This window comes from Arcicella rigui, assembly GCF_034929435.1.
Taxonomy (GTDB): Bacteria; Bacteroidota; Bacteroidia; order Cytophagales; family Spirosomataceae; genus Arcicella; species Arcicella rigui.
Genome location: NZ_JAYFUM010000029.1, coordinates 1 through 101,234, shown reverse-complemented (window position 1 = coordinate 101,234; position 101,234 = coordinate 1). Strand labels below are relative to the sequence as shown.

General features: G+C 35.4%; 91 protein-coding genes and 1 other RNA gene. 46 read left to right on the top strand and 46 right to left on the bottom strand.

Going from position 1 to position 101,234, the window contains the following annotated elements:
• Nucleotides 1-131 precede the first annotated feature (131 nt).
• Nucleotides 132-695, top strand: a complete 564-nt coding sequence (locus VB248_RS21015) for a hypothetical protein (RefSeq protein WP_323298804.1) — start codon at nucleotides 132-134, stop codon at nucleotides 693-695.
• 151 nt (nucleotides 696-846) lie between these two features.
• Here VB248_RS21015 and VB248_RS21010 read toward each other — a convergent pair whose 3' ends face one another.
• Nucleotides 847-1,116 carry a hypothetical protein gene (locus tag VB248_RS21010; RefSeq protein WP_323298803.1) on the bottom strand — a complete coding sequence of 90 codons (270 nt, stop codon included), beginning with the start codon at nucleotides 1,114-1,116 and terminating at the stop codon, nucleotides 847-849.
• Between the two features lie 106 nt (nucleotides 1,117-1,222).
• Here VB248_RS21010 and VB248_RS21005 point away from each other — a divergent pair, with 106 nt between their 5' ends.
• The 4 genes from VB248_RS21005 (at nucleotide 1,223) to VB248_RS20990 (ending at nucleotide 4,325) form a co-directional block, all read left to right on the top strand.
• Nucleotides 1,223-1,582, top strand: a complete 360-nt coding sequence (locus VB248_RS21005; protein ID WP_323298802.1) for a winged helix-turn-helix transcriptional regulator — start codon at nucleotides 1,223-1,225, stop codon at nucleotides 1,580-1,582.
• Between the two features lie 51 nt (nucleotides 1,583-1,633).
• The gene (gene bla, locus VB248_RS21000; RefSeq protein ID WP_323298801.1) at nucleotides 1,634-2,392 is read left to right on the top strand and encodes a subclass B1 metallo-beta-lactamase; all 759 of its coding nucleotides are present in this window, start codon (nucleotides 1,634-1,636) and stop codon (nucleotides 2,390-2,392) included.
• Nucleotides 2,393-2,457: 65 nt separating this feature from the next.
• Nucleotides 2,458-3,402: a polysaccharide deacetylase family protein gene (locus VB248_RS20995; RefSeq protein ID WP_323298800.1), complete on the top strand. Its 945-nt coding sequence runs from the start codon at nucleotides 2,458-2,460 to the stop codon at nucleotides 3,400-3,402.
• Nucleotides 3,403-3,494: 92 nt separating this feature from the next.
• Nucleotides 3,495-4,325: an Rpn family recombination-promoting nuclease/putative transposase gene (locus tag VB248_RS20990; protein WP_323298799.1), complete on the top strand. Its 831-nt coding sequence runs from the start codon at nucleotides 3,495-3,497 to the stop codon at nucleotides 4,323-4,325.
• Nucleotides 4,326-4,396: 71 nt separating this feature from the next.
• Here the strand turns inward: VB248_RS20990 and VB248_RS20985 are convergent, their stop codons facing one another.
• Nucleotides 4,397-5,179, bottom strand: coding sequence for a YdcF family protein (locus VB248_RS20985; protein WP_323298798.1), 783 nt, complete (start codon nucleotides 5,177-5,179; stop codon nucleotides 4,397-4,399).
• 220 nt (nucleotides 5,180-5,399) lie between these two features.
• Here VB248_RS20985 and VB248_RS20980 point away from each other — a divergent pair, with 220 nt between their 5' ends.
• Both VB248_RS20980 and truA read left to right on the top strand, forming a co-directional pair.
• Nucleotides 5,400-6,833 carry a DUF4369 domain-containing protein gene (locus VB248_RS20980; RefSeq protein WP_323298797.1) on the top strand — a complete coding sequence of 478 codons (1,434 nt, stop codon included), beginning with the start codon at nucleotides 5,400-5,402 and terminating at the stop codon, nucleotides 6,831-6,833.
• A gap of 41 nt (nucleotides 6,834-6,874) precedes the next feature.
• Nucleotides 6,875-7,606, top strand: a complete 732-nt coding sequence (gene truA, locus VB248_RS20975; RefSeq protein ID WP_323298796.1) for a tRNA pseudouridine(38-40) synthase TruA — start codon at nucleotides 6,875-6,877, stop codon at nucleotides 7,604-7,606.
• 80 nt (nucleotides 7,607-7,686) lie between these two features.
• On the opposite strand, the gene VB248_RS20970 is transcribed toward truA, so the two are convergent.
• From VB248_RS20970 to VB248_RS20915, 12 genes are all read right to left on the bottom strand, one after another.
• Nucleotides 7,687-8,520, bottom strand: a complete 834-nt coding sequence (locus VB248_RS20970) for an Rpn family recombination-promoting nuclease/putative transposase (RefSeq protein WP_323298795.1) — start codon at nucleotides 8,518-8,520, stop codon at nucleotides 7,687-7,689.
• Between the two features lie 171 nt (nucleotides 8,521-8,691).
• The gene (locus VB248_RS20965) at nucleotides 8,692-9,414 is read right to left on the bottom strand and encodes a DUF2490 domain-containing protein (protein WP_323298794.1); all 723 of its coding nucleotides are present in this window, start codon (nucleotides 9,412-9,414) and stop codon (nucleotides 8,692-8,694) included.
• Nucleotides 9,415-9,767: 353 nt separating this feature from the next.
• On the bottom strand, nucleotides 9,768-10,178 hold the full coding sequence (locus tag VB248_RS20960; protein WP_323298793.1) for a hypothetical protein: 411 nt from the start codon (nucleotides 10,176-10,178) through the stop codon (nucleotides 9,768-9,770).
• A 258-nt stretch (nucleotides 10,179-10,436) separates the two neighbouring features.
• Nucleotides 10,437-11,006 carry a DUF4240 domain-containing protein gene (locus VB248_RS20955; protein ID WP_323298792.1) on the bottom strand — a complete coding sequence of 190 codons (570 nt, stop codon included), beginning with the start codon at nucleotides 11,004-11,006 and terminating at the stop codon, nucleotides 10,437-10,439.
• A gap of 105 nt (nucleotides 11,007-11,111) precedes the next feature.
• Entirely contained in the window at nucleotides 11,112-11,735 is a 624-nt protein-coding gene (locus tag VB248_RS20950) for an MAE_28990/MAE_18760 family HEPN-like nuclease (RefSeq protein WP_323298791.1), read from the bottom strand.
• Nucleotides 11,736-11,738: 3 nt separating this feature from the next.
• Nucleotides 11,739-12,803 carry a DUF262 domain-containing protein gene (locus VB248_RS20945; RefSeq protein ID WP_323298790.1) on the bottom strand — a complete coding sequence of 355 codons (1,065 nt, stop codon included), beginning with the start codon at nucleotides 12,801-12,803 and terminating at the stop codon, nucleotides 11,739-11,741.
• A 244-nt stretch (nucleotides 12,804-13,047) separates the two neighbouring features.
• Entirely contained in the window at nucleotides 13,048-13,851 is an 804-nt protein-coding gene (locus VB248_RS20940) for a hypothetical protein (protein ID WP_323298789.1), read from the bottom strand.
• A gap of 577 nt (nucleotides 13,852-14,428) precedes the next feature.
• On the bottom strand, nucleotides 14,429-15,787 hold the full coding sequence (gene mnmE, locus VB248_RS20935) for a tRNA uridine-5-carboxymethylaminomethyl(34) synthesis GTPase MnmE (protein ID WP_323298788.1): 1,359 nt from the start codon (nucleotides 15,785-15,787) through the stop codon (nucleotides 14,429-14,431).
• A 105-nt stretch (nucleotides 15,788-15,892) separates the two neighbouring features.
• Nucleotides 15,893-16,177: an SCP2 sterol-binding domain-containing protein gene (locus VB248_RS20930; protein WP_323298787.1), complete on the bottom strand. Its 285-nt coding sequence runs from the start codon at nucleotides 16,175-16,177 to the stop codon at nucleotides 15,893-15,895.
• 264 nt (nucleotides 16,178-16,441) lie between these two features.
• Nucleotides 16,442-17,302: a dienelactone hydrolase family protein gene (locus tag VB248_RS20925; protein ID WP_323298786.1), complete on the bottom strand. Its 861-nt coding sequence runs from the start codon at nucleotides 17,300-17,302 to the stop codon at nucleotides 16,442-16,444.
• A 295-nt stretch (nucleotides 17,303-17,597) separates the two neighbouring features.
• Entirely contained in the window at nucleotides 17,598-20,369 is a 2,772-nt protein-coding gene (locus VB248_RS20920; RefSeq protein WP_323298785.1) for an alpha-amylase family glycosyl hydrolase, read from the bottom strand.
• A 281-nt stretch (nucleotides 20,370-20,650) separates the two neighbouring features.
• On the bottom strand, nucleotides 20,651-21,235 hold the full coding sequence (locus VB248_RS20915) for a Maf family protein (RefSeq protein WP_323298784.1): 585 nt from the start codon (nucleotides 21,233-21,235) through the stop codon (nucleotides 20,651-20,653).
• A gap of 27 nt (nucleotides 21,236-21,262) precedes the next feature.
• Between VB248_RS20915 and VB248_RS20910 the strand changes: the two genes are divergently transcribed.
• The 5 genes from VB248_RS20910 to VB248_RS20890 all read left to right on the top strand — a co-directional run bounded on the left by VB248_RS20910 (nucleotide 21,263) and on the right by VB248_RS20890 (nucleotide 26,031).
• A complete protein-coding gene (locus tag VB248_RS20910; protein ID WP_323298783.1) occupies nucleotides 21,263-23,191 on the top strand; it encodes a BamA/TamA family outer membrane protein in 1,929 nt (642 codons plus the stop codon).
• Nucleotides 23,192-23,305: 114 nt separating this feature from the next.
• Nucleotides 23,306-23,758, top strand: coding sequence for a MarR family winged helix-turn-helix transcriptional regulator (locus tag VB248_RS20905; protein ID WP_323298782.1), 453 nt, complete (start codon nucleotides 23,306-23,308; stop codon nucleotides 23,756-23,758).
• Between the two features lie 117 nt (nucleotides 23,759-23,875).
• Entirely contained in the window at nucleotides 23,876-24,331 is a 456-nt protein-coding gene (locus tag VB248_RS20900) for a MarR family winged helix-turn-helix transcriptional regulator (protein WP_323298781.1), read from the top strand.
• Nucleotides 24,332-24,368: 37 nt separating this feature from the next.
• Nucleotides 24,369-24,965 carry a YceI family protein gene (locus VB248_RS20895; protein ID WP_323298780.1) on the top strand — a complete coding sequence of 199 codons (597 nt, stop codon included), beginning with the start codon at nucleotides 24,369-24,371 and terminating at the stop codon, nucleotides 24,963-24,965.
• Between the two features lie 175 nt (nucleotides 24,966-25,140).
• Nucleotides 25,141-26,031 carry an SDR family oxidoreductase gene (locus tag VB248_RS20890; protein WP_323298779.1) on the top strand — a complete coding sequence of 297 codons (891 nt, stop codon included), beginning with the start codon at nucleotides 25,141-25,143 and terminating at the stop codon, nucleotides 26,029-26,031.
• Nucleotides 26,032-26,474: 443 nt separating this feature from the next.
• Here the strand turns inward: VB248_RS20890 and VB248_RS20885 are convergent, their stop codons facing one another.
• The 4 genes from VB248_RS20885 to VB248_RS20870 all read right to left on the bottom strand — a co-directional run bounded on the left by VB248_RS20885 (nucleotide 26,475) and on the right by VB248_RS20870 (nucleotide 31,129).
• Complete coding sequence (locus VB248_RS20885; RefSeq protein WP_323298778.1) at nucleotides 26,475-27,380, bottom strand: sugar phosphate isomerase/epimerase family protein; 906 nt, start codon at nucleotides 27,378-27,380, stop codon at nucleotides 26,475-26,477.
• Nucleotides 27,381-27,458: 78 nt separating this feature from the next.
• A complete protein-coding gene (locus VB248_RS20880; RefSeq protein WP_323298777.1) occupies nucleotides 27,459-28,883 on the bottom strand; it encodes a CCA tRNA nucleotidyltransferase in 1,425 nt (474 codons plus the stop codon).
• Between the two features lie 45 nt (nucleotides 28,884-28,928).
• The gene (locus tag VB248_RS20875) at nucleotides 28,929-29,483 is read right to left on the bottom strand and encodes an L-threonylcarbamoyladenylate synthase (RefSeq protein ID WP_323298776.1); all 555 of its coding nucleotides are present in this window, start codon (nucleotides 29,481-29,483) and stop codon (nucleotides 28,929-28,931) included.
• A gap of 89 nt (nucleotides 29,484-29,572) precedes the next feature.
• On the bottom strand, nucleotides 29,573-31,129 hold the full coding sequence (locus VB248_RS20870) for a hypothetical protein (protein ID WP_323298775.1): 1,557 nt from the start codon (nucleotides 31,127-31,129) through the stop codon (nucleotides 29,573-29,575).
• A 108-nt stretch (nucleotides 31,130-31,237) separates the two neighbouring features.
• Between VB248_RS20870 and VB248_RS20865 the strand changes: the two genes are divergently transcribed.
• The 6 genes from VB248_RS20865 (at nucleotide 31,238) to VB248_RS20840 (ending at nucleotide 37,875) form a co-directional block, all read left to right on the top strand.
• A complete protein-coding gene (locus VB248_RS20865; protein WP_323298774.1) occupies nucleotides 31,238-32,212 on the top strand; it encodes an Rpn family recombination-promoting nuclease/putative transposase in 975 nt (324 codons plus the stop codon).
• 3 nt (nucleotides 32,213-32,215) lie between these two features.
• A complete protein-coding gene (locus VB248_RS20860) occupies nucleotides 32,216-32,389 on the top strand; it encodes a hypothetical protein (protein WP_323298773.1) in 174 nt (57 codons plus the stop codon).
• Between the two features lie 88 nt (nucleotides 32,390-32,477).
• A complete protein-coding gene (gene argS, locus VB248_RS20855; protein WP_323298772.1) occupies nucleotides 32,478-34,253 on the top strand; it encodes an arginine--tRNA ligase in 1,776 nt (591 codons plus the stop codon).
• Between the two features lie 186 nt (nucleotides 34,254-34,439).
• Nucleotides 34,440-35,021 (top strand): glutathione peroxidase, encoded by a 582-nt coding sequence (locus tag VB248_RS20850; RefSeq protein WP_323298771.1) that lies wholly within the window; start codon nucleotides 34,440-34,442, stop codon nucleotides 35,019-35,021.
• A gap of 136 nt (nucleotides 35,022-35,157) precedes the next feature.
• Nucleotides 35,158-36,141 carry a 1,4-dihydroxy-2-naphthoate polyprenyltransferase gene (locus VB248_RS20845; protein WP_323298770.1) on the top strand — a complete coding sequence of 328 codons (984 nt, stop codon included), beginning with the start codon at nucleotides 35,158-35,160 and terminating at the stop codon, nucleotides 36,139-36,141.
• A gap of 402 nt (nucleotides 36,142-36,543) precedes the next feature.
• Nucleotides 36,544-37,875 carry a tetratricopeptide repeat protein gene (locus tag VB248_RS20840; protein WP_323298769.1) on the top strand — a complete coding sequence of 444 codons (1,332 nt, stop codon included), beginning with the start codon at nucleotides 36,544-36,546 and terminating at the stop codon, nucleotides 37,873-37,875.
• A gap of 145 nt (nucleotides 37,876-38,020) precedes the next feature.
• Here VB248_RS20840 and VB248_RS20835 read toward each other — a convergent pair whose 3' ends face one another.
• A complete protein-coding gene (locus VB248_RS20835; protein WP_323298768.1) occupies nucleotides 38,021-39,004 on the bottom strand; it encodes a GlxA family transcriptional regulator in 984 nt (327 codons plus the stop codon).
• A 120-nt stretch (nucleotides 39,005-39,124) separates the two neighbouring features.
• On the opposite strand from VB248_RS20835, the gene VB248_RS20830 reads away from it, so the two are divergent.
• The 6 genes from VB248_RS20830 (at nucleotide 39,125) to VB248_RS20805 (ending at nucleotide 45,763) form a co-directional block, all read left to right on the top strand.
• On the top strand, nucleotides 39,125-39,553 hold the full coding sequence (locus tag VB248_RS20830) for an SRPBCC domain-containing protein (protein WP_323298767.1): 429 nt from the start codon (nucleotides 39,125-39,127) through the stop codon (nucleotides 39,551-39,553).
• A gap of 10 nt (nucleotides 39,554-39,563) precedes the next feature.
• Nucleotides 39,564-40,406 carry a VOC family protein gene (locus VB248_RS20825; RefSeq protein ID WP_323298766.1) on the top strand — a complete coding sequence of 281 codons (843 nt, stop codon included), beginning with the start codon at nucleotides 39,564-39,566 and terminating at the stop codon, nucleotides 40,404-40,406.
• Nucleotides 40,407-40,523: 117 nt separating this feature from the next.
• Entirely contained in the window at nucleotides 40,524-40,937 is a 414-nt protein-coding gene (locus VB248_RS20820) for a VOC family protein (RefSeq protein WP_323298765.1), read from the top strand.
• Between the two features lie 12 nt (nucleotides 40,938-40,949).
• Nucleotides 40,950-41,318 (top strand): DoxX family protein, encoded by a 369-nt coding sequence (locus VB248_RS20815; RefSeq protein WP_323298764.1) that lies wholly within the window; start codon nucleotides 40,950-40,952, stop codon nucleotides 41,316-41,318.
• Nucleotides 41,319-41,708: an iron chaperone gene (locus VB248_RS20810; protein ID WP_323298763.1), complete on the top strand. Its 390-nt coding sequence runs from the start codon at nucleotides 41,319-41,321 to the stop codon at nucleotides 41,706-41,708.
• Nucleotides 41,709-42,319: 611 nt separating this feature from the next.
• Complete coding sequence (locus VB248_RS20805) at nucleotides 42,320-45,763, top strand: PAS domain-containing sensor histidine kinase (protein WP_323298762.1); 3,444 nt, start codon at nucleotides 42,320-42,322, stop codon at nucleotides 45,761-45,763.
• 47 nt (nucleotides 45,764-45,810) lie between these two features.
• Here the strand turns inward: VB248_RS20805 and VB248_RS20800 are convergent, their stop codons facing one another.
• Complete coding sequence (locus VB248_RS20800) at nucleotides 45,811-46,584, bottom strand: AMP nucleosidase (protein WP_323298761.1); 774 nt, start codon at nucleotides 46,582-46,584, stop codon at nucleotides 45,811-45,813.
• A 171-nt stretch (nucleotides 46,585-46,755) separates the two neighbouring features.
• On the opposite strand from VB248_RS20800, the gene VB248_RS20795 reads away from it, so the two are divergent.
• From VB248_RS20795 to VB248_RS20780, 4 genes are all read left to right on the top strand, one after another.
• The gene (locus tag VB248_RS20795; RefSeq protein ID WP_323298760.1) at nucleotides 46,756-47,199 is read left to right on the top strand and encodes a type I restriction enzyme HsdR N-terminal domain-containing protein; all 444 of its coding nucleotides are present in this window, start codon (nucleotides 46,756-46,758) and stop codon (nucleotides 47,197-47,199) included.
• A 67-nt stretch (nucleotides 47,200-47,266) separates the two neighbouring features.
• Nucleotides 47,267-48,910 (top strand): alkaline phosphatase PafA, encoded by a 1,644-nt coding sequence (gene pafA / locus VB248_RS20790; RefSeq protein ID WP_323298759.1) that lies wholly within the window; start codon nucleotides 47,267-47,269, stop codon nucleotides 48,908-48,910.
• A gap of 99 nt (nucleotides 48,911-49,009) precedes the next feature.
• Nucleotides 49,010-50,323 (top strand): UDP-glucose dehydrogenase family protein, encoded by a 1,314-nt coding sequence (locus VB248_RS20785; RefSeq protein WP_323298758.1) that lies wholly within the window; start codon nucleotides 49,010-49,012, stop codon nucleotides 50,321-50,323.
• A gap of 108 nt (nucleotides 50,324-50,431) precedes the next feature.
• Nucleotides 50,432-51,412 (top strand): UDP-glucuronic acid decarboxylase family protein, encoded by a 981-nt coding sequence (locus VB248_RS20780; protein WP_323296440.1) that lies wholly within the window; start codon nucleotides 50,432-50,434, stop codon nucleotides 51,410-51,412.
• A gap of 60 nt (nucleotides 51,413-51,472) precedes the next feature.
• Here the strand turns inward: VB248_RS20780 and ychF are convergent, their stop codons facing one another.
• The 4 genes from ychF to VB248_RS20760 all read right to left on the bottom strand — a co-directional run bounded on the left by ychF (nucleotide 51,473) and on the right by VB248_RS20760 (nucleotide 54,464).
• Entirely contained in the window at nucleotides 51,473-52,579 is a 1,107-nt protein-coding gene (ychF, locus tag VB248_RS20775; protein ID WP_323298757.1) for a redox-regulated ATPase YchF, read from the bottom strand.
• Between the two features lie 5 nt (nucleotides 52,580-52,584).
• Nucleotides 52,585-53,214, bottom strand: coding sequence for a Shedu immune nuclease family protein (locus tag VB248_RS20770; protein ID WP_323298756.1), 630 nt, complete (start codon nucleotides 53,212-53,214; stop codon nucleotides 52,585-52,587).
• Nucleotides 53,215-53,223: 9 nt separating this feature from the next.
• Nucleotides 53,224-53,490: a hypothetical protein gene (locus VB248_RS20765; protein WP_323298755.1), complete on the bottom strand. Its 267-nt coding sequence runs from the start codon at nucleotides 53,488-53,490 to the stop codon at nucleotides 53,224-53,226.
• A gap of 104 nt (nucleotides 53,491-53,594) precedes the next feature.
• Nucleotides 53,595-54,464 carry a lysophospholipid acyltransferase family protein gene (locus tag VB248_RS20760; RefSeq protein ID WP_323298754.1) on the bottom strand — a complete coding sequence of 290 codons (870 nt, stop codon included), beginning with the start codon at nucleotides 54,462-54,464 and terminating at the stop codon, nucleotides 53,595-53,597.
• Nucleotides 54,465-54,559: 95 nt separating this feature from the next.
• Between VB248_RS20760 and VB248_RS20755 the strand changes: the two genes are divergently transcribed.
• The 6 genes from VB248_RS20755 to VB248_RS20730 all read left to right on the top strand — a co-directional run bounded on the left by VB248_RS20755 (nucleotide 54,560) and on the right by VB248_RS20730 (nucleotide 63,201).
• Nucleotides 54,560-55,168 (top strand): WbqC family protein, encoded by a 609-nt coding sequence (locus VB248_RS20755; protein WP_323298753.1) that lies wholly within the window; start codon nucleotides 54,560-54,562, stop codon nucleotides 55,166-55,168.
• Between the two features lie 145 nt (nucleotides 55,169-55,313).
• A complete protein-coding gene (locus VB248_RS20750; protein ID WP_323298752.1) occupies nucleotides 55,314-57,857 on the top strand; it encodes an ATP-dependent Clp protease ATP-binding subunit in 2,544 nt (847 codons plus the stop codon).
• A 228-nt stretch (nucleotides 57,858-58,085) separates the two neighbouring features.
• On the top strand, nucleotides 58,086-58,832 hold the full coding sequence (fabG, locus tag VB248_RS20745) for a 3-oxoacyl-[acyl-carrier-protein] reductase (RefSeq protein ID WP_323298751.1): 747 nt from the start codon (nucleotides 58,086-58,088) through the stop codon (nucleotides 58,830-58,832).
• A 112-nt stretch (nucleotides 58,833-58,944) separates the two neighbouring features.
• Complete coding sequence (locus VB248_RS20740; RefSeq protein WP_323298750.1) at nucleotides 58,945-61,026, top strand: vWA domain-containing protein; 2,082 nt, start codon at nucleotides 58,945-58,947, stop codon at nucleotides 61,024-61,026.
• A 185-nt stretch (nucleotides 61,027-61,211) separates the two neighbouring features.
• Nucleotides 61,212-62,522: an alpha/beta hydrolase family protein gene (locus VB248_RS20735; RefSeq protein ID WP_323298749.1), complete on the top strand. Its 1,311-nt coding sequence runs from the start codon at nucleotides 61,212-61,214 to the stop codon at nucleotides 62,520-62,522.
• A 76-nt stretch (nucleotides 62,523-62,598) separates the two neighbouring features.
• Nucleotides 62,599-63,201, top strand: coding sequence for a trimeric intracellular cation channel family protein (locus tag VB248_RS20730; RefSeq protein WP_323298748.1), 603 nt, complete (start codon nucleotides 62,599-62,601; stop codon nucleotides 63,199-63,201).
• A 49-nt stretch (nucleotides 63,202-63,250) separates the two neighbouring features.
• Here the strand turns inward: VB248_RS20730 and katG are convergent, their stop codons facing one another.
• A complete protein-coding gene (gene katG, locus VB248_RS20725; protein ID WP_323298747.1) occupies nucleotides 63,251-65,482 on the bottom strand; it encodes a catalase/peroxidase HPI in 2,232 nt (743 codons plus the stop codon).
• 1,114 nt (nucleotides 65,483-66,596) lie between these two features.
• Between katG and VB248_RS20720 the strand changes: the two genes are divergently transcribed.
• The 3 genes from VB248_RS20720 to VB248_RS20710 all read left to right on the top strand — a co-directional run bounded on the left by VB248_RS20720 (nucleotide 66,597) and on the right by VB248_RS20710 (nucleotide 67,634).
• Entirely contained in the window at nucleotides 66,597-66,845 is a 249-nt protein-coding gene (locus VB248_RS20720) for a hypothetical protein (protein WP_323298746.1), read from the top strand.
• A gap of 165 nt (nucleotides 66,846-67,010) precedes the next feature.
• A complete protein-coding gene (locus VB248_RS20715) occupies nucleotides 67,011-67,343 on the top strand; it encodes a hypothetical protein (protein ID WP_323298745.1) in 333 nt (110 codons plus the stop codon).
• Nucleotides 67,344-67,388: 45 nt separating this feature from the next.
• Nucleotides 67,389-67,634, top strand: coding sequence for a hypothetical protein (locus tag VB248_RS20710; protein ID WP_323298744.1), 246 nt, complete (start codon nucleotides 67,389-67,391; stop codon nucleotides 67,632-67,634).
• 111 nt (nucleotides 67,635-67,745) lie between these two features.
• Here VB248_RS20710 and VB248_RS20705 read toward each other — a convergent pair whose 3' ends face one another.
• From VB248_RS20705 to VB248_RS20695, 3 genes are all read right to left on the bottom strand, one after another.
• Nucleotides 67,746-68,705: a VOC family protein gene (locus VB248_RS20705; protein ID WP_323298743.1), complete on the bottom strand. Its 960-nt coding sequence runs from the start codon at nucleotides 68,703-68,705 to the stop codon at nucleotides 67,746-67,748.
• A 37-nt stretch (nucleotides 68,706-68,742) separates the two neighbouring features.
• A complete protein-coding gene (locus tag VB248_RS20700) occupies nucleotides 68,743-69,090 on the bottom strand; it encodes a cupin domain-containing protein (RefSeq protein WP_323298742.1) in 348 nt (115 codons plus the stop codon).
• Nucleotides 69,091-69,282: 192 nt separating this feature from the next.
• Complete coding sequence (locus VB248_RS20695; protein WP_323298741.1) at nucleotides 69,283-70,161, bottom strand: AraC family transcriptional regulator; 879 nt, start codon at nucleotides 70,159-70,161, stop codon at nucleotides 69,283-69,285.
• Nucleotides 70,162-70,365: 204 nt separating this feature from the next.
• On the opposite strand from VB248_RS20695, the gene VB248_RS20690 reads away from it, so the two are divergent.
• Together VB248_RS20690 and VB248_RS20685 are read left to right on the top strand one after the other, a co-directional pair.
• Nucleotides 70,366-71,349: a ring-cleaving dioxygenase gene (locus tag VB248_RS20690; protein WP_323298740.1), complete on the top strand. Its 984-nt coding sequence runs from the start codon at nucleotides 70,366-70,368 to the stop codon at nucleotides 71,347-71,349.
• A 128-nt stretch (nucleotides 71,350-71,477) separates the two neighbouring features.
• On the top strand, nucleotides 71,478-72,110 hold the full coding sequence (locus VB248_RS20685) for an alpha/beta hydrolase (RefSeq protein ID WP_323298739.1): 633 nt from the start codon (nucleotides 71,478-71,480) through the stop codon (nucleotides 72,108-72,110).
• 49 nt (nucleotides 72,111-72,159) lie between these two features.
• Here VB248_RS20685 and VB248_RS20680 read toward each other — a convergent pair whose 3' ends face one another.
• On the bottom strand, nucleotides 72,160-72,783 hold the full coding sequence (locus tag VB248_RS20680; protein WP_323298738.1) for an L-threonylcarbamoyladenylate synthase: 624 nt from the start codon (nucleotides 72,781-72,783) through the stop codon (nucleotides 72,160-72,162).
• 38 nt (nucleotides 72,784-72,821) lie between these two features.
• Between VB248_RS20680 and VB248_RS20675 the strand changes: the two genes are divergently transcribed.
• The gene (locus tag VB248_RS20675; RefSeq protein WP_323298737.1) at nucleotides 72,822-73,958 is read left to right on the top strand and encodes a glycosyltransferase; all 1,137 of its coding nucleotides are present in this window, start codon (nucleotides 72,822-72,824) and stop codon (nucleotides 73,956-73,958) included.
• On the opposite strand, the gene VB248_RS20670 is transcribed toward VB248_RS20675, so the two are convergent.
• From VB248_RS20670 to VB248_RS20640, 7 genes are all read right to left on the bottom strand, one after another.
• Nucleotides 73,926-74,888, bottom strand: coding sequence for a glycosyltransferase family 2 protein (locus VB248_RS20670; RefSeq protein WP_323298736.1), 963 nt, complete (start codon nucleotides 74,886-74,888; stop codon nucleotides 73,926-73,928). The two genes, VB248_RS20675 and VB248_RS20670, sit on opposite strands and share 33 nt — an antisense overlap.
• A 250-nt stretch (nucleotides 74,889-75,138) precedes the next feature.
• The gene (locus tag VB248_RS20665; RefSeq protein ID WP_323298735.1) at nucleotides 75,139-76,074 is read right to left on the bottom strand and encodes a YihY/virulence factor BrkB family protein; all 936 of its coding nucleotides are present in this window, start codon (nucleotides 76,072-76,074) and stop codon (nucleotides 75,139-75,141) included.
• Nucleotides 76,075-76,123: 49 nt separating this feature from the next.
• Nucleotides 76,124-76,531: an acyl-CoA thioesterase gene (locus VB248_RS20660; RefSeq protein WP_323298734.1), complete on the bottom strand. Its 408-nt coding sequence runs from the start codon at nucleotides 76,529-76,531 to the stop codon at nucleotides 76,124-76,126.
• A gap of 251 nt (nucleotides 76,532-76,782) precedes the next feature.
• Entirely contained in the window at nucleotides 76,783-77,823 is a 1,041-nt protein-coding gene (gene mltG, locus VB248_RS20655) for an endolytic transglycosylase MltG (RefSeq protein WP_323298733.1), read from the bottom strand.
• Between the two features lie 95 nt (nucleotides 77,824-77,918).
• Nucleotides 77,919-78,335, bottom strand: a complete 417-nt coding sequence (locus VB248_RS20650; protein ID WP_323298732.1) for a PIN domain-containing protein — start codon at nucleotides 78,333-78,335, stop codon at nucleotides 77,919-77,921.
• Nucleotides 78,323-78,571, bottom strand: coding sequence for a hypothetical protein (locus VB248_RS20645; protein ID WP_323298731.1), 249 nt, complete (start codon nucleotides 78,569-78,571; stop codon nucleotides 78,323-78,325). Before VB248_RS20645 ends, VB248_RS20650 begins: the two co-directional genes overlap by 13 nt.
• Before the next feature lie 93 nt (nucleotides 78,572-78,664).
• A complete protein-coding gene (locus VB248_RS20640) occupies nucleotides 78,665-79,747 on the bottom strand; it encodes an Ldh family oxidoreductase (protein ID WP_323298730.1) in 1,083 nt (360 codons plus the stop codon).
• A 353-nt stretch (nucleotides 79,748-80,100) separates the two neighbouring features.
• Between VB248_RS20640 and VB248_RS20635 the strand changes: the two genes are divergently transcribed.
• From VB248_RS20635 to VB248_RS20620, 4 genes are all read left to right on the top strand, one after another.
• Nucleotides 80,101-80,676, top strand: a complete 576-nt coding sequence (locus VB248_RS20635) for a DUF502 domain-containing protein (protein ID WP_323298729.1) — start codon at nucleotides 80,101-80,103, stop codon at nucleotides 80,674-80,676.
• A 162-nt stretch (nucleotides 80,677-80,838) separates the two neighbouring features.
• Nucleotides 80,839-82,356: an FMN-binding glutamate synthase family protein gene (locus VB248_RS20630; protein WP_323298728.1), complete on the top strand. Its 1,518-nt coding sequence runs from the start codon at nucleotides 80,839-80,841 to the stop codon at nucleotides 82,354-82,356.
• A 630-nt stretch (nucleotides 82,357-82,986) separates the two neighbouring features.
• Nucleotides 82,987-84,876, top strand: coding sequence for an ABC-F family ATP-binding cassette domain-containing protein (locus tag VB248_RS20625; protein ID WP_407652920.1), 1,890 nt, complete (start codon nucleotides 82,987-82,989; stop codon nucleotides 84,874-84,876).
• Between the two features lie 160 nt (nucleotides 84,877-85,036).
• Nucleotides 85,037-86,332 (top strand): type IX secretion system plug protein, encoded by a 1,296-nt coding sequence (locus VB248_RS20620; protein WP_323298726.1) that lies wholly within the window; start codon nucleotides 85,037-85,039, stop codon nucleotides 86,330-86,332.
• A 38-nt stretch (nucleotides 86,333-86,370) separates the two neighbouring features.
• On the opposite strand, the gene VB248_RS20615 is transcribed toward VB248_RS20620, so the two are convergent.
• The 9 genes from VB248_RS20615 to VB248_RS20575 form a co-directional block, all read right to left on the bottom strand.
• A complete protein-coding gene (locus VB248_RS20615; RefSeq protein ID WP_323298725.1) occupies nucleotides 86,371-87,366 on the bottom strand; it encodes a glycosyltransferase family 2 protein in 996 nt (331 codons plus the stop codon).
• Between the two features lie 424 nt (nucleotides 87,367-87,790).
• Complete coding sequence (gene trmD / locus VB248_RS20610) at nucleotides 87,791-88,477, bottom strand: tRNA (guanosine(37)-N1)-methyltransferase TrmD (protein WP_323298724.1); 687 nt, start codon at nucleotides 88,475-88,477, stop codon at nucleotides 87,791-87,793.
• A 5-nt stretch (nucleotides 88,478-88,482) separates the two neighbouring features.
• Complete coding sequence (gene rimM / locus VB248_RS20605) at nucleotides 88,483-89,010, bottom strand: ribosome maturation factor RimM (RefSeq protein WP_323298723.1); 528 nt, start codon at nucleotides 89,008-89,010, stop codon at nucleotides 88,483-88,485.
• Nucleotides 89,011-89,193: 183 nt separating this feature from the next.
• Entirely contained in the window at nucleotides 89,194-89,712 is a 519-nt protein-coding gene (locus tag VB248_RS20600; RefSeq protein ID WP_323298722.1) for a 30S ribosomal protein S16, read from the bottom strand.
• Nucleotides 89,713-89,924: 212 nt separating this feature from the next.
• Nucleotides 89,925-90,326, bottom strand: an RNA gene (rnpB, locus tag VB248_RS20595) — RNase P RNA component class A.
• 22 nt (nucleotides 90,327-90,348) lie between these two features.
• A complete protein-coding gene (locus tag VB248_RS20590) occupies nucleotides 90,349-91,761 on the bottom strand; it encodes a DUF4403 family protein (RefSeq protein ID WP_323298721.1) in 1,413 nt (470 codons plus the stop codon).
• Between the two features lie 261 nt (nucleotides 91,762-92,022).
• Nucleotides 92,023-93,018: a Smr/MutS family protein gene (locus VB248_RS20585; protein WP_323298720.1), complete on the bottom strand. Its 996-nt coding sequence runs from the start codon at nucleotides 93,016-93,018 to the stop codon at nucleotides 92,023-92,025.
• A gap of 140 nt (nucleotides 93,019-93,158) precedes the next feature.
• Nucleotides 93,159-93,650 carry a YchJ family protein gene (locus tag VB248_RS20580; protein ID WP_323298719.1) on the bottom strand — a complete coding sequence of 164 codons (492 nt, stop codon included), beginning with the start codon at nucleotides 93,648-93,650 and terminating at the stop codon, nucleotides 93,159-93,161.
• 56 nt (nucleotides 93,651-93,706) lie between these two features.
• Nucleotides 93,707-94,072 (bottom strand): DUF2200 domain-containing protein, encoded by a 366-nt coding sequence (locus tag VB248_RS20575; protein ID WP_323298718.1) that lies wholly within the window; start codon nucleotides 94,070-94,072, stop codon nucleotides 93,707-93,709.
• A gap of 846 nt (nucleotides 94,073-94,918) precedes the next feature.
• Here VB248_RS20575 and VB248_RS20570 point away from each other — a divergent pair.
• Together VB248_RS20570 and VB248_RS20565 are read left to right on the top strand one after the other, a co-directional pair.
• Entirely contained in the window at nucleotides 94,919-97,951 is a 3,033-nt protein-coding gene (locus VB248_RS20570) for a SusC/RagA family TonB-linked outer membrane protein (protein ID WP_323298717.1), read from the top strand.
• Nucleotides 97,952-97,969: 18 nt separating this feature from the next.
• Nucleotides 97,970-99,919, top strand: coding sequence for a RagB/SusD family nutrient uptake outer membrane protein (locus VB248_RS20565; RefSeq protein WP_323298716.1), 1,950 nt, complete (start codon nucleotides 97,970-97,972; stop codon nucleotides 99,917-99,919).
• 232 nt (nucleotides 99,920-100,151) lie between these two features.
• Here VB248_RS20565 and VB248_RS20560 read toward each other — a convergent pair.
• On the bottom strand, nucleotides 100,152-101,234 hold a 1,083-nt coding region (locus VB248_RS20560), incomplete at its 5' end, for a tetratricopeptide repeat protein (RefSeq protein WP_323298715.1).

Sequence of the window (101,234 nt, the reverse complement as noted above, 5' to 3'; positions counted from 1 at the left end):
CTTATCCATAAAAATGACAATTATTGTTCCTAAGTTATTTAAAGTTTTTTGTTGGGGCTTTGATTTTTTAAAAAATCAAAGCCCCAACAAAACTTACACAACTAAAGGGAGGGTGCCAAAATAATATTTTAATGAAGATACAATCATTTATACTTTTCTCACTTCTCTCAATTATGGCTTGCGAAAATCCAAAGAAAAAAGAAGTTCTGTTCAATGATTTTGATTTTTCCTACAATAATACATTTGAAACTTGTTTCTCAATCAAATTTACATCAGGAGACACTGTTTTTGTAAGGGAACACTGGACATCAGAGTATGATACCAAACTAAATAGTAATACCAATTATATATCAACCATCAAACATACTGACCGTATTAAGCTTGATAGCTTAATTAGAAATATTGATTTTTCTAAGGTTGACACACTTTACAATGAAGATTATGCCGATGGCATTCAATACAAATATTACATTAAAAATCAACATATTGAGAAAACGGTATTTGTACATAGTTATCATCATGTTCCAGTAGAGCTTGATAGTTTAGCCTTTTGGATATACGATTTAAAAAGTAATTTAAAGTTTAAAAAGATGAATACAGTATTGAATTTTGGAAGTGTTAGTAACTTTCTACCACCAGATCCACCACCGCCGCCTCCAATAGTATTACCTCAAAAGAGCATAATAAAGAACTAAATTTACATCCGTGGCTGTTCTCCCTAACAGTCTATTTGCCGTTGCCAGTGTCTCCACTGGCAATTTCTTTATCTTAATTATAGGAAAGAACTGTACATCCGTGGACTGGTCGGGTCGGGAGAACAGTCACGGATGTTAAATGAGAAAACAATTAGAAAATTTTATTAAGTTCTAAATAGCTGACTTTCTCGAAATAAGGGAAAAAAGGTAAGCCTTCTACATTTTTTACCACTTGTTCTAAATCTAAATCTTTGAAAATAAGGACAGCACCGTTTGTATCTGAATTGATAAAAAAGTTTTCTAAAATCCCTTCTTCTTGCCATTTCTTGATAAAAGGCATTTCCTTTTTCTTTAATTCATCAAAATCAACATCTTGATATTTGGCTGTAGTTTTGGTCGTTATTACTGCTATTCTTTTCATAATTTTTTAATGTTTTTGATAAAGAAACAAAATAAATACCTTTGACTTAATATTTAGGCTTAACAAGAAAAATGTAGATAGGCTAACATTTTAGACTAATGGAAATATGGTAGTTAGAAAGACAAAAGATTTTACTCCTGGTAATTGTCCAGTGGGATATTTTATGAATATAATCGGTGGAAAATGGAAACCGAACATTATTTATTTGATACGAACAGACAGAAATAGGTACAGCACTTTACTGAAAAATATAACAGAAATCAGTAAACAAACCTTAACCAATCAATTAAGAGAATTAGAAGCTGACGGAGTAATCGAAAGAATTATTTATCCTGAAATCCCTCCACGAGTTGAATACAAGATTACTCCCTACGGAAGTAGTTTGTTGCCAATTATTGATAGTATGTATCAATGGGCAAGACAAAATATGCCAGCAGAACTAAAAAGCTACTGTGATGATAAATAAATTATCTTAACTGAAAAATCTCTAATCAAAAATCTTTACTCAAAAAACAAAATGAAACCCTTTATCAAAATCCTATTTATCCTGCTAATCGCTTCCGTAAATTTTAAAAGTATTGCTCAAAAACAAGCGTTATTTAAACCCAAAGAAGTTTATAAATCCAAAGATTTAGTCATTACTCAGATTTCAAAAAATGCTTTTGAACATACTTCCTTTAAACAAACCAACGATTTTGGTTATGTGCCTTGTAACGGGCTTGTTGTTAGAAATAGCAATGAAGTAATTATATTCGATACGCCTACCAACAATAAAAGTTCAGGATTATTAATCAAATGGATTAAAGAAAAACTTCATTGTAAAATCAACGCCATCATTCCTACGCATTTTCATGACGATTGTCTGGGAGGATTGAAGGCTTTTGATGAAAATGGTATTCCTTCTTATGCTTATTTCAAAACCATAGCATTGGCAACAGAAAATAAGTATGTTGTGCCTAAAAATAGTTTTAGCGATTCACTTATGCTGAAAGTTGGGCATGAATACATTGTCGCAAAATTTTTCGGAGAAGGTCATACCAAAGATAATGTAGTAGGATATTTTCCGAGTGAAAAAATCATGTTTGGAGGATGTTTAATCAAAGAAGTAGGAGCAGGGAAAGGCTATTTAGGCGATGCCAATCTTGGAGAATGGTCAAACACGGTAGAAAAAATTAAAAATACCTATCCCCATTTACAAACCATTGTTCCCGGACATGGAGTGTTTGGAAATACCGCTTTGTTGGATTATACCATTCAGTTGTTTAAGAATCAGTAAATGAATCGACTTCTGGTTAAAGCGTTAGTTATACCTTTTTAAAAAATTGACAATAAAATACGGTAATGAAAACTTGGAAATTCTTATTGATGGTAACTATTTTGGGTCTGGTAATTTCTTTTGAAAGTGAAACCATTGCTCAAAGTAAAGAAAACACTAAGCCAAAAATATCTTTTACTTTCGACGATGGACAGATTATTGATATTGGGAAATACAAATTAAAAATGTGGAATGAATTGTTGCTCAATAATTTAAAAAAGCACAATTTAAAAGCTATTTTGTTTTCGTCAGGAGCTAATAAAGGAAATGAAAAAGGAAAATATCTGTTAAATTCTTGGAACAATGCTGGTCATTTAATTGCTAATCATACCTTTTCTCATGTGAATTTTAATAGCAAAAACACCAGTTTGGAAAGCTTTGAAGCTGAACTAATCCAAAATGATTTGATAATAAAACAATACTCAAATTTCTATCCATATTTTAGATTTCCATACTTGAAAGAGGGAAATACAAAAGAAAAAGTGGAAGGATTTAGAGCATTTATGAAGCAAAAAAAGTATAAAAATGGACATGTTTCGATTGATGCTTCGGACTGGTATGTTGATAGTCGGCTTGTAAAAAGACTTAAAGAAAATCCAGATGCTGATATAAATGGTTTTAAGAATTACTATTTAAACCATTTGCTAAATCGGGCATCGTTTTACGATTCTTTAGCCTTTCAACTGACTAATAGACGAATCAATCATGTAATATTATTACACCATAATTTAGCAGCGGCTTTATTCTTGGATGATTTGGTTAAACACTTTGAAGCCAATGGATGGGAAGTGATGGATGTAGATAAAGCATATAATGACCCAATATATAATGAAGTGCCTAACAACATTCCTGCTGGAGAAAGTTTGATTTGGGCATTAGCCAAACAATCAGGAAAGTTTGAAAAAGTATTACGCTACCCAGCAGAAGACGGTGATTATGAAAAACCATTTATGGACGCATTAGGGCTTTAATAGTTTGACAATGGCTCAAAACCCTAAAAAAGCTAAATTCAAAACTGCAATAAATTATTTGTAAATTTGCCTCATAATTTTTTACTAAAAAGATGAATGCGAAATATGTAAACCCGTTTACGGACTTTGGTTTTAAAAAAATATTTGGCGAAGAAGCAAGCAAACCGATGCTTATCGACTTCTTGACTAATTTATTGCCTGAAACTAATATCGTTGACTTGACTTTCAAGGACAAAGATAAACTTGGGCAGACAGAAAATGACCGAAAAGTAATTTACGATATCTATTGTGAAAATAGTTTAGGGGAAAAAATAATTGTTGAGCTTCAAAAAGCTAAACAAAACTACTTCAAGGATAGAACGGTCTATTATGCTACATTTCCCATTCAAGAACAAGCAGAAAAAGGAGACTGGAATTACCAACTAAAATATGTTTACTGTGTTGGAATTTTGGATTTTAGATTTGATGAAAAAGTAAAATTAGGTGAAGGAGAAGTAATTCATGTGGTTCAACTAAAAGACCAGAATAATAAAGTTTTTTATGAAAAGTTGAAATTTGTCTATTTAGAAATGCCCCATTTTATCAAAGATGAATCTGAGCTTACTACAAGATTAGATAAGTGGTTGTATTTCATAAGGCATTTAGAAAATTTCCAGTACATTCCAGAAATATTTAAAGACGATGTATTTATACAGGCTTTTGAAAAAGCCGAAATTGCCAAGTACAGTGAAGATGAACGTCATGATTATGAACAGAGCTTGAAAGTTTACCGAGATTTAAAAGGTGTAATTGATACAGCTTTTGATAATGGACAAGTTCAAAGAACGCTTGAAATTGCAAAAACAGGTAAACTTATGGGGCTATCAATGGAGGACTTAATCAAGCTAACGGGTTTAACGAGGAATGAAATAGAAAACTTGTAATATAAATTTTGGCTTGCCATTGATGCTATGACAAACTAAATTGTTATAGCATCAATGGCTAAAATCAAACCTCAACAATAGCCCAAAACTTTATAAACCATATACCCTAAAACTTCATGAATCAATAAATAGGCATCATAATAAGAGGCTTCGTTGGGAACGAGTAAACTGTTGATGGTGAATGTTCTCGCTCTTGAATGAAAGGCTGTACTGAACCCTTGACAATGAATACCTGCTTTTTCAAAACAACCTAAAGCTCTTTTTAAATGAAAAGCGGAGGTAAATAATAAGTATTTATTGCCAAATGTTGGGTTTTTGCGTAGGACTTCTGCTGTATAAATGGCATTTTCACGAGTATTGCGAGCTTTTCTTTCTAAAATAATATCTTCTTTTTTTACGCCTAATTCTTCTAAAAGTTGAGCTGTTTTTAAAGTCTCATCCGAGGCATCACTTCTGAATAATTTAATGGAAGTATTTCCGCCCGAAATCAATATTTTTTTCAATTTACCTTGTTTGTACAAACGTAAAGGTTGGATAAAACGGTCGGCGGTTTTGTCGGTGAAAATTTGGGCTTCTGTTCCTTCTTTGTTACTTATCATACCGCCCGTTAGGATAATACCTACATCGTATTTTTCTACGATACTTTCTGGTGTCGTTGCGGGTACTTCCCACAACAAAAAACCTTCGTTGACTAAAAAGTCGTTTCCAAAAAGAAAAATTATCACTAAAGTACTTTTCAGAAGTCTTTGCTTCAATACTGGATTTTTGGTGAGCAAAGCCCAAACAACCATAGCAATAGTAATGGGCAAAGGCATCAGTACATAAAAAAGTACTTTTGAGAGTAAGTAAAACATGGTTGTCGGGCTAAAATTTGAGCTTTTTCAAGTGAAAACAATGGAATGCTGAAAGCATTTTTGAAAGATAAATCATCAAGAAGGAATTATCAAAATATTCACAGATTAAAAATACTTTTACTTACGGCTTGCATAAAGTAACTTTGAAATTCAGATTCAATCATAATACCGCCAAAGGTCTGTCGTTGCAGATAAAAACTCAGCATTAAATTTTCAAACAATGAAAAAAAATACAGCTTTTTTACTCCTAACTTTATTGTCACTTTTCTCGAATCAGTTGTTGGCTCAAGGTTTTTCTATCAAAGGAAAAATTACTGGTTTGAAAGATACTACGGTTTTTTTAGCACATTATTTTGGTTATAATCAGCAGGTTATCAAAGATACGGCTCAGGTTGATGCAAAAGGTAATTTTGTTTTTCAAGGTGACAAGAAATTGCCAGAAGGTTTGTACTTAGTTTCTTTGCCAAAAGGAAGATATTTTGATTTAATTATTGGAAATCAAGAGTTTTCATTTGAAACTGATACGTCAAATCTTATCAAAAAAATGAAAGTGACGGGTTCTAAAGAAAATGAAAATTTCTTCGCTTTTCAACAAGGAATGTCGAAACATTTTGACGAAATGAAAGCTTTGGAAGCAGAGTATAAGCAAAAGAAATCACCCGCTTTGGAAGCTCAACTAAAGAAAGTACAAGCCGAAACGATGGATTTTCAGAAAAACTGGCTTAAAAATAACGAAAACCTTTTTGCAGGAAAACTCATCAAAGCTTCGCAAGAACCAGAAATTCCAGCCTTCAATCGCCCCGTAAAAACTAAAGTAGATTCTTCGGCTTTGTATCAGTATCAATACAATTATTACAAATCGCATTTTTGGGATCAAATAGATTTAGGCGACGACCGTATGATGCGTACTCCATTTTTACAAAAGAAATTAGAAAGATATTTTAATGATTTAACCGTACAAACTTCCGACTCTATCAATAAAGAAGCTGATTTCGTACTTTCAAAAGCAACCGCTCGTGATGTACGTAGATATGTGATTTACAAGATTTCGAGCCAGTACGAAAACCCTAAAATCTTGGGAACAGACGGTGCTTTTGTTCACATGGCAGAGAAATATTATATCGGCGAACCTTCTTTGTGGGATACTTCTACGGTAAGAAGAATGAAAGAAAGAGTGGCGATACTTAAACCACTTTTGATTGGAAAAGTAGTACCCAATATGTACTTGACGGATACTTTAGGAAGAGAGATACTTTTACCAAAAATTGCGGCAGATTATACAGTTTTATTTATTTATGACCCGGAATGTGGGCATTGCCGAGAGTCTGCACCAAAATTGATGAAAGCGTACCAGAGTATGAAAGCCAAAAACGTAAAAATCGTGGCGGCTTCGATAGATAGAACGCCTTCGAGATGGAAAAGTTTTATTCAAGAATTTAAGTTGCAAGAAATCATTAATGGGATAGATATTCACAAGAATCCGCAAACGGGCAAAGATGAGTATTATACCGATTTTAAGAATAGTTTTGACGTGTATGCTACGCCAGTGATTTATATTTTAGACAAAGACAAAAAGATAATCGCCAAACGTTTGCCTGTTGAACAGATTGAAGATTTTATAGATTTTCATAAGCGACAAACTTTGAAAAAATAATAATCAACCAACAGAGTTGGCTACAGTAACAGGATTTTTGAATGAGATATTTTATAGAATGTTCCTACAAAGGAACAAATTATTGCGGTTGGCAAGCACAGGAAAATGCAAAGACGGTTCAAGGTGAAATTGAAAAAGTACTGAGTATTTTACTGAGAAAGAATATAGAAATTACAGGTAGTAGCCGCACCGATGCAGGCGTACACGCCAAACATCAAGTAGCACATTTTGATGTAGAAACGGCTATTGCTAATCCAGAAAATACGGTGTATCGGATGAATAAAATGTTGCCCTTTGATATTTCTATTTTATCCATTTATCCTGTGGCAGACGATTATCATTCTCGTTTTGAAGCCACTTCCCGAAAATACGAGTATCATATTTCACGCAAGAAAAGTCCTTTTTTAAAAGATTTATGTTATGAATTTACGCCAGATTTGAACATAGAAGCCATGAATGAAGCCTGTAAATACTTTTTTCAATACATAGATTTTGAGTGTTTTAGTAAATTGCATTCACAAGTATTTACTTTTAATTGTACCATCATGGAAGCAAGATGGGAGCAGAGAGAAAACGGTATTTTAGTTTTTCATATTAAATCTAACCGATTTTTGAGAGGCATGGTTAGAGCCATCGTGGGTACACTCTTAGAAGTAGGGCTTGGCAAAATTAGCGTAACAGATTTCGAGAAAATCATTCAATCAAAAAACCGCCAAAAAGCAGGCGGAGCTGCCCCAGCTCATGGATTGTTTTTGATGGAAGTTAATTATTGAGGTGGACTAAAATAGATAAGTAATATTGGATTTTACTCGATGGCATGACTCAGTTCATGCCATCGGTGTATATATTGGTATTAGTTTTTTCTTGTTTTGTTTCTTAACTCTTGTATTTGTTCTATTGATAAACCTGTATCTTCGGCAATCTCTTCATTTGTTAAGCGGCGTTTAATAAGCTTTTTTGCAATTTCAATCTCTCGTTCTTCCACTGCCGTTTCCAAAGCACTTTTCATACCCCAATATTGAATAAGGTTTTCTTCGTAAATAGCTCTTTGTTCGACACTTAAATTAGCTAATTCCGCTGTTCCAAAGGCTTTTTGAAAAATTGGCTCGTTGAGGATGTTCGGGATGTGGTCAAAACTTTCTAAGTTTTTTAGAAAGTAGCACCACTTGTCGAATTTAGTCGCTAATTCGTTTTCTTTTTTGTTGAACAAAGGCATTTGCAAAAACTTGAAATGCAATTTATCAAAAAATATATCTCCGTCTTGGTCTTTCAAAGAAACATCACGTCTAAACTTGCGTATTTCTTCTGCTTCATCATATTCAAAATCCAGAATAGCCACAAAATAAATGGGTTCTAATCTAAAATTCCATTCACCTTGTTGTGCTTGTTCTCGAATTGGAAAGGTTACGTAAAACAAACTTCTATCTTTGAAGTATTTTACCTTAGCCTTTTGCATTTCAACGATAAATTTTTCGCCCGAAAGGGCTTTACAATGAATATCAAAAATGGCTTTTCTTTCTGTTGAAAAGTCTGCTAAATTTTCGGGATTACGAAAATTTAGGTCTGCAATTTGGTGATGTGGGGGGAGAAGCTGGTTCAAGAAATCAATGAGCAAGTCTTTGTTACCTTCCTCACCAAAGAGTTTTTTAAAACCAAAATCAGTATATGGATTGATGTACTTTGCCATTGTTATTTTTTGGGGCAATTTACAAAACTTCAATAGTATTATTCACTTTATTCAAGGGTATCTTCAAGAAAAAATACAGACCAATTGGTTATTTTCTGTATCATTCTCTCCAAAAATTCCCATCCAAGGCTGGTCTCCTGACCAGCCTCAGAAGTAATTGCTGGCGTTTTGTCAATTATCTTTTATGTCAGTGTCAGCAGTGTTATTGGTTGTTTGCTTTCTAAATATCTCAATGAAGTAACCAATTTGTAAAAAGTCTCTGCCTGTTTCATCATTTATTTTGTAGTCAAATTGGTGTAAATAGCCTAATTGCAAAGTTGTGGTTTTACTTGGTTTGTAATTTAAAGCCAATACTAATCTGTTCCTTTCAAAATAAGGTTCATTGTCTGTGAAAAACAGTTCATTAGTGGCACTAATTTGAAAAGGTTTATAATCCTTGTTTTCTTTCCCAAAAGGATAAGATAAGCCAAGTCTGTATCTAAATCTATTTCGATAGCCATTGCTTGTAAACCTAAATTCCGCTCTATATCGTTGCTCAATTTTCAATTTACCTATTGATTGATACACTACCATTTGTGGCCAAATTCTAAATTCATCATTATTTTTTGGCACAACAAAATCGCCACCTTCTTTATAAGTTTGATAACTTCCAGTACCGATGCTTAATGCTAAATTTTTATGTGCTTTGAAATTAAGGCCCCCTTTATATTCATAGTAATGGAAATCGTCATAGAATTTTAATGACCGTAATTGAGCTTCTCCAAACACACTCCATTTACTGTTTACAGCGTATTTCACGTTTAGGATGTTCCAACTGCCGAGGTCAAATTTTTGGGCAAAAGTATTGCCGATAGAAAGGTAAATTGTAAGTGCTGATAAGGTTAATATTTTCATTTAAATAAACTTCTATTTATCGCTTTTGTGGCTAAAAAGAGAAAATCATGAACAAAAAAATGCAAGAATGCTATTGTAAAGCTTTCATTATTTACTGTTTTGGCTGTACAAATAAATAATTTAATTCAATAACTACTCTCTCGTATTAATAGTTTTTATGCATTTGCTTGATTGAAGAATATTAGTAAATGTAAATTGTACTTGACCTATTTTGCATCCAATGTTACTGATGGCATGACTCAAAGTTATTTGAGTATTGTTCCATTTGTTAAACTTGGAGTAGAGAGGGAAATTGAGCGAGACGCTCATTTTGTTTTAGGTCTTAGGAAAACCTAAGACCAGTTGCAGTTATTTTATCCTTCATTTTTATTGAACAATTTTCGACCGTTTAAACCTATTAGTATAATTGAAACGATTAGAGGCCAAACCCAAATAATCCATCCTTCAAATTCTTCTATACTGAAAACCCAAGTCCACGCTCGTTTTCTGCCTGTGATTGTTGTAAATGTCACAGAACCAATAATCCCAAGAACCAATAATATAAATTTCAACTGGTACTTGTTTTCAAGTTTAGGTAGCAATGAAAATAATAAACCAAGATAGCCGCAAATACCAAATATCATTGATAAAACCATAGAGATTTCGACTAATTCTAAGGACAAGTTTATAATTAGGTCAGGCAAAAAAAGAAAGGTCAATCCTAATAGGAAAGTTGCAGGTAACAAACCAGAAAGAATAAAAATATTTTTAAAATATGTTTTCATTGCTTGTTGAATTTAGTGAGAATTATAGGTGTCAACATCAATAAAATTAGTCTTGCCGAAATTGCTGTCACGATTCAGTTTTCTTTGGAGTTTTCTCCAACGAATTGAGCGTTAGTAACAAACAAATGTAGTAGAATGCAAAGTAACGAGTTGCTTACGCCCGTGTTGTTGGTCTTGGCGACCCCGTGAAAACACCAACAACAGCGAAAATAAAACCTAAGACCAGTTGCAGTTTAATTATTGGCGACCTTTTTTTTCTTATGACCAACCATTTCCGTTTGAACACGTTTCTATGCAATGAATTGAGTTTCGTTCAAACTCTTCTCCGAATTTTTCTTCATATTGTTGATATGCTGAAAATCCAAATAATTCAGCTTCTAAGTCCATTGTTGCTTTGGAAGGTTCTTTGTCAATCATATCATAATATTCCTTACCCATTCCAAGTATAAAACATCTGCAATATAAAAAACCATCATCCGAACCGTCTGTATATTCATGAACGTCCTCCCTATCAATATTATAAAGCTTTTCTTCTAAAATGTGTATAAATGCAGTCAAGTCTTCTTTGCTTAGTTTTAGAAGTCTTTTATCATAATTTTCAAGGATTGTTTCTGAAAGTTCCTCACTTAGTTCTGCAAGTAAATCTTCTTCATTTCTTATCAGAGCCTTTGCTCTTTTCTTATTTAAACTTGGCGAGTCAGCCCAAGAGGATTCAATGATTTCCCAAAAAACAGTTTCGTTCATAAGTATATAGTTTTGTGTTGTATCAGTAACTTGATAGTAATCTTTACTAATTTTTTCTCGTAACAGTTTTTCAATTTCTTTCATACATTCCGTATTATCAGGAAATAACACCATTCTTGTAGTCAGAGACTTCATTTTATTATTGTTCCATTTGTTAAACTTGGAATAGCGACGGAAGTACTACTTTGTTTATGATTTAAAAGTCTCATTTACTTTCCCATTTTCAATTCTAACAAATATTTCTACCATTAAGTCATTAATAAGCATTGAAAACTCACTTAGATTGTCATTCTTAATCGGAATTGAAATTTCACCGTGAGCAATACTATTTCTAAAATGTAATAATTTTTTTAGTTTTTTTTCATAAGTCCCTTTAGGTAATTTTAATAGGTTGAATCTTTCAAGAATTTCATTAATTGTTTCAAAATCAACGTTAGATTTTGTTGGAATTTTTTTGGGTATTGTAAATTTATCTTTTGATTTCTTTTGATAAAACTCTATAAACTCTTTCTTTTTTGCAAAACTCATTCTTGGGTTTTCTAATGCTAACTTATCTTCAGTTGAAAATGAATGTGTAAACAAATTAATATGAATATCAGTTGGGTTTAATTCTAAACTATTAATGTAATCAATATATAGTTCAAAACTTTTTTTTACAAATCCTTCCCATAGAGCATATATAGACGGGACAGCATATTTAGTCAATAATTCTGAATGATGACTAAAAAGACGATACCTTACAGGAATGGTTTTTAAAGATGACAATTCTGCCATTCTCCATTCAATATCTAATTTTATATCGTTAGTAAACATATCCTATATATTTCCGAAAATTTGCTTGGCAAATTCAAGTCTTTTTTTAACTCTCATAACAGAATTGTTACCACCTGAACGCACTAATTTTTGATAGACATTATCGTTTTTAATTTCTTCAATTTTACTTTGAATTACTACTGGTTTAGCACTCCCGTAAAAATGAATGTTCTTTGAAATTCCTTGCATTGTTGTATCATAAATTGCTGTTGAAAATTCATTATTTTTGCTTCTGAAAATTTTGTAGGACAAGGGCGAAAGTATAGATACCGTTTTGTTAAATATTTGTCTATATTGAGTATAATTGAAATTTTTATTTTCTGCTGATTCTTTCATAAACATTGTCATATGCTGTGCTATGCTATTTTTTACAGTTTGGTGATTATATAGAGACATAAAACGTAAAACAAGTTCTTCCAAATACAACTCGCTTATTTGTTTTTCGCTTATGTTTATCAGGTTTATAAAATCTTTATTTGATGCTAGTTCTTTTAAGAAGTCATTGAAAGTTGATGAAATCTCCCTAAAGAGAGAATTTCTAATTTCTTGGTTAGTAAGAGGTGAGCCACCAGTATTTAGACGGTTAAATAATTCAAATCTTAGGTCATATTGGCTATTCCATTTTATTATTTCTACCCTGCAAGATGACCGTTTAATATTTAACAAAATTTTATTTGGTAAAGTATTACTGTCATATCCTTCCAAACTTTTTATTAAATCGCCATCACTAAGAATCCAATTATTTTTCTCTGGCATTGTTCTTAAATCTCCAAAAAAGGATAAAATTGTTGATAGTCTTTGAAGTCCATCAACAAGTTCCCATCTACCATTACTGTCTTCTGCTACAAAAATTGGTGGAATTGGAATACCAATAATAATTGATTCAATAAATCTCGTTTTTTGGTAATCTGTCCATCTGTAAAGTCTTTGAAAATCAGGATTAATTATTATTTCTTGCCTATCATACATACTCATAATTTCTCCAAATGACATATCAAGTTTATCTGTTTGTAGAGTATTTCTTCCTGTTTCAATGTCCTTTAGTAAAGTTTCTTCTGTTTGTCTCATTATATTTAATGTTGTCGTTTTGTGTTAGAATAACTGCCAATGTTCGTATTGGCGAAGTAGTTAACGTAGCTGTTTATTTCGCCAATATATGTTAGGCGAAGTATTTTTACGAAAGATTTGTCGTACTTTTTACTGCATTTCACCTTACGGTTGGGTATTGCCGAAGGCGGGGGGGGGGGTAGCACACATATCCAATCGAAGCTGTTCCACCCCGCTTTTGGTAATACCATGTTGTGTGTAGTTTTTATTTTATTTCAGAAACAAATTCAACTTTGTCAGCTATTTTATAATCTGAAGTTTTAGGGTTTGTCTTAGTTTCTGGATGAATAATTTTGTCAAAACCATCAAGACTCATTGATTTATTATTTTTATTAGTAAGAAGTTTATTTATATCTTCTGCAACCTTCGGAATTAAAATTGAAGCATCAAAAGTTTGTAAAGTGAAAAGACTTTTTCTCATAAAGTCTTCAGTTTGATTATAAATTTTAGTGTCACCTTGTACTTGATAATTAAGTCCAGCCTGAATATTCCCTTCTTTAAATAGTCGAGAGGTTAATTGATTGACATTAACTTTCCAAACATATTCTACTGTATATCCCTGTGAAATTAGCATTTTAGAAATAGAATTAATTCTGGTATATAAATCCAAATTATCAAAAACATTTGGGGCTTCTAATGAGTAATTTTTAGTTAAAACAACTTCTAAAAGATTTTTATTTGACACCTTACTATTGAAAATACCTAAAAATTTTGCTTGACTTACATCTTCTTTTGTGTGCATTTTTTGGTATATTATTTCACCTTTTTCTATTCTAGTTATACCTTTAATATCTGAAGAAATGAGTTTAAAAACTTTAAACTCATTAGGTTTTTCCTTTTTAAAATAAATCAAAGACCCGACATAATCATAAGGGTCATAATCTTCATTATATGTTATTACGTTTGCAGTTTTAAAGAACTCTTCAGCTTTTTGCAATTCTTTGTCTGCTGTTTGTGCATTGGCTAGCATTGAAGAAACCAAATACATTAAAAGAATAATTTTTTTCATATTGATTGGTTTTAAAATTTCACACAACTCGCTAATATATAAAAGTTTTGTAGTATTTTTTTAGTGTTATTACTATTTTTTGTTGTACTATTGGTATCGTACATTTTGTATTGTTAAAAATTTTATTCTCTAATCTACCCATTCCCAAATACAATCAAAAATATTCAATCCACTAATCACAAAAAACTTATTATACGGTAAGTTTTCTTGTTATAATACAAATCATGGGAGTAATAAATTGATTATTGCTAAAAGCAAAGTGTGCATAGGTAGTAGCATTTTGTGCATGAGCAGTAGCAAAATGTGCATAGGCAGTAGCAGTGTGTGCATGAGCAGTAGTAAAGTGTGCATAGGCAGTGGCAGTGTGTGTATTAGCACTAGTAAAGTGTGCATAGGCAGTAGCAAAGTGTGCATAGCCAGTTGCAATGTGTGCATGAGTAGTAGCAAAGTGTGAATAGCCAGTAGATTTGTGTGCATAGGCAGTAGCAAAGCGTGCATAGCTTGTAGCATGTTGTGCATAAGCAGTGGCAACTTATGTACTCAAGGCATGACTTTGAGCCATGCCTTGAGTTTTATATTATTTACCAATACAAAACTTAGAAAATATATTAGCTAATAAATCATCAGTAGTAATTTGTCCTGTGATTTCGCCTAAGTGGTGGAGGGCAAAACGGATGTCTTGGGCAAGGAAATCGCCTGTGATGCTTTGGTCTAAACCTTGCAAAACGTTTTCTAATGCACCGTTGGTTTGTAATAAATGTTGATAATGGCGGAGGTTTGTCACCACAGTATCGCCTGCTTTTATTTCTTTGGTTTTTACTTTTCTGACCAAAGTATCTTTTAACACATCAATATTTTTGTTTTCTGAGGCAGAAATCCAAAGAATAGCTGGATAAGTAGCTTCAAATTCGGCTTTTTGTGTAGCGGATAATTTATCTACTTTGTTACCGACCAAAATATACGGTGCGTTAAATTCCGTAATTTGTTGAGCAATTTCAGTAAGTTGAATTTCGGAAGCATCAAACAAATAGACAATCAAACTGGCTTTGTCCATTTGTTGTAAAGTACGTTCTACGCCAATCGCCTCGATGGTATCGGTAGTTTTGCGTAAACCTGCGGTGTCAATTAATCTGAAACGAATGCCTTCGATAAATAATTCATCTTCAATCACATCACGAGTTGTGCCTGCGATGTCTGAAACAATGGCTTTTTCTTCATTCAATAAACGATTCAATAAAGTAGATTTTCCTGCATTGGGTTTCCCTGCAATGACAGTCGGCACGCCATTTTTGATAACATTCCCCATTTCAAAACTATCAATCAATGGAATGAGTACTTGTTGAATTTTAAAGATTAATTGACGTAAATCGTCACGGTCGGCAAATTCTACATCTTCTTCGCCAAAGTCTAATTCCAATTCTATCAAAGAAGCAAAGTGAATCAAAGCTTCACGAAGTTGTGCGATTTGCTTAGAAAATCCTCCTCTGATTTGATTAATAGCCGTTTGGTGAGACGCTTCTGAATCGGAAGCAATTAAGTCGGCAACGGCTTCTGCTTGGGCAAGGTCTAATTGTCCATTCAAAAAGGCACGCTGAGTAAATTCTCCCGGATTTGCCAATCTTGCTCCTTCACGAAGGATTAATTTCAAGATTTTTTGAATGATAAAATCCGAACCGTGACAAGAAATTTCGATGGTATTTTCACGAGTATAAGAAGAAGGAGCTTTGAAAAGCGAAACCAGTACTTCGTCGATAATCGTTTGGTTATCTCTGATTGTCCCGAAATGAATGGTATGTGAAGCTTGTTTTTCAAGGTTTTTACCTTTGAAAATTCTATTAACAATCGGAAAAGTTTCTGGCCCAGAAACACGAATTACGCCGATTGCTCCAATGCCTTGCGGAGTAGCTAAAGCACAAATTGTATCTTGATTAAACATGAATTTGTAACACGATTTGATTTTGCGACCGCTCGCAATCGTGGTTTGAGTTGAACATTTGAGCCGATTGCGAGAAGTCGCTTCGTGCCAAATCGTATTACAAATTTAAAACAAATCCTTCAATTTCATGGCAACACCCATATCGCCAGTGATTTTTAGTTTGCCAAACATAAAAGCAGTCATCGGATTCAAATCGCCAGACATTAATCCTTGCAAATCTTTTAGGCTAACGCCAATGGTACAATCTGCTGCATCGTCGGCATTACTTACTTTGCCATCTCCGCTGATAAAAATACTTCCTGCATCCGTCGCAAATTTAATAGATGAGCCTAAACCACCTTTGGCAGCCGCCAAAGCGGTAATTTTTTGTGTTAATTCTTCAAAAGTCATGTTTATTAATTTTTATAAAATTTCACTTCATTGTTTTCAATAGGGCTGGGCTTAAAGATAATAATAACCAAATATTATTTAGCTAAAGACCTCACCCCCAACCCCCTCTCCTGCTGAGAGGGGGCTTTTTTGTTCCTAAAGCTCCCCTCTCAGCAGGAGAGGGGTCGGGGGTGAGGTTGAACGCAGAAAAATATTTGTTCTTGCTCAAGGCTTACAGCTCACAGCTGATGACTGAAAGCTGAAAGCTCATAGCTCACAGCTAATTTACGAAATCGTTTCCTTAAATACTCTCAAAGTAGCTTCCCAAGCTTTTTGGGCTACTTCTGCATTATAACGAGTAGGAGCGGTGTCGTTGTTGAAAGCGTGTTGTGCCCCTTCATATATATAAAGTTCGTATTTTGTACCAGCCGCTTTTAGGGCAGCTTCGTAAGCAGGAATGCCTGCATTGATGCGTTCGTCTAAGCCTCCGTAATGTAATAAAACTTTTGCTTTGATTTTCGGTACATCCACCGCTTCAGGTTGGCGACCGTAATACGCTACTGCTGAATTGAGCGTTGGCGAATTAACAGCCAATTGATTAGCTAAAGCACCGCCCCAACAAAAACCTACGCAACTGGTTTTGCCATTACTTTTGGGTAAAGATTTTAAGTAGTCTAATCCCTTCAAGAAATTATTGATATTTTTCTGAGCGTCGATTTTACTAAATAAATTTCTTGCTTCATCTTCGTTTGCTGGAGTGCCGCCAAAAGGTGAAAGAGCATCTACCGCCAAAGCATAATAACCTGCTTTTGCCACTCGGCGAGCTACGTCTTTGATGTGTGGATTGAGTCCACGGTTTTCGTGAATGACAATCACTGCTCCAATTTTTCCTTTTATTTTTTTAGGTTGTGCCAAATACGCTTTAACCGTAGTTCCGTCGCCTTCGTAACTAACGTCGGATAATACTAAATCTTCATCATTTTCTTGAATAGTCGTTGCGTTGGCGTAATTGACTTCCAACATAGGCAAAACAGACATTGCCGCCACAGTACTTCCTGTTAATTTAACAAGACGTTTGATGAAATCTTCACGGCTCAAAGGCTTATGAGTATATTCATCGAAAAGGTTAATAATTTCCTGATTCATAGCGATTGTTTTAAGGTTTGAATTGAAAGGAACGTGAATATAATTTATTTATTCAAGATTAGTGAAGCAAGAAAGCTGAATTAGCTGAATGGAGAATGAAAAGTTATGTGCGACGGCTATTGTGAGACAATCAACCTCACCCCCAACCCCTCTCCTGCTGAGAGGGGAGCTTTAGGAACAAAAAAGCCCCCTCTTTGCAGGAGAGGGGGTTGGGGGTGAGGCGACCGACGCTCGGTCTTTCGCAGAATGATATTTGGTCTCGGAAGCTTTCTGGACAACCTCTCAAGTCAAAAAATTATTCTTTCACAAATTTCTTTACAAACTGTTTGTCGCCTTGTGTGATATTCAACAAGTAAGTGCCTTGTGGAAGTTTCTGTACATCAATGGCATGAACCTTTTCCATTACTTTTGATTCATTTTCTAAAACAGTTTTTCCTAATAAATCATTGATTTTTAAGGTGATATTTCCTTTTTGAAGACTGTTTAGTTCAACATTCAATTGCTCTTTACTTGGGTTGGGATATATTTTAATACCTTCTTCTACTTCGCTTTCGTTGGCTAAAATTCTTTGTTCAGACAATTGCCAAGTAACTAAATTAGCTTCTGGTTTGGGAAATGGCGAAGTACTTAGGATATGAAACTGCCCTGCACTCAAAGTATATTTTGTTTTTAAATCCGAAACGGTAATTTCTGAATTACTAAAGAAATCGTACCATTTGCCCGTAATGGGGAAAATATCCGCAGAAGAATGTTCTTCAAAATCAAAATTTCCGACTACAATTACTTTCTGATTTGAAGCATTTAAAATAATTTTCTTTACAATTCCACCTAAATCTGTTTCAAAATCAGCAGTTTTAAAAACTGCCTGCGTGGTTTTTAGCTTAATTAATTCAGCATAAACTTTTGATAATTTTAGGCGGTCGGGGTCGTCTTTGTATTGCCAACGAATGGGTTTGCGTCCAGTTCTACCATTTTCGTTGATTGAAACATCATAGCCTAACTCTCCGAATTGCCAAATCATTTTTGGCCCGGGAACAGCGAAAAATAATGCCGCTGCCGTTTTCATTCTTTCTAATACAATCGGTAGTGATTTTCCACTTTGTAAGGCTTCATAAGCTACTCTTTCTTCATCGTGACTTTCCATGTAGCCAATTGCTCCAGCGTTTTTCATGCCACGAGCTTTGTACGAAAGTCTTGTGATGTCGCTTCCATTGCCTTTCACAGCATTTTTGAAATCGCCATTGTGATTTGCCCAAACCATCATACCCAAATCTGTAAAGGCTTGTTCTTCTTTATCTTCCGAAAACAATTCTAAAATAAAGTAAGCATCTTTATCAAATGAGCGAATATGATTATAATAGTTTTTGATATTATCTACTCGGCTTTGGTCGTAAAGTCTAAAGAAACTATCATTTGAAGAATTGGTTTGGGTAAAACCTTTTGCCAAATCAACTCGGTAGCCGTCAATTTGATACTCTTTCAACCAATGTTCGTTCGCACGATTTACATAATTTCTGGTAGCTGTACTTTCGTGATTAAAATCAAAAAATACACTGAAAGGGTGAGTGGCTTGCTGATTGAAAAACGGAGAATCTGCCGAAGGTTGCGAGCCGTCCCAATACATTTTTACATAAGGAAATTCGTAATCTGCCTGATTGAAAACAATATCTAATACTACCGCAATGCCGTTTTCATGGCAAGTATCAATGAATTTTTTCAAATCATCTTTTGTACCATAGGCTTTGTCGGGAGCGAAGTAATAAATCGGATTATATCCCCAAGAATCATTTCCTGTAAATTCAGAAACAGGCATTAATTCAATGCAATTGATGCCCAAAGATTTTAAGTACGGCAGGCGATTCAAGGCATTTTTGTAAGTACCATCGCTGTCGAAATCTCTCAAGTGAAGTTCATACACCACTAAATTATCCTGAGCAGGACGCTTGAAATTTGTTGTTTTCCAAGTATAAGTACTTTGTCCTGTTTGAAAAACAGAGGCAATCGTCTTTACTGTCGAAGGCAAAGATTTTAAATTCGGATAAGTACTGCTTGGAATGTAGCTGTCATTATTCGGGTCGAGGATTTTTTCAGCGTAAGGGTCGCCTACGGGCAAAGTACCATTTACTAAATATTGAAAAGCGTACTCTTGTCCTTTGGTGAGTCCGTCCAATTCAATCCAGTAGCGTTCGCCGTCGGGTGTACGTTTCATCAAATATTTTGAACTGTATTCCCATTGGTTGAAATCTCCGATGAGATAAACAAAATCTTTTTTCGGAGCAAAAAGTACTAAACTTACTTTGGTATCTGAAATATAATTAATGCCATCTTTCAATCCTGTTGGCAAGGCTTCAATCGTTGGGTTGGGTCTCACAGTTACAATAAATTCTTCCGAAGCGGTTTCGGTAGCAGTGGTTGCGGTAATTTTTACAGTTTGTGTTTCTCCTGAGTTTTTCGGAATCACAAGAGTATATTTTAAAGAATCTTTATCTGTTTGCGTCAGTACATTTGTGCCGTTGATGCTCAAGCTCAAATTAGCTTTTTGTGAAGCAACCGCCAATACTGGAATGGTACTCGCAGCGGCAGCAAAGAACTTTTTTTCTTGCGGTTGTAAAAAAGTAACGTTCAGTTTGGTATCGTAAAGCGTAATGATAAAGTCTTCGGTTTGAGCTTTCCCGTCACCACTTTTGAGCAGTACCCCCATTTTTTTTATTGGAAACGAAGCAGGCACGGCAAAGTAATCTCTTGGCTTTAGTTTAATACTCCATTGGTCGTTTCCTAACGAAGTCATTTTACCTTTTTCAAAAGGAACGGCGAAATTAGTTTGTCCAGCAGGCTGAAACTGAAAGGCATCTCCCGTGTCCGAAGCTCCAGCTCCCGACCACAAATATACATCTGAGGTTTTTCCCAAAAGCCCTTTTGCTCGTGCATCTTTGGCAAGTTTGAGGTCGAAAGTAATGGTAATTTCTTGGTCGCCACTCGGAAGAGCAGGCGTTGTTTTTACAGCTTGCCCAAGTACGGAAAACCCAATCGACCAGCAAAGGACGAATAATAATAAAAGTTTTTTCATATTGTTTAAGAAAGGTTGGTTAATGGAAAATCGAAGATAGAATAATTAGCCCAAACCTTCGGTAGAGTGCTATACAGGTATAAGTACAAGTGTTGAATGTTGAATGAAGAGTTTTGGATTTAAGTAATTGAACGTCAGTGATTTGTATTTTTGTTTGAATGAATCTATTCTCTAAAAATATAAATAAGTGAATTTATTTTTAGACAAAAATGATAAAATCCAGTAAACAGCCTATCAGCGTGAAAGAGCAATTTACTGGATTGAAGTTTGAGTGAAATGTCTTAGGTTTCAATCGTAAAATAGGGCTTTAGTGCATCGTAAACTCGGTGAACGGGCAAGCCCATCACAGTAAAATACGAGCCTTCCATACGAGGAATACCAACCATCCCGATAAAATCTTGAACCCCATACGAGCCAGCTTTATCAAAGGGCTTGCAGGTTTGGATGTAATATTCAATTTCTTGCTTCGTTAGTTCTCTGAAGAATACATTAGCTATATCAATGAAAGTTTCCGTACTTTCCTTTGTCATTACACATACACCCGTAATTACTTGATGCTGACGACCCGATAATTTTTTTAGCATCATACTTGCTTCGGAAGCATCTTTAGGCTTATTTAGGATTTCGTTATCAACCACCACAATCGTATCGGCAGTAAGAATGATTTGATTATCAAGGTCTTGTCTGAATGCTTCTGCTTTTTTTTGTGCTAAAAACGCAGGTACTTCCGAAGGGGGCATCGTACTCGGAAAATCTTCGTCTGTATCTTTTACCCTTACAGAAAACTCAAAACCTGCGTCTCTTAAAAGTTGCTGACGACGTGGCGAGTTGGAAGCTAAAATGAGCGGTTTAGTTAATTGAAGCATTATTTTGGTCTGGAAAATTAAGAGATAATGAAAAGAATTAGACAAAATTACTCAAATTCAGTGAATCATGCCATGAAGAAGTTTTTCTTGATGTGTGTTTTACTATTTTGTAGTTTTTTGTCTGTCGTGAAGGCTCAGGATAAAGACAGTCTTCAACAAATTACTCCTGCACCTGTCAGCATGAAATCTGAAAAAGACAGCTTGATTTTTACTAATCTTAAACAAAAATTCTCCAAACATAAACTTCTTCGTAAAATTCATGATGTACTCTTTCGAGACGTGTATAATGCTACAACCGCCGGGGACGAAATTGTACAAATCGAAGATGACCCTTTCAAAGAGTACGAAGGGAAAGTAATCCGAAAAATTTATGTGAAACGCCTCCGTGTTTTTGGCGAAACCATTGCCGATACTACTCGTAAAGCCAATAATTTAGAAAGATTTGTAAGTGCTTTTCATGCTAATACACAAGAAAGTATTATTCGTAAATCTTTTTTGATGTTTAATGTAGGCGATATTATTGATGTAGATAGACTCAGAGACAACGAGCGTCTGATGCGTCAAAGTACAATTTTGCATGATGCTCGTATCTTGGTGATTCCTGTGCCAGAGTTTCCTAATTTGGTTGATTTACTGGTACTTACACAAGATATTTGGTCACTCATTGCTGACGGCGAAGCCAGCAGTTTAAATAATTTCTCCCTCAGAGTCCGACAAGCAAATTTCAGAGGTTGGGGGCATTCGTGGACGAATACCTTTTTTATGAATACTCTTGAGCGTCCTGCCTTGGAGTATAGAAGTAATTATACCATTCCTTATATTGGTCGTTCTTTCGTGACTGGGCAAGCTGAATTTGAGCATTTTAGAAACTCTTCTCATTATGCTTTACGTTTTTCCAGACCTTTCCTCACGCCCGAAATGAAAGTAGCAGGCGGTTTGTTGGTCAGTAAAGATTATAACCGATTGATGACTTTCAGAGCTTACGATGGCACTACTTTCAAACAAAATGACAGCACAGAATTTCGTTTTCCCATCAAAAGTAGTTTAGTAGATTTTTGGATAGCAAGGGCTTACCGAGTACACTTTCTAAGCGAAGAAGCACAAAGTCGTTCAAGGTTTATTATCGGAATTAGGTTTTCAGACATTAATTATCAGCAAAGACCACAAGTAAGTGCCGATACCAATCAATTATTTAGAAATCAGCGAAATTATTTAGTCGGTCTTGGTTTTTCAAATCGAAAGTATAAAAGAGATGTGTTGATTTACGGATTCGGACTCACCGAAGACGTTCCCTATGGTTATTTGGCAAGTTTCGTAACGGGACTTGAAAACTCTGATGCCTTCGGGAATCGTTGGTATGCAGGTTTGAAATTTGCCAAAGGCGAATACATCGGCAAAGCAGGCTATCTTTATGGTTTAGTAAACATGGGTGCGTACTCTAATGGTACAACTGGACTGAGCATTGAATCCAATTATTTTAGTACTCTACACACTTTTCGCCGTCGGACACAAGTACGTCATTTCGTGAATTTACGTTATGCCTTCGGTACAAATCGCTATACTGGCGAATTCATTAATGTAAACCGAGAAAATGGCATTTTAGACGTAAACAGCGATAGACTTTGGGGAACAAAGAAATTGGGTGTGTCTTATCAGATTGTGTTTTTCTCAAGAATTAACTTTTTAGGCTTTAGAATGGCACCATTTTTTCAAACAGACTTTGCCTTTGTGACTCCCAAAAATGAATTTTTACTCAATAAATTACCTTATACAGGGGTAGGTTTGGGGATTAGGCTTCGTAACGAAAATCTCACTTTCAGTACTTTCCAAATTAAGTTTTCATACTTTCCTAATTTACCCAATGTGCAAACACTTAATGCTGCTTTTAGCGATACTTATAATTTACGTTTGCGAGATTTTGATATTGCCGCCCCTGAAATAGTGCCTTTTAAATAAGATATTACTCATTATTCCATAAAATTGGAATTTCGGTTTCTGAATTTCCTAATTTCAGTTTGTTGAATAATATATTTGTAGCCAATAAGACCTTACCTAAACGACTTTATACGCATGTCTATCGAAAACGATATTAAGCAAAAATCTTTCAAAAATGTGTATCAAAAAGTTGCTGTAAACTTAATGTACACGGATAGTTGGTTGCTCAACAATTACTCTAAAATCTTAAAACCTTATAATCTTTCTGAAAAACAATATTTCGTCTTGAAAATACTTTCAGCGAATTACCCGAATGCTGTTTCAATTAATTTTATCATTGAAAGAATGCTCGACAAAATGTCGAATGTTTCCAGACTCATTGATAAACTTTTGGAAAAAGGCTTGGTGATTAAAGTAAAATCAAGTTCAGATAGACGTTCAAAAGACATTTTACTTACCAATGAAGGGCTAAATTTGATTAAAGAAGTAGAATGTCAAATGAATCATCGGGAGCAAAAAATAGCTACTTTGTCCGAAGAAGAACTCAGTATTCTGAATGATTTACTTAACAAAGTGAGAAAATCCTAAATAGTTTCAATTTGTAATTATCTGATTTATAGTTGTTTAATTGTATTAACAAAAAATTAACAATTTAATGTATTGACATTAAATGTTTTTACATTAAATTTGTATCACATTTAAGTTATGAGTATAGAACAAGACATAAAGCAATCGAGTTTTAAGTCGGCCCACGAAAAAGCAGTCGTTAATATTGTTTATACGAACAATTGGCTTGCAGGGTTGCAAATGGAAGTGTTAAAACCTTACGATTTAACACTTCAGCAGTATAATGTGCTTCGGATTCTGAGAGGACATTATCCAAAACCCATCACAGTAATTGGTATTATCGAAAGGATGTTAGATAAAATGTCTAATGCTTCCAGATTAGTCGATAAGTTATTACTAAAAGACCTTGTGGTTCGACATGAATGCCCGAACGACCGCCGTGCCGTGGATATACTTATTACTCAAAAAGGCTTGGATGTTTTGGCTGAATTGGATTCAATGCAGAAATTTTGGGAAGAAAAGCTTTATGGCTTAAGTGAAGCCGAAGCCAATCAACTCAGTGATTTGCTGGATAAAATGCGAAAAACAACATAATCAAATTTAATAATTAAACAATAAAGTAAATTCACACATGAAAACTATTAAGTCTATTTTAGGAATTTTAGTAGCTGCTTTGTTTGTAAACACTGCAATCGCTGGTACTCCATCTGCTAAAAAAGCAACAACTTTAGCAGTAGATACTAAAGAAAGTAAAATCCATTGGTTAGCTAAAAAAGTAACTGGTCAGCACGAAGGAACAATCGCTATCTCTTCTGGTTCTTTAATCACTTCAGGTGCTAAAGTAACAGGTGGTAGCTTTGTAATCGACATGAAATCTATCGTTTGTACTGACATCACTGATGCAGAATACAACAAAAAATTCATCGGACACATCACTACTGGTGATTTCTTTGAAGTAGAAAAATTCCCAACTACTACTTTCAAAATCACTAAAGTTGCTGGTTCAAACATCACTGGTGATTTAACTTTACACGGTGTTACTAAATCAATCACTTTCCCTGCAAAAATTACTGTTGCTGGTGGAAAAACTACTGCAACTGCTTCTATTCCAGTTGACAGAACTGAATTCAACGTTAGATATGGTTCTAAGAAATTCTTCGAATCAATCGGTGACAAAGCTATCGACGATGTATTTACTTTAGATGTAACTTTAGTTGCTGGTAAATAATTTTTAAAAGCTGATTCTGTACAGAACATAGCTTTTGATAAAACCCCACAAAACCGATTCTGGTTTGTGGGGTTTTATTTTTTGTTTCTATAAAAGTATGCTTGCATAATAATTTTATTTAATTCATATTGCATTATAAATATTTAATCTTGGAATCTTTCAAAAATTAAACATTATGAATTTCAACGAACCCATGTTAAGAGACGGAGCATTAGCTGGTAAGACAATCGTGGTAACAGGCGGAGGTACTGGTTTGGGGCGGTCGATGTCGAAGTACTTTCTACAATTAGGAGCAAACGTGGTGATTGCTTCCAGAAAACTCAATGTTTTGGAAGAAACCGCCGCCGAACTGATTGCCGAAACAGGAGGGAAAGTATTGCCTATTGCCTGCGATGCAAGGAATTATGAAGAGGTCGAAAATGTATTAAAAACTTCCGTCGAGCATTTTGGGGCAGTACATGGTTTGGTGAATAATGCGGCAGGAAATTTTATTAGTCCGACTGAAAAACTTTCGCACAAGGCTTTTGATGTAGTGGTGGACATTGTGCTGAAAGGAACATATAATTTTAGTTTAGCCTTCGGTAAATACTGGATTGAGCAAAAAATCAAAGGAACAGTAATGTCTATCGTTACTACTTATGCTTGGACGGGTTCGGCTTATGTTGTGCCATCGGCAACGGCAAAAGCTGGGGTTTTGGCTCTGACACGCTCTTTGGCAGTAGAGTGGGGAGCTAAGTACGGCATCCGTTTCAATGCCATTGCACCCGGCCCATTTCCTACGGAAGGTGCTTGGGAAAGGCTTTTCCCTGCGGAAGCAATGGGAGAGGAGCTGGCAAATAAATTAGCCCCCGAAAATAGAATTCCTTTGAAAAGAGTAGGAGAGCATCAAGAATTAGCCAATTTGGCAGCCTACGTAATGTCAGAATTTTCGGCATATATCAATGGCGAAGTAATAACCATTGATGGCGGAGAATGGCTAATGGGAGCAGGAGAATTTTCAGATTTAAACGAAGTTTCAGAAGAAAAATGGGTAGCCATTGCGAAGGCTGTGCGAGGGAAAAAGTAGGGGTAATTATTAGATTTTAATTATGAATTGAGTGTGGTAAAAGCACTTGCATCCGTGGCTGGTCTCCTGACCAGTCCACATTGCCACGAGGTAAACGTGGACTGGTCGGGAGACCAGCCACGGACATAGAGCCTTTTCATTTAGCGTTATGCCCCTTCAATCTTAATTATGAGCATTTGCGTTTAGCGTTATGTCTATTTCATCTGGCGTTATGGCATTTGCATTTAGCGTTATGCCTATTCAATCTTACGTTATGGCGATTGCATTTTACTTTATGCCTATTCAATCTTACGTTATTGTACGTTGAAATAGCATAGAAAAAAAATGAATTATGAATAAGACAATTTTCACCGCCTCAATTCATAATTCATAATTAAAATCTCATATCTCATTAAAGCTTTACTGCCTCAATTCATAATTCATAATTTAAAACTAATATCTCACTAAAACTTCACTTTCTTAATCCATTCTAAATCATATTTCATAGATTCAAGTGGAGTATGTCCTTGATAAGATTCTTGTTCGATGATGTACTCGGTTGTTCCTGCCGTTTTAGCCGCTTCTTTTAATACATCGGCAACATTCATTATTCCTTTGCCAAGCATAGAGCTTTCCCAAGGTTCGTGTTCGCCTTTTACTTCGTCTTTTACGTGCATCAATTCAAAACGACCTGGATATTGTTTCAACAATTCCATCGGGCGACCACCACCGCCGTACATATTACCAATGTCTAATTGTTGTGCCACCAATTTAGGGTCGGTGTATTGCATGATGATGTCATAGACTTTTACGCTCGTCAGACGAAGACTAAATTCAAAATCATGGTTATGATAGCCAAACTTCAAGCCTGATTTCAAACATAATTCACCTGCTTTGTTGAATACTTCCATAAAGCGTTTGCAGTCTTCAAAATTTCTGCGGAGACTAATATCCAACCACGGACTGATTAAATATTTTTGTCCAAGAATGGCGGCATCTTCTACGGTTTGCTTCCAAGAATCGGTAAAATCTTGTTTGGTAGCGTCCCAGTCTTCACCTTTCATTACCACGTGTCCACTTCGCATCGAAAGCCCTAAATCATCAATGATTTTACGAAATTCTTTTGGCTCGTAGCCATAAAATTTGTGGTTGATATAATTGGCATGTTCTACATTTTTATAGCCCATTTCGGCAACCGCTTTTAGCGTAGCCAAAGGGTCTTTCTTCATGTCGTCACGGACAGAATATAATTGTAAGCCAATATTTTTTTGGGAAGCTTTACTTGCCCAAAGAGCATCAGGGATCAATAGTGCAGTTCCAGCCAAAGCAGTAGTTTGGAGAAATTTGCGTCGAGAGTCGTTGTGGTTCATTGTTGATATTTTTTTCAACAATATAAAAATTTCATGTAGAAAAGGTGTCTTTGCTTATGATGAATTTTGGTTTGGTGGCTATTTCTCAACCGCCACCAAACCTAATTTTGCTCCTTCTGCCAATACAAAAGGGATACCTGACTCTAAAGTATTTTCGATTTGTCCTTCTAAAATGGCTTCACGAACGGCTACTTTTATCAAGCCTACTTCTTTGGATGGTTTTATGCCAAATAATTCCATGATGATTTCACCTGTTACCACTGGCTGAAATTGGCGTAATTTGTCGCTTTCTTCTACTTCTTTTAATTTCTGTTCTACGATGTCGAAATTGCGGAGGTATTTTTTTACTTTTTCACCGTTTTTAGAAGTAATATCTGCTCGACAAAGTATCATCAAACCTTCTAAATCTTCTCCTGCTTCGTAAAGTAAACGTCTGAGTGCTGAATCTGTAATGGCTTCTTTCGAGAGTGCGATTGGACGTAAGTGTAAACGCACCAATTTTCTCACAAAACGCATTTTTTCGTTCAAAGGCAAACGCATTTCTGTGAAAATTCCTTTTACCCATTTTGCTCCCATTTCTTCATGTCCGTGGAAAGTCCAACCTCGTTTTTTATCAAAACGTTTAGTGGCTGGTTTGGCAATATCGTGTAAAATTGCCGCCCAACGAATCCATAAATCATCAGTTTTGGTAGAAGCGTTGTCTAATACTTGTAAAGTATGATAAAAATTATCTTTGTGTCCTTTGCCTTCTTCGGTTTCTACTCCTTTAAGTTTTACAAATTCAGGGAAAATCTTTGCTAATAATCCGCAAGAATCCAGCAATAAAAAGCCATAGGAGGGCTTTTTTGCCAAAATAATTTTATTCAATTCGTCTGTAATTCGTTCTTTTGAAATAATTTCGATGCGTTCTTTTTCTTTGATAAGGGCATCAAAAGTATCTGGATGAATGTCAAAATTGAGTTGCGTAGCAAAACGAATGGCACGCATCATTCTGAGCGGGTCGTCCGAAAAGGTAATACTTGGTTCTAAAGGCGTTTTGATGATTTTTCTACGAATGTCAGCCAAGCCGTCAAAAGGGTCGATGAGTTCGCCAAAATTATTGTCGTTCAAAGAAATCGCCATCGCATTAATGGTGAAATCTCTACGATTTTGGTCGTCTTCCAAAGTGCCATCTTCAACGATGGGTTTGCGTGAATCACGTTGATAAGATTCTTTTCTTGCTCCTACAAATTCTACTTCCCAATCGTCTAATTTGATCATTGCCGTTCCAAAATTCTTGAAAACGGAAAGGTAAGTATCTTCTCTGCCAGAGTTTTTGGCAACTAATTCTGCTAATTCAATGCCCGAACCTACACAAACGATGTCAATATCTTTGGATGGTCGATTTAAAATAAGGTCACGCACAAATCCACCTACTACATAAGCAGGCACATTTAATGTTTTTGCGGAATCCGCAACAATTTTAAAAATCGGATTTGTATGTAAAGTTTCTGCGAAATTCATGTTTTTGTGTTGAAGCCTATTTTTCGCTACAACATCTTTAATTTATTATTTTCTGATGAATTTAAAATCACCACCAAGCCCCAATTTTACAATTTGCGAGGGTTGTGCATTTTTATTTTCTCCTTTAGGATTCTTCAAAATATAATCCACATTTTCAATAATTTTCGGAGAAATATCTTCAAATTTTTGTGGAGAAACATCACCCGAAAGATTTGCCGAAGTAGAAACAATCGCTCTTTCAAATTTGTAAACTAAGCCTTTACAAAATTCATCTTTCACCAAACGAATGGCAATTGAACCATCTTCTCCCAATAAATTTGGTGCAAGATTTTTTCCGTTTGGATATATCACCGTCAGGGGTTTTTCGGCAAATTCTACCAAATTCCAAGCAATTTCTGGTACTTCTGTTACGTATTCTGAAAGTTGTTCTATTTTTGAGATTAAAATAATAAACGCCTTATTGTCAGGTCTTTGCTTGAGTTGATAAAGTTTTTCAACGGCTTTTTCGTTGCGTGAATCGCATCCTAAACCCCAAATGGTATCAGAAGGATAAAGAAGCGTATTTCCTTTTCTTAAATGTTGAAGGGCGTCGTGGTACATATCAATTTTTTTCACAAAGGTAATTAAAAACCTTCGCTGTTGGTTCTTGCTTTGGTTTGATTATGGCTCAGTTGCAACATTTCAGGACTTCATTTGGGATTTTTACTTTTGTTTGAAGACGAATAATTGAGTTTTCGGATATAAAATACTTCTTTTAAATAATCTTCCGACTGCTTTGATTCTTCTTTTTTTACTCCCCAAACAAGAAAGTTTTGTTCGTACCAAGCGGCTACGTTAGCGTCTTCGTCGGGTCTGGAAGTTGTGCTGTCGATTTTGATTTCATATTCTTCTTTTTCTCCCAACAATTCTCCGTCTTGCACTTCTTGGATAAATACTCTTCCCTTTTTCAAATACGCCAATAGCCATCGGTTTTGTAATTGCGAAACTTGTACTTGTTGTATCAGGTCTAAACTTTCTAAATTGTCCATTACCACCGAGTTATCCCATAAAATTTTTCCTTCTTTATTGAATTCACAAATGACAGTATGGGTAAAACGATAGTCTTCTTGTAACTCTCGACGGTTGGGGCGGGCAGAGTTGATAGTATAATAATTACTTGGATTTCTTGAAAAAGTATAGTAAATCTCCGCTACCAGTACTGCTCCTTTTTCAGTAGCAATTAAGTCATGTGCCAATAATTTATAGCTGAGATTGGGGTCTTTTCCTTCTCTCTTTTTCTGTTCAATTTTCTCTTTAATCCTCTCCTGACGCTTGGGCGACATATAGCTAAAGAAATTTTTCAAGTCTGAAAAATTGATGATACTTGTGTTTTTTTCAACTCCATTTTCAAGCTGTGTTAGGTACAAACCTTTGGCGTATTCCGAGCAATTATTGGCAAAATTGCCTACCAAAAAGGTTTCGTTTTCATTCAAAGGCAACATTTTACCATTCATAAACGTATTGCTTTCAGCGTTTTCGGGTAAGTGAATGGTTCTTAGGCTTTTGCCTTCGGTAGAGTAAGTTTGCAATGCCAATCCGCATTTGCCTTTGATTCTTTCTTTGACAAATACATGAAATTCAGCATGGTTTTCATCTACTTCTAAACTGCTGATTTCTTGATTGTTACTAAACAATCCGTGCAGTACTTTTGATTTTAAATTAAAAAATGAAAAAGAATTTATTACGGGTTTTTCAAAAAATAAACCGCCAATAAAAGCCGTATTGCTGAGTACTTTAAAGGAAGTAATGTCGATTTCGCTCAATAAATCGCCTTTAAATTCATCAATTTCTCCTCTTTCAAAATCTATCCGAACGATATTGATTTTTGTAGTTTGCGGAACAGCAAAAAGCCAAAACAAATAATGTTTATTTTTGAATGATTGTTGGAAAACGAATTCATCATCAATTCTGAAAGTATTATTCCAAATTTCTTTGAAATTGGTATCGTATCTATAAAAAGTCCATTGAGGTTCATCTCGGCTGTAATACACATCTCTTTCAATGGTCATCAACATTCCTTCATTGCCGAGTGGAAGCACCGAAATTCTTTCTTGAAGTTTCGTATTTCTTGGAATTTCTATTTGAGCAACTTGGTTTAATTGAGCAAAAGTAGGAGAGAGGCTCAAGGAAAAAACAAAAAAACTCACTGTAAGCAGACGGCTTATCAGGTTTGAAAGAGCAATTAGTTTAGTTGGCAGATACTTCATAGCTTAGATACATTTAGAATAACAAGTTACAAAATCCGATGTTTACTCAAGATAAAATTGGCTAACTTTGTAGAAAATTATCATATTCTGAACTATCTCTATTATAAAATGGGTAAGAAATTAATTAGATTCGATTGGGCTGTAAAAAAGCTTTTGAGAAACAAAGCTAATTTTGGTGTCTTAGAGGGGTTTCTGAGCGAACTACTCTTTGATGATATTCGTATTACTCAAATTTTAGAAAGTGAAGGAAATCAACAAACAGAGGATGATAAATTTAATAGAGTTGATATTCTTACACAAAATGCTAAGAACGAACTCATTATTGTCGAAATTCAAAATAATTATGAAATAGATTTTTTTCATCGAATGGCTTATGGAGCTTCTAAGGTTTTAACTGAAAATCTATCGGTTGGACAAGCTTATTCAGAAGTGAAAAAGGTGATTTCTATCAATATTGTCTATTTTGATTTAGGTCAAGGCGAAGATTATGTTTATAAAGGTGCTACTATTTTTAAAGGACTTCACGAAAAAGATATTTTAACTCTTTCTGAAAGACAAAAAAATGCCTTTTCAAAAGCTAATGTTTCTGATATTTTTCCAGAATTCTACATTATTAAAGTGAATAATTTTAATGATATAGCCAAAGATACTTTAGACGAATGGATTTATTTTTTAAAGAATAGTGAAGTAAAAGATGAGTTCAAAGCCAAAGGTTTAAAAGAAGCGGGTGAAGTATTGGATATTATGAGGCTAACAGATGCAGACCAATATACTTATAATCGTTATATTGATTATTTGCATTATAAAGCAAGTGAAATGCAATCGCTAAAATCGTTGAAAGAAGAAATTGAAGCTGGAGGCGAAACGGCAGCCTTACGTTTGAAAGAAATCGAAGAAAACCTACAAAGGATTGTTCAAGATAAAGTAAGTTTAGCAGAGGCAATCGCTATGCAAAAACAAAATATAAAGTTTGTAGAGAATGCAATTGCCGAAGGTTTTGATGACGAAGTAATTGCGAAATTAACCAAAATGAATGCCGAGCATGTAAAGCAAATACGATTGAATCTCAACAAAAATAATTAGCAGATGAAAGGAATTAATTATTTGACCAACGATAAAGGTTTAAAAACTGCAGTAGTTATTGACCTTAAAATCCATAGAGAAGAAGTAGAAGATTTTTTAGATGGCTTAGAAGCGAAATCTCGGAAAAATGAAGCTAAAGAAGAAGCTTCCTTGGTTTTTGAACGAATTTTACAATAGAAAAGAAGTTTATAAAAAATAGAAACACTTATCGAATCCATCAAATTTTATGATTTGAGGACAGATAGTCAGCATAAAAAACAATTAAATGAATTTAGAAAAAATATTACAAGACCACATCGCAGCGGCTTTGAAAGCTGAATTTAATGTTGAAGAAACCAATATCGCTCTTCAACCCACTCGTAAAGATTTTGAAGGCTCATATACTTTTGTGGTTTTTCCATATATAAAGGCTTTGCGTAAATCGCCAGTCGAGTTGGGGAATGCGATTGGTAATTACTTGGTTGCCAATTCGGGTGTGGTAAGTGGCTTTAATGTTGTACAAGGATTTTTAAATATTTCTATCGACGATAAGGCTTGGATTGCTCTGTTCAATGCTATTTTGAAAGATAAAAAGTTTGGACAATTAGCTGATAAAAACGAAGTGGTAATGGTGGAGTACTCTTCGCCAAACACGAATAAACCTTTGCACTTAGGACATTTGCGTAATAATTTCTTGGGCTTTTCGGTGTCTCAGATTTTAGCGGCAAATGGTTATGAAGTAGTAAAAGCCAATTTGGTAAACGACCGTGGAATCCATATTTGTAAGTCGATGTTGGCCTATCAAAAATTTGGCAATGGTGAAACGCCAGAGTCGTCAGGATTGAAAGGTGACCACTTGGTTGGGAAATATTACGTAGAATTCGACAAGCATTATAAAGTAGAAATTGAAGCTTTGAAAGCCACAGGTTTGTCGGAAGATGATGCCAAAAAACAAGCTCCACTTTTGGTTGAAGCTCAAGAAATGTTGTTGAAATGGGAAGAAGGCGATGCTGAAACTTTGGCACTTTGGAACAAAATGAACGATTGGGTTTTTGCTGGTTTCAACCAAACTTACCAAAAAATGGGCGTAAGTTTTGATAAAATCTATCGTGAATCGAATACTTATTTATTGGGTAAAAAATCAGTTGAAGAAGGTTTAAAATCTGGTGTTTTCTTTCAAAAAGAAGATACTTCGGTTTGGATTGATTTAACTGATGAGGGACTTGACCAAAAATTGGTACTTCGTAAAGACGGTACTTCGGTATATATTACCCAAGATATTGGTACGGCAGATTTGAAATACAACGATTTTAAAATGTCTAAATCGGTGTATGTGGTTGGAAATGAGCAGGATTACCACTTTGAAGTATTGTTCAAAATTCTGAAAAAATTGGGTCGTCCATACGCAGACGGTACTTATCACTTGAGTTACGGAATGGTTGATTTACCTTCTGGAAAAATGAAATCTCGTGAAGGAACAGTTGTTGATGCAGATGATTTAATGCAAGAAATGACCGATACGGCTCGTGAACGTACTTTGGAATTAGGTAAAATCGACGGTTTCTCAAAAGAAGAAGCAGAAGAATTGTATCATACTTTGGCGATGGGAGCTTTGAAATACTTCTTGTTAAAAGTTGACCCTAAGAAAAGAATGTTGTTCAATCCAGAAGAATCTATTGATTTTCAAGGAAATACTGGGCCATTTATTCAATATACCCATGCTCGTATTTGTTCGATTCTGAGAAAAGCACACGAACAAGGAATTATAGGAAATGCTACAAATTATACTAACTTGCAAGAGTCTGAACGTGAAGTAATTTATTTATTAAGTGAATATCCTCAGCGAGTAGCCGACGCAGGTCGTGAACTGTCGCCATCATTAATTGCTCAGTATGCTTATGATTTAGCAAAGGCTTATAATCGTTTTTATAATGAAGTAAGTATTTTCAATGAGAGCAATTTGGATGCACAGCAATTCAGAATTATATTTTCAAGTGCGGTTGGGGAAACAATTAAGAAGGCAATGGCGTTATTAGGAATAAGTGTTCCGAGTAGAATGTAATAAGTAATCTGGCAATGCTTTTGGCTGTAAGCCGTATGCGATAAGCAAGATGGCTATTGGATTTTCTAAAACGAACATTTTTTTAGCTGAATGCTTATAGCCTAAAGCAAATAAATTTTGCCAGCTTTCTTCTAATTTATGAAAAAGAAACTCATTATATCTTTCATTTTAACCTTCATAGCAATTATGTTACTCAATCTATTGAAAATTAGTACTTTATTAGGAGCTTTGGCTTTGCCATTTACTCAGAATGACCATTTAACTCGCCCTGAAACAATGGAAACTCCAGCGAAACAAAGCCTTTACGATTTCAAAATGAAATCATTGGATGGCAAAACAGTAGATTTGTCGGTGTACAAAGGCAAAAAAGTAATTATTTTGAACACGGCTTCAAAATGTGGATTTACGCCACAGTATGCAGATTGGGAGAAATTTTATGCCGCTAACAAAGACAAAGTAGTTGTGTTGGGCTTCCCTGCGAATGAATTTGGTGGACAAGAACCGGGTTCAGATACAGAAATTTCAACTTTCTGCAAGAAAAACTATGGTGTATCTTTCCCAATGTTTTCAAAAGTAGTAGTAAAAGGAGAAGGGAAATGTCCTTTATACCAATGGCTTACTACAAAATCTTTGAACGGTTGGAACGACCAAGAACCAACTTGGAATTTCTGTAAATACGTAATCAACGAAAAAGGAGAGCTTACTCACTTCTTTGCTTCAAAAGTAAAACCTGATAGCCCAGAGTTTTTAGAAGCTATTAAGTTGTAATAGATTTTAAAGAAAACCTCACCCACAACCCCTCTCATTCAGAGAGGGGAGCTTTCAGACCCAGAGTTTACACCCCTTCTTTGAAGGAGAAGGGGTCGGGGGATGAGGTTCTTTTCTTAACAATACTTATATCCTTATGAAACACTGGATTTCCGCTGCCAGACCCCGTACTTTACCTCTTGCTCTTTCCAGTATTTTAATGGGAAGTTTTTTAGCCGCTGGTGCAAATGCTTTTTCTTGGACTACTTTCACTTTAGCGATACTCACTACTATTTTCTTGCAAGTGCTTTCCAACTTTGCCAACGATTATGGCGATACTGTCAGTGGCGTTGATACCGTTGAAAGAACAGTTGCCACTCGTGCCGTGCAGACTGGGGCAATCACTCGTGAACAAATGACAAGAGCCATCATCATTATGTCTGTCTTGTCTTTTATTTCGGGTTCTTTATTGATTTATGAAGGACTAAAAGATACTTCTACACAAGCCATTATTACTTTCTTTGGTTTAGGAATCCTTGCTATCATTGCGTCTATTACTTATACCGTGGGGAAAAGACCTTACGGCTACATGGGTTTAGGCGATATTTCGGTATTAATTTTCTTTGGTTGGGTTGGTGTGTTGGGTACTTATTATTTATTTACCCATGAATTTGTGTGGTTGAATGTGCTACCCGCTACTTCTTGCGGACTGTTTGCCGTTGGAGTTTTGAATATCAATAACATTCGTGATATTGAATCAGATACTAAAACTGGGAAAAACTCTATTCCTGTACGCCTGGGAAAAGACAAAGCGGTGATTTATCACTGGTTTTTATTGGGAACGGGTTTTTTATGTACTGTCATTTATGAAACGATTATTACTTTAAAAGAACAGTCAAATTTTAATATTAATGTAAGTTATACCAATACTGACCTTCACCTCAAGGTTGGTACTGGAGACCAGAATTTTAATTTGCTTTGGCTGAACTGGCTTTTTATAGTAACAATTCCTATGCTAATAAGAATTTGCAAAGGAGTTTATAGAGGAAAAACGCCTGCACAAATTGACCCTTTCTTGAAAGTAATGGCACTTACGACTTTACTTTTTGTGGTTACTTTTGGTATCGGACAAATATTTTAAGAAAAAATAAACACTCATGAATTTACAGTCAACCTGATAAAAATTGTAGAAATAATTCACGAATTGAATGATATTTTTGAGAAGAATCTCTTGGTAATGACACAATTGCCAAGAGATTTTTTTTGTTATTTTTTGACTCATCTCCATACACTTCGATAATGTGCATTTAGCTCAACAAATTTTTTTATTCATCATTAAGGTATTATTTTCTGAGCTTTATTATGGATTTAATATTTTGATGAACTACAATAATCAGCAATAAGCGTAAAAAATGAATAAAATTTGTAATATTGCTATTGAAAACTCCTCGAACACCGAAAATTGAGGATTAAAAAGTTTTTATAGGCTATTTTTGCATTAAACACTAATCATTTATTTAAAAATCTGAATTCCGTTCTTAGTATGAAAAAGAGTTTCCTGCTTTTCGTATTGGCATTTTTGCTAATCAATCAATTGAGTTATTCACAAAGTCAGACTTTCCAAGAATTAATGGATTTGGGAGTTACGCAGAGCCGCTTGGGAAATCACGCCGTTGCACAGACTTATTTTTCACAAGCTATTGCTTTAAAGCCAGATGACGCTGTTGCCTATTACGACCGTGGAATTACGAAGGCAAATTTGCGTGATAACCGTGGTGCAATTAATGATTTTGACAGAGCTATTGAATTGAACCCAAAATATGCTGAAGCTTATAGCGGAAGAGGACAAAGTAAAGCTCGCCAAAATGACCATAGAAGTGCTTTGCAAGATTATAACAGAAGTATTGATTTGAACCCTGCTGATGCCAATACGTATTTTATTCGTGGTTTGAGTAAATTCAAATTGGAAAATTATAGAGGTGCTTTGTCGGACTACAACAAAACTTTAGATTTAACGCCTGACAATGTTCAAGGGCTTACTTCTCGTGGGTTAGTAAAACAAAAATTAGAAGATTATAAAGGAAGTTTAGAAGATTTCACAAAGGCGATTGAGATAAGTCCCAAGAGAGCTTCTGCTTATTCTGGTAGAGGATTCAGTAAAATGAAAATGGGGGATTTCAAAGGTGCAATTGTTGATTATGGAAAGGCTTTAGAACTTACGCCAGAAGACCCAGAATCTTTATATCAAAGAGGTTACTGTAAATGTCAGTTAGAGGATTTCCAAGGTGCTTTGGTTGACTTTGACATGGCTTTGGCACAAGAACCAGAAAATGTTGGAGCATACTATGGTCGTGGTTTTGCAAAAAGTAGATTGGGCAATTTGAAAGGTTCTATCGAAGATTTTACAAAAGCAATTTCGATTGGTAATGAAGACAATACTAAAATTGTTTATAGTGGAGCTATCACTAAACCGATTTTAGATGAACTTCGCAATAATGTTCAAGAGCGTTTGAAAATGGCAGAAATCTCTACGCAACGCTCAGAAGTATTTTATAACAGAGGTTTAGCGAAGGCTCGCTCAGGCGATAACAAAGCAGCGATTGAAGATTATAACAAAGCAATTGCTTTGAATCCATTGTATTATGAGGCGTATTTTACAAGAGGAATGGTAAAATCACAATTGGGAGACCAAAGAGGAGCGATTCAAGATTGTACAAATGCCATTACTTTGAATCCAAGATTCTCGGAAGCTTATTATGTACGTGGTATTATTCGTCACGCTTTAGGTGATACTGAGGGCTGTAATGATTTGAGTAAAGCAGGCGAATTGGGCTACACGCCAGCCTATGCGGTTATTCGTGATTATTGTAATTAAGATTTTAGGACTTTAGGATTTGTGGACTTTAGGACTTTAAGACTTTAAGATTTGTTGACTTTATGATTTTTTTATTTTAGTACTTTGAATCTTAAAGTCTCAAAATCCTAAAATCCTTTAGTCCTAAAGTCTTCAAGTCCTAAAGTCACATAATTCCATAATCAACTTTATTATACTTATTCTTATACTCAATCGGGCTGAGGCCTGTTATTTTTTTGAAGGTTGACCTAAACGCTTTTGTGTCGGTATAGCCAACATCAAACATTACTTCATTAATATTTTTTCTGCTACTCTCAATACTTCTTTTAGCAGCTTCAATTTTTACTCTTTGAATGTATTCTAATACCGAATTGTTGGTAGCCAATTTGAATCTACGCTCGAAGCTCCTTCTCCCCAAAGCTACTCTTTCGGCTAAATCTTCAACCGTAAATTTTTCTTCAACATTATTTTCAATATACTCTTGAGCTTTTTTGATAGCCTCGTCTTGATGCTCCTTTTGTCCTTTAAACATTGCAAACGAAGATTGACTGGTGCGGTCGATGTCGATGGCAAAGAATTTAGAAGTAAGAATAGCCATTTCTCTATCAGCGTATTTTTCAATTAAGTACAAAACTAAATTCCAACAAGAGTTTGCTCCGCCGCTTGAATAAATGCCGTCTTCGTCAGTTACAATTTTACCATCTTGTAAAATTACTTCTGGAAACATAGCCCTAAAATCATCATTGAACCCCCAGTGTGTCGAACATTTTTTACCATTTACCAAACCCGTAGCCGCCAATAAAAAAGCACCCACACAAAGCGAAGCCACTTCTGCACCTTTTTGATGTTGAGCAATAATCCACTGAATAGAGTTTTGATTTGCCGAAATAGTTGCCCGAAAATCACCTGCCGTTGGCGGAATAATAATCAAGTCAGTGTCGGAAACTTCATGAATAAGTAAGTCTGGTGAAACCATAAATGGGCCATCAATCAACTGCATTTGTCTTTGTTGACCTACCAATTTTACTTCAAAAAGCTTTTCCCTACCCGAACCGATAAGGAACTGATTCACAGTTTCAAACATAAACCGTGTTATGGCTACCACATGGATAGTCGAATGTTCTGGAATTAATATCGCCACTTTTTTCATAGTACAAATATAGAAAAATACTTTGTCGTAAACTGCCCTGTATTTGTCGTTTTTATAACGCTATTCCTGCCAAGCTTTTGTGCAAATTTGTATTCGTAAAATGACTCAAAAAATGCTAAAATGATGGAAAGTACAGATAAAATCTTTATCACAGTGGCGGTTAAGGTAGAAGCCAGCCTCGAAAAAGTATGGAAATGCTTCAATACGCCCGAGCATATTGTTAATTGGTGTTTTGCTTCGGACGATTGGCACGCACCAGCCGCTGAAAATGATTTTAGAGAAGGTGGCAAAAGTACAACTACAATGGCTGCTAAAGACGGAAGTTTCTCTTTTGATTTTAGTTGGATTTATACCAAAATCAAAGATTTAGAAGCATTAGCATACACACTCGAAGACGGAAGAACAGTATCGGTAAGTTTCCAACAAACAGAAGAAGGTGTGTTACTGACCGAAATATTTGAACCAGAAAGTGAAAATTCTTTAGAATTACAAAAAGCTGGCTGGCAGGCAATTTTGGATAATTTCAAAAAATACGTTGAACAAAACTAAACTTTCGCTAATGCACTCAAATTCAATTACTTTTTGTTTGTGGTTCGACGGACAAGCCAAAGAAGCCGCTACTTTTTACAGTTCAGTTTTTGAAAAAAGTAAAATCAAGGTTGAAAACCAGATGGTGGTTAATTTTGAATTGAACGGAACAAAATTTATGGGACTCAATGGCGGTCCCATGTATAAAATCAATCCGTCTATCTCATTTTTTGTGAATTGTCCCACAATCGAAGAAGTAGATACTATTTGGGATAAGCTTTTAGTAGGAGGAAAAGTATTGATGGCCATAGATAAATATCCTTGGAGTGAAAGATACGGCTGGCTACAAGATAGATTTGGTTTGACTTGGCAAATTAGCATTGCTACCGACGGCGGCAGTCAGCAAAAAATAAGACCCTCTTTTTTATTTACCAATCATCAATTTGGAAGAGCAGAGGAGGCGATTAATTTTTATACTTCTATTTTCAAAGATTCAAACACAGATTTACTTTATCATTATCCAGAAAGTGAAGAACATTCGGGGAAAGTATTGTATGCCGAATTTCAGTTGAATCAACAACCATTTATTGCTATGGATGGGCCGGGTGTACATGACTATTCTTTCAACGAAGCTATTTCGCTGGTCGTTAGTTGTGATACTCAAGCTGAAATTGATGAGTATTGGGAAAAACTTATCAGTGATGGTGGACAAGAAGGTATGTGTGGCTGGCTGAGAGACCGTTTTGGAGTATCATGGCAGGTAGTTCCTTCGATATTAGGGAAATTGATGAGTAATCCTGATACAGCAGGAAGAGTAATGCGAGTACTGATGAAAATGAAAAAGTTTGATATTGATACTTTATTAAATGCCTAAGTAGTTGAATTTTTCTATTAACTTGTTTTAAGTATCTTGTTTTTAGATTTTTATGTTTTTGGAATAAAGTTTAATATTATTTATTTCAAAATTTCACATCTTCAAATTGATTTCAAAATGCCCAAAGTAACAGCCTATTTAAACTTTAGTGGCAACTGCCGAGAAGCAATGAGCTTTTACCAACAATGCTTGGGCGGAGAGCTTTCTGTAAGACTATTGGGCGAACAAACAGAGGCAAATCAAATGCCTACACAAATGAAAAATTTAGTTTTACACGCCACACTCATCAATCAGAACTTGGTAATTATGGGTTCGGATATGCTCGGAGACGAAGGCTTAGTAAAAGGTAATGCTGTTTCGCTGATGTTGCATTGTGATAATCAGGAAGAAATGAAGGAATTTTATCAGAAACTATCTTTTGAAGGAAAGCAAATTCAACCGCTTACACAAAGTACTTTCGGAGAGTGGTTCGGCGATTTAATAGATAAATACAATAATCAGTGGCTTTTATATTATCATCAGTTAACATAAACTCTAATTATTATGAAAAGTACAAAAATTACATTCTGGGTTTCAACCACCCTCATTTTCCTTTTTGAAGGCGTAATGCCCGCCCTGACTGGTCATACTGAAATGGCAAAAGAAGGCATCAGACATTTGGGCTATCCCGAATACTTTGGGTTAGCACTCGTTATTTGTAAAGTAACAGGTACGTTGGCTTTGATGATTCCACAAGTTCCGAAAAGAATAAAAGAGTGGGCTTATGCTGGTTTTGTTTTTGATTTTGTTTTTGCAGGGCTAAGTCATTGGGTGGTAGATGGCTTCAATGCTTCATTAGCTCTTCCAGTAGTAGTTTTGATTGTATTGATGATTTCGTACTTTAGTTATCATAAATTAAATGCTGAGTCCTAAATGATGAAATCGTATCAAAGTATTGATGAATATATTGCTGATTTTCCAGCACATATACAAATACTGCTGACGCAAATGCGTACAACCATTCAAGAGGCTTCGCCAGAAGCTACTGAAAAAATTAGCTATGCCATGCCCACCTTTGATTTGGGTGGAAACTTGGTGCATTTTGCGGCTTTCAAAAATCATATTGGCTTTTATCCTTCGTCGTCGGGAATTGCGGCTTTTCAAGATGAAATCGCAGGATTCAAAAGTTCGAAAGGAGCAGTACAATTTCCCATTGGGGAAGCCTTGCCTTTAGACTTAGTTAAGAAAATTGTGGTATTCAGAACTCAGGAAAATCTGATGAAAATGGCTTCTAAAAAAACGAAAAAACAAAATAAAGAATGAAACCTTTACCTAAGGATGACAGAAATTTCTATCGAAATATTTAAAACTAATATTCAGAATCAGAAGACATCAAAAACAGTAATGGATTTTCTGAGAAATACTTTTCCTCACCTTTCTATCAATATTGACCTTAATGATTGTGATAAAATTTTACGTGTCGAGGGTAGGTGTGTTCCAACTCAGCGTATAATTGAAGAACTTTTTCAATTGGGTTTTCAGTGTGAATGGATGGAATAAATGATTCTCTCGAATAATAATAATGCGGATTTATGCTCAAATACAATAGAGTGTAAATCCGCATTATGTTTTTATCAAAAGCGGTAAAAAAAATCTGCTTAATTGATAGAATAAACCTTTAAGTATTGTTTTTATAAGGAGTCATTTCAAAATAATCGCCTTAATTTGCCACTATTGCCCCTAATTTTAGGGGTTTTTGCTATGAAAATTCCATTTTACTCTACAAAATTTAATAAACCGAAATATTTGTATTAATTTTTCGTGTCTTTAGCTCAATAAAAACCAATCCAACTATGAAAAATATCCATTCTTATTCATCCATAAGATACTAAAAGTCTATTCTACTAAATAATCCAATTTTAAAAATCAATGATATGATAAAGAATATCTTCAAGGTATTTCCTTCTCCGAGCATATTATTAGCGGTAGGGGATGAATGTGTTGTTGTGGATGTAAACAATGCCTTTCTTGAAATAGCTCCATTTTCAAAAGAATCAGTACTTGGTAAAAATATACTTGAAGTTTTTGAGGGTAAATCCATAAAAACGCAAGCCCATTTTTTACTGAAACAGTCGCTCGAAGTAGTTATTCAAACAGGTAATACAGATAAAGTAGAAGCCCAAATTTTTGAGATTTGGGATGAATCTTCACAAATTTTTCAGCATCAATATTGGGAAATTGAACACATTCCTCTTCTGAATGATGAAGGAAATGTGAGCCATATTCTTCTGTCAATTGTAGATGTAAGTGAGAAAATTGCCTTAAAAAATGAACTTGTAGCTTTAAAAAACCAATTTTCTGAAAACCAAGAATTACTCAGAAAAGCAGAGAAAATCGCAAAATTTGGTACTTGGGAATTTGATGTACACACGCAAAATGTGAAATGGTCGGACGGTGTTTATCGAATCTGCGGGTATGAACCTCAGTCTTTTGAAGTTGATTTCGATAAAGGCATGAGTGTACTTCACCCCGACGATAGAGAAAAGGCGTTGAAGTATGTGCTTCGGACGATAGAAACCGGACAAGAGTATAGAATAGAAAAAAGATTTTTTTTGGATGATGGGACGATAAAACACATCGTTTCAAGAGCAGATTTGATGAGAGATGAGGCTGGAAATCCTGTGAAGGTTTTTGGGGTTTATCAAGACGTAACCTATGAAAAAGAGCAACAAATCGCCTTAGAAAAAACAAAAGAAGGATTGAATAAAATTATGGATTCTTCTTTGGATGTTATTTGTGCGATTGACGCAGAAGGACGTTTTGTAAAAGTAAGTGCGGCGTCTTTGAAAATTTGGGGTTACCAGCCAGATGAATTGTTGGGCAAAGCGTTTATGAGCCTTGTTTACCAAGAAGACTTTGATGTTACTTCTCAAGCTTCAGTGGCTGTAATGGGAGGATTGGAAACCACTAATTTTGAGAATAGAAATATTAGAAAAGATGGTCGAATTATCAATATGCTGTGGTCGGCAAAGTGGGACAGCACCGAACAAATCATGTATTGCTTCGCCAGAGATATTACAGAAAAGAAAGCGATTGAATTAGAATCACTCAGAACAGCAAGGCAATACAAAAGGCTATTTGAACATAACCCATCAGTAATGTTTATTTGGGAATTTAGTACTCGTAAAATAGTTGATTGTAATGTAGAAGCCCTTTCGTTGTATGGATATACTCGTGAAGAATTTTTATCATTAACAATTTTAGATATAAGACCACCAGAAGAAATCCCATTAATTTATGATGTAACCAAGAACGAAGAAGCTTATGGACAGATTAATAAAAGATTGTGGACACATAAAAAGAAAGATGGGGAACTCATTAAAGTAGAAATAGTAGCTCATTTAATGTATTATAATGGGCGGAGAGTATCCTTAGCTCAAATTTTTGATGTTACCGAACGTGAGGCAGTATTAAAAGAATTAAAAGATAGTGAAGAAAAACTACGAGTAGCGACAAATATTGCCAAATTAGGATATTGGCGTGCAGAGATTGAATCGGATAAAATCTTCTGGTCAGACGAAATTTATGAAATTTGGGGCGTAAAAAAAGAAGAATTTGTATTGAGTTACGATAACTACTTAAATACGCTTTACTTCAAAGACAGACCAGATATTGAAGCAATACAAAGGGAATCCTTCCTAAAACGGGAAGATGTAAACTTGCAATTTCGGATTGTACGACCTGATGGTACTATCAGATGGGTGCATGAAATTGGAAAAATTATTAAAAATGAATACGGTGTTCCAACTGCTTTAGAAGGCACTATTCAAGATATTACAGAACAAAAAGAAAACCAATTTGCCCTTGAGGAAAGTAACGAAAGATATAAGTATGTTTCATTAGCCACTTCAGACGCCATTTGGGACTGGAACATCGAACAAGGTACACTCTACTGGGGCGAAGGTCATCAGCGAATTTTCGGGCATACAAATTATGAGCTTGCGATTGCCCTTAATACTTGGCGTAATCATATCCATGCGGATGATAAAGCGAGAGTGATAAAAAGCATTTATGATACTATTGATAGCCAAAGCAATAATTGGTCGGCAGAATACCGTTACAGACGAGCTGATGGTACTTATGCTTATGTAATTGACAGAGGATTTGTCATTCGTGATGAAAACGGAAAAGCACACCGAATGGTAGGGGCAGTTCAAGATGTTACGGCACAGAAAGAGCGAGAGTTGCAATTGAAGTTGATGGAGTCCGTCATTGTAAATATGCAAGACGCAGTTGTGATTACTCAACCGTTATCGTCTAACGACCAACCACCCACTATCATGTATGTTAATGAGGCATTTACCAAAATGACAGGTTATTTGCCTTCCGAAATCATTGGGAATACTCCTATTCTTTTATATGGTGCTAACTCAGATGAAACTTTACTGGAACATGTGAAGGTTTCTATGAATAGAGAAGAAGCATGTGAAATGACCAACATTCTTTACAAAAAGAATGGAGAAGAATTTTGGGTGCATATAAACATCTGTCCTATTTTTGACGAAAAAAGAAACATTACACATTGGATTTCTATTCAACGAGATATTACAGAAATCAAGAAAGCCGAAGAAACTCAAAAACAACTTAAACAATTAGAGATTTCTTTAGAAAAAGAAAAAGAACTCAACAACCTAAAAACACGCTTTACAGCCCTTGCTTCACACGAATTCAGAACGCCAATTGCCTCTATCGTTAGCAGTATTGATATTTTGGATATTTACGTTGGCATGGTTGACAATGAAGCAATTAAAGATAAAATCAAGCAACAATTAGGCAAAATGATATTTCAGTCGAATCGACTTACTGAAATGTTGCGAGATATATTACTTCTTGAACGAAGTATGGCCCGAGTTGAAGAGTATCCATTAGAAACAGTTGATATTATTACGTTAATCAACGATATAAAAACTCAGTACTATTCCGACCGAAAAGATGGCAGAGAACTAAACCTTTTTTGCCCATCCGAACACAAAGTGGTATCAACTAATGTTTCATTTTTGAATCATATTGTCTGTAATTTGGTCAATAATGCTTTTAAGTATTCACCCAATGCCGAGAACCCATCGTTGTCATTGATTTTCAATCAAGACAATTACCAAATTGTTGTGCAAGACTTCGGTATCGGTATTCCAGAAGCCGACCAACAACATTTATTTGAATTATTTTTTAGAGCAAACAACGTGTTTTATATCGAAGGCACAGGCTTGGGTCTGACGATTACCAAAGAATTTACCAAAAAATTAGGCGGTACGATTTCCTTTGAGAGTAAAGAAGGAGTGGGAACAACGTTTACTTTACAGTTTCCTTATGGTGGGTAAATAAGGGTTTTGTCAACCATAAAAGTTGACAAAACATCAATGTTGTGTTATTCAAATCTAAGGTGTTTTACAGATTCGCCCGACATCGCCAATTCAATCAACGACTCTACGCCAATTTGTAAATGCTTTTCAACAAAATTTGTCGTTACTTTTTTGTCACTTTCTTCAGTTTTTACGCCCTCGGGAGTCATAGGGTTATCCGAAACCAAGAGTAATGCACCATGCGGAATTTTATTAGCAAAACCAGCCGTGAAAATGGTAGCAGTTTCCATATCAATTGCCATCGCACGAATATCCGTTAGGTATTGTTTGAAAGCTTCATCATGTTCCCATACTCTTCGGTTGGTAGTATAAACCAAGCCAGTCCAATAGTCAAGTTCATGTTTTTTAATCATAGAAGATACCGAACGCTGTAAACGGAATGAAGGCAAAGCGGGTACTTCTTTTGGCATATACTCGTCAGAAGTTCCTTCGCCACGCACCGCTGCAATGGGTAAAATCAAATCACCTAAACTTAGATTTTTCTTCAAACCGCCACATTTTCCTAAAAATAAAACTGCCTTTGGCTCAATTGCCGAGAGTAAATCCATCACTGTGGCTGCCATTGGCGAACCCATTCCGAAGTTAATAATCGTAATGTTATTGGCAGTTGCCGTTTGCATTGGGCGGTCTTTTCCATTGATTTCTACCGAAAACTGTTCAGCAAACATACTTACATAATTACTAAAATTGGTCAACAGTATGTATTGACCAAATTCACTCAGTGGCATTCCCGTATAGCGAGGCAGCCAATTTTCTACAATTTCTTGTTTTGTTTTCATATTTTTGATTTTAATTTGTGATTGGATAATGAGTAAACATCGGCAATTTTACCTTTAATTCGACCTTGCATTGTGTTTTTCAACGAAATCAAAAAAACAATTGCATTTTAAAATCGTATTTACTAACTCAGAATTTATCATTCTTATTCGAGCTAAACCCATTTATTGGTCTTGGAAAATTTGAATCTTCCCTCATATCCTTACAAATTAAAGAAAGTTGATGATAAAATCTATATTTATGACTCTCTTCGTAGAAAATATATTCTTCTTACACCCGAAGAATGGGTACGTCAGCACTTTGTTCATTTCTTGATAAATCATCATCAGTATCCAAAGAGTATGATTCGTTTAGAAAGCCCTTTAAAGTATAATAGCTTACTGAAACGAACAGATATTCAAATTTTCGGAAGAGACGGCAATCTATTGATGATTGTAGAATGTAAAGCTCCGTATATCGAACTCAACCAAAGTGTATTCGAGCAAGCTGCCCAGTACAATAAAACTTTGAAAGCTAAGTTTCTTACTATTACCAATGGTATGAAATTTTATACTTGTAAAACAGATTGGGAAAAATTGGAAGTAGAATTTCTATCTGATTTGCCTACTTTTACTTGAAAATTTCATCATTTCATAACTCAACAAACTTATCGTTGCAATACCTTTGTTAAAAAACACATTCATCATGTTCAAAAAAACATATTTAACCCTTCTTTTTTTCTCTTTTGTTGGAGTAACATTTGCCCAGAAAAATAAGCTTAACACTCAAGCCAATAAACCCAAATTAGTAGTAGGTATCGTAGTTGACCAAATGCGATATGATTTTCTTTACCGCTATTACGATAAGTACTCAACAGGAGGTTTCAAACGATTAATGAATGAAGGTTTCAATTGTAGAAACAATCACTACGACTACGCACCAACGGTTACAGCGGCTGGTCACGCAGCGATTTTTACAGGTTCTGTTCCAGCAGTTGATGGTATTATTGGGAATGAATGGTTCGACCAAAAATCTGGTAGGGTGGTTTACTGTGTAGAAGACTCTACCGTAAGAACAGTAGGAACTGACACGAAAGCAGGTTGGATGTCGCCAAAGAATTTATTGGTTTCTACCATTACTGACCAATTAAAAATTGCTAATGCACATCAATCTAAAACAATCGGTATTGCTTTGAAAGACCGTGGAGCGATTCTTCCAGCAGGACATACAGCCGACGCAGCTTATTGGTTTGATTCAAAAGATGGTTCTTGGGTTACTTCTACTTTTTACATGAAAGACCTTCCACAATGGGTGAAAGATTTTAATGCTCAGAAATTGGCTCAAAAATATGCCTCAATGACTTGGAATACGCTTTTACCAATTGAGCAATATAAAGAAAGTTCGGAGGATAATCAGCCTTCAGAAAACAAATTGCCCGGCGAAGTCAATCCTGTATTTCCACACGAATTGATAGCCAGAGCAGGGGTTAATTTATTGGAAGTAATCAAAACAACACCTTTTGGCAATAGCCTAACTAAAGATTTTGCTTTAGAAGCTTTGAAGAGCGAAAATTTGGGAAAAGGTGCAAATACTGACTTTTTAACAGTGAGTTTTTCTTCAACAGACTATGTTGGGCATTCTTTTGGTCCTAACTCTATCGAATCAGAAGATACTTATTTAAGATTAGACAAAGATATTGCAGAAATTTTAACTACTTTAGATAACACACTTGGCAAAGATAACTATTTGGTGTTTTTAAGTGCCGACCACGGTGTAGCAGATATTCCAGCTTATTGGCAAGCTAAAAAACTTCCAGCAGGCGTATTTGACCGAACAAAAACTTTAGCAGAATTGAGAACTGCTTTAAAGAATACTTTTGGTGAAGGTGAATTTATTCGTTCAGAAGAAAATTCTCAATTATATTTGAATGCTTCTGTATTGAAAAGCAAAAAACTTACTTATGCCCAAGTCTATGAAGTAGTTCGTGAAGTATTATTACAGCATGATGAAATTGCAGATGTGGTAGATTTACATAATTTTGCTAATTCTTCCTTACCAGATTATCAGTTGAAATTCATCAAAAATGGTTATAATCCAAGAAGAAGCGGCGATATTTCGATTGTACTTAACCCAAGTTGGTTCTCTGGTGGCAAAACAGGAACAACCCACGGGTCGTTATACAGATATGATACGCACGTACCACTATTATTTTATGGTTGGAAAGTGAAAAAAGGAGAAACAACTACAAGGACAAATATTTCAGACATTGCTCCAACAGTAGCTGATTTACTGAATATTTTAGAACCCAACGGAAATGTTGGAGGAGTAATATCAGGAGTAAAGCAGTAAATGCTTTTTTGAAAATGTAACTAAATTTAAGTGCATTTTCAATTTAAAATATTAAATTGTTAGAAATTACTTTTATAATACAACACATATAACACAATTATGAAGATAGCAGTAGTCGGAACTGGATATGTAGGCTTAGTAACTGGTACTTGTTTTGCAGAGACAGGCAACCAAGTCGTTTGTGTCGATATAGATGCGGCAAAAATAGAAAAGATGAAGAATGGGATTATTCCTATTTATGAGCCAGGTCTTGATGTTTTATTCAATCGTAATACAGCAGAAGGTCGTTTGAAATTCACTACGAATTTAGCTGAAGGGGTAAAAGATGCCAAAGTAATCTTTTTAGCTTTACCGACCCCTCCTGGTGAAGATGGTTCAGCCGACTTGAAATATATCTTAAAAGTAGCGAACGATTTAGGCCCAATTTTAGATCAATACGTAGTAGTGATTGATAAGAGTACCGTACCTGTTGGCACAGCAGAGAAAGTACACGCAGCTATTGCCAAAAATGCTTCGACAGATTTGTTCGATGTAGTTTCAAATCCAGAGTTCTTACGTGAAGGTGTAGCCGTAGAAGACTTTATGAAACCAGATCGAGTAGTAATTGGTACGAGTTCAGAAAAAGCAAAGGCTGTGATGACGAAATTGTATGCACCTTTGGTACGTCAGGGCAATCCAGTTATTTTCATGGATGAGCGTTCAGCTGAGATGACGAAGTATGCAGCGAATGCCTTCTTAGCAACCAAGATTACCTTCATGAACGAAATTGCAAACCTTTGCGAGATAGTAGGAGCGAATGTAGATGATATTCGTAGAGGGATTGGTACAGATTCACGTATTGGTAAACGCTTCTTGTTTGCAGGGATTGGTTACGGCGGAAGTTGTTTTCCAAAAGATGTACAGGCATTAGAGAAAACATCAAAAGATTCAGGTTATGATTTTCAGATATTGAAAGCGGTAATGAATGTCAATGAAGACCAGAAGACGAAATTGATACCTCATATCAAGGCACATTTTGGAGGAGACTTGAAAGGTAAAGTATTCGGGATGTGGGGTTTAGCATTCAAACCTTATACAGATGATATCAGAGAAGCTCCAGCATTATACAATATCAAAGAATTATTGGCAGAAGGAGCAATCATTAAAGCCTTTGACCCAGAGGCGATGGAGAATGTGAAGGGAGTAATTGGAGATGTGATTACTTACACGAAAGGGCCTTATGAAGCTATCAAAGATGCTGATGCGGTATTAATTATGACAGAGTGGCCACAATTCCGTACCCCCGAGTTTGAAGTGATGGAGGTATTGTTGAAAGATAAAGTAATCTTCGATGGTCGTAATTTGTATGAATTAGAGCAAATGAAGGAGTTAGGCTATACTTATTACTCAATAGGTAGAGAGACGGTAAAATAAATTAAGCATAGAGCTATGAGCTAAAAGCTTTTAATTTTTGAGAAATCACGTTTAACATAAATATAAAAAAAGCTGATAGCTCATAGCTTACAGCTTACAGCTAAAAATATGAAAAGAGTATTAATAACAGGCGGAGCAGGTTTTTTAGGCTCACATCTTTGTGACAGATTTATCAAAGAAGGCTATTATGTAATAGCCATGGACAATTTGATTACAGGTGATTTGAAAAATATCGAACACCTATTCAAGTTACCAAACTTTGAATTTTACCACCATGATGTTTCAAAATTCATTCACGTTCCGGGCGAATTAGACTATATTCTTCATTTTGCTTCACCAGCTTCTCCGATTGACTATTTGAAAATTCCAATCCAAACTTTAAAAGTTGGTTCTTTGGGTATTCACAACTGTTTAGGTTTAGCAAGAGTAAAGAATGCAAGAGTTTTGATTGCCTCTACTTCAGAGGTTTATGGTGACCCAACCGTTCATCCACAACCAGAAGAGTATTGGGGAAATGTAAACCCAGTAGGCCCAAGAGGTGTTTATGACGAAGCAAAACGTTTCCAAGAAGCGATGACGATGGCTTATCATACTTATCATGGATTAGAAACAAGAATCGTTCGTATATTTAATACTTTCGGACCAAGAATGCGTTTGAACGATGGTAGAGTATTACCTGCATTTATCGGACAGGCTCTCAGAGGTGAAGATTTAACAATGTTTGGTGATGGTTCGCAAACTCGCTCATTCTGTTATGTGGATGACTTAGTAGAAGGAATCTATCGCTTGTTATTGAGTGATTATGCTCAACCAGTAAATATTGGTAATCCAGATGAGATAACAATCAAAGAATTTGGGGATGAAATTATCAAATTGACAGGTACTGACCAGAAATTAATTTCTTTACCATTACCAAAAGATGACCCTAAGCAACGCAAACCAGACATTACAAAAGCGAAGGAAATCTTAGGTTGGGAGCCAAAAGTGAGTCGTTCGGAAGGTTTGAAAATTACTTATGAGTACTTCAAATCTTTATCAAAAGACGAATTATTCAAAATGGCTCATCATAGAGAGTTTGAACAAAAATAAAATAAAAAAGAGTCATCGAGGTTTTATCCAAGATGACTCTTTTTTTTATTGAAACACTTATTATACATTGAAACGGAAGTGCATAATGTCTCCGTCAATTACTACATAATCTTTCCCTTCTACTGATAGCTTTCCAGCTTCTTTACAAGCAGATTCAGATTTATATTGTTGAAAATCAGCGAACTTGATTACTTCTGCACGGATAAAACCACGCTCGAAATCTGAGTGAATAACTCCTGCTGCTGCTGGAGCTTTCCAACCTTTTTGGATAGTCCAAGCTCTTACTTCTTTCACACCTGCCGTAAAGTAGGTAATCAAGTTTAATAAATAATAAGAACTACGGATGAGTTTATCTAAACCAGATTCAGTAAGATTGTACTCCTCCAAAAACATTTGTCTGTCTTCTTCATCTTCCATCTCTGCAATCTGAGCTTCCAAGGCTGCACAAATTACAACTACTTCAGCACCTTCATCTGCAACCGCAGCTTTCAATTCTTCAACGTACTGATTAGTTCCTTTTGCAATTGAAGCTTCATCTACATTGGCAACATAGATAACAGGTTTGTCTGTTAATAAACATAAGTCACCGATAGCATCAAATTTAGCATCAGGTTCTAAACCTTGAACAGTTCTTGAAGATTTTCCAGCCTCTAAAGTACTTTTATACTGTTGAAGAATTGCCAACTGAGCTCTCGCTTTAGCATCACCAGCTTTGGCTGCACGTTCTACTTTTTGTATTTTTTTATCAACTGATTCTAAATCCTTTAATTGTAATTCAAAATCAATGATTTCTTTGTCCGAAACAGGATTTACTCTTCCTTCTACGTGTACGATATTGTCATCTGCAAAACAACGCACCACGTGAATAATAGCATCTACTTCTCGAATGTTAGCTAAGAATTTATTTCCTAAACCTGCTCCTTGAGATGCTCCTTTTACCAAACCAGCAATGTCCATAAACTCGATTACTGTCGGTAAAACACGTTGCGGATTTACAAGTTTTTCCAGAATATTCAAACGCTCGTCCGGAACAGTTACAATCCCTACGTTAGGTTCAATCGTACAGAAAGGATAATTGGCGGCTTCCGCCTTATTTGAAGAAATTGCACTAAATAAAGTAGATTTCCCAACATTTGGTAAACCTACAATTCCACATTGAAGACCCATTTATATTATTTAATAAATTGCAAAAATTTTATTTGTTGTTTTAAATCCTCTAAAAGTTCATCGTAAGTAATACAGTGAATAGATTTAGATTGGATGATGGTATGCTTGCTTCTCCATTTAAACCTTTTAAAATCATAATCACTTAAATATGAGTCTCTTCCAATAATTAAAATACCTCTAAAATCAATGTCATTTGAATTGAATTTTTCTTTGAATGAAGTAGTTTGTTTTAAATCATCTAATTTCCAAAACCAGTCTATTATTTGGCTGTATCCATGTTCAAACCTATTTGACCAATCTTTTTGATATTTAGCTTTACTTGTTTTAAAAATACTGTTATGCTTGCCGTCCTCAAACTCTATAAAAGCATAAGACTCTTTCATAGAATCGCCGATAGCTAAATCAGCTTTAAAATCGCCAAAAAAATCAAATTCGTAAGATATTCGGTTAATATTACTTAAAGTTGGAAAGTAAATTTTTCCAATGAATGCAGATAAATTAGGTGATTTTCTAAAGAATGGCAAAATATCAGAAGACTCACTTAAATCTTGGTATTCGCTAAGTAGTTTTTCAAAAGCAGATAATTCTTCTTCAACAGATTCCCAATGAATGCTAATTTCTTTAAAGTCTTTCATTGATAGTTTCTATTTACCAAAGCTACCACTAAGTATTGCATGAACATGAAGCATATCTGGTTCATGTTCAAAAATGACTTTATATTCACTTACATTTAAAACATAGTATTTCTTAGAATCTCCTACAATAGGTAACAACTCATATTGTAGAGGTAAATTATCGCTTAATATGTGTTTTAAAGAGTCACTTATTTCATTACGAGAACTTTCTTTCAAGTTATCATAAGCAATTGCAGCGGCACGCTCTAACTCAATATTATCTTGTAATTTTTCCATAAGAATTTACTGTTTGGCTTTTGCAAAGTTACAAGTTAAAACTAATAAATAAAAGGTACACAGTAATATTGACCTAATCGTGAACCTCTTCAATCAAGAATTACTTACAGGTGAGTCTTGATAATATCATTTTCTGAACGTTTGTGTTTCCATCTTCTATGCGACCAAAGATAACAGGAAGGATTTTTTTGAACAGACTTTTCTAATCTCTGAATAAAGCGTTCTAAGATTTCTCCGCTTGCCAAATGCTCATAAGGAGCTTCTGCTATTTTTTCAAAAGTATATTTGTAGTAACCTCTATGACTTTTTTCCAAACCTAAAAAAACAACTGGATAATGAAATTTTCGAGCAATTTTTTCAGTTCCCGTAAAAAAAGCTGAGTCTTGATTTAAAAAATTTGTCCAATAGGCAGATTTCCAATGATGCGGAATTTGGTCTGCCGCCAAGCATAATGCTCGTGGTATATTTTTACGTTCAAAGGTAAGTTTGATAGAATCATTCTTGGGAATGACGAAAGCACCAAAGCGAGTTCTGATTTTATAAGTAAGTTTTTCAAAAAAAGCATTGGAAAGCGGTTGATATACAATGTCCATTTTGATTCCGTGAAGCGACAAAACGTGAATCACCAATTCCCAATTACCTTGATGTCCACCAACGATGATTACGGGCGTTCCTTGGTTGATATATTCTGTAATGGCTTCCAAATTTCCAATTTCAATACGTTTGTTAATTTCTCTTTCAGACATACTCATGCCTTTGAAAAATTCAATAAAAATATCTGCCAAATTGTGGTAAAATGCTTTGGCGATTTGCTGTATTTCAATCTCAGTTTTTTCGGGGAAAGAGTTTTTCAAATTTTCAATCACCACTTTTTTTCGATATTTCAAAACACGGAAAAGTATAAAATAGGCAAAGTCTGAAATACCATAGAGTATCCAAAGTGGAAGTAAAGAAAGTAATTTGAAAAAAAGCATGAGATATTTTTGAAAAATTGTATTTATCGGGTATTAATACAAATGATTTTTATTTAAAAATTTGAAATTAAATCATTATACCGTATTTTAGAGAAATGATAATTGATTTACAATATTTACCAAGTCTCGAATATTTTGCTTGCATACTTCAACAAGAAGTAATTACGATTGAAGCACACGAATATTACGAAAAACAAAGTTACCGAAATCGTTGTATAATTCAGACAACGAATAAGATTGATTCACTGTCTATTCCAGTACAAAATGGCAACAAAAAAGTTTTGATTCGGGATTTGCGGATAGAATATCACCAAGATTGGATAAGAAGACATTGGGGAGCGATTCATTCAGCCTATGGGAAGTCACCTTTTTTTGAGTTTTATGCAGAATATTTCAAAAATATTTTAGACAAAAAACCTGACTTTTTGTTCGATTTAAATGTAGAATTACTGTCAATTTGTCTAAAGCTTTTAAGGCTCGAAAAAAAGATTACATTTACTGAAAAATATGAAAAGGAAGTAGAATTTGATTTCAGAGGCAAAATTCACCCAAAAAGGGATTTTAGCTTGAACGGAATCTACCAGCCAGTAGCCTATCGACAGAACTTTGGCAGTGAATTTGTACCTAATCTGTCTATTCTTGATTTGCTATTTTGTCAGGGAAATCAAGCTTCAAAGATTCTACACAGTTCAATGATAAAATGAACAAAGACGATTATTTTAATGTTAAAAGTTTAATTTAAAAGAGAAATTAGGATATGTTTCCAAGAAAGATATTCTAAGTCCGAGAACAAATTTTACAAAATTTAACTCAGATACTCTATAACGCTATAACTCAAAAGCTCTAAGAATGGAGGCAAAATTTTCAAACAGAGTAAAAGAGGTTATCTCACTCGCTCGTGAGGAGGCAATCAGGCTTGGTCATGACTACATCGGGACTGAACATCTTATTTTAGGAATGATTCGGGAAGGAGAGGGCATTGCCCTTGAACTCATAAAGAAATGTGGAACCAGCCTTGATGACCTGCGTGTCACGATAGAACAAGCAACTAAAAGTGCTGTTCGCTCTTCTTTCACCATCAAAAACAAACAAGATATTCCACTTTCAAGACAGTGCGAGAAAGTATTGAGAGTGACTTACTTGGAAGCAAGAATTTTCAAATCAAACCTCGTTGGAACAGAGCATTTGTTGATGGCGATTCTCAGAGATGAAGATAATTTAGCCAAACAAATCCTTGAGAAGTTCCAGATAAATTATGAATTAATCAAAGACATGGTAGAATATCAATCGAATCCAAATATCAAATCGGGGCCGTCTGATACCGACGACAACGATGATGATGCAAGAATGTTTTCTGGAGGAAATGCTGCTGGGGGAAGTTCTACTACTAATAAAGGTGCTGAAAAATCTAAAACACCTGTATTGGATAATTTTGGTAGGGATTTAACAAAAGTTGCAGAAGCTGGTAAACTTGACCCAATTGTTGGGCGTGAAAAAGAAATAGAAAGAGTTGCTCAAATTCTTTCTCGTAGAAAAAAGAATAATCCAATTTTGATTGGTGAGCCTGGCGTGGGTAAAACTGCCATTGCCGAAGGTTTAGCTTTACGCATTGTTCAGAAAAAAGTATCTCGTGTACTTTTTGGCAAGCGAGTGGTTACGCTTGATTTAGCTTCATTGGTGGCAGGTACAAAATACCGTGGTCAGTTTGAAGAAAGAATGAAAGCGGTAATGAACGAATTGGAAAAATCACCAGATGTGATTTTGTTCATTGATGAATTGCATACCATTGTTGGTGCTGGTGGTGCGTCAGGTTCATTAGATGCTTCTAATATGTTCAAGCCTGCATTAGCTCGTGGTGATATACAAGTTATCGGTGCTACTACTTTGGATGAGTATCGCCAATACATTGAGAAAGACGGAGCTTTGGCTCGTCGTTTCCAAACGGTAATGGTAGATGCTACTTCTATTGAAGAAACCATCGAAATTTTGAACAACATCAAAGATAAGTACGAAGACCATCACCACGTAACTTATACAGATGAGGCAATCGAGCAAGCTGTAAAATTATCTGAACGTTATATTTCAGATAGATTCTTGCCTGATAAAGCGATTGATGTAATGGACGAAGTAGGAGCGAGAGTTCACATTTCAAATATTACTGTTCCTGAAGATATTGTTCGTTTGGAAGAAGCCATCGAAAATATCAAGAAAGAGAAAAATGCAGTAGTAAAATCGCAGAAATACGAAGAAGCTGCTCAGTTGCGTGACCGTGAGAAACGTTTGTTAGACCAATTAGACCGTGCAAAACGTGATTGGGAAGAAGATACCAAACGTCGTCGTTATACAGTTTCAGAAGAAAGTGTTGCCGAAGTAATTGCACAAATGACTGGTATTCCAGTAAACCGTGTAGCTGCTACGGAAGGACAAAAACTTTTGAATATGAATGAGGAATTACAAGGTAAAGTAATCGGACAAAATCCTGCGATTGCTAAACTTGTAAAAGCGATTCAACGTACAAGAGTAGGTTTGAAAGACCCTAAAAAACCAATCGGTTCATTTATTTTCTTAGGGCCTACGGGAGTTGGCAAAACTGAGTTAGCGAAAGTTTTAGCTACTTATCTGTTCGACAAAGAAGACGCTTTAGTGAGAATCGACATGAGTGAGTACATGGAGAAATTCAGTGTATCTCGTTTGGTTGGAGCTCCTCCGGGATATGTGGGTTATGAAGAGGGTGGACAATTGACTGAAAAGATTCGTCGTAAACCTTACGCAGTTGTATTATTAGATGAAATCGAGAAAGCTCACCCAGATGTATTTAATATTTTGTTGCAAGTATTAGACGATGGTATTTTAACAGATGGTTTGGGTAGAAGAGTAGATTTCCGTAATACAATCATCATCATGACTTCAAATATTGGAGCAAGAGATTTGAAAGATTTCGGAACAGGTATTGGTTTCTCAACCAAAACTAAAATCGAAGGTTTGGATGAAGCGATGAAAGGAACGATTCAGAATGCTTTGAAAAAAGCTTTCTCTCCTGAGTTCTTGAACCGTTTGGATGATGTTATCGTGTTTAATTCTCTTGAACGTGAACACATTCACCAAATCATTGACTTAATGTTGAGAAAATTATTTGTTCGTATCACAAATCTTGGATATACTGTTGAATTGACAGAAAAAGCGAAAGACTTTATTGCTGAAAAAGGTTATGATTCGCAATATGGTGCAAGACCTTTGAATCGTGCGATTCAACGTTATTTAGAAGACCCAGTTGCCGAAGAAATTTTAAAAGGTGATTTAGCTAATGGCGACGTTATCTTAGCAGATTACTCAGGTGAAGGCGATTCTCTAACGCTCTCAAGAGTTTTAGCAACGTCTCCGACAGAAGAATAAATTAGTCTTTATAAAAGAAGGGCTATTTCAAATGAAAATTTTGAGATAGCCCTTTTTGTTTTACTAATTCAAAAACTTGAAAGACAAACGGTTATTGAAATATTGGAGTTGAAAGCCTAAAAAATCAAGGAAAAGTACAAGTACTTTCAAAGATACTGGATATAATTTTGTTGTCTTGGGGCGTTGTGCTATTTTTGAGCTTTGGAAATAACAATTAATTCAAAATAAATGGCATTATTAACTAACAAGGTGGTCTTGGTAACGGGTGCTTCAAGAGGCATCGGTCGGGCAATTGCCTTTAAAATGGCTCAAGAAGGGGCAAATGTTGCTTTTACTTATCTTTCATCTGTGGAAAAAGGTCAGGCTTTAGAAGCAGAATTATCGGCTTTAGGTGTTAAAGCAGTTGGCTATCGTTCGGATGCTTCTGATTACAAACAAGCAGAAGATTTGATGAATTCAGTAGTAGCTGATTTCGGGAAAATTGATGTATTAGTAAACAATGCAGGTATCACCAAAGATGGCTTGTTGATGCGTATGACAGAAGAGCAATGGGATTCTGTGATTCAAGTAAACTTGAAATCTGTTTTTAACCTTACTAAAGCAGCTACAAAACCTATGATGAAAGCAAAGGCTGGTTCTATTATCAACCTTACTTCTGTGGTAGGTATTCGTGGAAATGCTGGTCAAGCAAATTATGCAGCCTCTAAAGCAGGTATTATTGGTTTTACTAAATCTGTCGCTTTAGAATTAGGTTCAAGAAATATTCGTTCAAATGCCATCGCTCCTGGTTTTATCGAAACCGAAATGACTGGCGAATTAAATGCTGCGGCTACTGAAGAATGGAAAAAATCTATTCCTTTGAAACGTGGCGGACAACCTGAAGAAGTAGCAGACGCTTGTGTTTTCTTAGCTTCGGATATGTCTCGTTATATCACTGGTCAAGTATTACAAGTTGATGGTGGTATGTTGACGTAGTGAATGAATGAGTGATTTAGTGGTTCATTTAAAAACAGTCACTAAATCACTCATTCACTAATTCACAATTATTTTCTACCTATTTTGATAAGAGACAACAAACAACCCCAACATGAAATTCGATTTTCTCTTTCAATCCTCTCCTTGGTTTATTCCGCTTTGTCTTTTGGTTGGTGGCGTTTATGCTTTTGTTCTCTACCAAAAAAATACGCATTGGACTAAATCCCAAAATTATTTATTGGCTGCTTTCAGATTTGTGTCTGTCAGTGTGCTGTCCTTGCTTTTACTTAGCTTTTTGATTCGTCAAATCACACAAGTTACTCAAAAAAAGACAGTCGTTTTTGCCATTGATAATTCTTCATCTCTCAATATCGTTGGACAAAAAACACTTACTGAACTCAAAAATAGCCTTAATGATTTAAAAGAAAGTTTAGAAAATAAAGAATACCAAGTAGATTTTGCTACCTTCGACGAGCAGAAACCTCAAGACCTCAACAGCATTCAATTCAATAAAGCTACCAGTAACCTTTCACAGTTACTTTCTGGTATTAAAAATACTTTTGAAGACCAAAATCTAACAGATGTAGTTTTGGTTTCAGATGGAATTTTCAATGAAGGAATTTCGCCTGCTTCCGAAAACTTCAATTTTGTAGTCAACACTGTCGGTTTGGGCGATACTATTCCCAAAAAAGACGTAGCCATCAAAACCGTTTACGCCAATAAAATTGCCTACTTGGGTAATAAATTTCCTGTGCAGGCAGATATTTCTGCTTTTGGTTTTTCGGGAAAAACAGCCAATGTGTATTTGAAACAAGCAGGAAAAATTATTGATAAACAAGTACTGAGTTTTCAGCAAAATGATGATTTTAAAAGCATAACATTCAATGCAACGGCTTCGCAAATTGGCGTTCAGCATTTGACTGTTGAGGTAGATTTTCTGAATGGAGAATTTACTAATCGTAACAATCGTCAAGACGTTTATGTAGAAGTAATTGATGGAAAAGAGAAAATTTTACTCTTGGCACTTGCTCCGCATCCAGACGTAAAAGCCTTGAAAAGTATCATCGAAAAAAATGAAAATTATGAAGTAGATGTAAAAATTCTAACCGAAAATGCGAATCCTGATGTACTTTCTAAGAATTATAATTTACTGATTTTACACCAATTACCCGATGTAGAAGATACTTATGAGAACGTTTATCAGCCTTTAATTGCCAAAGGAATTCCTACTTTTTTAGTTTTGGGAAATCAATCTGGTGTGAACCAATTGAACCAATGGAATCAGTTAGTAAAAATCAATACTGATTTTGGAGAAATCGACAAAGTAACAGGCGTTTTTAACAAGAATTTTAAATCGTTAAATTTTGAATCGAATCAATTAGACATCGTTTCAAAGTTTTCGCCTATTTCAGTTCCTTTTGGTGAATATACTTTGTTGCCCAATACAGAAGTTGTTCTGTACCAAAAAGTAGGGAACACGCAAACTCCCAATCCTTTATTAGCTGTCGGTACAGGTGCAAAAAAATCGGCGATTTTTATGGGTGAAGGACTTTGGAATTGGCGTTTGGAAGAATACCAACTCACAGAAAAACAAGTGGTAGTGGACGACATTATTACTAAAGTTTTACAATATATTTCAGCCAAAGACGACAAACGAAAACTAAGAGTATATCCTGTAAGAAATTTGTTATCGGTAGGAGAGAAGGTCGTTTTTGAAACGGAAATTTATAATGCCATTTACGAAAAACTTTATGATATACCGATAAAATTAGAAATCAAAGACGAGAAAGGCATTACTAAAACTTTTACTTATTCGACTTCTCCAGAAAATACCAAATTTGAAATCAGTACTTTACCCGCAGGCGTGTATCGCTACAAAGCCGTAGCAACAGTACTTGGTAAAACTGAGCAAGCTACGGGCGAATTTGTGATTAGAGATTTACAAATCGAAAATGCAAACCTGACGGCTGATTTTGATGAGTTAAGACAATTATCGAAAAAAACTGGCGGAACATTTTACAAGCACAATCAGTTTGAAACTTTGAAACAAGCAATACTGAATCATCAAGTACCTGATAAAATAGAAGCCACTGAAGACTTAAAAGAAATGATAAATCTTCGTTGGATATTTTTCTTGATACTTACTTTACTCACGGCTGAATGGGTAATTAGGAAGTACTTGGGAGGATATTGAGTTAGTTATGAATTTTGAATTATGATTTTTTTTGGCAATGATTGATAATTACGAATCAGTAACTTTTATTACTTCTTTAGTGATGTTTATTTCGTTAAATAGCTGACAAACAAATAATTAAGAAAAAAATAATAATCATCAATAACTATTTACCAATCACAAATTTATTACAATCTCAATCAACTATGAAACAAAATTTTAAACAATTGCTGAAAACGGCAGCTTTTGTGTTGTTGGTTTTAACGAGTGTTAAAACTACTTCACAAGCTCAAAAAACAGATTATGTCTTTGGCGATGCTATGCCTGATGCTCCCGAATTAGCTCCCAGAGGAGAATACAAAGTAGGAGTAAGAACACTTGAATTTGTGCATAAAGGACAAGTGGATATTCTGAAATCGAAAGCAGGCGTTGACCCACTTTATGATAGACCTTTGAAAGTAGAAGTTTGGTATCCAGCCAACTTGGCTGAAAATGAAAAAGAAGCTGTACTCTACGACCAAGTATTTGGTGTTTCAAACGACCCTAAACGTCCATTAATTCCTTTCAAATTTCCGGGTAGAGCGGCTCGTGATGCAAAACCGAGAACTGATGCAGGAGTTTTTCCTTTACTGATTGTGTCGCATGGTTACTTGGGTTCAAGATATTTGATGACTTATCTTACAGAAAATTTGGCTTCAAAAGGCTATGTTGTGGTGGCAATTGACCATACAGAATCTACTTATCGTGATGCTTCGCCTTTTCAGAGTACTTTATTGAATCGAGGAAAAGATATTTTGTTCGTCTTGAATCAAATGGCTGAATTGTCGAAAGCTAATAGTAAGAGCTTTTTGGCAGGATTAGCGGATGCCAATAATACGGCTTTGATTGGTTATTCAATGGGTGGTTATGGCGTGTTGAATGCCGCAGGAGCAGGGTATAGCCAGCAAGCGATTGGTTTGTTTTCTGCTTTGACGGGCGGTAGTAAAGCCATCGAAGTACGCTCTGCTGGTAATGCTGAGTATGCGGCTTCGCAAGATGCACGCATCAAAGCGGTAGTTGCTTTTGCTCCGTGGGGAATGCAACGTGGGGTTTGGGATGCCGAAGGACTAAAAGGCTTGAAAGTACCTACTTTTTTTGTAGCAGGAAATCAAGATGATATTTCGGGTTATGAAGATGGAATCAAGGCGATTTATAAAGGAACGATTAATAGCGACCGTTACTTGCTTACTTATATGAATGCCCGCCATAATGTAGCACCGAATCCACCACCAGCGGAGGCTTTTATTCCGGAACATGCCAGAGACTATTTTCATTATTCAGAACCTGCTTGGAACGAAAAACGCATCAATAATATCAACCAACATTTTATCACAGCATTTTTAGGCATTCAGTTGAAACAAAAAGATTTTGGGAAGTACTTGTCGGTACAAGCGAATTCAAACGAAAAGAACTGGACAGGTTTTCCGCCACGTTCGTCAGTTGGTTTAGAATTATTACACGAAGTACCAGTGAAATAATTTAATTTTGCAGATAACTCAGTATGACTTGATGATTACCCAGAAGTAATCATCAAGTCTTTTTTTATTAAAGATTATGGAATTTTTTACGATTATTAATATTGGCGGAACGATTGCTTTTGCTGTTTCGGGTACTTTGGCTGGCATCAGAAAACAATTGGATATTTTTGGTTTATCAGTAATCGCTTTCGTGACTTCTATTGGTGGAGGAACGATTCGTGATGTTTTGATTGGACATTTTCCTGTAAGATGGTTGCTCGATTCTTCTGTGATTTTGTTGATTATTGGCATTGCTGTACTTACAATACTCTTTAAAAATCATATTGAAAAATTGGATAAAACCCTAACACTCTTCGACTCGCTGGGTTTAGGATTTTTTACTTTAAGAGGAATCCAAGAAGGACTTGCCATTGATTTGGACTTGATGGCTTGTATTATTTTAGGAACAATTACGGCTTGTTTTGGTGGTGTAATTCGAGATACTTTTTTGAATGAAATCCCGACACTTTTCAAGAAAGAGATTTATGCAACAGCTTGTATTATCGGTGGTTTGTTGTACTTTTTGCTCAGAAAAATAGGTTTGCCGACAGAATTAGTCGAAACTTTAACAGTGATGAGTATCGTAGGAATTAGGCTTTTTGCAGTAAAGAAAAATATTTCTTTGCCTAAAATAAAATAGGGCTGAGAAAATCCTCAGCCCTAATGGTTTTTAAAATTCTAAAGTATTACTACAAATCGAAACGGTCAAGGTTCATTACTTTTGTCCATGCAGCTACAAAGTCTTTTACGAATTTATCTTGTCCGTCAGCACAAGCATATACTTCGGCAATGGCTCTAAGCTCAGAGTTTGAACCAAAAATCAAATCTGCTCTTGTTCCTGTCCATTTTACTTCTCCGTTTTTACGGCTACGTCCTAAGAATACCTCTTGGTCGTTTGAAATAGCACTCCAAGTAGTTCCTAAGTCAAGTAAATTCACAAAGAAATCATTCGTCAATGTTTGTGGACGTTTGGTAAATACACCATGTGAAGACTGGTCGAAATTAGTATTCAACACACGCAAACCACCTACTAAAACAGTCATTTCAGGAGCAGTAAGCGTCATTAACTGTGCTTTATCTACCAACATTTCTTCCGTAGAAATACTGTATTGTTTCTTTTTATAATTGCGGAAACCATCGGCAATTGGTTCAAGTACAGCAAATGATTCAACATCAGTTTGTTCAGCCGAAGCATCGGTACGTCCTGCTGTAAATGGTACTGTAATTTCATAACCTGCATTTTTCGCTGCTTGTTCGATACCCACATTACCAGCCAACACGATAAGGTCTGCTAATGACACCTTTTTAGCTCCCGTTTGAATACCGTTGAATTCACCTTGAATACTCTCAAGTGTTTGAAGTACTTTAGCTAAAGAAGCAGGATTATTTACTTCCCAATCTTTTTGTGGAGCTAAACGAACACGAGCACCATTAGCACCACCACGTTTGTCTGAGCCACGGAAAGTTGAAGCAGAAGCCCATGCAGTTGATACCAATTCCGAAACAGACAAGCCAGAAGCTGCGATATTTGCTTTCAAGGCTGCAATATCGTTTTCATCAACAAGTTCATGGTCAACAGCAGGGATTGGGTCTTGCCAAATCAAATCTTCTGCTGGTACTTCATTTCCTAAATAAAGTACTTTTGGCCCCATGTCACGGTGCGTTAATTTAAACCAAGCACGAGCAAAAGCGTCTGCAAAAGCTTCTGGGTTTTCATGGAAATGTCTTGAGATTTTTTCATAAGCAGGGTCTAATCTCAAAGCCAAATCGGTTGTGAACATGATTGGAGCATGGCGTTTACTGGCATCGTGTGCATCAGGAACGAGGTCTGTTGCTACTCCACCTTTTGGTGTCCACTGATGAGCTCCAGCAGGGCTTTTCGTCAATTCCCAGTCATAACCAAATAAGTTATCAAAGTAACCATTACTCCATTGTGTTGGCGTACTTGTCCAAGCACCTTCCAAACCACTTGTGATAGTATAACCACCATTACCACTGCCATAAGTATTTTTCCAGCCAAGTCCTTGTTCTTCAATACCTGCTGCCGCTGGTTCTGGACCAACATATTTACTTGGGTCTGCGGCTCCATGAGCTTTACCAAAAGTATGTCCACCTGCAATCAAAGCAACCGTTTCTTCGTCGTTCATAGCCATACGTGCAAAAGTCTCACGAATGTCACGAGCCGCCGCTAATGGGTCTGGAGTACCATTTGGTCCTTCTGGGTTTACATAAATTAATCCCATTTGTACAGCCGCTAATGGATTTTCTAATTCACGATCGCCAGAGTATCTTTTGTCGTCCAACCATTTTCCTTCTGAACCCCAATAAATATCTTCTTCTGGTTCCCAAACATCTATACGACCACCACCAAATCCAAAAGTTTTAAAGCCCATTGATTCTAATGCACAGTTACCTGCTAAAATCATCAAATCAGCCCAAGAGATTTTCTTACCATATTTTTGTTTAATTGGCCAAAGCAACAAACGAGCTTTATCCAAATTACCGTTGTCTGGCCAGCTATTCAAAGGAGCAAAACGCTGTGTACCAGCACCAGCACCACCACGACCATCAGCAGTACGATAAGTACCAGCACTGTGCCAAGCCATACGGATAAAGAAAGGGCCATAATGACCATAATCTGCTGGCCACCAATCCTGTGAAGTAGTCATTAAATCAACAATTTCTTGCTTAACAGTAGCCAAATCAAGCGATTTGAACTCCTCAGCATAATTGAAATCTTCACCCATTGGATTCGTCAAAGCAGAGTGTTGACGCAAAATATTTAGCCTTAATTGATTGGGCCACCAATCGTGATTTCTCGTACCACCGCCAGCGGTTTGCTTGATGATTGGGGTTGCACCTGTACCATGATTAAAAGGGCATTTGCCTGCTCCGTTTTGTGATGATGAATGTTGTTCCATGTCGATTTTAAAATTAATGTAATGATAAATTTTGAGGACTGCTTATTGATAGACTTAAAGTTTATTTCAGTTTTACAGATTTGATTGTTAGCGAATTAGCTTTTGAGGTTTTATTTTCTATTCTGTAAATATAGAAATTGCTCTGATTTTAAACTTTAAATCATTAATATTTTTTTAAGATTATATGTTATTTTTTTTATAATCAATGCTCAAAATTACATGGAAGAATTTTATAAATCAAATTGATAGTTTTTATATATGAATAGTTTAAATCTATATTGTATTATTTGTTTAAGATAATATCACAGCCGAAAGAAGTATAGGCTTGCCAATCAATTACTTATACGACTGAGGAGTTGAAATGGGTATTTTTAAATTAGAAATCGTAAAGTCTGAATTGTAAAAAGGTTTTATTGAAAATAAATTAGCAAAAAAAATATTGAGTGAGTCTTGATGGAAAAAAATGTAATCTTACAATAGACTTTTGTAAGGAAACAAAACAATTTTGTAAGCTTGCAATGACATTTTGTAAGATTACAAAAAAGTTTTGCAACCTTATTTCAAAGAAATAAAGGCAAGAAAATGTTCATGTAAACTTGCAAAAAATAATTGTAAGTCAGCAAAATGGTTTTTCATTCTTACAATAAACTTTTGCAGGCTTGCAATACAGCTTTGTAAGCTTACAGAGAATTATTGTAAGTCAGCAAAGTAGTTTTGTAAGGTTGCATAGAATCATTGTTAGTCAGCAATAAAATATAAAATGTTTGATTAAAATTCATGTCATCAGCCAAAATTAAAGCTTCAACTTTTATCGAAAATTTGTGTATTTTAGTGGGTGATTTGTTGATATAGTTTCAGAGGCAAGAGGGTGTTATCGAATTTCATTTAACATAGAAAGATTCAATAAATATCTCATAAATAGGAATTTAAGAGTAGGCTTACACTATCTCTTATTCGTATCATCACAAATAACCTAATATTTTGTTCCATCATCAATTATGATTGAACGTAATGGATAAGCTAATTCGCCAAATTATTTGTGGAGACACAAACAATGGCGATAAAAAAATAAAAGTGTAAAAAATTCATCAAACCATCAAACCCAAATAATCAAATGAAAGAAAATAACAAACTCGCTGAATTAACCTTAGAAGAACTACTAATAAAACAAAAAAAGGCAAAGGCTGCTTTTATAGGAGTGTGCATTGTGATGACAATTGCTTTAATTACTCTGGTTTATCTTGTTGTAAAAAGTAAAAATTATGTATTACTTGGTGTTGGAGGTGCTAGTGTTCTCACTCTTTTACCAAGTTTTATCGTTCTAAAACAAATAGATACCGAAATAAAATCACGTAAAGCTTAATCTATTGCCACTATTCATTTCTTCACGAACAATTCAACGAAATATTTGTGAAAACACAATAAAAATTCATTCAATAGGTCGGGACTTAAGTCCCGACCTATTGAATGAAAGGTTTTACCGGTGTTATTCACCTTAAACATATTTAAACTTTCTATCATTTATACTATGAAAACACTTCATACAGTTACCCAGCCAATACAATTTCCTACATTTTGGGATGAAGAATGGTTAAAAGTAGCCATTGATGAGTTAGACAGTCGAAAAATGACACCAGATGAAAAGGCATCGTTAGAGATTTTAATCGCACGCAATGCAGAATCTGTTAAGGCTGAGAGTAGAAAGATAAAACTAGCACGAGAAGCTGAAAACTTAGCTGTAAAAACTGAAACTGTAATAAAAGCACTATCAAAAGGGCTTGACATTGAAACAATTGCGGAGATTGCTGGCGTTTCTGCTGATTTTGTAGTATCTGTTCAACAACAGATTTCTTCAAAATAATTCTAAGCTTTTGTACTATTTTAATCATTCTTAAATTGTTGAATTATGAGTGCAGAACAAAGAGATAAATACGAACAAAGTTTAATCCACTATCTGGATATGAAAAATGTCATTGATACTGCTGTTGAAGAGGCTGTCGAAAAAGCTGTTGGAAAAGCCGTTAAAGCAACCCAAATTAATATCGCCAAAAGCCTTATTTCAATAGGTTTAGATAATGAGACCATTGCACAAGGTACAAATTTGACGACTGAACTAATAGAAAAACTACGGACTGAATTGAAGAAAGATTGATTTTCAGTTTCAACAATTAAATAAAATATCTGTAAAGACCCAATAACGATAGAGATAAATACAAAAGGTCGAGACGTAAGTCCCGACCTTTTGTTTGTAAAGCATAAAACATTATCCAATTTTGGGCAAGTTAGCCTCTATTTCTTTGCGGTTTACTTCTTCCCATTCGGGTAAAAGTAAATGTTCACCTAATTCTTCTTCTGCTTCGTCAACGGTAAAGCCCGGTGCGAGTGTTGCCATTTCAAACCACATTCCGGCATAAGGACGAAAGTAAACTGAATGAAAATACTTGCGGTCTTTCATATCAGTAGGTACAAAACCTTTTTCAATCATTCTTTCACGCATTGCCATTAGGGCAGCGTCGTCTTCAACAATCCATGCTACGTGATGAACTGTACCAATGCCATTGCGTCCATGAGCAGTATTTTCATCCAAACGCATTTCAAGATACATTCCAGCACCACCACCGTTTACGTTCAAGCGTACTCTGTTGTTTTCTTGGGCGGCGATAGTCATATTCATTTCTGCTTGTAAAAAATCAAGCATCAATTCCCAATGTTCGGGTGCAATCGAAAGCGTAACGTGGTGAATACCTTTTACGCCAACGGCTTCGGTAATTTCTGTTTCATCTGGACTAATCCATGTTTTACGAGTATCAGTATCATCGCCAATCAATTCGATTTGTAAGCCCGAAGGGTCACGAAACCAAAGGTAAGATTGTCCGAAACGTTTACCGTGCAAGACGCTTGTGCCTTGTTCAGTCAAGCGTTTTTCCCAAAATGGAAGTGCCGATGCTGGTACAGAAAGAGCCGTAGCGATAATTAATCCTGTTCCTTCTTCGCCTTGTTTTACATTGGGCTGTCCTTTATAAGGGAAGGTGGTGAAAATGGTACTTGGAGTACCAACTTGGTCGCCATAATAGAAATGATAGACGTTATGATTATCGAAATTGACTGTTTTCTTAATCAATCTCATTCCTAAAGTATGTGTATAAAATTGATAATCTGCTTGGGCATCATTTACCGTAGCTGTTACGTGATGAATACCTTTTATAAAATCTGAAGTTTTCATAATTAATGAATGTTTAATGTTATTTTGATTGATGTTTTTAAAAGCGAATAAATAATGACCTTCTGCGTTTGGCTTCAATGTTTCGGGTGCGATGTCCTTTTCCCCAAGTATCTTCTACCAATAAAATGTCTCCTCCGTAGAAAGTTCTTTTTTCTCCATCTGATGTTTCAATTTCTATTGCTCCATCCAGTAAAACAATGTACTGTCGGGCTGGTGCGTGATGGAAATCCCAATCGTAAGTAGCTTCATTTTCTCTGAAAATCAAGTCTGAAACAGGTTGTAAATCAGACAAATCGCCAATTGTTCCTTTTTTTTCTAAAAGAATATCCAAAACTTCAAAGTGCGATTCTCCTGTTTGGTCGGCATATATTTTTGTTACTTTCATCTCTTTGTTTGTTTGTGACAAAGTTAGAGCAAGGACAAAGCCCAGAAAATAGAAAAACCATGATTTATGTTGTCAAAATCATGGTTTTTCTGAAATCTAATAATAGAAGAGTGATTGGTGATTAGTTGTGCTTGCTTAAAACAATATTAATTAAATCTCAAAACTCCGCACTCAACATTCAACATTTTTAAATCATTCCCTCATTTCCCTAAAAGTAGAAAATGAAATACCTTCACATTTTTTGAAGAATTTACTAAACTGTGCTGCATCTTCATAGCCCAGTGAGTAGGCAATTTCTTTGGCAGACATTTCCGAAAAACGGGCCAATCGTTTGGCTTCTAAAATCAAACGATTCATAATAAAATCTTTGGCAGAAGTACCTGTTTCTGATTTTATGATTTCGTTGAGATAATTACTCGTCAAGTGTTGCGAATCGGCATAATCTGCTACTTGATGCCACGCTCTGAAATGTTTTTCTACATCATTTTTAAAATGCCTCACAATATCTGCCTGACGTTTATCAAGCTTGATATTTTTTTCTTGATTTTCATACTTTAGACGATTGCACTCTAATAAAAATAGCTTCAACCATGCCCCGACGGCTTCCCATTGATAAGGCTGTTGCTTGTTGATTTCGCTTTTGAATTTTTCAAAAAAAGGTAAAATTCTTTCCATATCAGTCGCTGTGAGTGATAAAGGTTTGGATTCATCACAATTAAAAAACAAAGACATTTCTGTCAATGCCTCGGGCGAAATACTGTACTTTAATAAAAAGTCGGGCGTAAACATCATTACATGACCTTTTAATAAAGCTAAAGTATCGGGTTCAACTTCGAGTTGATGAATTTGCTCAGGTGAAACAAAATAAACTGTATGAGCTTTTAAAGCATAATTTTTAAAGTCAATTTGATGTGTCCCCACTCCGTTTTCGAGGGCAATCACCGTAAAAAAATTATGTCGGTGTGGCTGTACCTCTTTTGAGGGTTTAGTTCTTTCCATTTCAATTGCCTCCATGCTTTTATAAACAAAGGGAGCTTGAAGTTGTTGTATTCTAATTGTTGAATTCATCATGTTTAGGGTTAAAATTGAGTGAAAGGTAATATCAATTTTAAGAGTAAACAGTTCGCAGGCTGATTTTATCCATTTTGATGAAATATTTCTCATAAAAAATCACAATCCGTTATTTTGACAAGAGCTACCCTCTTTTTGCCATTTCTATGCCTTTATAATTGATATACCTTTGAATCATTAAAACATCACAAAAAGGACAAGAAAATGAAAACTCCATTAATAACAGGTTTGCATCACATTACAGCAATGGCTTCAGACCCACAAGTAAATCTTGATTTTTATGCAGGCTTTTTAGGCTTACGTTTAGTGAAAAAAACAGTTAATTTCGACGCTCCAGATGTTTATCACCTTTATTATGGCGACGAAACTGGTAATGCAGGAAGTATTATGACTTTCTTCCCATTTGGGGCAAGTCCTTACAGAGGAAAGCATGGAACAGGACAAGCCGCAACGACTTCGTTTTCAATTCCGATGAATGCGATTGACTATTGGATGAAACGTTTTGAGCAATACGATATTAAATACAAACACCCACAAAGTCGTTTCAACGAAGCGGTTATTTATTTTGAAGACCCAGACGGCTTGGGTTTAGAATTGGTTGCCAACGATACTGATACTCGCTCGCCATTCACTTATGGACATATTCCTGCTGAATTTGCTATCCGTGGTTTTTGGGGAAGTGAATTATGGGAAACCAGTTACGAACGCACAGAAGCACTATTAACAGGTCATTTAGGTTATAAATTTATCGGTGAAGCAGGCGTAAGAAGACGTTATGTCCCTGAAAACGCCGCAGGCGAATTAGCTGGAAAATATGTAGATATTCTTTGGGATTCAAACCAAAGATATGGACAAGGTGGTATTGGTACAGTGCATCATATTGCTTTTGATACGCCAACTGATGAAACACAACAAGCTGTCCGTGAAATTTTACTTTCAAAACATTACGTGCCAACACAAGTGCTTGACAGACAGTATTTTCATTCAATTTATTTTCGTGAACCGGGAGGCGTTTTATTTGAAGTAGCTACTACTCCTCCGGGATTTGTTTTAGATGAAACCGTCGAAAACTTGGGTACAGCTTTAAAATTACCACCTTGGCAAGAACGCAACAGAGGTCAAATTGAAAAATTATTACAGCCTATTTCTTTAGAAAAAACGTTAGAGAAATATGCTTTGAAAGTGTAAAAAATGACTTAGAGAGTGATTGGTAATTAGTAATTGGTGATTAGTTTTTCACTAATCATCAATTATTTATACTGAAAATATCACTTGTTCTATTGATTACTTATTCAATCCCAAAAAACATTATAATCATGGCAATTCATCAAATAGAAAATACCGTTTTCGCAGGAAAACCATTAGATACAGCTTCCAAAGTACTGATAATGATTCACGGAAGAGGAGCGAATGCTCAGAGTATTTTAAGCTTGGCAGAGCATTTATCTGTGAAAGATTTTGCTCTTGTTGCTCCAAATGCAACAGGCAATACTTGGTATCCACTAAGCTTTTTAGCTCCCGAAGCACAAAATGAACCTTATTTATCGTCGGCATTGAGTTTGGTAACCGATTTGGTAAATCAATTAAAAGCCCAAGGATTTCAATCAAAAGATATTTACTTCACGGGCTTTTCACAAGGAGCTTGTTTGACTTCTGAATTTTTGGGACGAAATGCCGAAAGATTTGGCGGAGCATTTATTTTCACTGGAGGACTTATTGGCGATAGCCTAAAAACCAATCGTTATCAAGGAAATTTTGAAGGTACGCCTATTTTTATAGGTTCGAGCAATCCAGATTTTCATGTACCTGTTGAAAGAGTATATGCCACTACCAATATTTTTAAAGATTTAGGGGCAAATGTTACCGAAAAAATCTACCCTAATATGGCACATACCATCATCGAAGATGAAATTAAAGAAGCGAATAAAATATTGGCTTTATCGGTATAGTAAAAAAATGTATTCCTTAGGTTACATTAAAAACCTAAGGAATACACCTTTAAACAAACACCGATAAATCTCCCAATCCTTGACGAATTATATCAAAGTCATCTGTGGTAGCATCTACAATGGTTGAAGGAATATTATTTCCATAACCGCCATCAATTACAATATCTACTTGATGCTGAAATTTCTCAAAAATTAATTCTGGGTCGGTTGAATACTCTACGATAGAATCATCGTCATGAATAGAAGTGGTAATAATTGGATTGCCTAATTCTTGGACAATCAAACGTGGAATTTCATTGTCTGGAATCCTGATACCTACTGTTTTTTTACTTTGTGAAAGTACTTTTGGTACTTTATTATTGCCTTCTAATATAAAAGTAAACGGCCCAGGCAAAGCTTTTTTCATTAATTTAAAACCTGCATTTGATACTTTAGCATAATCAGAAATGTGGCTTAAATCGTTGCAAATGAATGAAAAATTGTTTTTATTGGGCTTAATTCCTTTGATTTGACATATTCTCTCTACTGCACGAGTATTATGAATATCACAACCCATTCCATACACTGTATCGGTCGGATAAATAATTACACCACCGTCACGCAAGCAGGCTACGATTTGAGCTACCTTTCTCATATCCGTCCCTTTTTCATAAAGTCTTATAAATTCTGCCATGAGTTGTTTAGCTATGCTAATGATTAATTGTTTATAAAATGTTCTGGCACAAATCTTCACAAACTCGCCCCAAAGTACTCCATATTGCTACTGGCAATTACTCGCCAAGAGTGATTCAGAAAGAAGTCAGTAGTTTGGCTGCTACTTACGATGTCTATGTTTTACAGGCTGTCGGCTTGAACGACCGTGAAGAAAAAGCACAGATTTATCCTTTATCTTATTACCCTCAAATCTGGAAAAGAGTTCTCTTTAATTACCCAATTATATTGTATTATTTCTTTAAGATTCGTCCGCAAATCGTTCATTTACATCTTTGGGAACTCGTTCCCTTTGGCTGTTTTTGTAAGTTGTTTAACACCAAAATTATTTTAGATGTTTATGAAAATATGCACAAAAAAATCGCTTCCAAAGAACAATATAACCAGCGACTTTATAAACTCCTTTTTCAGTTTTTTGATAAAATTGCTCGGAAATACTTCTTCCTGATTTTCGCTGAAAATACTTATCTGACAAGTTATCCAAATCTTTCAAAACAACATACTGTTTTGTTGAATTATCCACGAATTGAGCAATTTTCTACGATTCAATTTAGACCAAACCTTCAAAAACCTACCATTTTTTATGTAGGACAGATTTCCGAAGAAAGGGCTTTTGATACAATTCTTAAAGCGATTTGTATCTTAAAAAATCAATTTTCAAATATTCAACTTAATCTTTTTGGTTACTTTAACAATGATGGATTTGCTCAAGTATTTCAAAGCTGGATTTCAGAAAATCATTTATCCGAAAATGTACATTACTTCGGTATGAAGGCTTTTGAAGAAACCGCTGAAATCTCAAAAGATGCTTTTGTAGGCTTGGCTTTATTGAAAGATTTTGGCGATTACAGAGATTCATATCCAACCAAAATGTTTGAATATATGGCAACAGCTTTGCCAGTAATTACTGCTGATTTTCCACATTGTTTGTCGGTGATTCAGCAAGCGAAATGTGGTTTTGGCATTAATTCAGAAGACGAAAATGCTTTGGTAAAAAAAATACTTTGGTTACTCAATCATCCGAAAGAAGCCCAAGCAATGGGAGAGGCTGGGAAAAAATCAGTCGAAAAATATTATAACTGGCGTAGCGAAGAAAAGAAATTATTAGACTTTTATCAGTCTATTCTTAATGCTTAAACAAAGCCGATAAGTTAAGTACAGGCGATTTATTGGGATTTTCAAAGTATTGAGTATCGTAAAAAAGTAAGTCAAAAAATTATGTCCGTTCAGTTGTTGCAATAATTCAATTACTTCATTGCCAGCGTCAAAATTCTCAGAAAAAACACATTGTCTGAGTACCAAATGTAATCTTTCAACTAAGGCTTTGTTTTCAGATGCTGAACGATTTAAAGCTAAAATTTTCTTGCAAACTTGTACTGTTGAAGGTACTAAATGGTTTTTCTTTTGGATAAACTTGGTAGAAAGCGAACCCGAAACAATGCGTTGTTGGGTTAAAATCTCGGGCAAGTATTTGTATTTCCAGTTACGAGACGAACGAATCCAGAAGTCAAAATCTTCATAAGCCAGTGTTTCATCATAACCTTTTAGTTCGTCGAATACTTCTTTTTTTATCATCATTGACGATGGTAAAATAAAAGATTTTCGGATTAATGCTTCATAAATATCTCCGCTCGGAACGTTTTGTTCAGCCTTATAAAAAGTCTTGAGATAAGTAGCATTTTCATCAATAAAATCAAGATTGGAGAATACGACACCCGTATCAGTAGTAGCATTTTCAAAGGCTTCAACTTGTTTACGAACTCTTTCGGGCAAGAGAATATCATCAGTCGCTAAATCAATGATATACTTTCCTTTAGCGTATTTTAAAGCCTGATTAAAGGATTTGCAATTGCCTAAATTGCGTTCATTGAAGATGATTTTTATTGAAGGGTGTTTTTGAGAAATGGCTAAAATTTTATTTCTACTGTCATCAGTGCTACAATCATCCATGATAATTAATTCAATAGCTTGATAACTCTGCTTGAGAACAGACTGGATTGAGGCTTCTATAAATTTTTCGTGATTGTAGCACAAAGCAATAATGCTAACCGTTGGCGTGAAAAACATAAATTATACGTAAAGAATGAATCTTTGGCATGATGTTGGCAAGGATGTATTTTGTAAAAATAAAAATGACGAAATCGTCAATTGATTTTTATGGGTTAGTGTTATTGAAAAGCCACTTTTTCTGAAAGGTGGCTTTCTTATTTTTTAGCCATAAAAATAAAGACATTACGCTAAGTATTAAATTTTAGGATTATATAAGTGTCTTATAATTAGGAATATAAAATGTTAGTCGTTATTTGCTAATGAATACTTAACTGTTGGTTTTCCTTTTGTTTTTATCCTTTTTATAAAGAGTTTGTACAATGCTTGCGTTGATTTCAAAGCCTAAAATCAGAATTAAGGCAATTAAATAAAGCCAAACCATAAGAGCAATGAATGTACCAATCGCCCCATAAAGGCGGTTGTATGAAGCAAAATTTGATAAGTAAAACGAAAATAAATTGGAAACTAAAATTGTAAGAATTGAGGCTGTGATTGAACCTGCATTAAAAAATTTCCATTTTTCATGAATCGCTGGAGCCCAGTAATAAATAATAGAAATAGTAATAAAGAAGATTAAGAAGATAACAAAATAAGTAAGAAACTGAAGTGCATAAAATGTAAAGTCTCGGTTTAATACGCCTTCATCGAACAAAAAATCTACTAAAAGTCTTCCCACAATCAGAAAGCCAATGGCTACCACTAATACAAAAGTGAGTAGAAAATTCAACATTACAGCAATGAGTCTGGCTTGAATAAAACCTCTTTTTTCAGACGTTTCATAAGTAAAGTTGAAGGCTCGCATCAATGCCATCATGCCACTTGTAGAAGCATACAAAGCAAAAATAAAACCCAGAGAAAGAACACCTCCACGAGGTTTACTCACAATTTCAATAATCGTTTCTTGGGCTTCATGAAAAATTCCTTTCGGTAGTACTTCCGATAATAGAGCAATAATTTTTAAATCAAGATGCTCGACGGGAATGTAAGGAATGAGAGAAAAAAGAAAAATGATAGTTGGAAAAATCGCCAAAGTAAAGTTATAGGCGACGGCGGCTGCACGCACGTCAATATCAAATTGTAGAATTTTACCAATCAAAACTTCTAAGATTTGATAAATTGTATCAGCTACATTTTCCAAATGAAAGCGTCTCAATAATAGGCGAAATCGTGCGAATTGCTTTGTATGTTTAATTTTCTCAAGCATTTTTCAAATTGATAGCAAATGGATAACATACTTCTAATTTCCCAAAGTGTTAGTCAAAAAAAGGCTTTAGTTTTTCCAACAATTCTTTGGGTGCGGTAGTCAAACGATTATTTTCCATTTTCACAAAAACCAAAGTCGTTTCTCCTTTGTGGACTAAAACGCCTTTCGTATTCAAAATTTCATAATGAAAAACAACTCTTGCCGCTGGAAGTGTTTTAATGGTAGTACGAATCGTCAGGAGTTCATCGTACAAAGCAGGAGCAATGTATTTTGAAGTATTCTCATAAACAGGCATCATCACTCCCGAATCTTCCATTGCTTTATAGCTAAAACCTAAGCTTCTAAGGGCTTCTACTCGTCCTATTTCATAAAGACGAGCATAGTTTCCATAATAGACATAGCCCATTTGGTCAGTATCGGCATAGCGTACTCGGTATTGGTATTCGTGTTGATACATTAGTTAAATTTTTTATTAGCCTTGAGCTATGAGCTATCAGCTTTGAGCTAATTAGTTCTGAATTGGCAAAAAATTATAAATATTTGTTCAGTTTTTAACTATATTTTGCTCAAAGTTTTGAGCTACGAGCTATAAGCTTTGAGTTAATAAATATTTATTCAGTCTTTAACTATCTTTTGCTCGTAGCTCGAATCTCACAGCTTACAGCTCAAATCTCATAGCTCACTGCTCAAAGCTCATAGCAAAAAAAGCTATTTTCTAATATTTAATTTATTCAAAGCTTCTTGATAAATGCGAGCATTGTTCAAATGGTCTTTGAATGTTTCGGCAAAATTATGGTAGCCAGAAAAATCTTCTTTGGCACAGAAATACATATACTTATGATGTTCGTAATTCAAAACGGCATCAATTGAAGCCAAATCTGGTAAGTTGATTGGACCAGGAGGCAAACCTACTACACGATAAGTATTGTAGGGAGAATTGATTTGTAATTGAGCTTTAGTAACTCTTTTAATCGAAAAATCTTGATGAGCAAAAATCACCGTTGGGTCGGCACCCAATGGCATATTGGCATTCAAGCGATTCATATAAACCCCCGCAACTCTTGGTTTTTCATCAGCTTTTTTTGTTTCTGCTTCTACGATTGAAGCCATAATTTGAGCTTTGATAGGGTCTAAACCAATTTCAGCCGCTTTTCTTTTACGCTCCTCTGTCCAGAATTTAGAGTACCAGCCTTTCATTGTATCCATAAAACCTTCTGGTGTAGTATTCCAATATACTTCATACGTATTTGGCAAAAACATACACATAATGGTCTCGTCCGTGAATCCATACTTACGAGCAATAGAAGTATCCTCAAGCATTCGAGCAAAAGTAGTAGAATCGAACTCAAAACGATTCCCAATTTTATGCACTAAATCTTTTTTCAAACGAATATTGTTGAAAGTAAGTCTGATAGGGTCTTGATTACCTGAGCGTAGCTTTTTAATCAATTCATAATTACCCATGTCAGCTTTAATCACGTATCTACCTTCACGAACGTGGTCTTTGTATTTCAACAGTTTTGCTAAAAATTTAAAAGAAAGTTCGTCTTTAACAATTTTATGTTTATTGAGTGAGTCCCAGACAACTTCAAAATTTGCACCTTTAGGAATCAGAAGGGCAAAACCTTTTTTCTCATCTACTTCATAGTTGGGCGTTTTTGTAATTTGCCAAACATAATATGAAAACATAGTTGCAAACAAAGCGAATGCAAGAAAGAAGTAGCGTAGTAATTTATTATTGGTTTGCATTGTAATAAAAATTGAAATAAACGCCAGGCGTTTTTGATGATTGTTTTTTGAATTTTGTTGAGGTTAAAAATTGTAGGGCAAAACTGTGTAAACTGTTAATCAACCCAATTTTGATATGAGATGCCTTCTATTCTCATCATTTCTCTTACATTTCTACTAACAAGAATACAATTCTCGGTTAAAGCTGTACAGCCAATTAAAAGGTCAAAGTCACTAATTGGTTTCCCTAATTTTTTCAAACGTGTTTTTTGTTCTGCAAAAACTTCAAAAACTGGACGAATGGGTAATACTCTATTTTTGAATCCTTCAATGAACTGCTGTAATTTAGCTTTGTTTTCTTCTTTTTTAGTGGAAGCACTATTGGCTATTCCATACATAAGTTCTAAGATTGTCAACTCTGAAATATAGCAGTTCCCCAAGCCTACCGATAAAATTTTAGCAGGAATATTGTATTCATTTTTAATAAAATGAATACAAATGTTCGAATCCAACAGGTACTTTACGCTGTCCATGAAGTATCAATATCTTTAGTCGTTCTTGATTCTTCTATTATTTTAATTAATTCCTCGCTTGATTCTGGTAAATCAAGGCTACCTGCCAAAGCAAAAAATGAAGCATCGTTGGTGATGTCACTATTAGAAATTGCATCGGTTTGTTGAACAGTAAACTTAGCTTTAAGCCTTTTTGCTAAATCTATAAAAAGTTGATAATCGTCTTGAGAACTCGGTTCGATGAGAATTGCATTCATATTTTTTACATTTTTAAAGCGTCATCAAACAATACTACAAACACAAGGAGACTTAGCTCATTAGTACGCAATCATCTTTAAAGATAAAACATTTTAGCTCAAACCTTGAAAATCAATACCAAATCTGTTTGCTAAAGCTTGTAAATCTTTTACAACAGGGTCTAAAAGTGTAATACCATTGGCTTTGCGTTCTGCTTCTATTTCACGCTCTGGGTCGCCGGGTACTAATACTTTTTTGCCTTCAACGGCTTCTGCTGCATGAAAACGGTCAATCCATTTATCCATATCTGCTTTAAATTCCTCTGCCGGACGAAAAGCATCAATTCGCATCGCACCCAAGAAATGCCCAGTACCTTTTCCTACTTGTTCACCTGCCGACATAAAGCCTGCCGTAGCAAATGGCGGTACCCATGGCCCAAAATTTGCCCCAGAAAGTACTCCAGAAAAAATATCAACAATCGCTCCTAAGCCATATCCTTTGTGTGAACCGTGTTCACGGTCTCCACCAAGAGGCAATAAAGCTCCTCCATTTTTTACTGCATTTGAGTCGTCAGTCGGATTTCCTTCTTTGTCTTGTACCCAACCCAATGGTGCAGGCGAGCCTTTTCTTTGCAATATTTCCATTTTGCCATAGGCCACGGCAGTACTGGCAAAATCTGCTACAAAAGCTGGATTTTTTTGTGCAGGTACTGCTACTGCAATGGGGTTTGTACCCAATAATTTTTCTTTTGAAAAAGTTGGCGTTACTAATGGTGCTGCATTGGTCATTGCCCAGCCTATCATATCGTTATCAGATGCCATCATGGCATGATAGCCTGCTATACCGAAGTGATTGGAGTTTTGTACTGAAATCCATCCTGAACCTATATTCTTAGCTTTTTCCATTGCAATTTGCATGGCTTTGGGGGCTACTACTAAACCTAAACCTTTGTCGCCATCAATGACGGCTGTCGAAGGTGTTTCGTGAACGATAGTAATATTCGGATTCGGATTGAGTCTTCCATTGTCATATAAACGAACATAACCGCTTAATCGTGCCGTTCCGTGCGAATCTACTCCTCGCAAATCGGCTGAAATCAATACTTTAGAGGCAAGTGTAGCATCCGCTTCGGGACAGCCAATCGAAAGAAAAACCTGACGGATGAAATTTTGTAGGTAGCTATATTCGTAAATCATCTTTTGAAAATTAAGATTTTGTATTTCTACAAAAAAAATCTTTGTACTCATTTAAGGACTACAAAATTACGAATAATTGTTCGATGAAAATTTTATTTTTGACAAAAAGGCTGTTTTATGTGATGAATTTCACGAGCTTTGAAAAGGTCATTTCTTAATTTTTCTCAAAAAACATCCTTCTTTTGTTGAACAAATCATTAAAAAATCAAATTAAATTTTGAACAAAGCTTACTTATCAAGTAATATTGAAGGCATATTGATACGATTTTGGGTCATTCGTCTAAAAAAATAGAACCTTGACTTTGAAAATATCGTTTTCAAACGTAACAAATAAATTCTAACAGTATCGAAAAATGTCTTCCGCATTAAAGCAAATTACAGCCAAACTTTTTAGCTATTTTGTTAAAGGTTTATTTTTACTTGCCCCAGTATATATTACGGGTTATATTATTTTTAACTTGTTGAACTCAATTGATAAGGAATTTTACTTTCATTTCAGAGGAACAGGTTTGGCAATCATGGTGGCAATCATTATGATTGTGGGCTTTTTGGGTTCAACTTTCATCTCTATTCCATTAATACAAATTTTAGAGGAAGGTGTTTCTAAGTTACCTTTAGTGGGCTTGATTTACTCTTCTTTAAAAGATTTAATAGGTGCTTTCGTGGGCGATAAAAAGAAGTTTAATCAACCCGTCAGGATTATTTTCAATAAAGAAAATGGTATTCAAAAATTAGGCTTCATTACGCAAACGGACTTAAAGTTCTTAGACCTTGAAGACTCCGTCATTGTGTATTGTCCGCATTCTTATGCTTTTTCGGGCGAAATGTTTATCGTTCCTACTTCAAGTATTACTTTATTAAACCTACCTGCTTCCGACGTAATGAAGATGATTGTTTCGGGGGGTGTTTCTTTAGCCAATAATGTTTAATAAATTCCGTTTAAGGTCAAAAAAACACCAAATAACACTTTCCTTGTGTAATCAAACGTGTTTTTCAAAACACTAATCGAAGAAATACGTTTAACCTGCAAAACAACTCAATTGTATATTATGATACTTATGGATGTATTTTCAAATTTTTCTTGGTGGCTTATGCTACCCATTGCATTAGTTCTTTTGGCTATTCGTGACATCCTGCAAAATCGCCACACTATTCAACACAATTTCCCCGTGGTAGGGCATATTCGGTATATGCTTGAGAAAATCGGCCCCGAATTACGCCAATATATTGTAGCCAATAACCGTGAGGAACTTCCCTTTAATCGTGGCGAAAGAGCGTGGGTCTATGCTTCGTCAAAAAAAGAAAACAATCTTCAAGGCTTTGGTTCAGACCAAGACTTCAATTCGGTTGGTTATATTTTTATTAAACACGCCATGCTTGGGCATAAACTTTCGGCGAATCATCCAAACCAAAAAGACCCAAGTGCAGTACCTTGCTCAAAAACTATTGGAGAGTACCACAAGCGTAAACGCCCTTACAAACCTTATTCTGTGGTAAATATTTCGGGCATGAGCTACGGTTCTCTTTCTGCAAAAGCGATTGAATCACTGAATAAAGGAGCGTTGAAGTTTGGTTGCTATCATAATACTGGCGAAGGCTCGCTTTCTCCTTATCATAAGTACGGTGCTGATGTAGTAGTAAATATTGGTACAGCTTATTTTGGTGTAAGGGATGATGAAGGCAATTTTTCTATGGAAAAACTGGTGAAAATGACGACCGAAAATCCTTTTATCAGGGCCTTAGAATTGAAACTTTCGCAAGGAGCAAAACCAGGAAAAGGAGGGATGCTACCTGCGGCAAAAATAACAAAGGAGATTTCCGAAATCAGACATATTCCTATGGGTAAAGATGCCCTTTCGCCTGCTTTCCATTCTGAGTTTTCTACCATTCCTGAAATGATTGATTTCATTGAATCTATGGCTGAAAAGACTGGTTTGCCAGTAGGTATCAAATCGGCAGTTGGGAAATTAGAGATGTGGGAAGAGTTGGCTCAGTACATGGTTAAAACAGGTAAAGGGCCAGATTTTATTACGATTGATGGCGGTGAAGGTGGTACGGGTGCTGCTCCTCATGCTTTTGCTGATCACGTTTCTTTACCTTTTAATTTTGCCTTTACTAAAGTCTATAAAATCTTCCAGAAGTATGATTTAGCAGACAAAATCGTCTTTATTGGTTCGGGTAAATTAGGTTTTCCAGAAAAAGCAATGATGGCATTTGCGATGGGTTGCGACTTAATCAATGTTGCTCGTGAAGCCATGATGTCTATTGGTTGTATTCAAGCTCAAGTTTGTCATACTAATCGCTGTCCTGCGGGTGTTGCTACTTCAAATCAGTGGTTACAAGGTGGTATCGACCCTGCTTTAAAGAGTGAACGTTTTTATAATTATGTAAAAACACTTAATAAAGAAATCCTTGAGATTACTCATGCTTGCGGTTATGAACATCCTTGCCAAATGTCGATGCAAGACGTTGATATGGTAATGGGTGATAACAATAAAACACAATCTTTGGCTACTACTTTTGGCTACAATAAAACAAAAGTACCTTTTGAAGGAGTGGCTAAGTTATTAGAAAGCCCATATTTAGGAGGAGGAAAAGCGAAAGCTTAAATGGTAAGTATATTTTTCATTTAGCAATTAAGCTTAGTGCATTCTGTGTTTTCATAAAATAGAGAATCTTTTGGTGAATAGCCTCATAAAGGCTGCACATCGGTAGATTTATTGTAAATAATATCCCTTTCCAATCCCCATCAGGACGAAATATTTCGTCCTGATGGGGATTGGAGGGTTTAGTAAATACTCATATCAATATTTTACCGATATGTTGTTCCTAACGGAACTGTAAAAAATCAAGAATCGGTCGCTGAACTAATTTAAACCAATTTTTGACTCTAATATTAGGCATAGCTTGTGTTTACTCTCCAAAACTTTTTTTAGAATTACTAAGCTCCCAATACATTTTGCCAAGTTCCGAGTATAAGTTGGCAAGTCCCCGATACATTTTATCAAGTCCTCATTATGAATTGATAAATCCCCGATAAAAATGAAAGATTATAAGTCGCATTTAACTTTATTTTAGTAGAGATTTACCATTTAAAAGGGTTGATTTTAACTTTCATTTGATAAATACTCTTCAAAAAGCTTTACATAACAGCTATTGAAGGCTCTTTCGCCTTTTTTCATTACCTTTGTAGTATGTTATCTATCAATAATCTTTCGTTTTATTTCGGTTCTCGCCCAATGTATGATGGGGCGAACTTACATATCAAACCCAAAGACAAAATCGGTCTTATTGGGGCAAATGGTACAGGTAAATCTACCTTACTACGTATTATCAACGGCGAGTACTTGCCCGATGGAGGAAGTATCTCTAAATCTGGGGATTGTACGATTGGATTCTTAAACCAAGACTTACTTTCTTATCAAAGTGACGATTCTATTCTTTCGGTAGCCATGCAGGCTTTTGAAAGACAAAACTTCTTGCAAGCTGAAATCGACAAGGTTTTACATAAAATGGAAACCAATTTTGAAGATGACGATGTAAATAAGCTCGCTCGTTTTCAAGAAGAATTTGAAGCTTTGGGCGGTTATACCATTCAGTCTGAAGCAGAGGCAATTCTGGAAGGTTTAGGTTTTAGTACCGACGAGCTTTCTCAACCCTTAAAGAAGTTTTCTGGAGGTTGGCGTATGCGTGTGATGTTAGCAAAACTACTTTTGCAAAGACCGTCGCTATTGATGCTGGATGAGCCTACCAACCACTTGGACTTACCGTCTATTGAATGGGTTGAAAACTATATTAATACTTATGAAGGAGCAATTATTGTAGTTTCCCACGATAGATATTTCTTAGATAACACCGTTACAACCATTGTTGAAGTTGCTGGTTCAAAGTTGATTCCATATTCTGGAAATTACTCTTTTTATATGGAAGAAAAAGCTTTGAGAAATGAGATTCAAAAAGGAGCTTATGAAAACCAACAGCAGGCAATCAAACAAACCGAAAGATTTATTACTCGATTTAAAGCAAAAGCTACGAAAGCAAGACAAGTACAATCGAGAGTAAAAGCTTTAGAAAGATTAGAATTGATAGATGATGTTTTGGACGAGAACGCTAAAGTGAATTTTAAATTCAATTTTGGTACTCAGCCGGGGCGTTTTATCATGCACTTAGAAGACGTAACTAAAGCTTACGGGCCTAAAAGAATTCTGACTAATACTAATGCCGTAATCGAAAGAGGCGACAAAATTGCTTTAATTGGAGCAAACGGTAAAGGGAAATCTACGGTATTAAGAATTATTGATGGTTCAGAACAATTTGATGGTGAGCGTAAAATGGGGCATAATGTGATAGATTCATTCTATGCACAGCACCAATTAGAAAGCCTTGACATTAATAATACGCTCTTAGACGAATTGAAAATGACTGGTACAGGTAAACTTGAGACTGAGTTGAGAAGTATCTTGGGGTGTTTCTTGTTTTCGGGCGATGATGCTTTCAAAAAGATTAAAGTACTTTCGGGTGGAGAAAAATCAAGGGTTGCTTTGGCGAAAGTATTGATTTCGGAAGCTAACTTTTTGCTACTTGATGAGCCTACCAACCACTTGGATATGATGTCTGTGAACATCTTGATTCAAGCTCTTCAACAATATGAAGGTACTTATGTAGTAGTTTCTCACGACCGTTTCTTTGTTTCTGAAATTGCTAATAAAATTTGGTATATCGAAGACGAAGAAATTAAAGTATATCCGGGTACTTATGATGAGTACGAAACTTGGATGGAACAACGTCGCTTAAATGGTGAATTTAGCAAAGAAGTTTCGCCTAAAAAGACCGTTGAAAAAGTAGTAGAGAAAAAACCAATGGATGATTTTGCGAAAAAAGAGGCTCAAAAGAACCTTAAAAAGCTTAATCAGAAATTGACAGATACAGAAAACGAGATTGCTAAATTAGAAAAGCAAAAAGTAGATAAAGAAAAAACACTTGCCGACCCGATTACTTTTAAAGACCCAGAGGCTTTAAGACGGGAAAATGAAGCTTATCAGAAAATCTTGAATTTACTGGAAGAAGCCAACGACACTTGGGAAGAAGTAATGCTCGAAATTGAAGAATTAGAAAGCTTAGTGCAGTAATTTTTGAGATTTCACAGTAAGTATTTTTATAAAATTACATTAAGTAACAACAAAAACGCAAATGAGCAGTACCTCTGTTTGTTTGCGTTTTTTGGTTTAGAATAAAAAAATATAAATTTCGTTATTTCAGACTTAAAAGTTTCACTCTCGATATAGCTCTATGAAAATTACGCAAACTTTACTCTTACTTTTGCTCTCTTTTACGCTTTTTTCACAAAAGAAAAAGACTTTTAATGAAGATAAGAAAATCATTTACGATAACCACATTTACGAAAATTATATTCGTACTGTTCAATTGTATCCTGTATTAAGTATCACTAAAAATCCACAGGAAACCCTGAATCCACCCGTTTTAAACCTGACGGATGCACAAGTACTCAAATTAGAATTTGATTGTTTGGCGACAGAGTTTAGTAATTTTCGGGTAAAAATTGTTCACTGCAATGCCGATTGGACTCCCTCTTCGCTTAATGATGTTGAATTTTTAACAGAATTCAATGACTTCCCAATCAATGATTATCACAACTCATTTGCTACCAAAATCCCTTATATTCACTTTGCCGCAGAAATTCCCAAAACCAAAGTTGCGGGTAATTTTTTAGTAATTGTTTATAAAAATCGGAATGAAAACGATATTATGTTTACTCGTAGATTTTTGGTTTATCAAAATCAGTTAAGAGTTTCGGGAAGTGTTGTTTTTCCAAACAATGCACAGAAAAGACTTACGCATCAACAGGTAAATTTTAGCGTCAATTACGCTGGTTATGAAGTATTAGACCCGAAAATGGATTTAAAGATTTTGATTCGACAAAACTTTAGAGATAGTAGAGTACTCAGTAATCTAAAACCATTTATGATAGATGCCTATAATCAAAAAATAGATTATCAATTCTTTGAAGGCGAAAACCAAATGGAAGGATTGAATGAATTTAGATTATTCGATGGGAGAAGTACACAGCAAAAACTGGTAGGAATAGATAAGATTATTCAAGGGCCACAAGAAAGTATTATTGAAATTCGGAGTGAAAAACCACAAAATGGTTTGGGTTATGTTTCAAATAATGATTTTAACGGGATGTATGTGATTGATAATTATGAAACAAACAGAGGCGACACCGAATCTGACTATGTACGTTTTAGTTTTCAATTGAAGATGGATTCATTAGACAACAAAAAAGTATATATAAACGGTGCTTTCAACGATTGGCAGCTCAATGAAGTCAATCAAATGCACTATGTGCCTGAAAGTCAGTCTTATGAAGCCTTTATTCAGCTCAAGCAAGGTGTTTATAATTACAATTATGTTACGAAAGATGCTTCAGGAAATATCAGTGAAACTGAATTAGAAGGCACACATTCACAAACTGAAAATGTGTATGAAGTATTGGTGTATCATCGACCAATAGGAGCGAGGGCTGATGCTTTGGTGGGCTATGTATTGCTGAAAAATCGCTAAATAATAAAAGTTCACGCTTGAAAAGAGATGAACCTTTATTATTTGAATCGTACATCTATGTTATCTTCTGTGGCGATTTTGTAAAAACCTTTTATTTTAAACACAGTTTTCCAGAAGAATTTAAGATAAACAAGGGTTTTGAGTGCTACAATTTTTTGGCTTCTCAATTCTCCAAAAGGATTTCTCAACTTTGAGATATTGACAAATATTTTCCACACATAAAAGAATGTAGCTAAAGAAACGTAATGAAAAATAAGAAAAAGATAAAATGCTAAACCATATTCTTTACGAATCCAAAGCAGATTTGATACTTGCATTTGCGTTCCAAATCTATTGATTGGCGAAATATTAGTTCGTCTAAAAGGAGAATCTTTTTCGAGGTGAACAAAGCGAATATCTGGATAATAACATAATTTTCCTACTTTCCTTAGTCTTCCAGCCCACTCAAAATCTTCGGCATACATAAAGAAATCCTCATCCATTTTTCCAGCCAAAGCTACTGTTTCTCGGCTTAGGAGCATGAATGCACCACAAGTTAATTCAGCCTGATTTTCGTCTTCAAAAACAGGATTTGGAAAAATTTTATCAAGCCATTGGTTCAAACTATTGGGTAATACGATTAAAAACTTCAAAAATTCATTTCGATTTCTGAAATAGTGCATGGCTTCTAAATTTGCGGTGACTTGCAAACCGCCAATCACAGCCACATCTGGATGTTGTTTGAGTCGTTCAACAGACTTGTGAATAGTGTTTTCAAAAAGAAGCGTATCAGGATTCAATAATAAGAAGTACTTGCCTTTCGCTGCTGCCATTCCTACATTGTTGGCACGTGAAAAACCTGCATTATAAGAAACTGGAATCCAAACAATGTCTGGATGTTTTGATTTAATATTACTTTCAGAATGGTCTTCTGAATGGTTATCTACTATAATAATTTCGTACTCAAGGTTTTTTGTAAATTCTTTAATAGAAGAAATACAATTGATAATTAACTCTGATGATTTATAATTGATGATAATAATGGATACATCCATACAAAGATTTTTTAAGTAAACCAACAAGCTAAAATTTCTCCGAATTGTTGAAGAAACAATACCTTGTTAAAAAACAGCGAAAATAGCGATAATCTTTCTCTTTTATGAATTAATTCAATGAAAAGCACAAAAAAGCCCAATGCCAATGACATCAGGCTTTCTAAATATAATCCTTACTTTATTTAATATTTTTATTCCTTGATTTTAAATATGTACTCAGAATGAAATGTCTATTCCTTTACAAAGCCTTGATATTTTCTTGTTCGAGACTTATGATACAAATTTAATAAAAAATACAAATAATTAAATATATAATACAATTATTTCAAGAATTTTTTTGCTCTTTTCTGAAAAATAAGCTTGAAATGAATATTATTGACTACAAAGTACCTGTGTTGTCTAAGTAATTATGCTATATTTTGAGTTATAAGCCTGTTTTTTTAAACAAATCTGGGCGTTTGTTACGAGTACGCTCAACAGATTGTTCAAAACGCCATTCGTTAATTTTAGCTTCATGACCAGAAAGTAATACTTCTGGAACGGCAATTCCTTCAAATTCGGCTGGGCGAGTATAAACTGGCGGAGCTAAAAGATTGTCTTGAAATGAATCTGTCAGTGCCGAAGTTTCATCATTTAATACTCCCGGAATCAAGCGAATGATAGCATCTGCACAAACCGCCGCCGCTAATTCTCCGCCCGAAAGTACATAATCGCCAATAGAGATTTCTTTCGTTACGAACATATCACGTACTCTTTGGTCAACACCTTTATAATGTCCACACAAAAACAATAAATTTCCTTGTAAAGAAAGATAATTAGCCGTCTGTTGGTTGAAAGTATCGCCGTCGGGCGTCATGTAAATGATTTCATCGTAGCTTCTTTCGCTCTGTAAGTGGCGAATACAACGTGCAATAGGTTCAATAGACATCACCATACCTGCACCACCACCAAAGGCGTAGTCATCCACTTGGCGTTGTTTTGATAAAGAATAATCACGAAGGTCGTGCAAAACTACTTCTACATGACCTGCCTCTTGTCCACGTTTGAGGATAGAATGAGCAAAAAAGCTCTCCATCAATTTAGGAACTACTGAGATAATATCTATTCGCATGATAATTAATCTTCTAAATATACATCCAACAAACCATCTGGTAAGTTTACATTCAATACTTTGGCAGCTTTGTCGGCATCAAGTACGATTTCATCAATTACAGGAATAAATACTTCTTTGCCTTTATAATCCATCACCAATAAATCCTGTGCTTGCATGGCGTGTACGGTTTGTACTGTACCCAGAGTACCTAATTGTTTATCAATAACCTGAAAACCAATGATTTCGTGGTAATAAAATTGGTCATCGTCTAATTCTGGTAATTCCTCCAAAGGCAAGAAAGCATTTAGGTTCACTAAAGTTTCAGCTTTTTCTAAAGTAGTAATATCTTCAAAATGGACAATCGCACGATTGCCTGATGGACGATAAGTTTCAATAAAATAGGGTACTAATTCGCCATTTACTTCCAAAAAAAGGCTTTCTAAGTCTTCATAATCTTCAGGAAAATCTACATCCAGCCAAAGAATTACTTCGCCTTTTAGTCCGTGTGTTTTGGTGATTTTTCCTAATTCAAAACAATCATTTTTTGTCATTTTATAAGATTATCAAATTGCAATTGATAGATAAATTTTTGTGAGTCTTTCTTGTTGAATCTTAATTGGCTGAAAAACAAGTGATTAATTTCACAAAACAAAAGTATGGATAATAAAAAATGATACAAAACAACTTTTAATAAAGAGTTTTGTATCATTTTTTATGATAATTTTCTTCAGAAATTACTCAGCGGCTTCTTCAGTTGCTGGAGCTTCAGCTTCTTCAGCTGCAACTTCTTCTACTACTGCATTTTTCTTAGCAATTGCAGCGGCACGAGCAGCGTTGATTTCGATTTCTCTTGCTAAACGAGCAGCTTTTTCAGCAGCTTTGCTTGCATCAAGGCCATCAGTTTTGCCAGAGATTTTTAAATCTTTGCTTACTTTCCAGTCATTAAATTTAGCATCTGCAACTTCTTGAGAAATTGCACCTTTGTTCACACCCACTTGCAAGTGTTTTTTCAACAATATACCTTTATATGACAAAATTGCACGAGTAGTATCTGTTGGTTGAGCACCGTTTAAAACCCATTTCAAAGCACTTTCTTCGTTCAAGTTGATTGAAGCAGGGTTTGTATTTGGATTGTACGTTCCGATTTTCTCAATGAATTTACCGTCACGTGGAGCTCTTGCGTCAGCGATAACGATGTCATACATCGCTAATTTTTTACGTCCACGACGTGCTAATCTAATTTTAACAGCCATTTTTTATTTACGTTTTAGTGAAGGAACCCGTCCTTCGGTTATGGTATTTGTAAATTGGAGTGCAAAGATAGTTAAAATTAGAGACTTAGCAAGAACAGATGAACAAAATATTTTGAGTTTTGATAAAGAAAAATATTTTACGGATTTTTTTCGGTTTATTTCAAGCAAAAAGCCCTGCATGATTAAAATTCATACAGGGCTTTTCAAAATATGTTAGAAAACATTCTATAAGCCGGATTCTGTCAATTGAATTTTTCTTTGCAGAAATTTCCAAAAGTCTTATCATTTATCTCGAATAGTAGTCACCTACTACCTCTATCAACCTACCCACTGACACGAACGAGCCGCCCTTTACTTTGTTGTTGCCAACGCCGCTTGCCAGCCTATTTGGTCTTTCAACTCATGAGGTTTACCTATGCCTCGTTTGTCGCCAAACGAGCGGTAGTCTCTTACTCTACCTTTTCACCCTTACCCTTTCGGGCGGTAATTTTCTGTGGCACTTGCTGTTACAGTTTCGTCGCCAAAACCGCACCTTCCCGTTAGGAAGCATGATGCTCTGTGTTGTCCAGACTTTCCTCCCTTGCATTCACAAAGGCGATAAGACGAATGCTTTCTGCTACAAAGTTAGTGTAGTTTTTACAAACCATCTACTTTTATGTCTAACTTTCCATTGGCATTGATTACCGCAATGATAGAATTGGGCGTTAGATATACCTTATCTGGCGTCAGTTCATTGATGTTTCCGTTGAGCGTTATGCCTTTTGCTACTTTGTTATTGCTCAGATTTGCCTGCATTTGTTTTTTCATGGCATCAATTTGTCCGCCAATTTTAAAGGTCAAAGCGTCCTTCATATTTTTAGCAAATTTACCTTGAAAAAACCAATTGGCTGTACTTATCAAAACGTTTTTGGTTTTTAAATCATAGTCGAAATTTTCTAAATAAATCGTCTGATTAGCAGGATTATAAGTAGGAATTCCTTTGTAATAAATATTTCCGTTGATACTTCCTTTCAAACCTGCTTTAATCACCATTTGCTCTTGTTCGCCGTAAATGTCAATTTCGGTTACACTCACGTTGTACTTGCCATCTTTGAACGAGAAATTTTGCCCAATTAAAGTATCCGCTGTAAGTTTTGCGGCTTCACTTAAAGGAATTTCAGCGATAATGCCAACTTTGAAAATATCTGGAATATCATTCACTAACTTTAAATCTGGGACTGAATTAACAGGTAAATAAGAAGGTTTTGCTCCTGTAATGGTTTCTGTATAAGCTTGTATGCCGATGGTTGCCTTCACTTTATTGTTGACAGTTTCAAGGGGTGTCATCTGCAAACCGATTGGCGTTACTTTTAGCCAAGTACGATATTTTTCAGAAAGTAAATAAGGTTGCATGGCAGTATTCCAAGCCTGTACCACATACTTTTTGATTTCTACATTTTTCTTTACGGCATCGTCCAACGATTTCAATAAAGTAGCTTGTTGTGAATTTAAAGCTCTTTCTACCAAAGCTGTAATCGGAATTTCGTAGCCAGCCAAGCGTAGGGTTGGCTTTTTTATCCATTCATAACCCATCGGGAAACTCTTGACACTTGCTGTCCAGTTTGGAGCAATTGAAAAATTTGTACCGAATTTAAGGTTAAAATCAAAAGCTAACTCTTGCGGAGGAATAGAAATTCCCATTACTTTATAGCCAGCACGTACCCAAACTTTAAGCGGTACGTTGAATAAAAAGTTATTGTCTTTGGTCGTGACAGTAATGTTTGAACGCTTATTTACTTTGCACATAAAATTGTCAAAGTTGTTGTCGTCCATACTATTATCTTCGTAAATCAAATCTTTTACATTGACATTGATTTGATTTTCAATATCTGTCATCGAAATTTCAAAAGGAATGCCAATCGTCGAAAGGCTTTTTTCCACTTGTTTTCCATTGTACATATATGATTCTTTAGGTGCTTCGGGATTGGCATTGGTACTGGTAGTACTTTTTGAACCAGCACAACCTTGAAGTAAACTTGCCACTAATAAGGCAAAAAGTATTTTTTTCATTTATGTTTTATATTTTTATATAGCTTACGTTTTAAACTTGATTATGGTATTCTTGAATAAATACTTCTATTTATTTTTATCAAAAAAATATTTATTTTATCAAGACCTTACTTTTCTTGTCTTGACACAAGAAAAGTAACAAAAGAAAGTCAAGAAATTCCGAAACTCGCTCCGCTCAAACAGCGGAATTTCGTAAAAATGTTGACACTGAAGTATTTTATAATTCATAACTCATAACTCATAACTCATATCTATTAAAATCTATTTAATCTTCACTTTAGTAGCTCCGTAGCCAAATTTTTCTTTTTGAGCGTCCTCGAAGTACTTCACATTTTTATGTCCAGACAATTTCTTGTGAATCGCATCTCTAAGTACGCCATTTCCTACGCCGTGAATAAAAGTAATTTCATCCATTCCGTTGGCAATAGCGGCTTCAAATTGTTTATCAAAAGTACCTAATTGCAAAGCCAACATTTCTCGGTTCGACATCGCCCACGAATCAGCCGATAGTTTTTCGATGTGTAAATCAACCGAAAGCGAAGGTTTTGAAGGTAAGCTCATCACAGGCGTATCTACCTGTTTTTCAAACATTTGTTCCTTCAATTTTTCAGTATCAATTTTTTGTGGCGGTACTGGATTCACGGCATCGTCTGAATCTAACTGAAACAAATGTGCATCTTGGTTCAGAATTGGAGCTTTTTGTTTACTCTTGAAAAAAGTATTTACTCTGAATTTCAAACGTCTAACCAAAGGCTCAGGCAATTTCATAAATGCCAAGCGGTAAAAAAACGCTTGAAAAACAAATGTTCCCCAATCTTCAAAATCTTTTACCAATACATTTTGTACTTTCAGCGATGTTTTAGGTTTTAAAACGCCTGCTGCCAAACCTTTATGGTGTGGGTCTGAACCAACCGATAACATAAACGGTAATTCCCAGTCAGTATTATTGATAAGATGTTGCGAAAGTTCACGGTCGTTTACGGGTACAAAAGCCATGTAAATTCCCTTGTTTGCTAAAATTTCTGGACTTGCTGGCTGACGACGCTCGATACTTGCCTGTGGTTCAAAAGAACGAGAAGGGGCAACGGGCTTGAAAGTTTTTTGTTCTAAAGCATCAATAATTACAGCATCCGAACGCTTCACGGGAATGGTGAAACCATCTTCAATTTCTATTTCAATAATATTATTCGATAAAACCTTTGTAATGATTCCTTCTTCTTTCCCACGTATTAGTCTTACTCTGTCTCCTATATTCATTTTCTTGATTGTTAATTTGTCCGCAATTTAGGGCTTTCGCCACAGTTAACAGTTATTTGAAATCTGTTATGTAAAAATTTAACTTAAATAAAAAGCTCGTCGTTCACAGCTCGCCGCTCGCATCTCAAAGCTAACAGCTACTAAACGCCACAACATTTTTTATATTTTTTACCACTTCCACAGATACAAGGGTCGTTTCTGCCAATGAGTACTGCTGGGCTAAGTTTTTGGGGGTTGATGATGCCTTTTACATAAAACCATTTTCCATTTTCTTTGATAAAAGTTGAATGCTCGTGATGGATTTGGTTTTTCCCTTCAGCATCTTGGAAGTAGGCTTTAAAGCTTACTTCGCCAGTTGAATCGTTGATTTGCCCGTTTTTAATACTGATAATTTCTAATTTTTTCCATTGGTTTTCACTTGCCCAATCCGATAAATCTTGTTCGGTGAATTTAGAGCGTTCAGAGAAATAGGTACTCTGCATTAAATACTCTGGAGCAATCGACGCATAGGCAGAATACCTCGAACGCATCAAGGCTTCGGCAGTTAGTGCCTCTTTTTTTCCTGTGATAATAGGTTCGCAACATTCACTAAAGGGCAAGTGAGAGCCACAATAACATTGAGCAGGCATCATAAAAATGGGGTATTTGGATAAACTTCATTGAAAATTTCAAATTTAAGCGATTCAGCTTAGGCTGAACGCAAAATCTTCTCCATTTTTTTACCTTTTGCCAGTTCGTCCACCAGTTTGTCTAAGTATCTTACTTGTTTGGTCAAAGTATTTTCTATTTCTTCAATCCGATAACCACAAATTACCCCTTTAATCAATGAAGCATTTGGGTTGATTTGGGCTTGTTGAAAAAATGTTTCAAAAGTCACTTTTTCAAGTATGAAAGCCTGTATTTTTTGTTCATCGAAGCCAGTCAGCCACTCAATCACCTCGATTAATTCATCTTTAGTTCTGCCTTTGCTCTCAACTTTGTTAAGATAATGAGGGTAAACCGATGCGAAAGTCATTTTGGCTATTCGCTCGTGGTGTTCGTTGCTTGCTTTCATGGGTTGTGATTTTAAAATGAAAAATATATTGAAATTACACTAAACCTATGTGATTTTATGAATATTTTGACTGCTCAACAGAATGTTTTTTCCATTTACTTATGAATTTGTAGGTGTTAAATTTCCCAAATTTCAATTATAAACATAGGCAGGTTTATGAGTGAGAACTATCAAGTTTTCGAGTAAATCAAGCTGATAACTCCTTTCTACCTTTCTTCGAAATTCACGCTAAACTATTATTTTAACAACTTTAAATAGAATAATTATTTGAAAAAAAGTAAAAAAAACACCTATTTTTTTGCCTTTTTTCCTCAGTTTTTGGCTTAAAAAACCTTCAATTTTTTTATGAAAAATATGCTATTTAAAATTTAGAAAGCTAATTTTTGAAATCGAAGATTGGCTTGATGCTTTTCTGAAAAAGTAATTTTCGGGAACGATGTCGGGAACGATGCCATAAACTGATTTCTCCATTTTTCGGACTTCAAAAAACTTAAAACAGCTTTTTGTAATTTTGGTACAATACTATGATTATATAAGAATAATTATATTTTAATCTGCTATAAATTGTATCAAAACGAGATATAATAATACAATGTAAAGCCACTTTATACAGGAAGGAGCAGGACGGTTAGGCGTATATGCCGAAATACTTTTGATTCGATAAGACAAAATAATATTAAATAAATCATATTTTAATAGGTCTTATTTTCTCATAAGTATTCAATAAAAAACCTAATCTCAATGCTTAAAAGATTACTAAGTGTGAGTGTGCTAATGGCCTTAAGTAGTGGGTACACTCAAGTTCAGGGTAAAAATCATTTGGTACTTACCAAAAAAGCGAATTGGTTGAATTCGACCAAAGTCTATAACAAAGTGGGGGTGTCGTTGCCAGTTACCGGAAAAGTAACCAGTAGCGACGGCGAAGCTTTACCCGGAGCGAGTATTAAAATCAAAGGTACAACTAAAGGTACTGCCACGGGTGCGGATGGTACTTTCAAGATTGATGTACCAGATGGAAATGCGGTATTGGTAATTTCTTCAACAGGTTATGAACCGAAAGAAGTAATTGTTGGCAATCAGACTGTAATCAATGTTGTTTTACAAAACGACGTAAAGGCTCTTGAAGAAGTAGTCGTAATTGGTTATGGAGAACGTAAAAAGTCGGATGTTACGGGGGCTGTGGTTAGTGTAAGTGCCAAAGAACTTACACAAAGACCAGTGGCGAATGCCCTACAAGGAATGCAAGGAAGAGCGGCTGGGGTAGATATTACTTCAAACGAAAGACCCGGACAAGTAGGAAATGTTACGATTCGTGGGGTTCGTTCATTGACGGCTTCAAACTCGCCTTTGTATGTGGTGGATAATATTCCATTAATTTCTGGCGGTATCGACAACCTCAACCCGAACGATATTGAATCAGTTGATATTTTGAAAGATGCTTCTGCCACCGCAATTTATGGTTCTCGTGGGGCAAATGGTGTGGTAATTATCACGACTAAAAGAGGTAAAAATGGAAAATATACTTTGAGCTTAAATTCAAATTATACCGTTGAGACGCTTCAAAATAACTCTCAATTGATGGATGCGGCTCAATACATTGATTACAGACGATGGTCATATTATTATTTGAACTCGAATTTGTATCCTCGTGGCGACCAACCTACACAAGCCAATGACTTTCTGATTTTCAAAGGTTCAGGTGATTTATCTACTTGGAATAATATCCTTAAAGGCTGGTCTGGTGGTACTTGGGATGGCTCGAAAGTAGAAAATACTGACTGGATTGGCATGGTTACTCGTCCGTCGGTAACGGGTCAGCATACCATCAGCGTTAGTGGTGGTACTGAAAAAATGAAATCTTATGCTTCATTCGGTTTTATTGATAATCAAGGTACTGTAAAAGGACAAAGCTACAAACGCTATTCAGCCAAATTGAGTGTTGATATCAAAGCAACCAATTGGTTTTCAATGGGTGGTGTTTTGAATACTTCTTATTCAATCAACGAATACGGTCAGTCGGGAGCAGGAAAAAATACCAACGTAGGAGCATCAGGCTTGTACGAAAGTGCCAGAAACTTGTTTTCTTATGCTGTTCCGTATGATGCAAGTGGTGTAAGAGTACTCTATCCGGGTGGCGACGATGCTATCAAGAGTATTATTGATGAAGAAAAGTATTCGCAAGACCAACGTATTAATTTAAGGGTTTTTGGTAGTCTTTATTCTGAGGTAAATTTTGGTTCATTTTCTAAAAATTTAGATGGACTTAAATTTCGTATCAACTTCGGCCCTGATATTGCATTCAACAAAAACGGTGTTTTCCTTGATGCCAATTCAGTAATTAGATCGGGTTCAAGCTATGCTTCTTTGGCAAAAGAACAGTCAACTTCTTACACTTTAGATAATATGCTTACTTACAGTAAATCTTTAGGTAAACATCAAATCAGTGTAATGGCTTTGCAAACACAAACAGAATTGAGCTACGACAGAAACGTAATGGCAGCAGACAACGTACCGATGACAAGCCAGAAATGGAATGCTCTAACGATTCCATTGTCGTCGTGGGGTTCTTCATTGGTAGAAAGACAACTTCGCTCGTACTTAGGACGTATCAATTATGACTTTGGTAATAAATTCTTGGTAACTGTTTCGGGTCGTTATGATGGAGCTTCCCAATTAGCCGAAGGCAATAAATGGGCATTTTTCCCAAGTACTGCTTTAGGATGGAGATTAACTAATGAGAAATTCTTGCAAAATCAAACTTGGATTGATGATTTAAAAGTAAGAGCAGGGGTAGGGGTAACTGGCAACTCGGCGATTGACCCTTATGCTACCAAAGGTGGATTGATTCAGATTTATTATCCTTATGGCGGAACGCTTGGAACTGGACAAACCAATAATTCAACTTTGGCAAACCAAGATTTAAGTTGGGAAAAAACAACCCAATACAACTATGGTATTGATTTCTCTTTCTTCAAAAGAAAAATTACGGGTACTTTAGATTACTATACTTCGCATACCACAGATTTGTTGATGTTAAAAACGATTCCTTCGGTAACAGGTTTTGTAAATACTTATGCCAATATTGGTGAAACTGCCAGTCAGGGTATAGACTTAACCGTTACGACATTGAATCTTAGCAAAGGAGGATTTGAATGGAGTTCAACTTTCAATGGTTCTTGGCAAGACAACCACATCATCACTTTAGCCAATGGTAAAATTGATGACATTAACAACAAATGGTTTATCGGACAAAGTCAGGGAATTATCTACGACTACCAAGCACTTGGACTTTGGAAAGAAGCGGATGCCGCAGAAATGGCGAAGTTCAATGCAAACGGACAGGCTTTTACAGTAGGTTCTGTTAGACCTGCCGATTTGAACGGTGACTACAAAATTGACGCAACCAACGACCGTAAAGTATTGGGAAGTACCATTCCTAAGTTTATTGTAGGTTTAACTAACAACTTCGACTACAAAGGTTTTTCTTTATCAGTAATGTTGTATGGTCGTTTAAGTTATTTGTATAATACTGGTGGCGAGTCGCTGAGTGGTCGTTTCAATCAACGTGTTGTAAGTTACTATACACCAAACAACCAAAATGCAGATTATCAACATCCCTACTACACAGCCGCATCCGGAGACCCTTATTATACAGCTTTAGGTTATAAAGATGGCTCGTTTATTAAAATCAGAAATATCTCTTTGGGCTACAATTTGCCTGATAAATTCTCGCAAAGCATTGGCGTAAGTCATTCAAGAATTTACTTCCAAGCTCAGAATGTTGGTATGATTTACAACAATATCAAATGGTTGGATATGGACTTACAAAGCTCTGCTTGGAATAGAGGTTTCACAATGGGTATTAATGTTGAGTTTTAACTTTTAACAATTTTTGCAATGAATAAAATACAATTTAGATATATAAAAACTGGGATTTGTGCCTTAGCACTTTTAGCAAATATCTCTTGTCAAACAGATTTTCTAAAAGAAGAGCTAACGACACAAAGAGGTAATGCGTATTACAGTACCGAAGAAGGGATTCAAGCAGCAGTAACAGGTGCTTATAACCAGACTTTCGCTGTGCCATTTTCTGGAGAAGTACAATTTGCTACCACCAATTATGGTACAGATGAATTTCATGTAGGAGGCGACGGCTCGAACAGTACTTGGAATAATTATGATGGTGGTTTCAAACCTATCGTTACGGCTGTAAATGGTAATACCGTTGTGGCAGAACGTGCTTGGGATATGTATTATATCGCTATTGGGCTATCAAATCAAATTATTAAATCTGCTACTGAAATTACTTCTACGAATAATGCCATTAAGAAAACAGCTTTGGGCGAAGGCTATTTTCTACGTGCTTTCAATTATTTAAGATTGGTGCGTCAGTATGGTGCTGTACCCTTGAAATTAACTGTAAGTACAACGGTAGAATTAGAATTTACTCGTGAGTCGCCAGAGAAAGTATATGCTCAAATCATTGATGATTTTACAAAAGCTTATGATTTATTAGAAAATTCTGCCACTACGGCAAAAATCACCAAAGATGCTGCCGCTCATTATTTGGCAAAAGCGTATCTTTCAAGAGCCAGTGAAATCAATAATACTTGGAACTCTGCCACGAAAGCGACTGATTTGGCAAAAGTTGTGAGTCTTTCAGATGAAGTAATTGCCAGACATCCGTTGGCTAATAATTTCGGGGAACTTTGGGCTTATACCAAAGCCAATGGTGCGAATGAAAATTTATCTGAAATTATTCTTTCGGCTCAGTTTTCGGATAACCTTTTGGCGACTACTTTCAATGCCAGTCACCTGTACTTTACTTCACGTTACGACGACCTCCCATATATGCAACGTGATTTAACTGGGATGAGACCATACAGCCGTCTTGCACCAACGTACTTTACTTATGATGTTTTCGACCAAGTAAATGATTCTCGATTCTGGAAAAGTTTCAGAACAAAATCAAGATGTAACAAAGGAAGTGGTAAGTACGCCAATGGAGATTTAGGGATTATGTACGTTATCAATAACCCAACGGATACTCGTTTTGCCAATACCAAAAACTTAGATGCCATTGTGTATGCTAAAACAGGCAAAACCATTCCTTCGGTTTATGTAGCTCATGCTACGGATGGTAAAAGTTTATTGACCGACGTTCGATTTCCTTCTTTGAGTAAACATTTCGACGGCGGACGTTTGGCAATCAACGAAACCAGAGGTTATAGAGATGAAGTACTTGCCAGATCAGCAGAAACTTATTTGATGGCTGCCGAAGCAAAAATCCGCTTGGCAAGTCTTGGACAAGGTTCTTATGAGTCGGCTCTTCCATACATTAATGCGATTAGAAAAAGAGCCGCTTATAAAAACGGCGAAGATAGAGCTTCTTATACCGACGGTGCAGCCGCTTACGTAGTGTCACAGGCTGGGCAGAATGTTGATATTAATTCATTCTATACAGAGAATTCTTATTATGAATCAAATAATATTCCTGTGTCAACCGCAGCGACATCGCTCGAAATCACAAGTACGGCTAATTTGCCTGCTCAAGATGTGGCAGTAATTAACAAATTAGGCTATACTACTACTTACGACAAAATGCTTTGCTTGGTATTGAACGAAAGAACAAGAGAACTTTGCGGAGAATTTCACCGTTGGGAGGATTTAAGCAGAACAAAAACCTTGATTGCAAGAGCCAAAGCTTATAACCCGGGAGCAGCTAATTATATCAAAGATTATCATTTGTTGAGACCAATTCCACAAACTTTCCTTGATGGTATTTATAGCAGCGGTCAACCACTAACAAGCGAGCAAAAAACAGCCATGCAAAATCCGGGGTATTAATTTTTTTGGCATTAGGCAAAATATTTTATGATTTGCTTATGGTTTTGAGCCTAAAGTATTGGAATTAATATTGTTTGAATTCTTAACAATGTTTTGGTTTTTTGAATAAAAAGCGTCTGTCTAAAAAATATACTTTTTAGACAGACGCTTTTTATTTGCAAGGTTTGTGGTGTCTTCAAGGCTTGTGTTTATGGTAAAGGTTTGGGCTATTATTCTATTTTGAATGTAATTACTACTTTAGCAATGCCCGTACTTTCTCAAAATCTGGATGCTTTATACCCTCCTTTTCTAAATCTATTAAATCATTTAAAAAACTTTCTTTTAATGGTTTTTCATTATTGCCAATTAAATTTTGCTTTTCTTGATAGATTTGTTTTGCTTCATTCCAACGATTTTGTAATAAAAGTGCCAAAGCCAGATTGGTATAAAGCCAATGTTGCTCAGGAGCGATGGCTAAACCTTTACGTGCATAGTCTTCTGCTAATTGATACTCTTTACAAAACAATGCATACCAAGCACCATTACCCAAAGCTGATATTTTTTCATTTTTGGTAGCCAAAGGGTATTGACTATTAAAATCTATTACGGCTTTTTCTACATTGAGTTTATGCTGATAAAGTGAATCAATAGAAATAATTTTTGATAAAATATCTTTTACCTTTTTAGCCTTTTGCCAAAAGCCATCATCCTTTAGCATAATAGCAATAGTTTGGTAACTTTTAAGCCCTTTTGTCATCAACTCCTCCGTCTTATTTATCTCATTTTCATTTAGCCAAAATAAGGCATAGTTTGTTTGTGTATTAGCTACATCAGGCAAGTATTGTTGAGGATTGTCTTTGGCTAATGCTTCTCTTATCATCAAAGCTCTCTCATAGGCTTTTTGAGCTTGCTCTTTTAAATTATTGTCACTGTAAAAATTACCCAAATTGTTTAAGGTAGTAGCCACAAAAGGCAAGTATTGTTGAGGATTGTCTTTGGCTAATGCTTCTCTTATCATCAAAGCTCTCTCTAATGCTTTTTGAGCTTGCTCTTTTAAATTATTGACCCTGTAAAAATTACCCAAATTGTTTAAGGTAGTAGCCACAAAAGGCAAGTATTGTTGAGGATTGTCTTTGGCTAATGCTTCTCTTATCATCAAAGCTCTCTCATAGGCTTTTTGAGCTTGCTCTTTTAAATTATTGTCTTTATAGAATACGCCCAAATTGTTTAAGGTATTAGCCACATCAGGCAAGTATTGTTGAGGATTGTCTTTGGCTAATGCTTCATAAATCATCAAAGCTCTCTCATAGGCTTTTTGAGCTTGCTCTTTTAAATT

Coding starts and splice junctions, on each gene's coding strand:
- VB248_RS20580 (WP_323298719.1), bottom strand. CDS start 93,650: ATGATGCCTGCTCAATGTTATTGTGGCTCTCACTTGCCCTTTAGTGAA.
- VB248_RS20695 (WP_323298741.1), bottom strand. CDS start 70,161: ATGATGAATTCAACAATTAGAATACAACAACTTCAAGCTCCCTTTGTT.
- VB248_RS20785 (WP_323298758.1), top strand. CDS start 49,010: ATGAAGATAGCAGTAGTCGGAACTGGATATGTAGGCTTAGTAACTGGT.
- VB248_RS20575 (WP_323298718.1), bottom strand. CDS start 94,072: ATGAAAGCAAGCAACGAACACCACGAGCGAATAGCCAAAATGACTTTC.
- VB248_RS20760 (WP_323298754.1), bottom strand. CDS start 54,464: ATGCTTTTTTTCAAATTACTTTCTTTACTTCCACTTTGGATACTCTAT.
- VB248_RS20995 (WP_323298800.1), top strand. CDS start 2,458: ATGAAAACTTGGAAATTCTTATTGATGGTAACTATTTTGGGTCTGGTA.
- VB248_RS20980 (WP_323298797.1), top strand. CDS start 5,400: ATGAAAAAAAATACAGCTTTTTTACTCCTAACTTTATTGTCACTTTTC.
- trmD (WP_323298724.1), bottom strand. CDS start 88,477: ATGCGAATAGATATTATCTCAGTAGTTCCTAAATTGATGGAGAGCTTT.
- VB248_RS20985 (WP_323298798.1), bottom strand. CDS start 5,179: ATGTTTTACTTACTCTCAAAAGTACTTTTTTATGTACTGATGCCTTTG.
- VB248_RS20960 (WP_323298793.1), bottom strand. CDS start 10,178: ATGAAAACATATTTTAAAAATATTTTTATTCTTTCTGGTTTGTTACCT.
- VB248_RS20680 (WP_323298738.1), bottom strand. CDS start 72,783: ATGGCAGAATTTATAAGACTTTATGAAAAAGGGACGGATATGAGAAAG.
- VB248_RS20615 (WP_323298725.1), bottom strand. CDS start 87,366: ATGGATGTATCCATTATTATCATCAATTATAAATCATCAGAGTTAATT.
- VB248_RS20815 (WP_323298764.1), top strand. CDS start 40,950: ATGAAAAGTACAAAAATTACATTCTGGGTTTCAACCACCCTCATTTTC.
- VB248_RS20600 (WP_323298722.1), bottom strand. CDS start 89,712: ATGGCTGTTAAAATTAGATTAGCACGTCGTGGACGTAAAAAATTAGCG.
- VB248_RS20630 (WP_323298728.1), top strand. CDS start 80,839: ATGCTACCCATTGCATTAGTTCTTTTGGCTATTCGTGACATCCTGCAA.
- VB248_RS20670 (WP_323298736.1), bottom strand. CDS start 74,888: ATGTTTTTCACGCCAACGGTTAGCATTATTGCTTTGTGCTACAATCAC.
- VB248_RS20830 (WP_323298767.1), top strand. CDS start 39,125: ATGATGGAAAGTACAGATAAAATCTTTATCACAGTGGCGGTTAAGGTA.
- VB248_RS20635 (WP_323298729.1), top strand. CDS start 80,101: ATGTCTTCCGCATTAAAGCAAATTACAGCCAAACTTTTTAGCTATTTT.
- VB248_RS20850 (WP_323298771.1), top strand. CDS start 34,440: ATGTTACTCAATCTATTGAAAATTAGTACTTTATTAGGAGCTTTGGCT.
- VB248_RS20820 (WP_323298765.1), top strand. CDS start 40,524: ATGCCCAAAGTAACAGCCTATTTAAACTTTAGTGGCAACTGCCGAGAA.
- VB248_RS20910 (WP_323298783.1), top strand. CDS start 21,263: ATGAAAAGAATTAGACAAAATTACTCAAATTCAGTGAATCATGCCATG.
- VB248_RS20955 (WP_323298792.1), bottom strand. CDS start 11,006: ATGAAAGAAATTGAAAAACTGTTACGAGAAAAAATTAGTAAAGATTAC.
- VB248_RS20950 (WP_323298791.1), bottom strand. CDS start 11,735: ATGTTTACTAACGATATAAAATTAGATATTGAATGGAGAATGGCAGAA.
- VB248_RS20640 (WP_323298730.1), bottom strand. CDS start 79,747: ATGATTTACGAATATAGCTACCTACAAAATTTCATCCGTCAGGTTTTT.
- VB248_RS20905 (WP_323298782.1), top strand. CDS start 23,306: ATGTCTATCGAAAACGATATTAAGCAAAAATCTTTCAAAAATGTGTAT.
- VB248_RS20895 (WP_323298780.1), top strand. CDS start 24,369: ATGAAAACTATTAAGTCTATTTTAGGAATTTTAGTAGCTGCTTTGTTT.
- pafA (WP_323298759.1), top strand. CDS start 47,267: ATGTTCAAAAAAACATATTTAACCCTTCTTTTTTTCTCTTTTGTTGGA.
- VB248_RS21010 (WP_323298803.1), bottom strand. CDS start 1,116: ATGAAAAGAATAGCAGTAATAACGACCAAAACTACAGCCAAATATCAA.
- VB248_RS20810 (WP_323298763.1), top strand. CDS start 41,319: ATGATGAAATCGTATCAAAGTATTGATGAATATATTGCTGATTTTCCA.
- VB248_RS20710 (WP_323298744.1), top strand. CDS start 67,389: ATGAGTGCAGAACAAAGAGATAAATACGAACAAAGTTTAATCCACTAT.
- VB248_RS20920 (WP_323298785.1), bottom strand. CDS start 20,369: ATGAAAAAACTTTTATTATTATTCGTCCTTTGCTGGTCGATTGGGTTT.
- VB248_RS20965 (WP_323298794.1), bottom strand. CDS start 9,414: ATGAAAATATTAACCTTATCAGCACTTACAATTTACCTTTCTATCGGC.
- VB248_RS20890 (WP_323298779.1), top strand. CDS start 25,141: ATGAATTTCAACGAACCCATGTTAAGAGACGGAGCATTAGCTGGTAAG.
- VB248_RS20945 (WP_323298790.1), bottom strand. CDS start 12,803: ATGAGACAAACAGAAGAAACTTTACTAAAGGACATTGAAACAGGAAGA.
- VB248_RS20875 (WP_323298776.1), bottom strand. CDS start 29,483: ATGTACCACGACGCCCTTCAACATTTAAGAAAAGGAAATACGCTTCTT.
- mltG (WP_323298733.1), bottom strand. CDS start 77,823: ATGCAAACCAATAATAAATTACTACGCTACTTCTTTCTTGCATTCGCT.
- VB248_RS21015 (WP_323298804.1), top strand. CDS start 132: ATGAAGATACAATCATTTATACTTTTCTCACTTCTCTCAATTATGGCT.
- VB248_RS20865 (WP_323298774.1), top strand. CDS start 31,238: ATGGGTAAGAAATTAATTAGATTCGATTGGGCTGTAAAAAAGCTTTTG.
- VB248_RS20715 (WP_323298745.1), top strand. CDS start 67,011: ATGAAAACACTTCATACAGTTACCCAGCCAATACAATTTCCTACATTT.
- truA (WP_323298796.1), top strand. CDS start 6,875: ATGAGATATTTTATAGAATGTTCCTACAAAGGAACAAATTATTGCGGT.
- VB248_RS20705 (WP_323298743.1), bottom strand. CDS start 68,705: ATGAAAACTTCAGATTTTATAAAAGGTATTCATCACGTAACAGCTACG.
- VB248_RS21005 (WP_323298802.1), top strand. CDS start 1,223: ATGGTAGTTAGAAAGACAAAAGATTTTACTCCTGGTAATTGTCCAGTG.
- VB248_RS20660 (WP_323298734.1), bottom strand. CDS start 76,531: ATGTATCAACACGAATACCAATACCGAGTACGCTATGCCGATACTGAC.
- VB248_RS20825 (WP_323298766.1), top strand. CDS start 39,564: ATGCACTCAAATTCAATTACTTTTTGTTTGTGGTTCGACGGACAAGCC.
- VB248_RS20990 (WP_323298799.1), top strand. CDS start 3,495: ATGAATGCGAAATATGTAAACCCGTTTACGGACTTTGGTTTTAAAAAA.
- VB248_RS20765 (WP_323298755.1), bottom strand. CDS start 53,490: ATGGAAAAATTACAAGATAATATTGAGTTAGAGCGTGCCGCTGCAATT.
- VB248_RS20900 (WP_323298781.1), top strand. CDS start 23,876: ATGAGTATAGAACAAGACATAAAGCAATCGAGTTTTAAGTCGGCCCAC.
- VB248_RS20625 (WP_407652920.1), top strand. CDS start 82,987: ATGTATGATGGGGCGAACTTACATATCAAACCCAAAGACAAAATCGGT.
- VB248_RS20880 (WP_323298777.1), bottom strand. CDS start 28,883: ATGAATTTCGCAGAAACTTTACATACAAATCCGATTTTTAAAATTGTT.
- VB248_RS20780 (WP_323296440.1), top strand. CDS start 50,432: ATGAAAAGAGTATTAATAACAGGCGGAGCAGGTTTTTTAGGCTCACAT.
- VB248_RS20585 (WP_323298720.1), bottom strand. CDS start 93,018: ATGAATATAGGAGACAGAGTAAGACTAATACGTGGGAAAGAAGAAGGA.
- VB248_RS20645 (WP_323298731.1), bottom strand. CDS start 78,571: ATGAATGCAATTCTCATCGAACCGAGTTCTCAAGACGATTATCAACTT.
- VB248_RS20700 (WP_323298742.1), bottom strand. CDS start 69,090: ATGAAAGTAACAAAAATATATGCCGACCAAACAGGAGAATCGCACTTT.
- VB248_RS20565 (WP_323298716.1), top strand. CDS start 97,970: ATGAATAAAATACAATTTAGATATATAAAAACTGGGATTTGTGCCTTA.
- VB248_RS20870 (WP_323298775.1), bottom strand. CDS start 31,129: ATGAAGTATCTGCCAACTAAACTAATTGCTCTTTCAAACCTGATAAGC.
- VB248_RS20925 (WP_323298786.1), bottom strand. CDS start 17,302: ATGAATCAGGAAATTATTAACCTTTTCGATGAATATACTCATAAGCCT.
- VB248_RS20845 (WP_323298770.1), top strand. CDS start 35,158: ATGAAACACTGGATTTCCGCTGCCAGACCCCGTACTTTACCTCTTGCT.
- VB248_RS20915 (WP_323298784.1), bottom strand. CDS start 21,235: ATGCTTCAATTAACTAAACCGCTCATTTTAGCTTCCAACTCGCCACGT.
- VB248_RS20665 (WP_323298735.1), bottom strand. CDS start 76,074: ATGCTTGAGAAAATTAAACATACAAAGCAATTCGCACGATTTCGCCTA.
- VB248_RS20650 (WP_323298732.1), bottom strand. CDS start 78,335: ATGGACAGCGTAAAGTACCTGTTGGATTCGAACATTTGTATTCATTTT.
- rimM (WP_323298723.1), bottom strand. CDS start 89,010: ATGACAAAAAATGATTGTTTTGAATTAGGAAAAATCACCAAAACACAC.
- ychF (WP_323298757.1), bottom strand. CDS start 52,579: ATGGGTCTTCAATGTGGAATTGTAGGTTTACCAAATGTTGGGAAATCT.
- VB248_RS20885 (WP_323298778.1), bottom strand. CDS start 27,380: ATGAACCACAACGACTCTCGACGCAAATTTCTCCAAACTACTGCTTTG.
- fabG (WP_323298751.1), top strand. CDS start 58,086: ATGGCATTATTAACTAACAAGGTGGTCTTGGTAACGGGTGCTTCAAGA.
- VB248_RS20755 (WP_323298753.1), top strand. CDS start 54,560: ATGATAATTGATTTACAATATTTACCAAGTCTCGAATATTTTGCTTGC.
- VB248_RS20685 (WP_323298739.1), top strand. CDS start 71,478: ATGGCAATTCATCAAATAGAAAATACCGTTTTCGCAGGAAAACCATTA.
- VB248_RS20750 (WP_323298752.1), top strand. CDS start 55,314: ATGGAGGCAAAATTTTCAAACAGAGTAAAAGAGGTTATCTCACTCGCT.
- VB248_RS20800 (WP_323298761.1), bottom strand. CDS start 46,584: ATGAAAACAAAACAAGAAATTGTAGAAAATTGGCTGCCTCGCTATACG.
- VB248_RS20730 (WP_323298748.1), top strand. CDS start 62,599: ATGGAATTTTTTACGATTATTAATATTGGCGGAACGATTGCTTTTGCT.
- VB248_RS20970 (WP_323298795.1), bottom strand. CDS start 8,520: ATGGCAAAGTACATCAATCCATATACTGATTTTGGTTTTAAAAAACTC.
- VB248_RS20720 (WP_323298746.1), top strand. CDS start 66,597: ATGAAAGAAAATAACAAACTCGCTGAATTAACCTTAGAAGAACTACTA.
- VB248_RS20620 (WP_323298726.1), top strand. CDS start 85,037: ATGAAAATTACGCAAACTTTACTCTTACTTTTGCTCTCTTTTACGCTT.
- VB248_RS20740 (WP_323298750.1), top strand. CDS start 58,945: ATGAAATTCGATTTTCTCTTTCAATCCTCTCCTTGGTTTATTCCGCTT.
- VB248_RS20690 (WP_323298740.1), top strand. CDS start 70,366: ATGAAAACTCCATTAATAACAGGTTTGCATCACATTACAGCAATGGCT.
- katG (WP_323298747.1), bottom strand. CDS start 65,482: ATGGAACAACATTCATCATCACAAAACGGAGCAGGCAAATGCCCTTTT.
- VB248_RS20940 (WP_323298789.1), bottom strand. CDS start 13,851: ATGAAAAAAATTATTCTTTTAATGTATTTGGTTTCTTCAATGCTAGCC.
- VB248_RS20805 (WP_323298762.1), top strand. CDS start 42,320: ATGATAAAGAATATCTTCAAGGTATTTCCTTCTCCGAGCATATTATTA.
- VB248_RS20675 (WP_323298737.1), top strand. CDS start 72,822: ATGTTCTGGCACAAATCTTCACAAACTCGCCCCAAAGTACTCCATATT.
- VB248_RS20860 (WP_323298773.1), top strand. CDS start 32,216: ATGAAAGGAATTAATTATTTGACCAACGATAAAGGTTTAAAAACTGCA.
- VB248_RS20735 (WP_323298749.1), top strand. CDS start 61,212: ATGAAACAAAATTTTAAACAATTGCTGAAAACGGCAGCTTTTGTGTTG.
- VB248_RS20770 (WP_323298756.1), bottom strand. CDS start 53,214: ATGAAAGACTTTAAAGAAATTAGCATTCATTGGGAATCTGTTGAAGAA.
- VB248_RS20590 (WP_323298721.1), bottom strand. CDS start 91,761: ATGAAAAAAATACTTTTTGCCTTATTAGTGGCAAGTTTACTTCAAGGT.
- argS (WP_323298772.1), top strand. CDS start 32,478: ATGAATTTAGAAAAAATATTACAAGACCACATCGCAGCGGCTTTGAAA.
- VB248_RS20840 (WP_323298769.1), top strand. CDS start 36,544: ATGAAAAAGAGTTTCCTGCTTTTCGTATTGGCATTTTTGCTAATCAAT.
- VB248_RS20930 (WP_323298787.1), bottom strand. CDS start 16,177: ATGACTTTTGAAGAATTAACACAAAAAATTACCGCTTTGGCGGCTGCC.
- mnmE (WP_323298788.1), bottom strand. CDS start 15,787: ATGTTTAATCAAGATACAATTTGTGCTTTAGCTACTCCGCAAGGCATT.
- bla (WP_323298801.1), top strand. CDS start 1,634: ATGAAACCCTTTATCAAAATCCTATTTATCCTGCTAATCGCTTCCGTA.
- VB248_RS20835 (WP_323298768.1), bottom strand. CDS start 39,004: ATGAAAAAAGTGGCGATATTAATTCCAGAACATTCGACTATCCATGTG.